Annotated in this window: 98 protein-coding genes, 1 tRNA gene, 1 other RNA gene, 1 pseudogene and 1 riboswitch; of the genes and pseudogenes, 50 read left to right on the forward strand and 51 right to left on the reverse strand. The window is 71.5% G+C overall.

What is annotated here, in order from left to right; genetic code table 11:
* A partial coding sequence (locus FJ694_RS12885) for a DEAD/DEAH box helicase (RefSeq protein ID WP_157267647.1) occupies window positions 1-1,283 on the reverse strand: 1,283 nt, incomplete at its 3' end.
* A 295-nt stretch (window positions 1,284-1,578) separates the two neighbouring features.
* Here FJ694_RS12885 and ettA point away from each other — a divergent pair.
* Together ettA and FJ694_RS12895 are read left to right on the forward strand one after the other, a co-directional pair.
* Window positions 1,579-3,243, forward strand: coding sequence for an energy-dependent translational throttle protein EttA (gene ettA / locus FJ694_RS12890; protein WP_157267648.1), 1,665 nt, complete (start codon window positions 1,579-1,581; stop codon window positions 3,241-3,243).
* A gap of 178 nt (window positions 3,244-3,421) precedes the next feature.
* Window positions 3,422-6,259, forward strand: coding sequence for a zinc-dependent metalloprotease (locus tag FJ694_RS12895; RefSeq protein WP_157267649.1), 2,838 nt, complete (start codon window positions 3,422-3,424; stop codon window positions 6,257-6,259).
* Window positions 6,260-6,305: 46 nt separating this feature from the next.
* Here FJ694_RS12895 and FJ694_RS12900 read toward each other — a convergent pair whose 3' ends face one another.
* From FJ694_RS12900 to FJ694_RS12935, 8 genes are all read right to left on the reverse strand, one after another.
* Entirely contained in the window at window positions 6,306-6,824 is a 519-nt protein-coding gene (locus FJ694_RS12900; protein WP_157267650.1) for a hypothetical protein, read from the reverse strand.
* Window positions 6,825-7,045: 221 nt separating this feature from the next.
* Window positions 7,046-8,845 (reverse strand): aminopeptidase P family protein, encoded by a 1,800-nt coding sequence (locus FJ694_RS12905; protein WP_157267651.1) that lies wholly within the window; start codon window positions 8,843-8,845, stop codon window positions 7,046-7,048.
* A 90-nt stretch (window positions 8,846-8,935) separates the two neighbouring features.
* Window positions 8,936-9,505: a TMEM165/GDT1 family protein gene (locus FJ694_RS12910; RefSeq protein WP_157267652.1), complete on the reverse strand. Its 570-nt coding sequence runs from the start codon at window positions 9,503-9,505 to the stop codon at window positions 8,936-8,938.
* A gap of 10 nt (window positions 9,506-9,515) precedes the next feature.
* Window positions 9,516-9,706, reverse strand: a riboswitch (yybP-ykoY riboswitch).
* Window positions 9,707-9,790: 84 nt separating this feature from the next.
* Window positions 9,791-10,153, reverse strand: a complete 363-nt coding sequence (locus FJ694_RS12915) for a YkgJ family cysteine cluster protein (RefSeq protein WP_157267653.1) — start codon at window positions 10,151-10,153, stop codon at window positions 9,791-9,793.
* A gap of 46 nt (window positions 10,154-10,199) precedes the next feature.
* Window positions 10,200-11,657 carry a serine/threonine protein kinase gene (locus FJ694_RS12920; protein ID WP_157267654.1) on the reverse strand — a complete coding sequence of 486 codons (1,458 nt, stop codon included), beginning with the start codon at window positions 11,655-11,657 and terminating at the stop codon, window positions 10,200-10,202.
* Window positions 11,647-12,390 carry a metallophosphoesterase family protein gene (locus tag FJ694_RS12925; RefSeq protein WP_157267655.1) on the reverse strand — a complete coding sequence of 248 codons (744 nt, stop codon included), beginning with the start codon at window positions 12,388-12,390 and terminating at the stop codon, window positions 11,647-11,649. The genes FJ694_RS12920 and FJ694_RS12925 overlap by 11 nt, the downstream gene beginning before the upstream one ends.
* A gap of 109 nt (window positions 12,391-12,499) precedes the next feature.
* The gene (gene argF, locus FJ694_RS12930; protein ID WP_157267656.1) at window positions 12,500-13,432 is read right to left on the reverse strand and encodes an ornithine carbamoyltransferase; all 933 of its coding nucleotides are present in this window, start codon (window positions 13,430-13,432) and stop codon (window positions 12,500-12,502) included.
* On the reverse strand, window positions 13,429-14,631 hold the full coding sequence (locus tag FJ694_RS12935; RefSeq protein ID WP_157267657.1) for an aspartate aminotransferase family protein: 1,203 nt from the start codon (window positions 14,629-14,631) through the stop codon (window positions 13,429-13,431). The genes argF and FJ694_RS12935 overlap by 4 nt, the downstream gene beginning before the upstream one ends.
* Window positions 14,632-14,885: 254 nt before the next feature.
* On the opposite strand from FJ694_RS12935, the gene FJ694_RS12940 reads away from it, so the two are divergent.
* Window positions 14,886-15,272 (forward strand): DUF3579 domain-containing protein, encoded by a 387-nt coding sequence (locus FJ694_RS12940; RefSeq protein WP_157267658.1) that lies wholly within the window; start codon window positions 14,886-14,888, stop codon window positions 15,270-15,272.
* 219 nt (window positions 15,273-15,491) lie between these two features.
* Here FJ694_RS12940 and rpsT read toward each other — a convergent pair whose 3' ends face one another.
* Window positions 15,492-15,806: a 30S ribosomal protein S20 gene (gene rpsT, locus FJ694_RS12945; RefSeq protein WP_157267659.1), complete on the reverse strand. Its 315-nt coding sequence runs from the start codon at window positions 15,804-15,806 to the stop codon at window positions 15,492-15,494.
* Between the two features lie 180 nt (window positions 15,807-15,986).
* Between rpsT and murJ the strand changes: the two genes are divergently transcribed.
* From murJ to FJ694_RS12985, 8 genes are all read left to right on the forward strand, one after another.
* The gene (murJ, locus tag FJ694_RS12950; protein ID WP_157267660.1) at window positions 15,987-17,558 is read left to right on the forward strand and encodes a murein biosynthesis integral membrane protein MurJ; all 1,572 of its coding nucleotides are present in this window, start codon (window positions 15,987-15,989) and stop codon (window positions 17,556-17,558) included.
* 25 nt (window positions 17,559-17,583) lie between these two features.
* Window positions 17,584-18,462 carry a SirB1 family protein gene (locus FJ694_RS12955; RefSeq protein ID WP_157267661.1) on the forward strand — a complete coding sequence of 293 codons (879 nt, stop codon included), beginning with the start codon at window positions 17,584-17,586 and terminating at the stop codon, window positions 18,460-18,462.
* 117 nt (window positions 18,463-18,579) lie between these two features.
* On the forward strand, window positions 18,580-19,257 hold the full coding sequence (hda, locus tag FJ694_RS12960; protein WP_157267662.1) for a DnaA regulatory inactivator Hda: 678 nt from the start codon (window positions 18,580-18,582) through the stop codon (window positions 19,255-19,257).
* A 32-nt stretch (window positions 19,258-19,289) separates the two neighbouring features.
* On the forward strand, window positions 19,290-19,958 hold the full coding sequence (locus FJ694_RS12965) for an HAD family hydrolase (protein ID WP_157267663.1): 669 nt from the start codon (window positions 19,290-19,292) through the stop codon (window positions 19,956-19,958).
* Window positions 19,955-21,535: a polynucleotide adenylyltransferase PcnB gene (pcnB, locus tag FJ694_RS12970; protein ID WP_157267664.1), complete on the forward strand. Its 1,581-nt coding sequence runs from the start codon at window positions 19,955-19,957 to the stop codon at window positions 21,533-21,535. The genes FJ694_RS12965 and pcnB overlap by 4 nt, the downstream gene beginning before the upstream one ends.
* Window positions 21,532-22,050 (forward strand): 2-amino-4-hydroxy-6-hydroxymethyldihydropteridine diphosphokinase, encoded by a 519-nt coding sequence (gene folK / locus FJ694_RS12975; RefSeq protein WP_198320816.1) that lies wholly within the window; start codon window positions 21,532-21,534, stop codon window positions 22,048-22,050. The genes pcnB and folK overlap by 4 nt, the downstream gene beginning before the upstream one ends.
* Before the next feature lie 229 nt (window positions 22,051-22,279).
* A complete protein-coding gene (locus FJ694_RS12980) occupies window positions 22,280-22,927 on the forward strand; it encodes a DUF47 domain-containing protein (RefSeq protein ID WP_157267665.1) in 648 nt (215 codons plus the stop codon).
* 27 nt (window positions 22,928-22,954) lie between these two features.
* On the forward strand, window positions 22,955-23,965 hold the full coding sequence (locus FJ694_RS12985; RefSeq protein WP_157267666.1) for an inorganic phosphate transporter: 1,011 nt from the start codon (window positions 22,955-22,957) through the stop codon (window positions 23,963-23,965).
* A 93-nt stretch (window positions 23,966-24,058) separates the two neighbouring features.
* On the opposite strand, the gene FJ694_RS12990 is transcribed toward FJ694_RS12985, so the two are convergent.
* Window positions 24,059-24,526 carry a TM2 domain-containing protein gene (locus tag FJ694_RS12990; RefSeq protein WP_157267667.1) on the reverse strand — a complete coding sequence of 156 codons (468 nt, stop codon included), beginning with the start codon at window positions 24,524-24,526 and terminating at the stop codon, window positions 24,059-24,061.
* The gene (locus tag FJ694_RS12995) at window positions 24,523-25,062 is read right to left on the reverse strand and encodes a GNAT family N-acetyltransferase (protein WP_157267668.1); all 540 of its coding nucleotides are present in this window, start codon (window positions 25,060-25,062) and stop codon (window positions 24,523-24,525) included. Before FJ694_RS12995 ends, FJ694_RS12990 begins: the two co-directional genes overlap by 4 nt.
* A gap of 281 nt (window positions 25,063-25,343) precedes the next feature.
* On the opposite strand from FJ694_RS12995, the pseudogene rpsP reads away from it, so the two are divergent.
* From rpsP to FJ694_RS13025, 6 genes and pseudogenes are all read left to right on the forward strand, one after another.
* Window positions 25,344-25,592: pseudogene (rpsP, locus tag FJ694_RS13000) on the forward strand (30S ribosomal protein S16); the annotation flags it as partial.
* A 124-nt stretch (window positions 25,593-25,716) separates the two neighbouring features.
* On the forward strand, window positions 25,717-26,304 hold the full coding sequence (rimM, locus tag FJ694_RS13005) for a ribosome maturation factor RimM (protein ID WP_157267670.1): 588 nt from the start codon (window positions 25,717-25,719) through the stop codon (window positions 26,302-26,304).
* A gap of 48 nt (window positions 26,305-26,352) precedes the next feature.
* Complete coding sequence (trmD, locus tag FJ694_RS13010; RefSeq protein ID WP_157267738.1) at window positions 26,353-27,141, forward strand: tRNA (guanosine(37)-N1)-methyltransferase TrmD; 789 nt, start codon at window positions 26,353-26,355, stop codon at window positions 27,139-27,141.
* A gap of 168 nt (window positions 27,142-27,309) precedes the next feature.
* Complete coding sequence (rplS, locus tag FJ694_RS13015; protein ID WP_157267671.1) at window positions 27,310-27,663, forward strand: 50S ribosomal protein L19; 354 nt, start codon at window positions 27,310-27,312, stop codon at window positions 27,661-27,663.
* A gap of 96 nt (window positions 27,664-27,759) precedes the next feature.
* Window positions 27,760-28,443, forward strand: coding sequence for a CoA pyrophosphatase (locus FJ694_RS13020; RefSeq protein WP_157267672.1), 684 nt, complete (start codon window positions 27,760-27,762; stop codon window positions 28,441-28,443).
* Between the two features lie 108 nt (window positions 28,444-28,551).
* Window positions 28,552-29,541, forward strand: coding sequence for a CobD/CbiB family protein (locus FJ694_RS13025; protein ID WP_157267673.1), 990 nt, complete (start codon window positions 28,552-28,554; stop codon window positions 29,539-29,541).
* Between the two features lie 16 nt (window positions 29,542-29,557).
* Here FJ694_RS13025 and rsgA read toward each other — a convergent pair whose 3' ends face one another.
* Window positions 29,558-30,466, reverse strand: a complete 909-nt coding sequence (gene rsgA / locus FJ694_RS13030) for a ribosome small subunit-dependent GTPase A (RefSeq protein WP_157267674.1) — start codon at window positions 30,464-30,466, stop codon at window positions 29,558-29,560.
* Window positions 30,466-31,728: a M48 family metallopeptidase gene (locus FJ694_RS13035; RefSeq protein ID WP_157267675.1), complete on the reverse strand. Its 1,263-nt coding sequence runs from the start codon at window positions 31,726-31,728 to the stop codon at window positions 30,466-30,468. The genes rsgA and FJ694_RS13035 overlap by 1 nt, the downstream gene beginning before the upstream one ends.
* 62 nt (window positions 31,729-31,790) lie before the next feature.
* Here FJ694_RS13035 and orn point away from each other — a divergent pair, with 62 nt between their 5' ends.
* Both orn and FJ694_RS13045 read left to right on the forward strand, forming a co-directional pair.
* A complete protein-coding gene (orn, locus tag FJ694_RS13040; RefSeq protein ID WP_157267676.1) occupies window positions 31,791-32,348 on the forward strand; it encodes an oligoribonuclease in 558 nt (185 codons plus the stop codon).
* A 376-nt stretch (window positions 32,349-32,724) separates the two neighbouring features.
* The gene (locus FJ694_RS13045) at window positions 32,725-34,365 is read left to right on the forward strand and encodes a DEAD/DEAH box helicase (RefSeq protein ID WP_157267677.1); all 1,641 of its coding nucleotides are present in this window, start codon (window positions 32,725-32,727) and stop codon (window positions 34,363-34,365) included.
* A gap of 168 nt (window positions 34,366-34,533) precedes the next feature.
* Here the strand turns inward: FJ694_RS13045 and FJ694_RS13050 are convergent, their stop codons facing one another.
* The 3 genes from FJ694_RS13050 to FJ694_RS13060 all read right to left on the reverse strand — a co-directional run bounded on the left by FJ694_RS13050 (window position 34,534) and on the right by FJ694_RS13060 (window position 36,757).
* Window positions 34,534-34,890: an FKBP-type peptidyl-prolyl cis-trans isomerase gene (locus FJ694_RS13050; RefSeq protein ID WP_157267678.1), complete on the reverse strand. Its 357-nt coding sequence runs from the start codon at window positions 34,888-34,890 to the stop codon at window positions 34,534-34,536.
* A gap of 61 nt (window positions 34,891-34,951) precedes the next feature.
* Window positions 34,952-35,122, reverse strand: coding sequence for a DUF1328 family protein (locus FJ694_RS13055; RefSeq protein ID WP_157267679.1), 171 nt, complete (start codon window positions 35,120-35,122; stop codon window positions 34,952-34,954).
* Window positions 35,123-35,305: 183 nt separating this feature from the next.
* Entirely contained in the window at window positions 35,306-36,757 is a 1,452-nt protein-coding gene (locus FJ694_RS13060; protein WP_232540009.1) for a CHASE3 domain-containing protein, read from the reverse strand.
* Between FJ694_RS13060 and FJ694_RS13065 the strand changes: the two genes are divergently transcribed.
* On the forward strand, window positions 36,756-37,388 hold the full coding sequence (locus FJ694_RS13065; RefSeq protein WP_157267680.1) for a response regulator: 633 nt from the start codon (window positions 36,756-36,758) through the stop codon (window positions 37,386-37,388). The genes FJ694_RS13060 and FJ694_RS13065 overlap by 2 nt on opposite strands.
* A gap of 29 nt (window positions 37,389-37,417) precedes the next feature.
* On the opposite strand, the gene FJ694_RS13070 is transcribed toward FJ694_RS13065, so the two are convergent.
* From FJ694_RS13070 to FJ694_RS13080, 3 genes are all read right to left on the reverse strand, one after another.
* Window positions 37,418-37,810, reverse strand: a complete 393-nt coding sequence (locus FJ694_RS13070) for a response regulator transcription factor (protein WP_157267681.1) — start codon at window positions 37,808-37,810, stop codon at window positions 37,418-37,420.
* Window positions 37,811-37,917: 107 nt separating this feature from the next.
* Window positions 37,918-38,829 carry a tRNA glutamyl-Q(34) synthetase GluQRS gene (gene gluQRS / locus FJ694_RS13075; protein ID WP_157267682.1) on the reverse strand — a complete coding sequence of 304 codons (912 nt, stop codon included), beginning with the start codon at window positions 38,827-38,829 and terminating at the stop codon, window positions 37,918-37,920.
* A gap of 21 nt (window positions 38,830-38,850) precedes the next feature.
* Window positions 38,851-39,843, reverse strand: a complete 993-nt coding sequence (locus FJ694_RS13080) for a LysR family transcriptional regulator (RefSeq protein ID WP_157267683.1) — start codon at window positions 39,841-39,843, stop codon at window positions 38,851-38,853.
* Window positions 39,844-39,960: 117 nt separating this feature from the next.
* Here FJ694_RS13080 and FJ694_RS13085 point away from each other — a divergent pair, with 117 nt between their 5' ends.
* Window positions 39,961-40,680, forward strand: coding sequence for a DUF599 domain-containing protein (locus FJ694_RS13085; protein WP_157267684.1), 720 nt, complete (start codon window positions 39,961-39,963; stop codon window positions 40,678-40,680).
* Window positions 40,681-40,695: 15 nt separating this feature from the next.
* On the opposite strand, the gene FJ694_RS13090 is transcribed toward FJ694_RS13085, so the two are convergent.
* Window positions 40,696-41,670 (reverse strand): alpha/beta fold hydrolase, encoded by a 975-nt coding sequence (locus tag FJ694_RS13090; protein WP_157267685.1) that lies wholly within the window; start codon window positions 41,668-41,670, stop codon window positions 40,696-40,698.
* Window positions 41,671-41,675: 5 nt separating this feature from the next.
* Entirely contained in the window at window positions 41,676-42,416 is a 741-nt protein-coding gene (locus FJ694_RS13095; protein ID WP_157267686.1) for a sulfurtransferase, read from the reverse strand.
* A gap of 40 nt (window positions 42,417-42,456) precedes the next feature.
* Here FJ694_RS13095 and dnaE point away from each other — a divergent pair, with 40 nt between their 5' ends.
* Together dnaE and FJ694_RS13105 are read left to right on the forward strand one after the other, a co-directional pair.
* Entirely contained in the window at window positions 42,457-45,981 is a 3,525-nt protein-coding gene (gene dnaE, locus FJ694_RS13100; protein ID WP_157267687.1) for a DNA polymerase III subunit alpha, read from the forward strand.
* An 83-nt stretch (window positions 45,982-46,064) separates the two neighbouring features.
* The gene (locus FJ694_RS13105; RefSeq protein ID WP_157267688.1) at window positions 46,065-46,556 is read left to right on the forward strand and encodes a hypothetical protein; all 492 of its coding nucleotides are present in this window, start codon (window positions 46,065-46,067) and stop codon (window positions 46,554-46,556) included.
* Window positions 46,557-46,596: 40 nt separating this feature from the next.
* Here the strand turns inward: FJ694_RS13105 and FJ694_RS13110 are convergent, their stop codons facing one another.
* Window positions 46,597-46,932 (reverse strand): ComEA family DNA-binding protein, encoded by a 336-nt coding sequence (locus tag FJ694_RS13110; protein WP_157267689.1) that lies wholly within the window; start codon window positions 46,930-46,932, stop codon window positions 46,597-46,599.
* Between the two features lie 120 nt (window positions 46,933-47,052).
* On the opposite strand from FJ694_RS13110, the gene msbA reads away from it, so the two are divergent.
* The 6 genes from msbA (at window position 47,053) to FJ694_RS13140 (ending at window position 53,530) form a co-directional block, all read left to right on the forward strand.
* Window positions 47,053-48,834: a lipid A export permease/ATP-binding protein MsbA gene (gene msbA / locus FJ694_RS13115; protein WP_157267690.1), complete on the forward strand. Its 1,782-nt coding sequence runs from the start codon at window positions 47,053-47,055 to the stop codon at window positions 48,832-48,834.
* A gap of 159 nt (window positions 48,835-48,993) precedes the next feature.
* Complete coding sequence (locus FJ694_RS13120) at window positions 48,994-49,779, forward strand: hypothetical protein (RefSeq protein WP_157267691.1); 786 nt, start codon at window positions 48,994-48,996, stop codon at window positions 49,777-49,779.
* Window positions 49,776-50,588: a glycosyl transferase gene (locus tag FJ694_RS13125; RefSeq protein ID WP_232540010.1), complete on the forward strand. Its 813-nt coding sequence runs from the start codon at window positions 49,776-49,778 to the stop codon at window positions 50,586-50,588. Before FJ694_RS13120 ends, FJ694_RS13125 begins: the two co-directional genes overlap by 4 nt.
* Window positions 50,589-50,605: 17 nt before the next feature.
* On the forward strand, window positions 50,606-51,253 hold the full coding sequence (locus tag FJ694_RS13130) for an acetyltransferase (RefSeq protein WP_157267692.1): 648 nt from the start codon (window positions 50,606-50,608) through the stop codon (window positions 51,251-51,253).
* Window positions 51,254-51,260: 7 nt separating this feature from the next.
* Window positions 51,261-52,397: a dTDP-4-amino-4,6-dideoxygalactose transaminase gene (rffA, locus tag FJ694_RS13135; RefSeq protein ID WP_157267693.1), complete on the forward strand. Its 1,137-nt coding sequence runs from the start codon at window positions 51,261-51,263 to the stop codon at window positions 52,395-52,397.
* Window positions 52,394-53,530, forward strand: a complete 1,137-nt coding sequence (locus FJ694_RS13140) for a TDP-N-acetylfucosamine:lipid II N-acetylfucosaminyltransferase family protein (protein WP_157267694.1) — start codon at window positions 52,394-52,396, stop codon at window positions 53,528-53,530. The genes rffA and FJ694_RS13140 overlap by 4 nt, the downstream gene beginning before the upstream one ends.
* A 6-nt stretch (window positions 53,531-53,536) precedes the next feature.
* On the opposite strand, the gene FJ694_RS13145 is transcribed toward FJ694_RS13140, so the two are convergent.
* From FJ694_RS13145 to gyrA, 11 genes are all read right to left on the reverse strand, one after another.
* The gene (locus FJ694_RS13145) at window positions 53,537-54,268 is read right to left on the reverse strand and encodes a glycosyltransferase (protein ID WP_157267695.1); all 732 of its coding nucleotides are present in this window, start codon (window positions 54,266-54,268) and stop codon (window positions 53,537-53,539) included.
* Between the two features lie 40 nt (window positions 54,269-54,308).
* On the reverse strand, window positions 54,309-55,454 hold the full coding sequence (gene lapB, locus FJ694_RS13150; protein WP_157267696.1) for a lipopolysaccharide assembly protein LapB: 1,146 nt from the start codon (window positions 55,452-55,454) through the stop codon (window positions 54,309-54,311).
* A 1-nt stretch (window position 55,455) separates the two neighbouring features.
* Window positions 55,456-55,773, reverse strand: a complete 318-nt coding sequence (locus FJ694_RS13155) for a LapA family protein (protein ID WP_157267697.1) — start codon at window positions 55,771-55,773, stop codon at window positions 55,456-55,458.
* 118 nt (window positions 55,774-55,891) lie between these two features.
* A complete protein-coding gene (locus tag FJ694_RS13160) occupies window positions 55,892-56,212 on the reverse strand; it encodes an integration host factor subunit beta (RefSeq protein WP_157267698.1) in 321 nt (106 codons plus the stop codon).
* Window positions 56,213-56,233: 21 nt separating this feature from the next.
* Complete coding sequence (gene rpsA / locus FJ694_RS13165; protein ID WP_198320817.1) at window positions 56,234-57,949, reverse strand: 30S ribosomal protein S1; 1,716 nt, start codon at window positions 57,947-57,949, stop codon at window positions 56,234-56,236.
* A 194-nt stretch (window positions 57,950-58,143) separates the two neighbouring features.
* The gene (locus tag FJ694_RS13170; protein ID WP_157267699.1) at window positions 58,144-60,198 is read right to left on the reverse strand and encodes a bifunctional 3-phosphoshikimate 1-carboxyvinyltransferase/cytidylate kinase; all 2,055 of its coding nucleotides are present in this window, start codon (window positions 60,196-60,198) and stop codon (window positions 58,144-58,146) included.
* A 55-nt stretch (window positions 60,199-60,253) separates the two neighbouring features.
* Window positions 60,254-61,138 (reverse strand): prephenate dehydrogenase, encoded by an 885-nt coding sequence (locus FJ694_RS13175; RefSeq protein ID WP_157267700.1) that lies wholly within the window; start codon window positions 61,136-61,138, stop codon window positions 60,254-60,256.
* A gap of 1 nt (window position 61,139) precedes the next feature.
* On the reverse strand, window positions 61,140-62,240 hold the full coding sequence (gene pheA / locus FJ694_RS13180; RefSeq protein WP_198320818.1) for a prephenate dehydratase: 1,101 nt from the start codon (window positions 62,238-62,240) through the stop codon (window positions 61,140-61,142).
* Window positions 62,233-63,333, reverse strand: a complete 1,101-nt coding sequence (gene serC, locus FJ694_RS13185) for a 3-phosphoserine/phosphohydroxythreonine transaminase (protein WP_157267701.1) — start codon at window positions 63,331-63,333, stop codon at window positions 62,233-62,235. Before serC ends, pheA begins: the two co-directional genes overlap by 8 nt.
* 4 nt (window positions 63,334-63,337) lie before the next feature.
* Window positions 63,338-63,898 (reverse strand): DUF2059 domain-containing protein, encoded by a 561-nt coding sequence (locus FJ694_RS13190; protein ID WP_157267702.1) that lies wholly within the window; start codon window positions 63,896-63,898, stop codon window positions 63,338-63,340.
* On the reverse strand, window positions 63,898-66,531 hold the full coding sequence (gyrA, locus tag FJ694_RS13195) for a DNA gyrase subunit A (protein WP_157267703.1): 2,634 nt from the start codon (window positions 66,529-66,531) through the stop codon (window positions 63,898-63,900). Before gyrA ends, FJ694_RS13190 begins: the two co-directional genes overlap by 1 nt.
* 288 nt (window positions 66,532-66,819) lie before the next feature.
* Here gyrA and ompA point away from each other — a divergent pair, with 288 nt between their 5' ends.
* The 5 genes from ompA (at window position 66,820) to FJ694_RS13220 (ending at window position 70,492) form a co-directional block, all read left to right on the forward strand.
* Window positions 66,820-67,479 carry an outer membrane protein OmpA gene (ompA, locus tag FJ694_RS13200; RefSeq protein ID WP_157267704.1) on the forward strand — a complete coding sequence of 220 codons (660 nt, stop codon included), beginning with the start codon at window positions 66,820-66,822 and terminating at the stop codon, window positions 67,477-67,479.
* A gap of 105 nt (window positions 67,480-67,584) precedes the next feature.
* Window positions 67,585-68,289, forward strand: a complete 705-nt coding sequence (gene ubiG / locus FJ694_RS13205) for a bifunctional 2-polyprenyl-6-hydroxyphenol methylase/3-demethylubiquinol 3-O-methyltransferase UbiG (protein WP_157267705.1) — start codon at window positions 67,585-67,587, stop codon at window positions 68,287-68,289.
* A 44-nt stretch (window positions 68,290-68,333) separates the two neighbouring features.
* On the forward strand, window positions 68,334-68,999 hold the full coding sequence (gph, locus tag FJ694_RS13210; RefSeq protein WP_157267706.1) for a phosphoglycolate phosphatase: 666 nt from the start codon (window positions 68,334-68,336) through the stop codon (window positions 68,997-68,999).
* Window positions 69,000-69,020: 21 nt separating this feature from the next.
* Window positions 69,021-69,380, forward strand: a transfer-messenger RNA (tmRNA) gene (ssrA, locus tag FJ694_RS13215).
* A 233-nt stretch (window positions 69,381-69,613) separates the two neighbouring features.
* On the forward strand, window positions 69,614-70,492 hold the full coding sequence (locus FJ694_RS13220; RefSeq protein WP_157267707.1) for a mechanosensitive ion channel family protein: 879 nt from the start codon (window positions 69,614-69,616) through the stop codon (window positions 70,490-70,492).
* Window positions 70,493-70,520: 28 nt separating this feature from the next.
* Here the strand turns inward: FJ694_RS13220 and FJ694_RS13225 are convergent, their stop codons facing one another.
* Entirely contained in the window at window positions 70,521-71,297 is a 777-nt protein-coding gene (locus FJ694_RS13225) for an SDR family oxidoreductase (protein ID WP_157267708.1), read from the reverse strand.
* 122 nt (window positions 71,298-71,419) lie between these two features.
* On the opposite strand from FJ694_RS13225, the gene FJ694_RS13230 reads away from it, so the two are divergent.
* Window positions 71,420-71,842, forward strand: a complete 423-nt coding sequence (locus FJ694_RS13230) for a cupin domain-containing protein (RefSeq protein ID WP_157267709.1) — start codon at window positions 71,420-71,422, stop codon at window positions 71,840-71,842.
* A 158-nt stretch (window positions 71,843-72,000) separates the two neighbouring features.
* Window positions 72,001-72,609 carry a hypothetical protein gene (locus FJ694_RS13235; protein WP_157267710.1) on the forward strand — a complete coding sequence of 203 codons (609 nt, stop codon included), beginning with the start codon at window positions 72,001-72,003 and terminating at the stop codon, window positions 72,607-72,609.
* A gap of 108 nt (window positions 72,610-72,717) precedes the next feature.
* Here FJ694_RS13235 and FJ694_RS13240 read toward each other — a convergent pair whose 3' ends face one another.
* Window positions 72,718-73,560: a L,D-transpeptidase gene (locus FJ694_RS13240; RefSeq protein ID WP_198320819.1), complete on the reverse strand. Its 843-nt coding sequence runs from the start codon at window positions 73,558-73,560 to the stop codon at window positions 72,718-72,720.
* A gap of 205 nt (window positions 73,561-73,765) precedes the next feature.
* On the opposite strand from FJ694_RS13240, the gene FJ694_RS13245 reads away from it, so the two are divergent.
* Entirely contained in the window at window positions 73,766-74,275 is a 510-nt protein-coding gene (locus tag FJ694_RS13245; RefSeq protein WP_157267711.1) for a DUF2231 domain-containing protein, read from the forward strand.
* A gap of 95 nt (window positions 74,276-74,370) precedes the next feature.
* On the opposite strand, the gene FJ694_RS13250 is transcribed toward FJ694_RS13245, so the two are convergent.
* Complete coding sequence (locus FJ694_RS13250) at window positions 74,371-75,105, reverse strand: class I SAM-dependent methyltransferase (RefSeq protein ID WP_157267712.1); 735 nt, start codon at window positions 75,103-75,105, stop codon at window positions 74,371-74,373.
* Between the two features lie 121 nt (window positions 75,106-75,226).
* The gene (locus FJ694_RS13255) at window positions 75,227-75,931 is read right to left on the reverse strand and encodes a GDSL-type esterase/lipase family protein (RefSeq protein WP_157267713.1); all 705 of its coding nucleotides are present in this window, start codon (window positions 75,929-75,931) and stop codon (window positions 75,227-75,229) included.
* Between the two features lie 120 nt (window positions 75,932-76,051).
* Here FJ694_RS13255 and FJ694_RS13260 point away from each other — a divergent pair, with 120 nt between their 5' ends.
* Window positions 76,052-76,195: a hypothetical protein gene (locus tag FJ694_RS13260; protein WP_157267714.1), complete on the forward strand. Its 144-nt coding sequence runs from the start codon at window positions 76,052-76,054 to the stop codon at window positions 76,193-76,195.
* Window positions 76,196-76,397: 202 nt separating this feature from the next.
* Here FJ694_RS13260 and FJ694_RS13265 read toward each other — a convergent pair whose 3' ends face one another.
* Window positions 76,398-77,309: a DMT family transporter gene (locus FJ694_RS13265; protein WP_157267715.1), complete on the reverse strand. Its 912-nt coding sequence runs from the start codon at window positions 77,307-77,309 to the stop codon at window positions 76,398-76,400.
* 231 nt (window positions 77,310-77,540) lie between these two features.
* Between FJ694_RS13265 and FJ694_RS13270 the strand changes: the two genes are divergently transcribed.
* Window positions 77,541-78,929, forward strand: coding sequence for a phosphomannomutase/phosphoglucomutase (locus tag FJ694_RS13270; RefSeq protein WP_157267716.1), 1,389 nt, complete (start codon window positions 77,541-77,543; stop codon window positions 78,927-78,929).
* A 23-nt stretch (window positions 78,930-78,952) separates the two neighbouring features.
* The gene (locus tag FJ694_RS13275) at window positions 78,953-80,236 is read left to right on the forward strand and encodes a 3-deoxy-D-manno-octulosonic acid transferase (protein ID WP_157267717.1); all 1,284 of its coding nucleotides are present in this window, start codon (window positions 78,953-78,955) and stop codon (window positions 80,234-80,236) included.
* A gap of 55 nt (window positions 80,237-80,291) precedes the next feature.
* Here the strand turns inward: FJ694_RS13275 and FJ694_RS13280 are convergent, their stop codons facing one another.
* From FJ694_RS13280 to FJ694_RS13290, 3 genes are all read right to left on the reverse strand, one after another.
* Window positions 80,292-81,638 (reverse strand): TolC family outer membrane protein, encoded by a 1,347-nt coding sequence (locus FJ694_RS13280; protein ID WP_157267718.1) that lies wholly within the window; start codon window positions 81,636-81,638, stop codon window positions 80,292-80,294.
* A gap of 145 nt (window positions 81,639-81,783) precedes the next feature.
* A complete protein-coding gene (locus FJ694_RS13285; RefSeq protein ID WP_157267719.1) occupies window positions 81,784-82,119 on the reverse strand; it encodes a rhodanese-like domain-containing protein in 336 nt (111 codons plus the stop codon).
* A 26-nt stretch (window positions 82,120-82,145) separates the two neighbouring features.
* Window positions 82,146-82,811 carry a protein-L-isoaspartate O-methyltransferase family protein gene (locus FJ694_RS13290; RefSeq protein ID WP_157267720.1) on the reverse strand — a complete coding sequence of 222 codons (666 nt, stop codon included), beginning with the start codon at window positions 82,809-82,811 and terminating at the stop codon, window positions 82,146-82,148.
* Between the two features lie 125 nt (window positions 82,812-82,936).
* Between FJ694_RS13290 and FJ694_RS13295 the strand changes: the two genes are divergently transcribed.
* The 3 genes from FJ694_RS13295 (at window position 82,937) to FJ694_RS13305 (ending at window position 85,221) form a co-directional block, all read left to right on the forward strand.
* The gene (locus tag FJ694_RS13295) at window positions 82,937-83,518 is read left to right on the forward strand and encodes a hypothetical protein (protein WP_157267721.1); all 582 of its coding nucleotides are present in this window, start codon (window positions 82,937-82,939) and stop codon (window positions 83,516-83,518) included.
* A 109-nt stretch (window positions 83,519-83,627) separates the two neighbouring features.
* Window positions 83,628-84,476, forward strand: a complete 849-nt coding sequence (locus FJ694_RS13300) for an undecaprenyl-diphosphate phosphatase (RefSeq protein ID WP_157267743.1) — start codon at window positions 83,628-83,630, stop codon at window positions 84,474-84,476.
* 64 nt (window positions 84,477-84,540) lie between these two features.
* Window positions 84,541-85,221, forward strand: coding sequence for a glutathione S-transferase family protein (locus FJ694_RS13305; RefSeq protein ID WP_157267722.1), 681 nt, complete (start codon window positions 84,541-84,543; stop codon window positions 85,219-85,221).
* Between the two features lie 13 nt (window positions 85,222-85,234).
* Here FJ694_RS13305 and trmB read toward each other — a convergent pair whose 3' ends face one another.
* The gene (gene trmB / locus FJ694_RS13310; RefSeq protein ID WP_157267723.1) at window positions 85,235-85,942 is read right to left on the reverse strand and encodes a tRNA (guanosine(46)-N7)-methyltransferase TrmB; all 708 of its coding nucleotides are present in this window, start codon (window positions 85,940-85,942) and stop codon (window positions 85,235-85,237) included.
* Between the two features lie 210 nt (window positions 85,943-86,152).
* Between trmB and FJ694_RS13315 the strand changes: the two genes are divergently transcribed.
* Window positions 86,153-86,227: transfer RNA gene (locus tag FJ694_RS13315), tRNA-Gly, on the forward strand.
* Between the two features lie 246 nt (window positions 86,228-86,473).
* A complete protein-coding gene (locus FJ694_RS13320) occupies window positions 86,474-87,379 on the forward strand; it encodes a GGDEF domain-containing protein (protein WP_157267724.1) in 906 nt (301 codons plus the stop codon).
* A gap of 37 nt (window positions 87,380-87,416) precedes the next feature.
* Here the strand turns inward: FJ694_RS13320 and FJ694_RS13325 are convergent, their stop codons facing one another.
* From FJ694_RS13325 to gabT, 7 genes are all read right to left on the reverse strand, one after another.
* Window positions 87,417-88,904 (reverse strand): NAD-dependent succinate-semialdehyde dehydrogenase, encoded by a 1,488-nt coding sequence (locus FJ694_RS13325; RefSeq protein WP_157267725.1) that lies wholly within the window; start codon window positions 88,902-88,904, stop codon window positions 87,417-87,419.
* 209 nt (window positions 88,905-89,113) lie between these two features.
* Window positions 89,114-89,938 (reverse strand): ABC transporter permease, encoded by an 825-nt coding sequence (locus FJ694_RS13330; RefSeq protein ID WP_157267726.1) that lies wholly within the window; start codon window positions 89,936-89,938, stop codon window positions 89,114-89,116.
* A 15-nt stretch (window positions 89,939-89,953) separates the two neighbouring features.
* Entirely contained in the window at window positions 89,954-91,240 is a 1,287-nt protein-coding gene (locus tag FJ694_RS13335; RefSeq protein ID WP_157267727.1) for an ABC transporter permease, read from the reverse strand.
* A gap of 269 nt (window positions 91,241-91,509) precedes the next feature.
* A complete protein-coding gene (locus FJ694_RS13340; RefSeq protein WP_157267728.1) occupies window positions 91,510-92,562 on the reverse strand; it encodes an ABC transporter substrate-binding protein in 1,053 nt (350 codons plus the stop codon).
* Between the two features lie 69 nt (window positions 92,563-92,631).
* Window positions 92,632-93,741: an ABC transporter ATP-binding protein gene (locus FJ694_RS13345; protein ID WP_157267744.1), complete on the reverse strand. Its 1,110-nt coding sequence runs from the start codon at window positions 93,739-93,741 to the stop codon at window positions 92,632-92,634.
* A gap of 480 nt (window positions 93,742-94,221) precedes the next feature.
* Window positions 94,222-95,403 carry an acyl-CoA dehydrogenase gene (locus tag FJ694_RS13350; RefSeq protein WP_157267729.1) on the reverse strand — a complete coding sequence of 394 codons (1,182 nt, stop codon included), beginning with the start codon at window positions 95,401-95,403 and terminating at the stop codon, window positions 94,222-94,224.
* A 19-nt stretch (window positions 95,404-95,422) separates the two neighbouring features.
* Complete coding sequence (gene gabT, locus FJ694_RS13355; protein WP_157267730.1) at window positions 95,423-96,727, reverse strand: 4-aminobutyrate--2-oxoglutarate transaminase; 1,305 nt, start codon at window positions 96,725-96,727, stop codon at window positions 95,423-95,425.
* Window positions 96,728-96,932: 205 nt separating this feature from the next.
* Here gabT and FJ694_RS13360 point away from each other — a divergent pair, with 205 nt between their 5' ends.
* A complete protein-coding gene (locus tag FJ694_RS13360) occupies window positions 96,933-98,339 on the forward strand; it encodes an aminotransferase-like domain-containing protein (protein WP_157267731.1) in 1,407 nt (468 codons plus the stop codon).
* Window positions 98,340-98,500: 161 nt separating this feature from the next.
* Window positions 98,501-101,131: an alanine--tRNA ligase gene (gene alaS / locus FJ694_RS13365; RefSeq protein ID WP_157267732.1), complete on the forward strand. Its 2,631-nt coding sequence runs from the start codon at window positions 98,501-98,503 to the stop codon at window positions 101,129-101,131.
* A gap of 89 nt (window positions 101,132-101,220) precedes the next feature.
* Here alaS and FJ694_RS13370 read toward each other — a convergent pair whose 3' ends face one another.
* The gene (locus tag FJ694_RS13370) at window positions 101,221-102,027 is read right to left on the reverse strand and encodes a ChaN family lipoprotein (protein WP_157267733.1); all 807 of its coding nucleotides are present in this window, start codon (window positions 102,025-102,027) and stop codon (window positions 101,221-101,223) included.
* A gap of 94 nt (window positions 102,028-102,121) precedes the next feature.
* Between FJ694_RS13370 and coaBC the strand changes: the two genes are divergently transcribed.
* From coaBC to FJ694_RS13385, 3 genes are all read left to right on the forward strand, one after another.
* Complete coding sequence (gene coaBC, locus FJ694_RS13375) at window positions 102,122-103,357, forward strand: bifunctional phosphopantothenoylcysteine decarboxylase/phosphopantothenate--cysteine ligase CoaBC (RefSeq protein WP_157267734.1); 1,236 nt, start codon at window positions 102,122-102,124, stop codon at window positions 103,355-103,357.
* Window positions 103,358-103,657: 300 nt separating this feature from the next.
* Window positions 103,658-104,119 carry a dUTP diphosphatase gene (gene dut, locus FJ694_RS13380; protein WP_157267735.1) on the forward strand — a complete coding sequence of 154 codons (462 nt, stop codon included), beginning with the start codon at window positions 103,658-103,660 and terminating at the stop codon, window positions 104,117-104,119.
* Window positions 104,120-104,280: 161 nt separating this feature from the next.
* A partial coding sequence (locus FJ694_RS13385) for an efflux RND transporter periplasmic adaptor subunit (protein ID WP_157267736.1) occupies window positions 104,281-105,529 on the forward strand: 1,249 nt, incomplete at its 3' end.

Genomic DNA, 105,529 nt, shown 5'->3' on the forward strand with positions numbered 1-105,529 from the left:
CGGCCGGAGCCGCCAGGGCCGCCGGGGCGGCCCTGGCCGGGACGGCCACCGCCGCCGCCGGCCGGACGGCCGCGGCCGCCGGGGGCGCCCACGCCGATGACCATGCGGCCCAGCACGATCGGCTCGGCCTTCTCGCCGGCCGGGGGCTCGAAGCCGGGCACCGTCTCGCGCGGGATGCTGCGCTTGATCAGCTTCTCGATGTCGCGCAGGAACAGCTCCTCGTCAGCGCAGACCAGGCTCACCGCCTCGCCCTGCGCGCCGGCGCGGCCGGTGCGGCCGATGCGGTGCACGTAGTCCTCGGGGACGTTGGGCAGCTCGTAGTTGACGACGTGGGGCAGCTGGTCGATGTCGATGCCGCGCGCGGCGATGTCGGTGGCCACCAGCACCTGCAGCGTGCCGGCCTTGAACTCGGCCAGCGCCTTGGTGCGCGCGCCCTGGCTCTTGTTGCCGTGGATGGCCATGGCGCTGATGCCGACGTCGTTGAGGTGGTCGGCCAGGCGGTTGGCGCCGTGCTTCATGCGCGTGAACACCAGCACCTGGTGCCAGTCGCCGCTGCGGATGAGGTGCGCCAGCAGCGCCTTCTTGCCGTCGCGGCCCACGGGGTGAACCTTCTGCGCGATGGTCTCGGCCGTGGCGTTGCGCCGGGCCACCTCGATCAGCTCGGGCTTGTTGAGCAGCCGCTCGGCCAGCGCCTTGATGTCGTCGCTGAAGGTGGCGCTGAACAGCAGGCTCTGCTTCTGCGCCGGCACGATGGCCAGCACCTTCTTGATGTCGTGGATGAAGCCCATGTCGAGCATGCGGTCGGCTTCGTCGAGCACGAAGATCTCCACCTTGCTCAGGTCCAGCGTGCCCTGCTGGTGGTGATCCAGCAGCCGGCCCGGCGTGGCCACCAGGATGTCCACGCCGCGCTTGAGGCGGTCGATCTGCGGCTGCATGCCCACGCCGCCGAACATCACCATGCTCGTGAGCTTGAGGTACTTGCCGTAGGTCTTGACGCTTTCCTCGACCTGCGCGGCCAGCTCGCGGGTCGGCGTCAGGATCAGGGCGCGGATGGGCATGCGGCCGCGCGCGTCGCGGGTCGCCGGCTGCGCCGCCAGGCGATGCAGCATCGGCAGGGTGAAACCGGCGGTCTTGCCGGTGCCGGTCTGGGCGCCGGCGAGCAGGTCGCCGCCGCGCAGCACGGCGGGAATGGCTTGCGCCTGGATCGGGGTGGGCGTTTCGTAACCCTGTTCGCGCACGGCGCGCAGCAGGGGCTCGGCCAGGCCGAGGTCTTGGAAGTTCATGCAGAAGGCCCCGGCGTAAGGGGCACTGGGCGCGCCTGCTGCCGCTGCCGGGGGCAGGGCACCAGTCGGAGGCGGCACAAGGAGGGAGAGTGTCCGAAACGACTGCAGCGCCATGACTGGAAGCGGCACCGCTGAGGGGGATTGTAGTGAGCGGGCGCTCGTGGCCCCGGACACGGCCGCCAATGGCGTGCCAAACGGCCGGGTTTGCGGCGAGCGGCGACAATCACGGATTCGGCCGGCCGCTTTTTCCCCAGCGCGCGCGGCCATCCTCCAGTCACCCTGCGAAGAAAAGCCCATGGCCCAGTACGTCTTCACGATGAACCGCGTCACCAAGACGGTTCCCCCCAAGCGCCAGATCCTCAAGGAGGTCTCGCTGTCCTTCTTCCCCGGCGCCAAGATCGGCGTGCTGGGCCTCAACGGCTCGGGCAAGTCCACGCTGCTCAAGATCATGGCGGGCCTGGACAAGGAGATCGACGGCGAGGCGACGCCCATGCCCGGCATCAACATCGGCTACCTGCCCCAGGAGCCGCAGATCGATGCGGCGCTGACCGTGCGCGAGGCGGTGGAGCAGGGCATCGGCGGCGTGCTGGAGGCCAAGAAGCGGCTCGACGAGGTCTATGCCGCCTACGCCGAGCCCGATGCCGACTTCGACAAGCTCGCCGCCGAGCAGGCCGAGCTGGAGGCCGTCATCGCCGCGGCCGGCAGCGAGAACACCGAGCACCTGCTGGAGATCGCCGCCGACGCGCTGCGCCTGCCGCCCTGGGACGCCACCATCGGCAACCTCTCCGGCGGCGAGAAGCGCCGCGTGGCGCTGTGCCGGCTGCTGCTCTCGAAGCCCGACATGCTGCTGCTCGACGAGCCGACCAACCACCTCGACGCCGAGTCGGTGGAGTGGCTGGAGCAGTTCCTGCAGCGCTTCGGCGGCACCGTGGTGGCCATCACCCACGACCGCTACTTCCTCGACAACGCCGCCGAGTGGATCCTGGAGCTCGACCGCGGCCACGGCATTCCCTGGAAGGGCAACTACTCCGACTGGCTCGACCAGAAGGAAAAGCGCCTGGAGCAGGAGCAGAAGACCGAAGACGCGCGCATGAAGGCCATGAAGCAGGAGCTGGAGTGGGTGCGCAAGAACGCCAAGGGCCGCCAGGCCAAGAGCAAGGCGCGCCTGGCCCGCTTCGAGGAACTGAGCGACGTCGAATACCAGAAGCGCAACGAGACCAACGAGATCTTCATTCCCGTGGCCGAGCGCCTGGGCAACGAGGTCATCGAGTTCAAGAACGTCTCGAAGTCCTTCGGCGACCGGCTGCTCATCGACAACCTGAGCTTCAAGGTGCCCGCGGGCGCCATCGTCGGCATCATCGGCCCCAACGGCGCGGGCAAGTCCACGCTGTTCCGGCTGATCCAGGGCGTGGAGCAGCCCGACGCGGGCGAGGTGAGCATCGGCAAGACCGCCCGGCTCGCCTTCGTGGACCAGAGCCGCGAAGGCCTGGCCGGCGACAAGACGGTGTGGGAAGACGTCTCCGGCGGCCTGGACAACATCGTGGTGGGCAAGTTCGTGATGCCCTCGCGCGCCTACATCGGCCGCTTCAACTTCAAGGGCAACGACCAGCAGAAGCTGGTCAAGAACCTCTCCGGCGGCGAGCGCGGCCGGCTGCACCTGGCCAAGACGCTGGCCCAGGGCGGCAACGTGCTGATGCTCGACGAACCGTCCAACGACCTGGACGTCGAGACCCTGCGCGCGCTGGAAGACGCGCTGCTGGAATTCGCCGGCAGCGCCATGGTCATCAGCCACGACCGCTGGTTCCTGGACCGCATCTGCACCCACATCCTGGCCGCCGAGGGCGACAGCCAGTGGTACTTCTACGACGGCAACTACCAGGAGTACGAGGCCGACAAGAAGCGCCGCCTGGGCGAGGAGGGCGCGCGTCCGCACCGCCTGCGCTTCAAGGCGCTGAAGTAATCGTTCGAGGCGCGGGCGTCCCGCCCGGGATTGCCCGCGCCGGCGTGAACGAATCCGCACCCGGCGCCCGCCGGCGCGGAACCCGGACGGCCCGGGCAATGTCCCTGTCGCGTGGCGCCTCGGGCCGGGCTCCCTAGCATCGGACACGGCGCCTTCTCCTCCAGCCGTTCCTGACGCGATGCCGCTCCTCCCCCGCCTGATCGCCCCCGCGCTGCTGCCGCTGCTGCTGGCCGGCTGCGCCTCGACGCAGATGCCGCAGTTCCTGCAGGCCATCCTGCCGTCGTCCTCAACCCCTTCCGGCGAGCTCTCGGCCCGGCCGCCCGGCGCGCCGCTGGCCACCGCGCCGGCCACGCCGCCCGGCGCGCTGCCGACCTTCGCCACGGTCACCCGCGGCGCCAAGCGCATCGACGGGCTGATCCCGCTGTGGCAGAAGGACGAGAAGGTCTGGCTGGAGCTCGATCCCGAGGACTTCAGCCGCCCGTACTTCCTCGCCCCGAAGATCGCCCAGGGCATCGGCGAGGGCGGCGTGCTGGGCGGGCTGATGGTGCAGCGCAACGGCAAGGTGGGCCGGGCGCAGATCGTCGAGTTCCGCCGCGTGCACAACCAGGTGCAGATGGTGGCGAAGAACCCCGAGTACGTCGCCCGCAGCGGCACGCCGCAGGCGCGCGCGGTGGAGGCCGGCTTCGCGCAGAGCCTGCTGGCCAGCTCCAGCGTCGCCAGCCAGCCGCACCCGGAGCGCAAGAGCGTGCTGGTGGAGGCCAACCCGCTGTTCCTGGTGGACCTGCTGGGGCTGTCGCAGTCGCTGCAGCGCGCCTACCGCCAGGGCTACGCGCTCGACGGCCGCCACACGAGCTTCACCAGCGTGCGCAGCACGCCGGAGCAGGTCGTCTTCAACGTGCAGGCGCATTTCGCCACCGCGACCATCGCCGCGTCCACGCCGGGCGCGCCTCCCGGCGCGCCGCAGCCCAGCGCACCCGACACGCTGCCCGACGCGCGCAGCATGTTCATCGGCCTGTACTACTCGCTGGCGAAGCTGCCCGACGTGCCGATGGCGCCGCGCAAGGCCGACCCGCGCATCGGCCACTTCACGAGCGTGGTGCAGGACTTCAGCGACGACCTGGCGCGCACGCCGCGCCAGCGCTTCATCAACCGCTGGCGCCTGGAGAAGAAGGACCCGGCCGCGCCCCTGTCCGAGCCGGTGCGGCCCATCACCTTCTGGATCGACCGCACCATTCCCGAGAAGTACCGCGAGGCCATCTCGCGCGGCATCCTGGCCTGGAACGCCGCCTTCGAGCCGCTGGGCTTCAAGGACGCCATCCGCGTGCAGGTGCAGCCCGAAGGCGCGGACTTCGACACCTACGACGTGGGCATCCCGTCGGTGCGCTGGATGACCAATGCCGAGGCCAGCTTCGGCGCCATCGGCCCGGTGCAGGTCGATCCGCGCACCGGCGAGATCCTGGACGCCGACATCAGCTTCGAGAGCCTGTCCTCGCGCGCCATCCGCACGCTGCGCGCGCAGGTGCTGAGCTCCAGGCTGAGCCTGGGCGACTGGCCGCAGCTGATGCAGGCCGGCCCGGGCGTGGCGGCCGAGGCCGCCGCGTCGGCAGGCACGGCCCGCGCCGCGGCGGACGCCGCGCCCACCGCGCTGTCGCACGCCCACGCCCACGCCGCAGGCGAGGCCTGCCAGCACGCCGAGGTCGCGGGCGAGCAGCTGGGCTACGCGCTGGACCTGATGGAGGCGCGCGGCGAGCTCGACCCGGACGGCCCCGAGGCGCAGCAGTTCGTGCTCGACTACCTCACCGACACCACCATGCACGAGGTCGGCCACACGCTGGGGCTGCGCCACAACTTCCGTGCCTCGCGCCTGTACAGCGACGCGCAGATCTCCGACCCCGAGTTCACCCGCCGCAACAGCCTGTCCGGCTCGGTCATGGAGTACGCGCCGATCAACCTGCCGCGCGCCGGGCAGAAGGGCGGCACGCCGTTCCAGACCCGGCTCGGCCCCTACGACATCTGGGCCATCGAGTACGCCTACCGCACCTTCCCGCCCGGCACGACGCCGCAGCAGGAGGCGGCGGCGCTGGCGAAGATCGCCGCGCGCAGCAGCGAGCCGGCGCTGGCCTTCGGCACCGACGAGGACAACTACCTCGGCGTCGATCCCGAGACGCTGATGTTCGACCTGGGCAGCGACGTGCTCGACTTCGCGCGCAAGCGCATGGACATCGCGCGCGAGCTGCTGCAGCACCTGGAGACGCGCACGCTGCGCGGCGACGAGGACTACGCCGTGCTGCGCCGCGCGGTGGTGTACGCGGTGCGCGACGCCGCGCGCGCGGCCGGGCTGGCGACGCGGCAGATCGGCGGCGTGCGCACGCTGCGCGACTTTCCCGGCAGCGGGCGCGACCCGCTGCAGCCGGTGCCCGCGGCCACGCAGCGCGCGGCGCTGGACCTGCTGATGGCGCAGGTGCTGTCCCCCGAGGGCTTGCGCATCTCGCCGGCGCTGCAGCGGCGCCTGGCGCCGGACTACCAGGAGCGCGGCGAGGCGCTGAGCGCCGGGGCCGGGCCGGTGTCCACCGACTTCGCGATCGGGCCCATGCTCACCGGCATGCAGCGCGCGCTGCTGGCGCAGCTCATGAGCGACGAGCTGGCGCAGCGGCTGCTCGACAGCGAAGGCAAGTTCGCGCGCACCCAGGACGCGTTCCGCCTCTCCGAGCTCTACGGCCGGCTCACGCGCGAGGTGTGGCGCGACCTGACGGCCCGGGGCGACATCCCGGGGCCGCGGCGCGAGCTGCAGCGCGAGCACGTCAACCGGCTGGCGCAGCTGCTGGTGCGGCCGCAGGCGCAGTCGCGGGCCGACGCGCGCGCGCTGGTGCGCGCCGAGGCCGTGGCGCTGTTGCCGCGCATCCAGGCCGCGGCCCGGAGAGGGGACCTGAGCCCCGAGGCGCGCGCGCACCTGCTGGACAGCGCCGACACGCTGCAGGCGGCGCTGTCGGCACGGCTGGAGCGGGCGGGGGCGTGAGAGGGCGCGAGAGGGCGGTGGCCCGGTCCGGCCGGGCCGCCCGAAGTCAGAACTGCATCCGGTAATAGACCACCGGCCCGCCGCGGCGGATGCGCATGGACAGCTTGGAATCGCTGCTGAGCTGCACCCCCAGCGCGCCGTTCTCGCTCAGCGAGGCCGTGCTGCGCGGCGCGACGAACTGCAGCTCGATGCGCGTGCTCACCAGCGTCGGGGCGGGCCCGGCACCGGGCGTGTCGGCCGGGCCGGCATCGGCGCCGAGGCTGCGCCAGGCGGAGAGGTCCAGGCGCTGGTTGTTGTCCAGCGGCGAGCGCCAGCGCACCCCGACTTCCGGCTGCGGGACGCTGTTGCCGTCACGGCGGGCTCCCAGCGCCATGCCCCAGGCGCCGCCCGGCACCGTGGCCCAGCGCACCAGCTCCACCCGGCCCTGGGTCTGCTGCTCCAGGCTGCGGCCCTGGGGGTGGGGAAGCGTGGTGCTGGCCAGCGCGTAGCTCACGCCGGCGCCGGCTTCGCGCTCCTGGGCGGATGCGCCGGCGGCCGCCAGCAGCAGGGCCAGCAGCGCCGGCATGGGCCGGCGGCAAGCGGTTCGACAGATACGGCAACGAGGTTTCAGCGGCTGCTTGTCCATGGCGGCGTGCCCTCAAAGCTCCACACCAGTGTGGGCCCCCTTTCGGGTGACGGCCACCGGCACTGCCCGTACCCAGGACCGCCGCAGCGCCGGACATGCCCCGTGACTGGAGGGGGATTTCGCTCCCGAAACGGGCTGAAACCGATTTTCCGGCGCCGTGCCTACAGCGGCGCCGTGCGCGCCAGCAGCCAGGTCAGCGCGTCGCCCTGCACGCGCGGCGCCAGGCGAGCGCGCACCGTGGCGTGGTAGGCATCGAGCCAGGCGACCTCGTCGGGGCGCAGCAGCGCGCGGTCGATGCAGCGGGCATCGATCGGGCAGAGGGTGAGCGTCTCGAACTCCAGCATCTCGCCGAAGGCGCCGCCCTCGGCCGTGTCGGCCGGGACGTTGAGCACCAGGTTCTCGATGCGCACGCCCCAGCGCCCGCTGCGGTACACGCCGGGCTCGATGGAGGTGATCATCCCCGGCTCCATGGCCATGGTCGCGTCCGGCACGGCCTTGCTGATGCTCTGCGGTCCCTCGTGCACGTTGAGGAAGTAGCCCACGCCGTGCCCGGTGCCGTGGCCGAAGTCGATGCCCTCGCTCCACAGCGGCGCGCGGGCGATCGCATCGAGCATCGGGCTGAGCGTGCCGCGCGGAAAGCGCGCGCGCGACAGCGCCATCGTGCCCTTGAGCACCAGCGTGTAGTCGCGCTTCATGGCGGCGCCGGGCTCGCCGATGGCCCACACGCGCGTGATGTCGGTGGTGCCGCCCAGGTACTGGCCGCCGGAGTCGATCAGCAGCAGCCCGTCGCCGCGGATCTCGGCGTGCGACCCGGCCGTGGCGCGGTAGTGCGGCATGGCGCCGTTGGCATTGAAGCCGGCAATCACCGGGAAGCTCAGGCCCACGAAATTGGCCCGCTTGGCGCGCTCGGCGCTGAGCCACTCGTCCACCGTCAGCTCGGTCAGGCGCTCGCCGGCGGCCAGTGCCTGCTCGAAACGGGCGTAGAAGGCGCACATGGCGGCGCCGTCCTCGGCCATGGCCTCGCGCACGTGCGCGGCCTCCTCAACCGTCTTGCGGCTCTTGAGCAGCGTGCTGGGATTGATGGCCTCGACCACGCGGCAGCGCAGCCGCTCGCGAAAGGCCAGCGTCACCCGCTTGGGGTCGAGCAGCAGCACGCTGTCGGCAGGGATGTCGGCCAGCGCCGCGGCCGCGCCAGCGTAGGGCGCCAGGCGCACGCCGTCGGCTTCCAGCCGCGCGCGCAGCGCCGCACTGACCTTGCCCTCGCCGATGAAGAGCGTGGCCTGCCGCGCGTCGAGCAGCAGGTGCGCGAGGAAGACGGGGTTGTAGTCCACGTCCGCGCCGCGCAGGTTGAGCAGCCAGGCCACGTCGTCCACGCTGGAGACGAAGTGGAAAGCCGCCCCGCGCGCGGCCATGGCGGCGCGCACCTCGGCCAGCTTGTCGGCCCGGGACACGACGGCATGGGGCGGCAGGTGCTCGAACACGGCGGCGGCGGGCAGCGCGGGGCGCTCCGGCCAGACGGCGTCGAGCGGATCGAGGTCGGTGCGCAACGCAATGCCCGCCGGCTCCAGCGCCTGGCGCAGCGCCTGCGCCGTGGCCAGGCCCAGCACGCTGCCGTCGGCCGCGAGCACGGCGCCGCGCGGCAGGGCCTGGATGAGCCAGTCGGCGACGTGGGCGATGGCGCCGGTGGGAATCTTCACCAGCTCGATGCCGCTGCCGGCGAGCTCGCGCTCGGCCTGGTCCCAGTAGCGGCTGTCGGCGAACAGCGCGGCCTGGTCGCGCGCCACGGCCAGCGTGCCCATCGAGCCGGTGAAGCCCGAGAGCCACTGCCGGCCCTGCCAGCGCTCGGGCAGGTACTCGGAGAGGTGCGGGTCGCTGGAGGGCACCAGCAGCGCGTCCAGCGCGCGCTCCTGCAGCGCGGCGCGCAGGCGTTGCAGGCGGGGGGCGGCGAGGGCTTGGTCCATGGAAAGTCGTCCTTGAGAAGCTGTCGCCGGACATTGTGACCACCGCGCCGCCGCCCCCGGCCGCCGCGGGGCCGGCGCGGTGGCGCGGCGTCAGAGCATCGCGTCCAGGCGCAGCAGCACGGCCAGGCCCAGCAGCACGAAGATGGCCGCGGCCACGCGGTGGATGGCGGCGATGGGCAGCCGGCGCGTCACGCGTTCGCCCAGCAGCACGGCCGGGACGTTGGCCACCATCATGCCCAGCGTGGTGCCGACCACCACCCAGGCAAAGGCATCGAACTGCGCCGCCAGCGCCACGGTGGCGATCTGCGTCTTGTCGCCCATCTCGGCCAGGAAGAACGCCACCAGCGTGGTGCCGAACACGCCGAAGTGGCCGCGCGGGCTGTCGTTTTCGTCGAGCTTGTCGGGAATGAGCATCCAGCCGGCCATGGCCAGGAAGCCCAGGCCCAGGATCCAGCGCATGACCTCCGGGCCCAGCCAGTCGGTGAGCCAGGTGCCCAGTGCGCCCGCGCCGGCGTGGTTGAAGAGCGTGGCGACCAGGATGCCCAGGATGATCGGGACGGGGCGCTTGAAGCGCGCGGCCAGCAGCAGCGACAGCAGCTGCGTCTTGTCGCCCATCTCGGCGAGGGCCACGATGCCGGTGGAAATGAGGAAGGCTTCCAAAACAGGGTTCTCCGGCCGGCAAGTGCACACCATTGACCGCGCGCCTCCCCGGCCATTTCCGGAGGCACAGCGGTCAAAGGTCTCGCCAAGCTGAAACACGAACCACCGGCGCCATGTCCGCTCAAGGCGGCGGACAAGTCTGTTGACGCAGGTCCCTCTCACGTTCGGAGGGCGGCTACTCCCCAATGACGGGCGCGATTGTAAGGGTTGACCCGGAGTCCCCGGTTTGACGGGGCGCAGCCTGGTTCCAGGATGTGGCGCGGGCGCCCCGCCGGGTGCCTGGCTTCAGCAGCCCGGCAGCGGCGCCAGCCCGTGGCGCAGCCGCGCGCGGTGGCAGGCGTCGTCGGGCCGGCCCAGCGGCGCGAGCTCGCCGAACTCGCGGCAGGGCGAGGGGCGCCACTCGTGGATGCCGCAGCGCACGCTGACGCCCACCGTGCCGGAGAGCGCCGCGCAGCGCGGCCGGGCGTGGTCGGTGCCGCGCATGCGGCAGGTGAAGTCGTTGACCTCCACCGCCAGGCCGTCGGGCACGCAGCCGCCTTCGCTTTGCAGCTCCTCGCGCGCGAAATCGACGCGGAAGCTCGCGCAGCAGGCGCCGCAGCGCGTGCAGGCGTTGTCGGTGTCGGAGGGAAGGGCGGGGGCGCTGCTCATGGCGCGCATGGTGCCGCAGCGCGCGGGCGTGGCCGCGTGCAGCGCGTCACGCCTGCGGCGTGGGCGCGCGCACCACGGTGACGGTGCACTCGCTTTGCGCCACCACCTGGGACGAGACGCTGCCGAGGTAGCGGCGCAGCGCCGAGTTGCCGCGCGCGCCCATGACGATGTGGTCCACCTGGGTGCGCTGCGCGAAGTCGATGATGGCCGCGGCCGGGTCCGGCGCCTCCAGCACGTGGAAGGTCAGCCGCCCGTGGCCCAGGTCCAGCGCCTGCGAGATCGGGCGCGCCCAGTGCTTCAGGCCCACGAGCTGGCGCACGTGGTGGCTGCGGCCCTGGTCGTCGACCAGCTCGTCCATGCCGATGCGCGCGATGCGCATGACGCTGACGCAGGCCAGCCGCGCGCCGGGCTCGGTGGAGAGGATGCGGCGCACCGTCTCGCGCAGCTGCTCCAGCAGCGCCTCGCCGGCGTTGTCCACGTCCACGGCGGCCATCACGATCGGGTTGCGCGCCACCTGCTCGCCGGCGCTGACGCTGGCGCGCGGCTCGCTGCCCACCGAGGCCAGCCAGCGCCGCAGCGTGCGCCAGCGCCCGGCCGTGCCGGCCTTGTGCGCGCGCTCGGTCAGCTCGACCTGGTCGGGCTCCTGCAGCGCCAGCGCCAGCTGCGCCGCGCTGGGCCAGCGCGCGTCGGGGTCCACCTCCAGGCAGCGCAGGATCACCTCCTGCAGCCACGGCGGCATGTCCGCCCGCAGGGCGCGCGGCGGCACCGGCTCGGTGTAGAGGCGCCGGCGCAGCCCCGCGACGCTGGTGGGCTGGCCGAAGGGGCGCTCGCCGGTGGCCAGGTGGTAGAGCATCACGCCCAGCGCGAAGAGGTCGCTGCGCGGGTCGTTGCGCACGAACTGCACCTGTTCCGGCGACATGTAGGGCCCGGTGCCGATGGGCAGCGTGAACTCCTCGTCGAGCAGGTCGGGCAGGTGGTCGTGGCGCGAGAGGCCGTAGTCCACCAGCACGGCGTTGCCATCGGGGCGGAACAGGATGTTGCTCGGCTTCACGTCGAGGTGGATGACGTGCTGGCGGTGCAGGTCGTGCAGCGCGGTGGCGACGCGGATGCCCACGTCGATGACCTCGGCCAGCGGCAGCGGCGCGGCGTCCAGGCGCGGGCGCAGCGTCTCGCCGGGGATGTGCTCCATGACGACGTGGGGCTGGCGCGCGAAGTCGCCCTTGGCGATGAAGCGCGGCACGTGCACGCCGGCGAGCATCGGCATGATCATCATCTCGACCTCGAAGCCGACGATGGTGGCCGGGTCCTCGCCGCCCTTGATGCGCGGCACCTTCATGATCAGCGGCAGCCGGTGCGCCGGGTGCGTCACGCGCCACAGGTGCGCCATGCCGCCCTGGTGCAGGAGTTCCTGCAAAGTGAAACCGTCGATGACGCGGCCCGGGCGCAGCGGCGTATGCGCGTCGGTGGTGGCGGCCTCGGCGGCGGCGCGGGCGTCAGCGTCCATCGTGCAGGCGCTGCGCGAACTCCGGTGGCAGCCCGGCGGCCAGGATCTTGGCGGCCGCGGTCTCGTGGTCGTAGGGCACGCGGTGGAAGGTCAGCGTCATGGCGTCCTCGTCGAAGAGCGCCCAGGCCGCGGCCGGGTTGCCGTCGCGCGGCTGGCCGCAGGCGCCGGGAATGGCCAGCCACTGCCGGTGCGCCGGCACCGGAATCGGCACGCCGGGCACGGGCGTGAAGTCGCCCGCCTTGCCCGTGCCCGACAGGTTGTAGAGCATGGGCAGGTGCATGTGGCCGCAGAAGACGTGGCGCGCCTCGGTGGCCTGCAGGCTGCGCACCGCCTCGCCGCGGCCGATCACGTACTCCCACTGCGCCGGGTCATGGGCGTTGGCGTGCACGAACAGCGCCGAAGCGCGCTGCTGCGACAGGGGCAGCCGGGCCAGGAAATCGAGCTGCGCGGCGTCGAGCCGGCCGCGCGTCCACTCCACCGCCTGGCGCGCCGTGGGGCGCATGCTGGGCTGCGCGCCGCGCACGGTGGCGGCGTCGTGGTTGCCCTGCACGGCGATGGCGCCCTGCGCGGCCAGGGCGCGCACCTGGTCCACCACCCAGGCCGGGTCGGCGCCGTAGCCCACGAAGTCGCCCAGCAGGGCGAACTGCTGCGCGCCGTGGCCGCGCGCATGGGCCAGCACTTCCTCCAGCGCCTCGCGGTTGGCGTGCAGGTCGGTGATCAGGGCGAGTTTCATCGGGCGGGTGCGGGAACGGGGCCGGACATGCTGCACCGCGAGGCTTACCCCGGGCTGCCGCGTGGGCCCGGGCCCAGGGCCGGCGGCGGCAGCGCCCGGGACAGGCGTGTCAGCCGATGCGGCCCAGCAGCAAGTACTCCATGAGCGCCTTCTGCACGTGCATGCGGTTCTCGGCCTCGTCCCAGACCACCGACTGCGGGCCGTCGATGACGTCGGCCGTCACTTCCTCGCCGCGGTGCGCGGGCAGGCAGTGCATGAAGACGGCGTCGCCATGGGCGTGGGCCATCATGTCGGCGTCCACGCACCAGTCGGCGAAGGCGAGCTTGCGCTTCTCGTTCTCGGCCTCAAAGCCCATGCTGGTCCACACGTCGGTGGTCACCAGGTCGGCATTGCGGCAAGCCTCGCGCGGGTCGGCGAAGACCTTGTAGCAGGCGTCGTTCTTGATGCCGGCCACCGCCGGGTCGATCTCGTAGCCGCTGGGCGTGCTGACGTGGACCGTGAAGCCGAGCACCTCGGCGGCCTGCAGCCAGGTGTTGGCCATGTTGTTGCCGTCGCCCACCCAGGCCACCGTCTTCCCGACGATCGAGCCGCGGTGCTCGATGAAAGTAAAGATGTCGGCCAGGATCTGGCAGGGGTGGTACTCGTTGGTCAGGCCGTTGATGACGGGCACGCGCGAGTGCGCGGCAAAGGCCTCCAGCTTGGACTGCTCGAAGGTGCGGATCATCACCAGGTCCACCATGCGGCTGATGACGCGGGCGCTGTCCTCGATGGGCTCGCTGCGGCCGAGCTGGCTGTCGCCGGTGGTCAGGTGCACCACCGAGCCGCCCATCTGGTACATGCCGGCCTCGAAGCTCACGCGGGTGCGGGTGCTGGCCTTCTCGAAGATCATGGCCAGGGTGCGGTCGGCCAGCGGCTGGTACTTCTCGTAGTTCTTGAACCGCTTCTTGATGATGGCGGTGCGCTCCAGGAGGTACGTGTACTCCTCGGCGCGCAGGTCCTTGAACTGCAGGTAGTGCTTCATCAGGCTCATTCCGGGCTTCATGGCGCGGTGGTGGTTTCGGCGACGAACTGGTGCACCAGCGGACACAGGATCGCGGCGATCGCGTCGGCCTCGGCGCGGGTGAGGATCAGCGGCGGCACCAGGCGGATGACGCGGTCGGCCGTCACGCTCAGCAGCAGCCCGGCCTGCGCGGCGCGGCCGAGCAGCTCGCCGCAGGGGCGGTCGAGCTCGATGCCCAGCATCAGGCCCTGGCCGCGGATTTCGACCACGGCCTCCAGGCCGGCCAGGCCCTGCTCGAGCGCGGCGCGCAGGTGCGCACCCACGTCGGCGGCGTTCTGCAGCAGGCCGTCCTCTTCCATGATGCGCAGCGTCTCCAGCCCGGCGCGCATGGCCAGCGGGTTGCCGCCGAAGGTGGTGCCGTGGTTGCCCGGCTGCAGCACGCCCGCGGCGCGCGGGCCGCACACCACGGCGCCGACGGGCACGCCCGATCCCAGGCCCTTGGCCAGCGGCATCACGTCGGGCTGGATGCCGGCCCACTGGTGCGCGAACCACTTGCCGGTGCGTCCGATGCCGCACTGGACCTCGTCGAGCATCAGCAGCCACTGCTGCTGATCGCACAGCCGGCGCAGCCCCTGCAGGTATTCCCAGCGCGCCGGGTTGATGCCGCCTTCGCCCTGGATCGTCTCCAGGAACACGGCCACGACGTTGGGGCGCGAACGGGCGACTTCTTCCACGGCCGCCAGGTCGTTGAGCGGGATGCGAACGAAACCTTCGACCAGCGGGCCGAAGCCGGCCTGGACCTTGGGGTTGCCGGTGGCCGAGAGCGTGGCGATGGAGCGGCCGTGGAAAGCCTTCTCGTAGACGATGACCTCCGGCGCCTCGATGCCGCGGTCGTGGCCGTACTTGCGCGCGATCTTGAGCGCCGCCTCGTTGGCTTCGAGCCCGGAGTTGCAGAAGAAGGCGTTGGTCAGGCCCGAGAGCTGGGCGAGCCTGGCGCCGAGCTGCTCCTGCAGCGGCACGCGGTAGTAGTTCGAGCAGTGGATCAGCTTGGCGACCTGGTCCTGCAGCGCCGGCACGAGCTTCGGGTGCGCATGGCCCAGCGTGTTGACGGCGATGCCGCCCAGGCCGTCGAGGTATTCCTTGCCGTCGGTGTCCCACACCCTGCAGCCCTGGCCGTGCGACAGCGCGAAGGGCAGCCGGCCGTAGGTGTTCATCAGGGGCGACGGGGGGGTGGCATTCATCGGTGACAGGCTCCACGCAAAAGACGGTGGCCGGGCATGTCGGGGCGAGACATGGGCCGGCCACAAGCAGGGAATTCTAAGGTGCGGCCAGGGCGGGCCTTTTCCCGGGCAAAGCGCACGCCGGCACCGGCCGCGCGGCGTTTGCCCCGGCGAGTCAGGCAGGGGAAACCCGCAAGCAGGCACAATGCTGCCCGCGTTGCGCGGCCGACTGGGCTTCGCGCCCTTCCGGTAGTCGTCTGTCTGTCTCGAACCGCATGTCCAAACCCCGTGAAGTTTTCATCCAGGGGATCACCCTGCAGGGCCGCACGTTCCGGCCCAGCGACTGGGCCGAGCGCCTGGCGGGTGCCATGTCCTCGTTCCGTCCCGGCGGTGCACGCTCCGGCCCGGGCGCTCACATCGGCTACTCGCCGCTGTGCGTGCCGCGCGTGATCAACGGCGTCAAGTGCGTGATCGTGAGCGAGGCGCTCAAGGACGTGGACGTGCGCGCGTGGGACTTCGTCATGAACTTCGCGCGGGACAACGAGCTGCAGGTGGCCGAGGCCTGCCTGCTGCCCGAGCCGGCGGCCGCACCGGCGCCGGCTGCGAGCCCCGCCGCTGCTGCCGGCGCGCCGCAAAAGGCCGCGGCGGTGAAGCAGGAATGAGAGAACGTCGAGCGCGCAACCTGTTGCGGTGGCGCCTGTGCGGGCGTGGCCGGTGGCAGGGCACGGGGTCCTGCGCGAACCCCGCCTGAATCCACATGGCAAAGCAACAAGGCGCCCGCGGGCGCCTTCGTCATTGCATGGCCTCGCGCGCAGGCCGCGCGCGGCCATGAAAAAAGCCCGCTGGCGCGGGCTTTTTCACATCCCCCTGGGAACCTTCTGTCAGGCGGCGGCGCTGGAAGCCAGCGACAGGGCCTTGACCTTGGCGGCCAGGCGGCTCTTGTGGCGAGCAGCCTTGTTCTTGTGGAAGATGCCCTTGTCGGCGACGGAGTCGATCACGCTCTGGGCGGCCTTGAACACGTCGGCGGCCTTGGCGGCGTCACCGGTCGCGACGGCCTTCTGCACGTTCTTGACGGCAGTGCGGTACTTCGAACGCAGCGCGGTGTTGGCGGCGTTGAGCTTCACGTCCTGGCGCGCGCGCTTGCGGCCCGACGCGATGCGAACGGTCTTCTTCTTGGCTTTGGAAGAGGTAGCCATGCTGGTGTGGTGGGTCCAGGGTGGAAAGCCGGCGAGTATAGCATTTCCGGCGTGAAGGTTGAAAGGCCGAGCCGGGCGGCGGGGGTGGGCTTCCTATAATCGCCGGCTTTGCCGCTCTCGCCGTGGGCTCCTGTCGCGCCGGTTTCGCACCTGGTTGATGAGCGCGCCGCGGCCCGCCTCATGAACCTGCTCAAGGCCGCGTCCACCGTCTCCCTGCTCACGCTTGCCTCGCGCATCACGGGATTGCTGCGCGACCTGCTGCAGGCCTCGGTGTTCGGCGCCAGCGCGCTGACCGACGCCTTCAACGTCGCCTTCCGGATCCCGAACCTGCTGCGCCGCCTGGTGGGCGAGGGCGCGTTCTCGCAGGCCTTCGTGCCGCTGCTGGCCGCGGCGCACGAGCGCGACGGCGACGAGGCCACCCGGCGGCTGATCGACGCCGTGGCCACCGTGCTGCTGTGGACGCTGGTGGTGATCTGCATCGTGGGCATCGTCGGCGCGCCGGTGCTGGTGTGGCTCATGGGCGAGGGCCTGCGCGACAGCGGCGGCTACGAGCCGGCGGTGCTGATGACGCGCTGGATGTTTCCCTACATCGCCTGCATGTCGCTGGTGGCGCTGGCCGCGGGCATCCTCAACACCTGGCGCCGCTTCGTGGTGCCGGCGGCCACGCCGGTGCTGCTGAACCTGGCCTGGATCGCCGCGCTGGCGCTGGGCGTGCCGCTGTTCGAGCGGCTGGGCATCGAGCCCATCTACGCGCTGGCCGCGGGCGTGATGGTCGGCGGCGTGCTGCAGCTGGCAGTGCAGGTGCCGGCGCTGCGGCGCATCGGCGCGCTGCCGCGCTTCGGGCTGACGTGGCGGCGCTTTCGCGAGGCCTGGGCGCACGAGGGCGTGCACCACGTGCTGCGCAAGATGGCGCCGGCGCTGCTGGGCGTGTCGGTGGCGCAGATCTCCCAGCTCATCAACACCCAGATCGCCAGCCAGCTGGGCGCAGGTGCCGTCTCGCTGCTGACCTATGCCGACCGGCTGATGGAATTTCCCACCGCGCTGCTGGGCGTGGCGCTGGGCGTGGTGCTCACGCCGCAGCTCTCGGCCGCGCATGCGCGCAAGGACGAGGCCGCCTACTCCGCGCTGCTGGAGTGGGGCCTGCGCCAGCTGCTGCTGGTGGCGCTGCCCTGCGCGATGGCGCTGCTGGTGTTTGCCGAGCCGCTGGTGGCCACGCTCTACCAGCGCGGCGCCTTCGCCGCCGACCCGGACAACGTGCGCGGCGCGGCCGCGGCGGTGGTGGGCTACGGCGTGGGGCTGATGGGCATCGTCTCGATCCGCATCCTGGCGCCGGGCTACTTCGCGCGCCAGGACACGCGCACGCCGGTGCGCATCGCCGTGGGCGTGCTGGTGCTGACGCAGCTCTTCAACCTGGTGTTCGTGTTCGGCGCGGGCATGGGCATCGCGGGGCTGGCGCTGTCGACCAGCCTGGGTGCCCTGGTCAACGCCGGGGTGCTGCTGTTCCTGCTGTGGCGGCGTGGCCAGTGGCGGCCCGGCCCGGGCTGGATCCGCTACCTGATGCAGCTGGTGGCGGCCAGCGCCGCCATGGGCGCCGGGCTGTCCTGGCTCAACGACCACCTGGACTGGGCGCACATGCGCGAGCTCACGCGCATCGGCTGGATGGCCGCGGCGCTGGCCGGCGCGGCGGTGGTGTACTTCGGCACGCTGGCGCTGTCGGGGTTGCGGCTGAAGGCGTTGCTGCGCCGGGGCTGAGTGCCGCGCACTACACTCGCAGCGCATGAGCGGCGGCCTGCATTCCCGGCATTTCCAGCCTCCGACGGCGCTGGAGTATTTCGCAGCGCTCGTGGCCGACGACGCGAGCCTGTCGCTGTTCGAGGCCGCGGTGAGCGTGGCGCAGGACGACGACCCGCAGCTCGACGCCCAGGGCGTGCTGCACGAGGTCGATGCGCTGGCCGAGCGGCTGCGCCGGCGGCTGCCGGCCGACGCTGCGCCGATGTTCAAGCTGCGCAGCCTCAACCGCTACTTCTTCCAGGAGCTGGGCTTCGCGGGCAACGTCAACGACTACTACGACCCGGCCAACAGCTACCTGCACCGGGTGCTGGCCACGCGCCGGGGCATCCCGATCACGCTGGCGCTGCTCTACATCGAGCTGGCCGGCCACATCGGGCTGCAGGCACGCGGCATCTCGTTTCCCGGGCATTTCCTGGTCAAGCTGCACATGCCGCAGGGCGAGGTGGTGCTCGATCCGTTCAACGGCCGCTCGCTGTCGCGCGAGCAGCTCGACGAGCAGCTGCAGCCCTACCGGCGCCAGCAGGGGCTGGTGGGCGACTTCGAGGCGCCGCTGGAGCTGTTCCTGCAGGCCGCGCCGGCGCGCGAGGTGCTGGCGCGGCTGCTGCGCAACCTCAAGGAGATCCACCGCAGCGCCGGCGACTGGGTGCGGCTGCTGGCCGTGGAGCAGCGCCTGGTGATCCTGCTGCCGCAGGACTGGGAGGAGCGGCGCGACCGCGGCCTGTGCCACGCCGAGCTGGGCCAGTACGCCGCGGCCGCGCAGGACCTGGCGCAGTACCTGCGCCAGCGCCCGCAGGCGGCCGACGCGCCGGCGCTGACCGAGCGGCTGGAAGAGCTGCGCCGCCATGGCCAGCCGCGGCTGCACTGAAGCCTGAACCGGGGCCCGCCTACAATCCCGCCGCGTCCTGCCGCTGCGGCGGGCGCCTGCCTTGCCGGCGCGCGACACCGGCGGCCCGGCCGAGCCGGGCCCGGGCACCTACCCTGGATGAAACAGATTCCCTTGCCGATCGCCTTCGAGCGGGTGCCGAGCTTCGATGGCTTCGTGCCCGGCGCCAACGCGGCCGCCGTGCAGCACCTGCGCCGGCTCGGCCCGGCGTCGGGCGCGCTCGCGCCGCTGTACCTGTGGGGACCGCCCGGCAGCGGCAAGACGCACCTGCTGCAGGCGCTGGTGCACGAGCGCCAGGGCGCCGGCGAGCGCGTGGGCTGGTTCAACGCCACCGACCCGGTGCCGTGGGAGGTGGACGAGGGCTGGACGCTGCTGGTCATGGACGACTGCGACCGGCTCGACGAGCTGCACCAGCAGGCGGCGTTTGCCGCCTTCATCGACGCGGCGACTTTCCAGGTGCAGGTGGTGGCCGCGGGGCGGGTGCCGCCGGTGGACCTCACCGTGCGCGAGGACCTGCGCACGCGGCTGGCCTGGGGCGACGTGTTCGCGCTGCAGCCGCTGGCCGAGCGCGAGGCCCGCGCCACGCTGCGGCACGAGGCGCAGCGCCGCGGCATCGAGCTCTCGGACGACGTGGTGGACTACCTGCTCAACCACTTCGCGCGCGACCTGAAGCACCTCATGGCGCTGCTGGACCGGCTCGACGGCTTCGCGCTGGCGCAGCGCCGTGCCGTGACGGTGCCGCTGCTGCGCCGCATGCTGGCCGAGGAGGGCGCCTGAGAGGGCCGCCCGGGAAAGACGACAAGGAAGACATGGAACTGGCTTTATTCGACCTCGACGGCACGCTGCTGCCCGGGGACTCCGACCACGCCTTCGGCGAATTCATGGTGCAGCTCGGCTGGGCCGACGGCGAGGCCTGGCGCGCGCGCAACGACGGCTTCTACGCCGACTACCAGGCCGGGCGGCTGGACCTGCCCGCGTACGTGGACTTCGCCACCTCGGCCTGGCGCAGCCGGCCCGAAGCCGAGGCGCTGGCCGCGCGCGAGCGCTTCATGCGCGAGGTGATCGCGCCGCAGATCCGGCCCCAGGCGCTGGCGCTGGTGAGGAAGCACCTCGACGCCGGGCACCTGTGCGCCGTCGTCACCGCCACCAACGAGTTCGTGACCGCGCCGATCGCCGCGGCCTTCGGCGTGGAGCACCTGATCGCGCTGCGCCTGGCGCGCGACGCGCAGGGCCGCGTCAGCGGCGCCATCGACGGCGTGCCCTCGTTCCGCGAGGGCAAGATCGAGCGCGTGCGCGACTGGCTCGCCGGCCTGGGCCTCGCGCAGGGCGACTTCGAGCGCGTGCACTTCTACAGCGACTCCACCAACGACCTGCCGCTGCTGGAGCAGGTCGATTCCCCGGTGGCCACCAACCCGGGCTCCGCGCTGGAGGCGATCGCCCTTGCGCGCGGCTGGCCCATCCTGAGGTTGTTCGCATGATCAAGACCCTCATCGGCCGGCTGCTGGGCGGCGGCAAGTCCGAGGCCAAGGCGCCGCGCATCCCGCTGGGCGAGCGCGTGGAGGTGCCGGAGTCCGAGCACGGCATCGACGCCGCGCTGCTCGACGAGCGCGCCGTCAGGGTGGTGCGCACGCTGCAGGAGGCGGGCTTCGAGGCCTACATCGTCGGCGGCGCGGTGCGCGACCTGCTCGTGGGCCTGCGGCCCAAGGACTTCGACGTGGCCACCAACGCCACGCCCGAAGAGGTCAAGGGACTGTTCCGGCGCGCCTTCATCATCGGGCGGCGTTTCCGCATCGTGCACGTCATCTTCGGGCGCGGGCGCGACCACGAGGTGGTGGAGGTGTCCACCTTCCGCGCCTACCTCGACGCCAGCGCCGCGGAGCAGGTGGAAGGCAACGAGAAGACCTCCAAGGGCGAGCTCGCCGGCAAGAGCCACGTGGTGGACGCCAGCGGCCGCGTGCTGCGCGACAACGTCTGGGGGCCGCAGATCGAGGATGCGGCGCGGCGCGACTTCACCATCAACGCCCTGTACTACGACCCGACCACGCGCATCGTCGTGGACTACCACGGCGGCGTGCGCGACGTGAAGCGGCGGCTGCTGCGCATCATCGGCGAGCCCGAGCTGCGCTACCGCGAGGACCCGGTGCGGCTCATCCGCGTGGTGCGCTTCGCCGCCAAGCTGGGCTTCGAGATCGAGGCGCGCACGCGCGAGCCGATGCCGCGCGTGCTGGAGCTGCTGGAGAACGTGCCGATCTCGCGCATGTTCGACGAGATGATCAAGCTGCTGCAGACCGGCCATTCGCTGCGCAGCCTCGAGGAGCTGCGCAAGCACGGCATGCACCGCGTCTTCCCGCTGCTGGAGGTGGTGTTCAACGCCGACGAGGCGCGCGAGCGCTTCATCCGCCTGGCGCTGGAGGACACCGACCGCCGCGTCGAGGAAGGCCGCGCCGTGGCGCCGAGCTTCATGCTGGCGTGCATGCTCTGGCACGACGTGCAGTCGCGCTGGACGCAGTTGCGCGAGGCCGGCGAGGCGCCGCTGCCGGCCCTGCAGCAGGCCATCGACGCGGTCTTCGACGCGCGCATCGGCGACATCTCCGGCCGCGGCAAGCTCGCCGGCGACATGCGCGAGATCTGGCTGATGCAGCCGCGCTTCGAGCGCCGCAGCGGCAACGCGCCCTTCGCGCTGGTGGAGCAGCCGCGCTTCCGCGCCGGCTACGACTTCCTGCGCCTGCGCGCCGACGTGGGCCAGGCCGAGCCCGAGCTGGCCGAGTGGTGGGAAGACTTCGCGCTGGGCACGGACGAGGAGCGCGACGCGCTGGTGGAGGCGGTGCGCGAGGCGCAGCACCCCTCGCGGCGCAAGCGCGGTGGTGGCGGCAGCGCGGCCCGGGACAAGGCGCCGCGCGAGGCCGCGCCGGCCGCGGCCGGCGTCGAGTCCTCCCCGGACACGCCGGCAGCCGAGGGCGATGCCGCCGCGCCCGCGCGCAAGCGCCGCCGGCGCCGGCGCAAGCCCGGCGGCGGCAGCGACGCGGTCACGCCCGAGCCGCCGCCGTCGCTGTGAGCGGCACCATGGCGCCGCCGGTGCGCGCCTGGATCGGCCTGGGCGCCAACCTGGGCGATGCGCGCGAGACGCTGCGTGCGGCGCTGCGCGCACTCGCGGCGCTGCCGGGCTGCCGGCTCGCCGGCGTGTCCTCGCTGTGGCGCAGCGCGCCGGTGGATGCGCAGGGCCCCGACTTCCTCAACGCCGTGGCGGCGCTGGACACCACGCTCTCGCCCCTGGAGCTGCTGCGCGCGCTGCAGGCCATCGAGCTGGCACACGGGCGCGAGCGGCCGTACCGCAACGCGCCGCGCACGCTCGACCTGGACCTGCTGCTGCACGGCGACACCGTGCAGGCCGACCCGGTGCTGACGCTGCCGCACCCGCGCGCGCACGAACGCGCCTTCGTGCTGGCGCCGCTGGCCGAGCTGGCGCCGGCGCTGCACCTGCCCGGGCACGCGGCCTCTCTGGCGGGGCTGCTGCAGGGCATGGCGGATCAGGCCATCGAGCGTCTGGCAGGCGACTGGTCCCGGGACTGACGGCCTGCCGCGGCGGCCGCCGCTGCCTGGGGCGCCTGCACCGGCGCAGGCGGTCGCGGCGCGTCATGGGACTGTCACGTTGTCGTCATGATGCGCAGCGGCGCAGGCCCGGGCCGCCTGCGGCCGCCTCGTAGAATCGCCGGTTTGCCAAACTGAACCTTGCCGGGACGGCGCGCCATTTGCCGCGCGCTGCCGGCACGTCGGCCGCGCGGCCGGACGAGAGGACGACATGCTGTTTTCCAAGCTGCTGCCCAAGGAGGGCAATTTCTTCGAGCTGTTCAACCAGCACGGGTCGAAGATTGCCGAGGGCGCACGCGCTTTCATGCAGATGATCGAGCACTACGCCGATCCGGCGCTGCGCCAGCGCCATGCCGACGCGGTCGATGCCGCCGAGCACGACGCCGACAAGGTCACGGCCGAGGTCAACCGGCTGCTGCACAAGACCTTCATCACGCCCATCGACCGCGAGCAGATCCTGTCGCTGATCAACGCGATGGACGATGTACTGGACCTGCTGCAGGACACCTCCGAGACCATGGCGCTGTACGACGTGCACGCCGTCACGGAGGAGCTGCGCTCGCTGGCCGAGCTCAGCGTCAAGTGCTGCGAGCGCGTGCAGCACGCGGTGACGCTGCTGCCCAAGCTCAACGTGCCGGCGGTGGCCGAGGCCGCCATCAAGACCTGCGAGGAGATCGACAAGCTGGAGTCCGACGCCGACCGCGTCATGCGCAGCGCCATGTCGAAGCTGTTCCGCCAGGAGCCCGACGTGCGCGAGCTCATCAAGCTCAAGGCGATCTACGAGCAGCTGGAGTCGATCTCCGACCGCTGCGAGGACGTGGCCAACCTGATCGAGGGCATCGTCCTCGAAAACTCCTGACGCCACGCGGCTGACCGCTCCCTTCCCATGGACCCCATCCAGACCGGCTTCTGGGTCGTGGCACTGCTCGTGCTGCTGGCCCTGGCCTTCGACTTCATGAACGGCTTCCACGACGCGGCGAACTCGATCGCCACCGTCGTGTCCACCGGCGTGCTCAAGCCGCAGCAGGCGGTGCTCTTTGCCGCGTTCTTCAACGTGGTGGCGATCTTCGTGTTCCAGCTCAAGGTGGCCGCCACCGTGGGCAAGGGCATCGTCGATCCGTCGGTGGTGGACCTGCACGTCATCTTCGGCGCGCTGGTGGGCGCCATCGTCTGGAACATCGTGACCTGGTTCTACGGCATCCCGTCGAGCTCGTCGCATGCGCTCATCGGCGGCATCGTCGGCGCCACGCTGGCCAAGGCCGGCCCGGACCCGCTGGTCTGGAGCGGGCTGCTCAAGACGGTGCTGTTCATCCTGGTGTCGCCCACGCTGGGCTTCCTGCTGGGCTCGCTGCTGATGGTGATCGTGGCCTGGCTGTTCAGGCGCACGACGCCGGTGCGCGTGGACAACTGGTTCCGGCGGCTGCAGCTGGTGTCGGCGGGGCTGTACTCGCTGGGCCACGGCGGCAACGATGCGCAGAAGACCATCGGCATCATCTGGCTGCTGCTCATCACCTCGGGCTACGCCACGGCCAGCGACAAGATGCCGCCGGCCTGGGTGATCTGGAGCTGCTACCTCGCCATCGGCATGGGCACCATGTTCGGCGGCTGGCGCATCGTGCAGACCATGGGCCAGCGCCTGACCAAGCTCAAGCCCGTGGGCGGCTTCTGCGCCGAGACGGGCGGCGCGATGACGCTGTTCTTCGCCACGGCGCTGGGCGTGCCGGTGTCGACCACCCACACCATCACCGGCGCCATCGTCGGCGTGGGCTCCACGCAGCGCGCGTCCGCGGTGCGCTGGGGCGTGGCGGGCAACATCGTCTGGGCCTGGATCCTGACCATCCCGGCCGCCGCGGCGGTGGCGGCGCTGTCGTACTGGCTCAGCGAGCTGCTGTTCTGATCCTTCGGCGCACCGGGCGGCGCCTGCCGCCGAAGACCCCCCGACACTCCTGGCACAGGCCCGCCTCCCGGCGGGCCTTTTCCCATGTCGGGCTCACTGGCTGATCTGGCGCGCCTGCTCGATCTGCCACTCGAAGTAGCGCTGGCCGCTGAAGGCGATGGTGGCCATGAGCACGCCCGCGCCCAGCATCAGCGCGGCGATGGCGCCCAGCACCGGGCCCCAGCGCGTGTCCTGCACCGGCCAGCCCGGGTTGTGGCGCGCGTCCCAGCGCGCGTCGGGCGTGAGGGCGTAGAGGATGGCGCACAGCATGGCCTGCGCCACCATCAGCCCCAGCAGCGGGATCAGCGCCCAGGCGACGCGGTCGTCCAGGCCGAGCTCCAGCATGCGGCGCACGCCCAGCACCCCGGCCAGCGTCGGCAGCGGGTGCAGCCAGCCCAGCGCGTCGCGCCAGCCGTGCAGATAGAAACGGTGCAGGCCCAGGCTGCCGCCCAGCAGCGCGATCCAGGTGGCCAGGGTCTTGGACCTGTAGGAGCGCGCGGGCAGGTCGTCGGATTCGCTCACGCGGCGCGCTCCACGGGCGGCGTGGCGGCGCCGTCGCCCAGCGCGCGCTGCATCAGCACCACGTCGATCCAGCGCCCGAACTTCCAGCCCGCGGCGGCGTGGCCGCCGCAGCGCTCGAAGCCGCAGGCCGCGTGCAGCCCGATGGAGGCGGCGTTGGCCGAGTCGCCGATGACGGCCACCATCTGGCGCGCGCCGCGCGCCTCGCACTGCGCCATGAGCTCGGCCAGCAGCGCGCGGCCCACGCCCTGGCCGCGGGCCTCGGGGTCGAGGTAGATGGAGTCCTCCAGGCAGAAGCGGAAGGCCGGGCGCGGGCGCAGCTGGTTGGCGTAGGCGTAGCCCAGCACCGTGCCGCCGCGCTCGGCCACGAGCCAGGGCCAGCCGCGGCCGAGCACGTCCTCGCGCCGGCGCAGCATCTCCTCGGCCGAGGGCGCCTCGGTCTCGAAGGTGGCCGTGCCGTGCAGCACGTGGTGCGCGTAGATGCGGGCGACGGCAGTGAAATCCTCGGGCGTGCTCGGTCGGATCAGCAGGGGGCTCATGGGTCGGAAAAGGGCGTGCAGTCGTGCGGGCGTGAAAAAGGGCGGGACCTTGTCGCCCGCATGGGGGATGGGCGAATCGGTCAGTTTATAATGCGCGGTTTCGGTGCTGGCCGGCCGAGAGGCTTGCGCGTATCTAACGGCACCGAAAAAACCAGCGCGCCGCGCGCGCCGCCGCACAAGTGTTGCGGCAGGTGTGCGCGGCGCTGTTCTCGATCTGCCTGACCTGCCCGTGTCCCTGGTGCGGCGATCGTTTCCATCCTGCACATCAAGAGTCAACCAACATGGTCGTCATTCGTCTGGCCCGCGGCGGTTCCAAGAAGCGCCCCTTCTACAACATCGTGGTGGCCGAGTCGCGCGAGCGTCGCGACGGTCGCTTCATCGAGCGCGTGGGCTTCTACAACCCCGTGGCTTCCGGCGCCGAGCAGCCGCTGCGCGTGGCGCTGGAGCGCGTGAGCTACTGGACCGGCGTGGGCGCGCAGCTGTCGCCCACCGTGGCGCGCCTGATCGGCGAGGCCAAGAAGGCCACCGCCGGCCAGGCCCCGGCCGCCGTCGCCGCCGCGGCTGAGCCCGCCGTCGCCGCCGCTGCTCCCGCCGAGCAGCCGGCCGCCGCTGCCGAGTAATCGGCTCGCCCCCGGCCCTTCACGCGACGACTGCATGTCCGCCTGGTCTTCCGACGAGCCCGTTTGGCCCGAAGACGCGGTGGAAGTCGGCCGCGTGCTGGGCGCGTGGGGCATCAAGGGCTGGATCAAGGTCCAGCCCTTCGCCAGCGATCCGCAGGCGCTGTTCTCCTCGCGGCGCTGGTTCCTGCAGCCGCCGGAGAAGCTGCCCGCGGCTGCCGCTGCGGCTTTCCCGAGGCTGCTCAAGGTCACGGCCGCGCGCGAGCAGGGCGACGGCGTCGTCGCCAGCGCGCAGGAGCTGCCCGACCGCAACGCGGCCGAGGCGCTCAAGGGCGCGCGCATCTTCGTCTCGCGCGCCAGCTTCCCGACCGCCGCCGAGGGCGAGTACTACTGGGTGGACCTGATCGGGCTGGAGGTCGTGAACCGCGAGGGCATCGTCCTCGGCACGGTCACGGACCTGCTGGCCACGGGCCCGCACAGCGTGCTGCGCGTGCAGCCCGCCGAGACGCCCGCGGGCATGACGGCGCTCGAAGCCGAGCGGCTGATCCCCTTCGTCGAGGCCTACGTCGACCAGGTGGACCTGGCGCAAAAGCGCATCACGGTCGACTGGGGCGCCGACTACTGATTCCCTGACTGACGCCGCCCGCGCGCGGCGCACGCCTTGTCCGCCGTGCTGCGCTTCGACGTCATCACCCTGTTCCCCGAGCTGTTCGTGCCGCACCTGGAGGTGGGCGTGACGCGCCGTGCCTACGCCAGCGGCGCGCTGCAGCTGCAGCTGTGGCCGCTGCGCGACTTTGCCGAGGGCAACTACCGCCGCGTGGACGACCGCCCCTTCGGCGGCGGCCCGGGCATGGTCATGATGGCCCCGCCGCTGGAGCGCGCGCTCGATGCCGTGCGCGACGCGCGCGGGGAGGGCGCCGAGCCCGGAGCGGCCTGCGCGCCGCTGATCCACTTCTCGCCCACCGGCCGGCGCCTGGACCAGGCACTGGTACGCGAGCTCGCCGCCGGTCCCGGCGCCGTGCTGCTGTGCGGGCGCTACGAGGGCATCGACCAGCGCTTCATCGACCGCCACGTGGACCTGGAGCTGAGTGTGGGCGACTTCGTGCTCTCCGGCGGCGAGCTGCCGGCGCTGGTGCTGCTCGACGCCGTGGCGCGGCTGCTGCCCGGCGTGCTGCAGGACGCGGCCTCGCACCAGCAGGACAGCTTCGAGGACGGGCTGCTCGACTGCCCGCACTACAGCCGCCCGGAGCAGCTGCCGCGTGCGGACGGCGGCTTCGACGCCGTGCCCGAGGTGCTGCTCTCCGGCCACCACGGCCGCATCGCGCGCTGGCGCCGCGAGCGCTCGCTGGCCATCACGGCGCAGCGGCGCCCGGACCTGATCGCCGCGGCGCGCGCCGCCGGGCGCCTGAGCCGTGCCGATGAAGAATTCCTGCGCACGCTGCCGGCCGCGCCGGCGGCCTGAATCCCGCTTGATCCCCGGGATTGAGCGGGGAGCCCTTTGACTTGGCATATAATCGAGGGCTTTTCGATCCTCTGCCGGGCGAAATTCCTTCGCAGCCCGCGCTTGTCATCCTGACTTGAGCGCAGGCCAACAACCCGAGCGTGCCGGCACGATCCCTTGGAGAACCCCATGGACCTGATCCAGACCCTCGAGCAGGAAGAAATTGCTCGCCTGAACAAGACCATCCCGGCGTTTGCCCCCGGCGACACCGTGATCGTCAGCGTCAACGTCGTCGAAGGCACCCGCAAGCGCGTGCAGGCCTACGAAGGCGTCGTGATCGCCAAGCGCAACCGCGGCCTCAACAGCAGCTTCATCGTGCGCAAGATCTCCAGCGGCGAAGGCGTGGAGCGCACGTTCCAGCTGTACAGCCCGCTGATCTCCAGCATCGAAGTCAAGCGCCGCGGCGACGTGCGCCGCGCCAAGCTCTACTACCTGCGCCAGCGCAGCGGCAAGTCGGCCCGCATCAAGGAAAAGCTGGCCTAAGGTCCTGCCCGGGGCCGGCGACATGGCCGCCCCCGGCACGTACCGCCAAAGCCGCCTTCGGGCGGCTTTTTCGTTGCCGGGCCTATGCTCGAAGGCATGGCCCAACTGATCCTCGATCCCCAGGCCGTGCCGGTCATCGGCATGGACGAACACCTGCCCGCCGTGGCGCCGGCGCAGCTCACCAGCGCCGCGCTGCGCCGGCGCTTCGCACATCCGCCGCCGTGGCAGCCCGAGACCCGCGCCGACGGCCGCGAGGGCCTGCCGGTCAAGGCCGAGGCCTCGGTGCTGGTGCCGCTGGTCGAGCATGCCGACGGCACGCTGCACGTGCTGCTGACGCAGCGCACGGCGCACCTGAAAGCGCACGCGGGGCAGATCAGCTTTCCCGGCGGCCGCGCCGAAGCCACGGACGCCGACGCCGTGGCCACCGCGCTGCGCGAGGCGCAGGAGGAGGTGGGGCTGGAGCCGGCGCAGGTGCAGGTGATCGGCACGCTGCCGGCCTACACCACCATCACCGCCTTTCGCGTCACGCCGGTGGTGGGGCTGCTGGCCGCGCCCTATGCGCTGCGCATCGACCCGTTCGAGGTAGCCGAGGCTTTCGAGGTGCCGCTGGCCTGGCTGATGAACCCGGCGCACCATCGTCGCCACCGCATCGAGCTCGACGGCGCGCCGCGGCAGTTCCTGTCCATGCCCTGGACCGCCGCGGGCAGCCAGCGCGAATACTTCATCTGGGGCGCCACCGCGGCCATGCTGCGCAACCTCTACCGCTTCCTGGCGGCCTGACGCCGGTCCGGCCTCCCGCCGCGGGGGCCGCGGGACCGGCGCGCAGCCGTTGCCGGCGCACCAGCCGTGCACCTGAACGGGTGATTGCCATCGGTATGATCGACGGCAATGAGTTTCTTCGCCGTCCTGCTGGCCCTCCTGATCGAGCAGCTCAAGCCGCTGCCTCGTGACAACCGCATTCACGATGCGCTGATCTCCTGGGTGCGCTGGACCGGGCGCAACTTCGACGCCGGTCGCGAGCATCACGCCTGGGTGGTGTGGGGCGTGACGGTGCTGGTGCCGGCGCTGCTGGCCGCGGGCCTGTACGCCGGCATCGCGCAGCTCAGCACGCTGCTGGCGCTGGCGTTTGACGTGCTGGTGCTCTACCTCACGCTGGGCTTCAGGCAGTTCAGCCACTTCTTCACCGACATCCGCGACGCGCTCGACCGCGGCGACGAGACCGACGCGCGGCGGCTGCTGGCCGAGTGGCGGCACCTGGACACCAGCGAGCTGCCGCGCACCGAGCTGCTGCGCCACGTCATCGAGCACGCGCTGCTGGCCGCGCACCGGCACGTCTTCGGCGTGTTCTTTTGGTTCGTGCTGCTGTCCTCGCTGGGCCTGGGCCCGGCCGGCGCGGTGCTGTACCGCATGGCCGAGTTCGCCGGGCGCTACTGGGCCTTCAAGAGCCGTGCCCTGGGCGCGCCGGCCAACGAGCGGCTGCTGGCGATCTCGCAGCAGCTCTTCGGCGGCATCGACCACGTGCCCGCGCGGCTCACGGCCTTCGGCTTCGCGGTGGTGGGCAACTTCGAGGAGGCCGTCAACGGCTGGCGCCGCGACGCCGGGCTGTGGGTGCACAGCAACGAAGGCATCATCCTCGCCGCCGCGGCGGGCGCCCTGGGCGTTCAGCTCGGCGGCAGCGCCGCGCCGGGCGTGACACCCGACCGGAGCAAGACCTTCCACGTCGGCGCCGGCGGCGAGATCGAGGGCGCGCTGGGCTCCACGCCCGGGCTGCCGCCGCAGCTCGGCCACCTGCAGAGCATCGTCGGCCTGGTCTGGCGCTCGGTGGTGCTGTGGCTGCTGCTGCTGGCGCTGCTGACGCTGGCCAACGTGCTGGGCTGAGCTGCTCAGCCCGCGCTCACCACTTGGTGCGTTCCAGCTCCTCGCGGATCTCGCCGTAGATGCGCCAGCGGCTGGCGGCGATCTCGCCGCGCTCCACCGCCGCGCGCACGCCGCAGCCCGGCTCGTGGCGGTGCGTGCAGTTGTAGAAGCGGCACTCGGGCAGGTGCGCGCGCAAATCCGGCATGAGCCGCGGCAGTTCCTCGGCCGCGATCTGGCGCAGGCCGAATTCCTGGAAGCCGGGCGAGTCGATGAGCGCGCCGCGCCGCGCGGCCGGGTCGAGCCAGTACCAGCGCGTGCTGGTGGTGGTGTGGCGCCCGGAATTGAGCGCCTGCGAGATGTCGCCGACCTGCGCCTGCGCGTCGGCCACCATCAGGTTCACCAGCGTGCTCTTGCCCGTGCCGCTGGGGCCCAGCACCAGCGTGGCAGCGTCCTGCAGCAGCGGCGTCAGCAGCGCGCGCGAGTCGTCGGGGCGTGTCTTGAGCGAGGCTTCGAGCACCTGCACGCCCATGGCGCGGTAGGGCTGCAGCCGCTCGCGCGCGGCTTCCGCCTGCGGCAGCTCGGCCTTGTTGAGCAGCACGCGCACGGGAATGCCGGCGTTCTCGGCGGCGATCAGCGCGCGGGTGAGCTGCGATTCGCTGAACATCGGCTCGCCGGCCACCAGCACCAGGATCTGGTCGAGGTTGGCGGCGAAGGACTTCGTCTTCCACTCGTCCTGTCGCAGCAGCAGGTTGCGCCGCGGCTCGACGTGCTCGACCACGCCCTCGTCGCCGCTGGCCTGCCAGCGCACGCGGTCGCCGACGACGCACTCGGTCTTCTTGCCGCGCAGGTGGCACTGCACGCGCTGCCCTTCGGGCGTCTCCACCATCACGTGGCGGCCATGCGCCGCCACCACCAGCCCGACGTCGAGCTCGCTGTGCCGCGACATCAGCTCTGCGCCCGCAGCGCGGCCAGGCGCTCGGTGGCCGGCGGGTGCGAGTAGTAGAAGCGCGCGTACAGCGGGTCGGGCGTCAGGGTGGAGGCGTTGTCCTCGTGCAGCTTGAGCAGCGCGTTGGCCAGGTCGCGGCCGTCGGCCTGCGCGCAGGCGTAGGCGTCGGCCTCGAACTCGTGGCGGCGCGACAGCCGCGCGCCCAGCGGCGAGAGCAGGAACAGGAAGGGCGGCAGCGCCAGCATGAACAGCAGCAGCGCCAGCGCGTCGTTGGGCGCGTCCAGGCTCGGCCGCACGCCCAGCCCGGTGTAGAACCAGGCCTGGCCCGACAGCCAGCCCAGCAGTGCCAGCGCCGCCAGGCTCAACCCGAAGGCCAGCAGCATGCGCTTGAGCACGTGGCGGTGCTTGTAGTGGCCCAGCTCGTGCGCCAGCACCGCCTCGATCTCGCCGCCGTTGAGCTTGGACAGCAGCGTGTCGAAGAACACCACGCGCTTGGCCGCGCCCAGGCCGGTGAAGTAGGCGTTGGCGTGGGCCGAGCGGCGGCTGCCGTCCATGACGAACAGGCCCTTGGCGGCGAAGCCGCAGCGCTGCATCAGCGACTGCACCTGGTTCTTGAGCTCGCCGTCGGGCAGCGGCGTGAAGCGGTTGAACAGCGGCGCGATCAGTGTCGGGTACACCACCAGCGCGATGAGCTGGAACGCCGTCCACGCGGCCCAGGCCCACAGCCACCACAGCTCGCCGGTGGCGCCCATGATCCACAGCACCAGCGCCGCCAGCGGCAGCCCGACGATCGCGCCCACGAGCAGGCCCTTGAGCTGGTCGCCCAGGTAGAGCTTCCAGGTCATGCGGTTGAAGCCGAAGCGCTGCTCCAGCACGAAGGTGCGGTAGAGCTCGAAGGGCAGTTCCAGCAGCGAGCCGATCACCACGAAGGCCGCCAGCAGCGCCAGCTGGTAGGCCATGTCGCCGAGCATGGGCTGCACCGCGTCGCGCACCAGCACGTTGAGCGCCTCGAGCCCGCCCAGCAGCGTCCAGGCCAGCAGCAGCGCGGAGCTGAAGGCCGCCTGCAGCAGCCCGAAGCGCCCGCGCGCCAGCGTGTAGTCCGCGGCGCGCTGGTGCGCGCGCAGCGACACCGCCCCGGCGAAGGCGGCCGGCACCTGGTCGCGATGCTGCGCCACGTGGCGCATCTGGCGCGTGGCAAGCCACAGTTTCAGGAGCAGTGCGAGCAGCACGGCGCCTGCGAAGAGCAGGGTCAAGGCAGACATGGCGGCAAGTGTAGGGCTGCGACAATCGCCCCCCTTCAAGCCAGCCCACGAGGATTTTTTCCATGACGACCGAGCTCGCCGCCAGCGACCAGAACCTGATCTGGATCGACCTGGAGATGACCGGCCTCTACCCCGACCGCGACCGCATCATCGAGATCGCCGTGGTCGTCACCGATGCCCAGCTCACGCAGCGCGTCGAGGGCCCCGTGTTCGCCATCCACCAGAGCGACGCCACGCTCGACGCCATGGACAACTGGAACAAGGGCACGCACGGCAAGAGCGGGCTGATCGACCGCGTCAAGGCCTCTACCGTGGACGAGGCACAGGCGCAGGCGGCTGTCATCGAGTGGCTCAAGCAGTACGTGCCGGCGGGCAAGAGCCCGATGTGCGGCAACTCCATCTGCCAGGACCGGCGCTTCCTTGCCAACTACATGCCGCAGCTGGAGTCCTTCTTCCACTACCGCAACCTGGACGTGAGCACGCTCAAGGAGCTGGCCCGGCGCTGGAAGCCCGCGGCACTCGACGGCTTCAAGAAGGCGCAGAAGCACACCGCGCTGGCCGACATCCACGAGTCCATCGACGAGCTGCTGCACTACCGCAGCACTTTCCTCGCGGTCTGAAGACGAATCAAGACGACTTCGGCCGGCGCGGCCCGGCGCCGCTTCCAGCCGAAAAATAAGGGCTTTCCCGAGTCGTCGTACAATTCGGGTCCGGTGTCGTTCTGGCACCGTTCGTACATCCCCTCTGACCTTCGTCGAGTTCTCCCGCACGACAGCGCGTGGCGGAACTTGATTTCCCTTCCAGCACCCGCCCGGGCTGCCTGGAACCGGTCGGCGGCGATGCCGTCGCTTTCGGACCGGTGCACCTGCCTCTTTCTCCTTCGGCAGGTGGAAATTGTTCCTTCCGTTCCTCCCGCGACTTGTGTATCCGGCAGCGCTTTGTGAAGCGCCGCCGCAGCCGGCTGCTGTCAGCCGGCGCCGAAAAAGAGAACTCTTCATGTCTTTCGATACCCTGGGCCTGCACGAGACCCTGACCCGCGCCCTCGCCGACGCCGGCTACGAGAACCCGACCGAGGTGCAGTCGCGCGCCATCCCGCCGGCCCTGGAAGGCCGTGACCTGCGCGTGTCCTCCAGCACCGGCAGCGGCAAGACCGCCAGCTTCGTGCTGCCCGCGCTGGAGCGCATCCTGGCTGCGCGCGGCGACAACACCAAGCGCCGCGACAAGAGCATGACCGGCCCGCGCATCCTGGTGCTGGCCCCGACGCGCGAGCTGGCGCAGCAGGTGGCCAAGGCCGCCACCGACTACGGCCGCCACGTGCAGGGCCTGCGCGTGGTCACCGTCGTCGGCGGCGTGCCCTACGGCGCGCAGCTCAAGGCGCTGCGCGGTCCGGTGGACATCCTCATCGCCACGCCGGGGCGCCTGATCGACCACGTGCAAAGCGGCAAGGCGCTGCTGGAGCACGTGGAGATGCTGGTGCTCGACGAAGCCGACCGCATGCTCGACATGGGCTTCATCGACGACATCAACTTCATCGCCGGCTGCACGCCCGCCGCGCGCCAGACGGTGATGTACAGCGCCACCTTCGCCGGCCACGTCGGCCGCCTGGCCGACGAGCTGCTGCGCGACCCGCTGACGGTGGACGTGGCCTCGCACACCGACACGCACGAGAACATCGAGCAGCGCCTGCACTGGGCCGACGACCTGACGCACAAGAACGCGCTGCTCGACCACCTGCTCACCGGCCGTGAGGTCGAGCAGGCCGTGGTGTTCACCAGCACCCAGGTCGATGCCGACCGCCTGGCCGACCGCCTGGGCGAGATGGGCCACGCCGTGGCCGCGCTGCACGGCGGCATGCCGCAGGGCCGGCGCAACCGCGTGCTCAACGGCCTGCGCAACCGCCAGTTGCGCGTGCTGGTGGCCACCGACGTCGCCGCCCGCGGCATCGACGTGCCCACCATCAGCCACGTCATCAACTTCGGCCTGCCGATGAAGGCTGAGGACTACGTGCACCGCATCGGCCGCACCGGCCGCGCCGGCCGCTCCGGCCTGGCCGTGACGCTGGCCGAGCGCCGCGACGTGGTCATGATCAAGCGCATCCAGCAGTTCACGACGCAGCAGATCCCGGTGGCCACCGTCACCGGCCTGGAGCCGCGCCAGCCCGAGCCGCGCATCTATCCGGGGCGCCCGGACGGCGGCAACCGCGGCCCGCGCTTCGGCGGCAAGCCGTCCTTCGGCGGCCCGCGCCGTGACGGCTTCGACCGTGGCCCGCGCCGCGACGGCGGCTTCGAGTCGCGCGGTCCGCGCGAGGGTGGCTTCGAGCACCGCGCGCCGCGCGAAGGTTTCGCGCCGCGCCCTGACGGCGGCCACTTCGGTGGCCCGCGTCCGGAAGGCCGCTTCGAGCGCCGCCCGGAAGGCGGCTTCGGCCGTCCCCATGGTGGTGGCCACCACGCCGGCGCGCCGCGCGACCGCAGCCCCTTCGAGCGCCGTGCCGATGGCCCGCAGGGCGGCGGCTTCGACCGTGGCGGCGAGCGCTCGGGCCCGCGTGGCCCCCGCTTCGGCGACCGCCAGGACAACCGCGGCGGCTTCGGCGGCGAGCGCAGCCGCGGCCCGCGTCGCGACGGCGGCTGGGACCGCTGAGTCTTTCACTATGGTTTTTCAAAGGCGGGTGAACATTTCTCTACCGCATTTGAAAATACACCGCATGAATGACGGTATGGCGGCATCAGCCCTGGCCTGACGCCGCCCACAAAAAAACCCGCCCGGCGCGAGCCCGGCGGGTTTTTTCATGTCGGGAAAGGGAAGGGCTCAGGCCTTGAGCAGCTCGACCTCGAACACCAGCGTGGCGTTGGGGGGGATGACGCCGCCGGCGCCGCGCGCGCCGTAGCCCAGTTCCGGCGGGATCACCAGCACGCGCGTGCCGCCGACCTGCATGCCCTGCACGCCCTCGTCCCAGCCCTGGATCACTTCGCCGCCGCCCAGGTTGAAGCGGAACGGGTCGCGGCGGTCCTTGCTGGAGTCGAACTTGCGGCCGCGGCCATCGGGCTTGGACGGATCGTGCAGCCAGCCGGTGTAGTGCACCGTCACGGGCCGGCCCGCTTGCGCGGTGTCGCCGCTGCCCGGGGTGGTGTCTTCGTACTGCAGGCCGGAGGGCGTGGTGTTCATGCGGTTCTCTCCAAAAAAGAAGCGCGCATCATGCCAGCGCGCCGCGGGGCTGCCGCCGGATTCAGGAGCCGCGATGACGCCACAGGCCCAGCGCGAAGCTCGCCAGCGCCAGCACGATGAAGAGCACGAACAGGATCTTGGCGATGCCCGCCGCCCCGGCGGCGATGCCGCCGAAGCCGAAGAGCGCCGCCAGCAGCGCGACGATGAAGAAGACGATGGCGTAGGCAAGCATGGTGGAGGGGTCCTGGACGATGTTTTGAGGGGCCGTGACGCGCGTGGCGTCACCATGGCTTGCAGCGTAGGCCGGGGCCGCGGCACCGGGCATGGGACGCGGCAGGCTGGAGTTGTCGGCACGGTTTGCATCGGGCTGTAGGACGCGGCCCACAACGCCGCGGCGACGGCGGTGGCGCCGGGTTCAGCCGGCCGGATCGGCCGCCTGCGCCGCGGGTGCCGCCGCCTCCAGGCTCAGCGGCAGCGCCGCCTCGATGCGCGTGCCCGCGCCCGGCGCGCTGTGCAACCGCAGCTGCCCGCCCTCGGCCTCGACGCGGTAGCGCATGCCCAGCAGCCCGTGCGCGGAAGGCTTTTGCTGACCCGGATCGAAGCCCACGCCGTCGTCCTGCACGGCCGCCAGGGCCCAGGGGCCTTCCTCGCGCAGCGAGATGCGCACCTCGCGCGCCTGCGCGTACTTGGCGACGTTGGTCAGCCCCTCCTGCACCAGCCGGTACACGGTGAGCTCGCTGGCCGGGGTGAGCTTCACGGCCTGCAGCGCGCACTGCACCTTCAGGCCCGAGCGCTGCTCGAACTCGCGCGCCAGGATCTCCAAGGCTGCCACCAGCCCCAGGTTGCTCAGCGCCGAGGGGCGCAGGTCCTCGATGATGCGGCGCTTGAGGGCGATGCCGCTGTTGAGCGTGCTGGTGAGGTGCTCGATGCGCGTGGACAGCTCCGGCGCCGCGCCGCCCATCTGCACCAGGCGCGAGCGGATGCGCGCCAGGTCCAGCTTGGCCGCCGTCAGCAACGCGCCGAGCTCGTCGTGCAGCTCGCGCGCCAGGCGGCTCTTCTCGTCCTCGCGCGCGCTTTGCAGGTGCTGCGCCAGGTGCGTGAGGTCGGCGGTGCGCTGGCGCACCTGGCGCTCCAGCCGGTCACGCTCGTTCTGCAGCGACTGCTGGCGCGACTGGCGCTCCAGGTCCAGCGCCACGCTCTGGCGCAGGTACATGAAGAAGGCCAGCAGGCCGATGGCGGTGACGGTGCCCACGCCGATGCGGTTGATCTGCAGCGTCTCCTTGATGCCCTCGCGCTGCAGGTTGATGGCGCGGGTCTCGGCCTCGATGAGCGCGTCGGCCGCGGCGCGCATGGCCTGCATCGCCTCGCGCCCGATGCCGCTGCCCACCAGCGTGCGCCAGGCGTCCTCCTTGCCCTGGGTGTGCAGCGCCAGCGTCGTCTCCAGCTCGGAGAGCTTGTTGGCCACCAGCCGCAGCAACTCCGTCAGTTGGGGGGCCTGCGCATGGTCTTTGCCATAGTGCCGTTGCAGCACGAGCGTGGCTTCGCGGATGTCCTGCACCGCCGCGCGGTAGGGCTGCAGGTATTCGGGCCGGCCGGTGAGCAGGTAGCCGCGCTGGCCGCTCTCGGCGTCCACCACCGCCAGCATCAGCCGCTGCGTGGACACGCGCGCGAGGTTTTGCATGCGCAGCGCCTCGATGGCCTGCACGGAGTGGCGATAGGACAGCTCGCTGATCACCAGCAGTCCCAGCGCCGCCAGCAGTGCCAGCGGAAAGCTGAAGGCGTTGCGGCTGAGCCGTTCGAGCCACGCGGCCAGCCGGGGCATCGTGGCCAGGAAATTTTTCATCGCAGGGTAGGAGGTAATAGCCATGATCCGCGTTGCCATCGTTGACGATCACGCCATCGTTCGGGCCGGCCTGAGGCAGTTCCTGGCCGAGCAGGAGGACCTGGAAGTCTCGGGAGAGGCGGCCAACGGGCGCGAGGCGCTGGAGCTGCTGCGCAAGGGCGAGGTTGACGTGATGCTGATGGACCTGTCGATGCCCGGCCACGGCGGCGTGGACGCGCTGCAGGCCGTCAAGGCACGGGCGCCGGAGCTGCCGGTGCTCATCCTCAGCGGCTTTCCCGAGCAGCACTACGCCACCACGCTGCTGCGCCAGGGCGCCAGCGGCTACCTGAACAAGGAATGCGAGCCCGAGGAGATCGTCAAGGCGATCCGCACCGTGGCGCGCGGGCGGCGCTACATCACGCCGGCCGTGGCCGAGCTGCTGGCCGACCAGCTCGACGGCGGCGGCGACAAGCAGCCCCACGAGCTGCTGTCCGAGCGGGAGTTCCAGGTGTTCCTGCGCCTGGCGCAGGGCGAGACCATCGGCCACATCGCCGACCACATGGCGCTCTCGGTCAAGACCGTGAGCACCTACCGCACGCGCGTGATGGAGAAGATGAACCTGTCGTCCAACAGCGACCTGACCTACTACGCGCTCAAGCACGGCCTCATCCAGTGAGCCCTCGGCGGCGGCACCGGGCCCGCCGCTCAGTTGCTGGTGGACGACGCGTCCGCCAGCTGCATGCACCAGGCGATGAGGGTGTCGATCTCGTTGGACTTGTCGAACACCTGGTCGGCGCCGAGCTCCAGGCAGCGCCGGCGCATGTCGGGCGTGGCGAAGTTGCTCAGCACCACCTTCTTCGTCAGCGGGCGCAGCTTCTGCGCCGCCTGCAGCACGCCCAGGCCCGTGCCGCCCTTGAGGAAGATGTCCACGATCATCAGGTCGCACGGCTTGCCCTGTTCCGACAGCCAGCGCAGCGCCGTGGACTCGTCCTCGGCCGAGCCCACGACCTGCAGCGGCACCAGTTCCTCCAGCGTGGCGATCAGGTTCTCCCGGATCACGGGGCTGTCTTCGACGATGTAGGTGCTCAGTGGTGACATGGGCCGAGTGCCGTGATGCACGCCGCCGATCGGCGTGAGCCGCATGTTAGGCCCCGGCATCGGCGCCTGGCTGTAGTCGCGGGCGGCTGCTCGCTGTAGGAAGCTTCCTACCGCGCCGCCCTGGCTGGAGCCGTCCAGCGTCGAGCCCAGGCCGCGGTCGCCCGCGCCAGCCAGCCCGGCAAGTCGCCGGTGTCGTTTTCCGGCAAGTCGAGTGCCCGCGCCGCGGCGCGCAGCGCGGCCAGCGGGTCGTCCAGCGCCAGCGGCGGCGCACCGTGCTGCTTGGACAGTTTTTCTCCGCGCGCGTCCAGCACCAGCGGCAGGTGCAGGTACGTGGGCGCGGGCGCCGCGAGCTGGCGCTGCAGCCAGAGCTGGCGCGGCGTGTTGTCCGCCAGATCCTCGCCGCGCACCACGTGCGTGACGCCCTGCAGCGCGTCGTCCACCACCACGGCGAGCTGGTAGGACCAGATGCCGTCGGCGCGCTTGAGGATGAAGTCGCCCACCGCGTGCGTCAGGTCCTGGCGCTGCGCCCCCAGGCGCCGGTCGTGCCAGTCGATGACGACGGGCTCTTCTTCGCTGCCGCAGCGCAGCCGCCAGGCGCGCGCCGGTTTCCCATGCAGCCCGTCGCGGCAGGTGCCGGGATAGACGCGCTCCTCGTGCCGCCGGTGCTCATGGCCCTGCGCCGCCAGCGCCGCCTCGATATCGCGCCGCGTGCAGCCGCAGGGGTAGGCCTGGCCGCGCGCGGCCAGGCCGTCGAGCGCCTGCTGGTACAGCGCCGTGCGCCGCGACTGCCACAGCGGCGGCTCGTCCGGCACGAGGCCGAGCACGCCCAGCTGGCCCAGGATCTCCCGGTCGGCGCCGGGCACGCAGCGCGGCGCGTCGGTGTCCTCGATGCGCAGCAGCCAGCGCCCGCCGTGCGCGCGCGCGTCCAGCCAGCTCGCCAGTGCCGCCACCAGCGAGCCGGCGTGCAGCGGCCCGGTGGGCGAGGGCGCGAAGCGCCCGACGTAGTGCTCCTGGGACATGGCTGCAGGGAAGGTCGAAGGTCAGTCCGCCAGCGCCGCCGCGCCGCCGTGGCGCTCCAGCAGCGCCTGGCGCGTGGCCGGGCTCTGCAGCTGCTCCAGCCACCATTGCAGCGCCAGCCCCTGCGGCGCCTTGCGCGGCTGCGGCGCGGCCGCGGCGCGCCAGGCGTAGCCCAGGCGCGCGCGGCGCAGCGGGCGCTGCGTGGCCTTGACCACCAGCCGCCCGGCGTTGATGAGATCGCGCGCGATCGGCTCGGGCATGAAGCCGCAGCCCAGGCCGCGCACCTGCGCCTCGACCTTGGCCTGCAGGTTGGCCACGGTGAACACGTCCTGCCCGGGCAGCAGGTTCACCGTCACGGGGGTGAGGCGCTGCGCCGAGTCCGCCACCGCCACCGCGCGGTGGCGCAGCAGCTCGGCGTCGCTGATCGGCCCCTCATGGCGCGCCAGCGCGTGGTGCGGCGCCACGGCGAAGACGAAGCCGATCTCGCCCAGCGTGCGCAGCTCGATGCCCGACGGCGCCGCATGGTCCACGTCCACGCCGACGGCCAGGTCGGCCTGCCCCGACACCAGCGCCTCCCAGGTGCCGGCCAGCACCTCGGTGCGCAGCCGCAGCCGCGTGCCCGGCCCTTCGTCCCCGGCGGTCGGGCGCAGCGCGAAGAAGGCCTCGCACAGCTCCAGCATGGTGCGCTGCGAGATGGTGCCGTCCATGGCGATGGTCAGCTGCGTCTCCCAGCCGCCGGCCACGCGGCGCACGCGGTGCGCCACCGCCTCCATCTCCGCCAGCAGGCGCCGGCCCTCGCTGAGCAGTTCCTCGCCGGCGGCGGTGAGCCTGGCCTGACCGGAGCGGCGGTCGAACAGCAGCACGTCGAGCGCGTCTTCGAGCTGGCGCACGCTGTAGGTCAGCGCCGAGGGCACCTTGCCCAGTTCGCGGGCCGCGGCGGCAAAGCTGCCGCAGCGGGCGATGGCGTCCATCATCGCCAGCGCGTCGGGGGTCAGGGCGTTGTGCCGCTTCAGCATCCCTTCATCTTATTTGAATGAATCGTTCACAGTTATGACGGTGCATTTCAGCAACGATGAACGTCAAGACACGCCGGGCAGGCTGCGGCGCCCGGGGCCTCGATACAGTGACGCCCCATGAAACACCTGATGAACGTGCTGGACGTGCTGCCCTGGCCGGACTGGTTGGCGCTGGCGCTGTTCCTGGCCGGCTGGGTGGGCTACGCCAGCTTCGCGCGGCGCCAGGGGCTGGCCGAGCGCTCGCTGCTGGCGCTGAGCAACCGCGAGCGCCGGCGCTGGATGCTGCAGACCACCTACCGCGACAACCGCGTGCTAGACGGCGTGGTGACGCAGAGCATGTCCTCGGGGCCGAGCTTTTTCGCCTCGACCACCATCCTGATCATCGGCGGCCTGCTGGCGATGCTCTCCACGACCGAGCGCGTCGCGGAGCTGGTCAAGGAGATCCCGTTCGCGGCGCGCACCAGCGTGCTGATCTTCGACCTGAAGCTGGTGCTGCTCACGGGCATCTTCGTGCACGCCTTCTTCCGCTTCACCTGGAGCATCCGGCAGTACAGCTTCGGCGCGCTGCTGGTGGCCGCGGCGCCGGACCGCGACGCGTTCGCCGCCATGGGCGAGAAGGCCGATGCCGAGCGCGAAGCCTTCGCCGACCGCGCCGGGCGCGTCATGGCGCTGGCCGCCGAAGCCTTCAACGACGGGCTGCGCGCCTACTACATGGCGTTTGCCGTGGTGGGCTGGTTCTTCTCGCCGCTGTTCTTCATGGTCGCCACGGCGGGCGTGATCTACGTGCTCTACCAGCGCGAGTTCCGCTCGGCGGTGCTGGCGGCGCTGCGGGGGTAAGGCGAGCCAGGTCGGTCAGGGCCCCTCGATGAACGGCTGCGCTGCCGCCAGGCTGCGCGCCGGCGCCTCCTCCTGCGGCAGGTGCCCGGCGCCGTCCACCTGCAGCAGCGCGCTGCCCTCGATCCACGACTGCAGCACGCGCGCCTGCGAGATCGGCGCCACGCGGTCGGCCGTGCCCCACAGCAGCATGACGGGCAGGTCCAGCCGCGCCAGCTGCACCGTGCCCTGCGATTCGTTGAGCAGCTGCCGCCACTGCTGCAGCAGCGCCCAGCGGTTGCCCTCGCGCTGCAGCAGCTCCTGGCGCCGGTCCACTTGCGCCGCCGTCACCAGCGACGGGTCGCCGTAGAGGCGCCGGAGCACGTTGTCCACCAGCGTGCGTGGCAGCCAGCCCGAGACGAACCAGCGCGGCCAGGGAAATCGCAGCGCCCAGCGCAGCGGCGCGGGCAGGGCCTGGTCGCGCTGCGGCGCGCCGGCCACCAGCAGCAGCCGCTGCACGCGCGAGGGCACCAGCAGCGCCATCTGCGCCGCCACCTCGCCGCCGCGGCCCTGGCCGACCAGGCGCATGGCCTTCACGCCACGCTGCTCCAGCAGCGCCAGCACCCAGCGCGCGTCGGTGCCGGGGCGGTAGTCGTCGCCCGGCGCGGCGTCGGTCAGGCCGCTGCCGGGCAGGTCCACCCGGATGACGCGGTGCGTGCGGCGCAGCGCCGCGGCCCAGTCGTCCCAGTCGTGCAGGCTGCCGCCCAGGCCGTGCAGCAGCACCAGCGGCTGCGCATCGGACTCCGGCCCCTCGTCGCGGATGTGAAACACCAGGCCGCCGGGCAGCTCGACGAATTGCGAGGGCCGCTGCGCCCAGCGCTCCACCAGCGACGCGGCCGGGCGCTCCGGCGCGCGTGACCAGGCCAGCAGCAGCGCCAGCGCCAGCAGCGACAGGCCGACGAGCCGCGTCAGCGCGGCCTTCCAGCCCGGGGCGGGTGGCGCCTGCTGCTTCAATCGCTTCAATCCGCCGCGGCCGGCTGCAGGTCCGGCGCCAGGCCGACGCGCTCGTCGAACACGAAACACGCGCCGCGCCAGCGCGGGGCATGCGTCTCCTCGAAATACTTCAGGATGCCGCCTTCGAGCTGCCAGACGTGCTCCAGCCCCGCCTCCTGCATCAGCAGCGCCGCCTTCTCGCAGCGGATGCCGCCGGTGCAGTAGCTCACCACGGCCTTGTCGCGCAGCTGCTCCAGGTGGGCCAGCAGCGCGTCGGGGAAGTCGCTGAACTTCTGCAGGCGCCAGTCGATGGCGCCTTCGAACGCGCCGGCATCGACCTCGAAGCCGTTGCGCGTGTCCAGCATCACCACCGGGCGGCCGGCGTCGTCGTGACCCTGTTCCAGCCAGCGCGCCAGCGTCGGCGCGGGCAGTGCCGGGGCGCGGCCCTGCGCCGGGCGGATCGCCGGGCGGTTCATGCGAATGATTTCCCGCTTCACCTTCACCAGTAGCCGCTTGAAGGGCACGGTGTCGCTGAAGCTTTCCTTGGGGGCGATGTCGGCGAAGCGCTCCTCGCTCCGGAGTTGCGCGACCCAGGCCCGCACGCCCTCGACGGGGCCGGCCAGGAACAGGTTGATCCCTTCCTCGGCCAGCAGCACGGTGCCCTTGAGGCCCAGTGCCAGGGCGTGGGCATGGAGTTTTTCGCGCAGCGCCGCCGTGTCGGGCAGGTGCAGGAACTTGTAGGCGGAGATGTTCAGTACGGCGTTCACGGGCCGGATTCTGTCAGGGGGGCCTCCGTAGAATCCCGGGATGCCTTTCGTTCACCTGCGCACTCATACCGAATATTCCGTCGTTGACGGCACGCTCCGCATCGACGACGCCGTGGCCGCCGCCCGCAAGGACGGCCAGGTGGCGCTGGGCATCACCGACCTGAACAACCTCTTCGGGGCGGTCAAGTTCTACAACGCCTGCCGCAAGAAGGGCCTGAAGCCCGTGGTCGGCGTGGACGTGTGGATGGAGCCCGAGGAAGGGCAGGCGCAGCCCAGCCGCCTGGCGCTGCTGGTGCAGGACGTCGGCGGCTACCACAACCTGAGCGAATTGCTGGCGCGCGCCTGGACGCGCAACACCCAGCGCGCCCAGGCCTGGGTGAAGTGGGAATGGCTGCAGGAGCTGGGCGGCGGGCTGATCGTGCTGTCCGGCGCCGACTGCGGCTGCGTCGGCCTGGCGCTGACCGCCGGCGACACGCGCCGCGCCCGCGCCGCCGCGCAGCGCCTGGCCGCGATGTTCCCGGACCGCTTCTACCTGGAGCTGCAGCGCGCCGGCCTGCCCGGCAACGAGGCGCACGTGCGCGCCGCGGTGCAGCTGGCCGCGCAATTGAGACTGCCGGTGGTGGCGACGCACCCGGTGCAGTTCCTGGAGCCCGACGACTTCGAGGCGCACGAGGCGCGCGTGTGCATCGCCGAGGGCGAGACGCTGGGCAACCCACGCCGCGTGAAACGCTTCACCCGCGAGCAGCATTTCAAGACCCAGGCGGAGATGGAAAAGCTCTTCGCCGACCTGCCCAGCGCGATCGAGAACAGCGTCGAGATCGCGCGGCGCTGCAGCCTGAGCCTGGTGCTGGGCAAGCCGCAGCTGCCCGACTTCCCCACGCCGCTGCTCCCCGACGGCAGCCGCATGCCGATCGCCGACTATTTCAAGCTGGCGTCGTTCGAAGGGCTGGACGGGCGGCTCAAGCAGCTCTTCCCCGACGAGGCCAAGCGTGAGGCCGAGCGGCCGCGCTACGTGGAGCGGCTGGAGTTCGAGATCGGGACCATTTTGAAAATGGGTTTCCCGGGCTACTTCCTGATCGTGTCGGACTTCATCAAGTGGGCCAAGGAAAACGGCTGCCCCGTCGGCCCGGGCCGGGGCTCGGGCGCGGGCTCGCTCGTGGCCTACGCCTTGTTGATCACGGACCTCGACCCGCTGCAATACAACCTGCTGTTCGAGCGCTTCCTCAACCCCGAGCGCGTGTCGATGCCCGACTTCGACATCGACTTCTGCCAGGGCAACCGCGACCGGGTCATCGACTACGTCAAGAACAAGTACGGCCGCGAGGCGGTCAGCCAGATCGCCACCTTCGGCACCATGGCCGCCAAGGCCGCGCTGCGCGACGTGGGCCGCGTGCTCGGGATGGGCTACGGCCACGTGGACAGCATCGCCAAGCTGATCCCGGCGCCGCCGGGCAAGTCGGTGACGCTGGCCAAGGTGCCGGAGAAGCCCGAGTCCAACGTCATCTACGCGCGCCAGGAGGCGCCGGAACTGGAGCAGCGCGAGGCCGCGGAAGAAGAAGTGGCCGAGCTGCTGAAGCTGGCCATGCGCGTCGAAGGGCTGGTGCGCAACATCGGCATGCACGCCGGCGGCGTGCTGATCGCGCCGGGCAAGATCACCGACTTCTGCCCGCTGTACCAGCAGCCCGGCAGCGACTCGGCGGTGAGCCAGTACGACAAGGACGACGTCGAGGCCATCGGCCTGGTGAAGTTCGACTTCCTGGGGCTGGCGACGCTGACCATCCTGGAGCTGGCGCGGCACTTCATCGTCACGCGCCACGCCGACCAGAAGGACTTCGCGTTCGAGACCATTCCGCTGGACGACCGGCGCGTCTACGAGCTGTTCTCCAGGGGCCTGACCGAGGCGGTGTTCCAGTTCGAAAGCCGCGGCATGCAGGGCATGCTGCGCGACGCCAAGCCCAGCCGGCTGGAGGACCTGATCGCCCTGAACGCGCTGTACCGCCCGGGGCCGATGGACCTGATCCCCACCTTCGTGGCGCGCAAGCACGGGCGCGAGGACGTGCTGTACCCGCATCCGCTGACCGAGCCCGTGCTGTCCGAGACCTACGGGATCATGGTCTACCAGGAGCAGGTGATGCAGGTGGCGCAGGTGCTGGGCGGCTACTCGCTCGGCGGCGCCGACATGCTGCGCCGCGCCATGGGCAAGAAGAAGCCCGAGGAGATGGCCAAGCACCGGGACATCTTCCGCAAGGGCGCGGCCGAGAAGGGCATCGACCAGGACAAGGCCGACGAGGTCTTCGACCTGATGGAGAAGTTCGCGGGCTACGGCTTCAACAAGTCGCACGCCGCCGCCTACTCGCTGCTGGCCTACCACACGGCCTGGCTCAAGGTGCACTACACGGCCGAGTTCTTCGCGGCCAACATGACCATCGAGCTCGACGACACCGACAAGCTCAAGGTGCTGCTGGCCGATGCGCGCGGCAATTTCGGCATCGACTTCGACCCGCCCGACGTCAATCACGGCGTCTACCGCTTCGAGCCGGTGGAGAAGAAGCGCATCCGCTACGGGCTGGGCGCGATCAAGGGCACGGGGCAGGGCGCGATCGAGGCCATCGTGGCCGCACGCCAAGAGGGCGGGCCTTTCAAGAGCCTCTTCGACTTCTGCGCCCGCGTGGACCGCAGCCGCGTCAACAAGCGCGTGGTGGAGGCGCTGGTCAAGGCCGGTGCCTTCGACGCGCTGCACCCCGACCTGCGCGCCAGCCTGCTCGCCAGCGTGGGCCTGGCCTTCGAGTGGGCCAACACCCAGGCCGCGCATGCCGACCAGGGCGGGCTGTTCGATTTCGGCGACGACAGCCACGGCTCCAGCGCGCAGGAGCCGCCGCTGGTGGCGGTGGAGCCCTGGAGCATCAAGGAGCGGCTGCTGCACGAGAAGACGGCCATCGGCTTCTTCCTCAGCGGCCACCTCTTCGACCAGTGCGCGCAGGAGGTGCGCCGCTTCGCGCGGCTGCGCGTGGCCGACCTGCAGGACAGCCGCGACCCGCAGCTGCTGGCTGGCATCGTCACCGAGCTGCGCATCGTCAACGGCGCGCGCGGGCGGGTGGGCATCTTCAAGCTCGACGACAGCAGCGGCTTCATCGAGGCCGTGGCCGACGAGCGGCTGCTCGACGCCAACAAGGAGCTGCTGCGCGACGACGAGCTGATCGTGCTGCAGGGCAAGTGCCAGCCCGACCGCTTCAGCGGCGGGCTGCGGCTGAACGTGCAACAGGTGTGGGACCTGGCCGCGGCGCGCTGCCGCTTCGCGCGCTTCCTGCGCGTGCCGGTCAACGGCAGCGTGCCGCCGGTGGAGGAGGTGCTGCGCGACTTCCCGGCGCGGCGCCTGGAGGACGAGTCCGGCGAGCAGTGGCAGGGCCTGACGGTGCGGCTGACGCTGCAGCGCGACGGCGCCACCGCCGAGCTCGACCTGGGCGACGCCGCGCGCTTCTACCCGACCGACGAGGCGCTGGCGCGCTGGTCGCGCGGCTCGCACGGCGCGGCCCGGCTCGTCTATGGCGCCGAGGCTACGAACTGATGCACTTGCGTGCCCCCGCGCTGTCGTCCTAACGGGCACGGCAACGCGTTGAGTGCGCTGAATCACTTTTGAGTCGTAGCCCGATGAAAGCTGTCCTGGGTGCCGCGCTGGCCGCTGCTGCCGTTTCCCTGCTGAGCCTGTCCACCGCCGCGCAGGCGGCCGACGTGGGCGTGTCGGTGCAGATCAGCGAGCCCGGCGTGTACGGCCGCATCGACATCGGCCGCTTCCCGCAGCCGGCGGTGATCGTGCAGCAGCCGGTGGTCATCCAGCAGCCGGCCTACGTGGTGGCGCCGCCGCAGCCGGTGTACCTGTGGGTGCCGCCCGGACACCAGAAGAACTGGGGCAAGCATTGCGGCCGCTACAACGCCTGTGGCGTGCCGGTGTACTTCGTGCAGGACCGCTGGTACCGCGAGCACGTGATGGCGCGGCGCGACGATCGCCGCGGCGACTGGCGCGACGACCGGCGCGACGACCGGCGCGGCGACTGGGACGACCGCCGCGGCGACGACCACCCCGGACGCGGCCACGGACATGGCCATGGGAATGGCCACGGCCACGGCAAGCACAAGGACTGATTGACGGGGCGGCACGGCGCGCGCCGCCGCGCCTTCGTCTTCAGCGCGGCGCCGGCGCCTCGTAAGGCTGCCCGTCCACGCGCAACCCCTGCTGCGACAGCCGCGCCGCGCCGCGCGCGCCGATGCCCGGCACGCGCTCGACCAGGTCGCTCCAGCCGCTGAAGGGCTGGCGCGCGCGCTCGGACAGCAACCTCTCCGACATCGCCACGCCGATGCCGCGCAGCTGCTCCAGCTGCGCCTGGGTGGCGGTGTTGACGTCCAGCGGGGCGGCGGGCGCGGCGGGCAGCCGGGCGCTCGCCAGCAGGGCGACAGCCGTCGCCAAGGCCAGCGCGAGCGGGCGCCGGCGCCAGGTGCGGGACGGGGCGGGCGGGGGCATGGCTCCTCCGGGTCGCTCAGGGGACGGGGCCAGGGTAGCAGCCGCCCTGTCGGATCGGCGAAACGCCGGTCCGGGGGCTGGACGGGCGGGGCGGAAAACTTCGCTAGCATCCCGCCCCTGATGACAAAAGTACCTGCTTCGGTCCTGGCGCAGGCGTCCAAGGACGCCGTCAGCAAGGAGGAAAACCGGCGAGTCGCCAAGCGGCTGCGCGGCTATTTCTGGCCCGAGCGCTGGGGCATCCTGGCCGCGACGCTGTTCTTCGTGCTGGGCTCGGCCACCGAGCCGCTGATCCCGCTGCTGCTGCAGCAGGGCCTGGACAAGGGCTTCCTGGAGCGTCCGGCCTTCCCGCTGTGGGCGGTGCCGGTGACGCTGATCGGGCTGTTCATGCTGCGCGGCCTGATGAGCTTTGCCGGCACCTACATGCTGCAGCGCAGCGTCTCGCACGTGGTGCTGAACCTGCGCGGCGACCTGGCCCGCGCGGTGTTGCGTGCCGACGCGCCGCTGTTCTCCCGGCTGACGCCGGGCGTGATCGTGACCAAGGTGATCAACGACCCGCAAAGCATCGCCTCGATGCTGGGCGGCGCCTCGATCACGCTGCTGCGCGACGGCACCACGGCCATCGCGCTGCTGGGCTACCTGTTCTATCTGAACTGGCAGCTCACGCTGCTGGCGCTGGTGACGGTGCCGATGCTGCGCATCGGCGTGCGCGCCGTGCACCGCCGCGTCAAGCACGTGGGCTCGGTGGGCTACGAGGCGCAGATCCGGCTGGTGAACGTGGTGGACGACCTGGCGCGGGCCTGGCGCGTGATCCGCACCTTCGACGCCGCGGCCTTCGAGCAGGAGCGCTTCGACCGCGAGGCGCGGCAGGTGCGGCGCTTCGCCATCAAGAGCGCCGCGGCCTCGGCCATGATGACCCCGATGTCGCAGCTGGTGGCCAGCCTGGGCGTGGCGGCCATCGTGACGCTGGCCATGTACCAGGCGCAGCAGAACGCCGCCACGGTAGGCGAGTTCGTGGCCTACGTGGCGGCGCTGCTGCTGCTGGTGTCCAAGACGCGGCCGCTCACCGACGTGTCGCAACCCATCGTGGGCGCCATGATCGTCGGGCGTGCCAGCTTCGAGCTGATGGACTCGCCGCTGGAGCCCGACCAGGGCCGGCGCACGCTGGAGCGCGCCCGCGGCGCGCTGCACTTCGACGGCGTGACGGTGCGCTATGCCGGCGCCGACCGGCCGGCGCTGGACGGGCTGTCGCTGGACGTGCGCCCGGGCACCACGGTGGCGCTGGTGGGCAGCTCGGGCGCGGGCAAGACCACGGTGGTCAACGCGCTGCTGGGCTTCGCCACGCCCGAGAGCGGCCGGCTGCTGCTCGACGACGTGCCGGTGCAGGAGCTGACCAAGGCTTCGCTGCGGCGGCAGTTCGCGGTGGTGTCGCAGGACATCGTGCTCTTCGACGGCTCCATCGCGGCCAACGTGGTGTATGCGCTGCCCTACGACGCCGCGCGCGTGGAGAGCTGCCTGCGCGCCGCGGCACTGTGGGACTTCGTCAGCAGCCTGCCCGAAGGGGTGCAGACGCCCATCGGCGTCAACGGCAGCCGCCTCTCCGGGGGGCAGCGCCAGCGCCTGGCCATCGCGCGCGCGCTCTACAAGGACGCGCCGGTGTGGGTGCTCGACGAGGCCACGTCGGCGCTGGACACGGAGTCCGAGCGCGCCATCCAGCATGCGCTGGAACAGTGGCAGGGCCAGAAGACGATGATCGTCATCGCGCACCGGCTCAGCACCATCCGCGGCGCCGACGCGATCTGCGTGCTCGAGGACGGGCGCATCGTCGAGCAGGGCACCCATGCCGAGCTCGTGGCGCTCGGCGCGCGCTACGCGGGCATGGTGCGGGCGCAGGCGGCGGGCTGAGGCTGCGGCCGCGGCTCGGCAGCCGCACGGGGCTGCCGAGCGCAGGCTGTGCGGGCCTGGGAGCTTCTTGTCCTTCGCTCAAGGGATTGTCCCAGGTGCTGTGATACGCTGCGCGCCCGGTTAAAGGGCAGCGACAGTCTGGCCTGCCGTGCCTGCAAAATGGTCACTCCTGTCAACGTCATCTGCATGAAATGGGGCTCGATGTACGGGCCCGAATACGTGAACAACCTGCGCGCCGGCGTCGCGCGGCACCTGCGGCGGCCGCACCGCTTCGTGTGCTTCACCGATGACGCCAGCGGGCTGTCACCCGACGTCGAGGCCCTGCCGCTGCCCAGCCTGGGCCTGCCGGCCGGGCAGCAGGACCTGCGCTGGCGCAAGCTGGCCGTGTTTGGTGCGCAGCTGGGAGATCTCGAGGGCACCACGCTGTTCCTGGACCTGGACCTGGTGGTGGTGGGCAGCCTGGACGAGTTTTTCGAGCTGCCGGGCGAATTCCTGATCATTCGTGACGACGAGCTGTTCCGCCACAAGCCGCTGCGCAAGGTCAACCCGGAACGCGACCGCTTCCTGGCCAGCGTGGGCAACTCGTCGGTCTTTCGCTTCGAAATCGGCGCGCATCGCTACATCCTGGATGCCTACGTGGCCGACCCGGCCGGCGCCGCGGTCCGCTATGAAATCTCCCAGCAGTTCCAGAGCGCGCAGCTGGCCGCGCATGGGCACCTGAAGTACTGGCCGCAAGGCTGGTGCGTGAGCTTCAAGAACGGTTGCGTGCCTCGGCATCTCAAGAGCTACATGCGCGATCCCGTGGTGCCCGAAGGAGCGCGCATCGTTGTCTTCGCCGGCACGCCCAAGATGTCCGACGTGCTGGCCGGCGGCGGGCATCGCTGGTACCGCCGCATCGGCGACGTGGGCTGGCTGCGCCGGGCCTGGCAGGGAGCCTTGTCGTGAAGCAGGTCGTGTGTGTGAAGTGGGGCACGATGTACGGCCCCGAGTATGTGAACCGTCTCTATGCCATGGTGGCGCGGCACCTGACACCGCCGTTCCGCCTGGTGTGCCTGACCGACGACCGCCAGGGCATCCGGCCCGAGGTGGAATGCTTCGAACTGCCCGAGCTCGGCGTGCCGCACCCTCAGCGCACCATGGGCAAGTGGCGCAAGCAGGTGCTGTGGGGTCGCAGCGTGCCCGGGCTGGAGCCGGGGCCGGCACTGTTCATCGACCTGGACTCCGTGATCGTGGGCCCGCTCGACGACTACTTCACGCACGGCGACCCGAACGACGTCTACGTCGCGCGCAACTGGGCGCGGCCGATGCAGAAACTCGGCCAGACCTCGGTGTTTCGCTTCCCCGTGGGCGGCAATGCCCACCTGCTGGAGAACTTCCGCGCCGATCCGCAGGGCATTGCCGACAAGTACCGCTTCGAGCAGCACTACGTGACGTATGCGGTCACGGGCGGCGTCAAGTTCTGGCCCGAGGCCTGGACGCGCCACTTCCGGCTGCACTGCCTGCCGCCGTTTCCGCTGCGCTATTTCGTGCCGGCCAAGTTGCCGCGCGAGGCCCGCATCGTGACCTTTCCCGGCGGCCCGAATCCGGATGACGTGATCGAGGGGCGCTGGAACAAGCAGGTACCGCCATTTCTCTCGCGCTGGCAGCACTTCAAGGCCACCTTCGGCGGGCAGCGCGTGGACAGGAAGCGCTGGCGGCATCTGCAGCGTTTCGTGCTGCCGGTGGCGTGGATCAAATCCGCGTGGCGGGAGTAGCGGCACGGGTGCCGGCGGTGGACAAGCCTCTGGTCATCGTGGGAACGGGCCTGCTTGCCGAGCAGGTGGCGTTCTACCTGGGGGGCGTCGCAGGACGACCGCTGGCGGCATTCGTGCTGGACCCTCAGTACATCCGAGAACCGACCTTCTTGCAGCGGCCCGTTCTCGATTTCGTGGAGGCGCAGGCCCGGTTTCCCGCGTCCACGCATGACCTGTTCGTCGCCATCGGCCATACGGCCACAGCGGCGCGCCGGCGCTGGTTTGACACGGCAATGGCGGCAGGCTATTCGTTGCCGAGCTACGTGCATCCCACAGCCTGGGTGGCGCAAAACGTCGCCGTCGGAGCCAACACGCTGATCCAGGAGCAGGCCGTCGTCGCCCCGTTCGTGCGGCTCGGCGACAACGTGACGTTGTGTCCGCAAGTTGGCATCAATCACCACACGCGCGTTGGCAGCCACTGCTTCTTTGCACCAGGGGCCCGTGTGGCCGGCGATGCCGACATCGGGCCGGGTTGCTTCATCGGGCTGGGCGCTCTCGTTCGCGACCGCGTCCGCGTCGGCGAGGGCTGCGTCATCGGTGCCGGTGCGGTGATCATGGCCGACTGCCCCGCAGGCGGGCTGTACCGGGCCACGCGCACTGACCGAACACGCGAAGTTGAAAGCTGAAATACCCATGGAACCCTTCAATCGGCCTTTCATGACCGGCCGGGAGTTCGTCTACATCGCCGAGGCCTATGCCAACGGCATGCTGGCGGGCGACGGCACGTTCACCAAGCAATGCCACGCGCTGCTGCAGCAGCAGATCGGCTGCGCGCAGGCGCTGCTGACGCACTCGTGCACGGCGGCGCTGGAAATGAGCGCGCTGCTGGCCGACGTGCAGCCCGGCGACGAGATCGTCATGCCGTCGTACACCTTCACGTCCACGGCCAATGCCTTCGTGCTGCGCGGCGGTGTGCCGGTGTTCGTGGACATTCGCCCCGACACGCTCAACCTCGACGAAACCCTGATCGAAGCCGCCATCACGCCCCGCACCAAGGCCATCGTGCCGGTGCATTACGCGGGCGTGGCTTGCGAGATGGACCCGATCCTGGGCATGGCACGCCAGCATGGCCTGCGCGTCATCGAGGATGCCGCGCAGGGCTATGGCTCCACCTATCACGGCCGGCCGCTGGGCAGCCTGGGCGACTTGGGATGCCTGAGCTTCCACGAGACGAAGAACGTCATCTCCGGGGAGGGAGGCGCGCTGCTGGTCAACGATCCCGCGCTGGGCGAGCGGGCCGAGATCGTGCGCGAGAAGGGCACCAACCGCAGCGCCTTCTTCCGCGGCGCGGTGGACAAGTACACCTGGGTCGACGTCGGCTCGTCGTACCTGCCCGGAGAGCTCATCGCGGCTTTCCTGTGGGCGCAGCTGCAGCAGGGCGAGGACATCACCCGGCGCCGCCTGGGCATCTGGCAGCACTACCACGACGGGCTGGCCGCGCTGGAGCAGCGCGGCTGGCTGCGGCGCCCCATCGTGCCGCCGCACTGCCAGCACAACGCGCACATGTACTACGTGCTGCTGCCCTCGCTGGCAGCACGGCAGGAAGTGATCCGCCGCATGCGCGCCGCCGGCGTGAGCCCGGTGTTTCACTACGTGCCGCTGCATTCCTCGCCCGCGGGGCGCCGATTCGGTCGCGCTGCCACGCCGATGACGCACACCGACGCCCTGTCGGAGCGACTGTTGCGGCTGCCGCTGTGGATCGGCGTCGACAGGGATCTGGTCCTGCGCACCTTCGTCGATGCCTGCACGGCGGTATGCGGCAGCCTGTGAAGATCCTGCACCTGGCCCGGGACGAGAAGTTCGTGCCGCTGTTGCAGCGGCTCTTCGAAGAGGCGCTGCCGGGCGCCCACCACTGGCTGATTGCGCAGTCGGTCCGCTCCGGCGCTTCCTTCGTGCAGCCCGCACCCGGCGTCACGTTCCGCAAGGAATGGCTGTTTCGCACCCCCTGGATCGCTCGCGACGTGCGGGACGCCGACGTGATCGTGGCGCACAGCATGACGACGATCTTCGCCAATGCCATCCGCCATGCACCGGCCGCGGCGCGGGTGGCCTGGATCGGCTGGGGCTACGACTACTATCCCTTGCTGACGCCCTTGCTGGGCGATTCCATCCTGCCAGCCACGCGGGCGCTTTGCGGTACCCCGCCGAAAGACGCGCGCGGTGGTGGCGGGTTTGCAGCCTGGTGGCGTGGCGCGCTGCGCAAGCGCGAGCGGCGCTCGCCCATGGCCCTGACGACGGTGGCATCGCGCCTTCACACCTTCTGCGTGATGCCCACCGAAGTCGAGCTCCTGCGCCAGGCCCTGCCGGCACTGCGCGGCACGCCCCACGAGCTGCCGCTGTTCACGGCCGAGGACGTGTTCGAGCGCGGGCCGGCTGCCATGGCCGGTCCGGACATCCTGCTGGGCAACTCGGCCACCGCGTCGAACAACCACGCCGATGCACTGGAGCTGCTGCGAGGGCGCATCGGCGACGGGCACCTGATCGTGCCCCTGTCTTACGGCGACAGCCGCTACGGCGCGCAAGTGGCGGCGCTGGGGCGCCAATGCTTCGGCGACCGCTTCGAGCCCCTGCAGCAGTGGATGCCGATCGACGCCTACAACGAGCGCATCGGCAGCTGCGGCTTCGTCGTCATGAACCACCGCAGGCAGCAGGCGGTGGGCAACATCGGCGCAGCGCTCTACAAGGGAGCTACCGTGTACCTGCGGCGCGAGAACCCGCTCTACCCGTTCTATTGCGGCCTGGGCATCGCCCTCAGGCCGATGGAGGCGCTGGCACAGGGCAGCGGTCCGCTGCAGCCGCTCACGGCTGAGGAGCGCGCCCGCAACCGTGCGCTGATCGGCGCCCACTACGCGCGTGAGCGCGTCCTGCAAGCCATCCGCGAGCTGCCGGCGCTGCAGTCCTGAGCCGGGTTACTGCCAGTGCCGGCCAATCCACGGCGCCGGCCGGGCGTAGCGCCAGTTGCCGTTGCGCCGGCCCGCCAGCGCGTCCGGCGGGTTCATCACGCCGTGGAAGATCAGGATGCGCGCCCCCTTGGGAATGCCGGGCTCGCGCCAGTAGTTGCTGGGAAAGCGCGGGATGCAGTGGTACTTCCAGCTCGCGCACCACGCCGCCGGCCAGTAGGCGAGCTTGCCCTGCTTGTGCAGTACGTCGGAGAGGAAGGCCTGCTCGTTGCGGAAGCTCGCGCGTGCCTCCTCGGCCTGGGCGCGGAACTGCGCCAGCACGTCGGCATGCGCGCCCAGCTCGAAGCGGTAGACCGAGGAGTTGCCGGTGACGCGCCAGGGCCGCTTCCAGTCGTGGATGATCAGGAACTGGCCCGGCTGCTCGAAGAAGGGCGTGATGTCGTCCACGATCACCACGTCCAGGTCCAGGAACAGCGCCGTGCCGCGCAGCCCGTGCAGGTCGGCCTCGAAGGTGGTGAGCTTCTTCCAGCCGCGCTCGGGGATGCCCGCGGGCAGCGCCAGGTCGGGAATGGGCAGGCAGCGCACTTCCGGGCGCACGCCCGCGCCGTCGTCGGTCAGGCAGACGAAGCTGAAGTCCCCGCGCAGGTGCCGGCGCACCATGGCATAGAGCCGGTTGACGTACTCGGGGCCGTACTTGGTGCCCCATTTCATGCACAGGATGACGCGCTGCTGCTGGCTCATGGCTGTCGGTGTTCTTCGGAGGTGAGTGAGGGCAGGCGTGTCAGAGGTCTTCGATGCGCTGCGTCGGGTAGGTATCCCAGCCCTGGCAGCCCGGGCACTGCCAGAAGTAGTTGCGCGCCTCGAAGCCGCAGGCGGCGCAGCGGTAGCGCTGCAGCGGCTGCGCGGCGCGCGCCACGGTGCCCTGCAGCCGCGTGCGCGTGTCCTCGGCCCAGTCGGACGGGGCGACCTCCAGCACCTGCGCCGCCACCGTCAGCCCGGGCTGGTGGCGCAGGTGCGCGAGCAGCCGCTGCGCCGAGCGCGCCGGGTCGTCGAGCAGGCGCAGCGCGGCCAGCAGGTCGGCGTCGGGCGCCTGCGCGTAGAGGGCCTGCATCAGCTCCAGCGCCCGCGCGCGCTGCCCGGCCGTGATGGCGGCCTGCGCGTAGGCCGGCGCCACCAGCGGGAAGGTCAGCGGATGGCGCGCGCGCAGCTCGTCCCAGGCATGCAGCGCCTGCGCCACGCGCCCGTCGCGCAGGTGGCGCTCGCCTTCGAGCACCCAGGGCCGCGGCGCTGCGGGCGCGGCCTCGCGCGCGCGCTGCAGCGCGGCTTCCGCGGCTGCGGCGTCGCCGCGCGCATCGGCCTCCTGCGCCAGCTCGCACCAGTAATGCGCGATGCGCGCGGCAAAGGAGCCGATGCCGCTCTTCTCCAGCCGCGCCGCCACGTCGGCCGCGGCGCGCCAGTCGCGCGAGCGCTCGTGCAGCGTCAGCAGCGCCAGCCGCGCCTCGGTGTCGAAGAGCGTGCCCTCCAGCGCGCGGAAGGCCTCCTCGGCGCGGTCGAACAGGCCGGCCTTCATGAAGTCCTGCGCCAGCGCGTGCTGCGCGCGCTCGCGCTCGGCGCCGGGCAGGTCGCCGCGCTGCAGCAGGTGCTGGTGCACGCGCACGGCGCGCTCGAACTCGCCGCGGCGGCGGAACAGGTTGCCCAGCGCGAAATGCAGGTCGGCGCTGTGCGGGTCGTCCTGCACGGCCTCGACGAAGGCGTCGATGGCCTTGTCCTGCTGCTCGTTGAGCAGCAGGTTCAGCCCCTTGAAATACGCCTTGGGCGCGTCGCGCTGCTCGCGCACCCACTGCCGCATCTCCAGCCGCGAGGCCAGCCAGCCCAGGGCGAAGGCGACGGGCAGCGCCAGCAGCAGCCACAGCGGATCGAGCACCATGTCAGAGTGCCTCGCGCGGGGGATGGTCGAGCGGCGCCTCGGCGGCCGCCGGCACGCCCGCGCCGGCAGCGGCGGCGACGGCCGGGTCGGGCGCGGCGGCGCGCGTGGCCTGGCGGCGGTGGTGCCACCACGCCGGCACCATGGCCAGCACCCCCACGGCGCAGCCCCCGGCAAAGGCGGCCAGCACCACGATCACCAGCGGCGCGTTCCACGACTGGCCGAAGAACCAGTGCACGGTGGCGTTGTGGCGGTTGTTGAGCGCGAAGGCGAACAGCGCGAAGAAGAGGAAGGCCCGCAGGAGCCAGACGAGGAAGCGCATGAGCCGGCAATTCTAGCCAGCGGCCGCGGCGCCATCCCCCGTTGCGAGGAGGCGCGGCCCCAATGAAAACGGCGCCCCGCAGGGCGCCGTCAGGCAAGAGCCGCGAAGGCCTTCGGGGTCAGTTCGCACCGAGCTCGGCGGGCTCCGGCGCGACGGGGACGTTGGCGTCCACCGCCTCGCGCAGCGCCTTGCCGGGCTTGAAGTGCGGCACCAGCTTCTCCGGGATCAGCACCGGCTCGCCGCTGCGGGGATTGCGCCCCATGCGCGGCGGACGGCGGTTGATGGAGAAGCTGCCGAAGCCGCGGATCTCGATGCGGTGGCCGCGCGCCAGGGCGTCGGACATCGCGTCGAGGATGGTCTTGACCGCGAACTCGGTGTCGCGGTGGGTGAGCTGGCCGAAGCGCTCGGCCAGCTCGGCCACGAGGTCGGAACGGGTCATGACCGCCGGGCGCCCTCAGTTTCAGCCGTTGTCGCGGTTGTCCAGCTTGGCACGCAGCAGCGCGCCCAGGCTGGTGGTGCCGGCGGTCTCGCGCTCGTTGCTCTGCGACAGGCGCTGCATGGCTTCCTGCTGGTCGGCGTTGTCCTTGGCCTTGATCGACAGCTGGATCGAGCGCGTCTTGCGGTCGATGTTGATGATCAGGGCCGACACGTCGTCGCCTTCCTTGAGCACGTTGCGCGCGTCCTCGACGCGGTCGCGGCTGATCTCGGAGGCACGCAGGTAGCCGGTGACGTCCTCGGTCAGCTGGATCTCGGCGCCGCGCGGATCGACCGTCTTCACCTTGCCGCTGACCAGCGAGCCGCGGTCATTGAGCGTGGTGAAGGTGGCGAACGGGTCTCCGTCGAGCTGCTTGATGCCCAGGCTGATGCGCTCGCGCTCCACGTCCACGGCCAGCACCACGGCCTCGACTTCCTGGCCCTTCTTGAAGTTGCGCACGGCGGCTTCGCCGGGCTCGTTCCAGGACAGGTCGGACAGGTGCACCAGGCCGTCGATGCCCTGGGCCAGGCCCACGAACACGCCGAAGTCGGTGATCGACTTGACCGGGCCCTTGACCTTGTCGCCGCGCTTGACGGTCTCGGCGAACTCTTCCCAGGGGTTGGGCTTGCACTGCTTCATGCCCAGGGAGATGCGGCGCTTGTCCTCGTCGATCTCCAGGACCATGACCTCGACTTCCTCGCCCAGGCTCACGACCTTGGCGGGGGCGACGTTCTTGTTGGTCCAGTCCATCTCGGAGACGTGCACCAGGCCCTCGATGCCCGGCTCGATCTCGACGAACGCGCCGTAGTCGGCGATGTTCGTGACCTTGCCGAACAGGCGGGTGCCGGCCGGGTAGCGGCGCGAGACGCCGTGCCACGGGTCGTCGCCCAGCTGCTTCAGGCCCAGCGAGACGCGGTTCTTCTCGGCGTCGAACTTCAGCACCTTGGCGTCGAGCTCCTGGCCCACCTGGACCACTTCGCTCGGGTGGCGCACGCGGCGCCAGGCCATGTCGGTGATGTGCAGCAGGCCGTCGATGCCGCCGAGGTCCACGAACGCACCGTACTCGGTGATGTTCTTGACCACGCCGTGCACGATGGCGCCTTCCTGCAGCGTCTCCAGCAGCTTGGCGCGCTCTTCGCCCATCGAGGCTTCGACCACGGCGCGGCGGCTCAGCACCACGTTGTTGCGCTTGCGGTCGAGCTTGATGACCTTGAACTCCATCGTCTTGCCTTCGTAAGGAGTCAGGTCCTTGACGGGGCGGGTGTCGATGAGGGAGCCGGGCAGGAAGGCGCGGATGCCGTTGACCAGGACGGTCAGGCCGCCCTTGACCTTGCCGGAGACGGTGCCGGTGACGAAGTCGCCGGACTCCAGCGCGTTCTCCAGCGACAGCCACGAGGCCAGGCGCTTGGCCTTGTCGCGCGACAGGATCGTGTCGCCGTAGCCGTTTTCCAACGCGTCGATCGCCACCGAGACGAAGTCGCCGACCTGGACTTCAACTTCGCCCTGGTCGTTCTTGAATTCCTCGACGGGGACGTAGGCCTCGGACTTCAGGCCGGCGTTCACCACCACGAAGTTGTGCTCGATGCGAACCACCTCGGCGGAGATGACCTCGCCAGCGCGCATGTCGCGCTGCTGCAGGCTTTCTTCGAACAGGGCGGCAAAGGACTCGCCGCCCTGGGTGGCGAATTGGGTTTCCATCATGGGTGTTTCCTGGCCGGGGAACCGCGTCGGGTGAAGAGGGCGGCGCCGGCGTTTCGGTGCAACTGCCGTTGCGGGGTTGGGGTTGCAGATCCGCCTTCCCGGCGCGCCTGGGTTGGAAGCGCGTGAACCGCGCTGGCGCGATGCCAGCAAGGCGGCGGGAGGGCGGGCCTCGGGTGCTTTCGTGACCGTGTCGTTCAGGGCTGCGGCGTGCCGCCGCCCGTCGTGGAAAACGGTCCGCGCTGTGCCCACCACTGCAGCACCATGGCGGTGGAGACTTCCACCGTCTGGGCCGAGTTGTCCAGCAGCAACGCGTCCTGAGCCGGCTTCAAGGGAGCGATCAGGCGGTTGCGATCCCGCTCGTCCCTGGCCTCAAGGTCGGCTCGAAGCCCGTCGATGCTAGCAGAAATCCCTTTAGAAATCAATTGCTTATATCGGCGCTCGGCGCGCATGGCCGGACTGGCCGTGAGGAATACCTTCAGCGGCGCGTCCGGGAAGATCACGGTGCCCATGTCGCGCCCGTCGGCCACGAGGCCCGGCGCGCGCCGGAACGCCAGCTGCACCGCGTACAGCGCCGCGCGCAACTCGGGCAGCGCCGAGATGCGCGAGGCGGTGGAGCCGACCTCCTCGCGGCGCAGCTCCGCGCTCACGTCCTGGCCGTCGAGCAGCAGCCGCTCGCCCTCGAAGCGCAGGTTCAGCCCGCGCGCCAGCGCCGCCATGGCCGCGCCGTCGGTGGTGTCCACGCCGCGCGCGAGGGCCGCCAGCGCCGTGACGCGGTAGAGCGAGCCCGAGTCCAGCGTGTGGTAGCCCAGCGCCTGCGCCACCGAGCTCGCGAGCGTCCCCTTGCCGCTGGCGGTGGGGCCGTCGATGGTGATCACGGGCACCTGCGCGCGATCGGCCGTGGCCAGGCCGAACAGGGTCTCGAAGTAGTCCGGGAAGGTCTTGCCCACGCACTTCGGGTCGAGGATGCGCACCGGCACCACCGGCTGCGCGCCGGCCAGCGGGTTGAAGGCCGCCAGCGACAGGCACATCGCCATGCGGTGGTCGTCGTAGGTGTGGATCGCCGCGGGCCGCCAGCCGCTGCCCGCCGGCGGCGAGACCTCGATGAAGTCGGCGCCCTCGACCACCGCGGCGCCGACCTTGCGCAACTCGGCGGCCATGGCGGCGATGCGGTCGGTCTCCTTCACGCGCCAGCTGGCGATGTTGGTCAGCCGCGTCGCGCCGCGCGCGTACAGCGCCATCACCGCCAGCGTCATGGCCGCGTCGGGGATGTGGTTGCAGTCGAGCTCCAGCGCGCGCAGCGGCCAGGCGCCGCGCTGCACCTCGATGAAGTTGGGGCCCAGCGTGACGGCCGCGCCCATGGCGCGCGCCGCGTCCACGAAGGCCACGTCGCCCTGGATCGACTCGCTGCCCACGCCCTCGATGCGCACCGGCGCGCCGGTGGCGGCAATCGCGCCCAGCGCCACGAAGTACGAGGCCGAGGACGCGTCGCCCTCGATCCAGACCTCGCCGGGCGAGCGGTAGGCGCTGCCCGCGGGAATGGTGAAGCGCTCCCAGCCGTCGCGCTGCACCTCGATGCCGAAGCGCGCCAGCAGCTTGAGCGTGATGTCGATGTAAGGCTTGGAGATCAGCTCGCCCTGCACCTCGACCGTGATCGGCGCGTCGCCGCTGACCAGCGGCAGCGCCAGCAGCAGCGCGGTCAGGAACTGGCTGGAGACGTCGCCGCGCACGCGGATGGGCGCGGCGGTATCGACCGCGCCGCCGGCCCGGCCCGTGAGGCGCAGTGGCGGGTAGCCCTCCTGGCCCAGGCACTCGACGCCGCAGCCGAGCTGGCGCAGCGCCTCCACCAGGTCGCCGATGGGGCGCTCGTGCATGCGCGGCACGCCCGACAGTTCGAACCGGCCGCCCTGCGTCGCCGCCAGCAGCGCCAGCGCGGCGGTCAGCGGGCGCATCGCGGTGCCGGCATTGCCGAGGAACAGCGCCGCCTCGTGCTGCTGGAGCCGCCCGCCCAGGCCGGTGACGCGCAGCGCGCCGCTGCCGGCGTCGTCCTCAATACCGCAGCCCAGCTGGCGCAGCGCCTGCAGCATCACGCGCGTGTCGTCCGAGTCCAGCAGGTCGTGCACCAGCGTCTGGCCTTCGCACAGGCCGGCCAGCAGCAGCACGCGGTTGGAGATGCTCTTGGAGCCGGGCAGGCGCACCGTGCCGGCGGCGCCGGTGAGCGGGGGCAGGTCGAGGAAGGGGATGTCGTACATGCGTGCAGTCGCGTCGAAGGCGCACCGCACGAAGCGGGCGGTGCGAATAAGAGTGTCAGCGGGAGGATGCCGGGGGCGCGCCCAGGTGCCAGCGCGCGCGCGCCTGCGCCACCTGCCGGATGTGGTCTTCCAGCGCCGCGGCGTCGCCCGCGCGCAGCAGCGCCTCGAAGCCGTCGAGCGCCTCGCGGAAGTGCCACGCCTGGCGCAGCACCTCGTCGCGGTTGGCCAGCAGGATGTCGCGCCACACCGCGGCATCGCTGGCGGCGATGCGGGTGAAGTCGCGGAAGCCCGGGCCGGCCAGGCTCAGGAAGTCGCTGCCCGCGGCCTGCCGCGCCACGCCGTCGAAATAGGCGTAGGCCAGCAGGTGCGGCAGGTGGCTGACGGCGGCGAAGGCGGCGTCGTGCTCGGCGGCACCCATGCAGCGCACGCGCGCGCCCAGTGCCTCCCACAGCGCCGCCGCGCGCTGGACCAGCTCCGGCGGGTTCTCGGGCAGCGGCGTGAGGATGGCGTGGCGCCCGGCGAAGAGCGCGGCGTCGGCATGCGCCACGCCGGCCGTTTCCTTGCCCGCGATCGGGTGCGCGGGCACGAAGCGCGGCAGCGCCGCGCCCAGCACGCGCCGCGCGGCGGCTGCCACGTCGTGCTTGGTGCTGCCCACGTCCATCAGCAGCGCGTGCTCGCCCAGCGCCGGCGCCACGGCCGCGAGCACGCCCTCGGCGGCGGCCACCGGCACGGCCACGAGCACCAGGTCCGCGCCCGCGGCGGCCTGCGCGGCCGAGGGCGAGATCTCGTCGATCACGCCCAGTTGCAGCGCCTGCGCCAGCGCCGCCGCATCCGGGCCGCAGCTCACGACGTGGCCGACCAGCCCGGCGCGGCGCAGCGCCAGCGCGAAGGAGCCGCCCATGAGGCCGCAGCCCAGCAGCGCCAGCCGCTCGCAGCGCATGTCAGTGCCGGTCCAGCGGGTAGCCGCCGAGGAGCTTGAAGAAGCTGCACTGCGCGCGCAGCGCCTGCAGCGCCTGCGCCACGTGCGCGTCCTGCGGATGGCCCTGCAGGTCGATGTAGAAGAAGTACTCCCACTGGCCCGAGCGCGCCGGGCGGGACTCGAAGCGGCTCATCGACACGCCGGCGTCCTTGAGCGGCACCAGCAGGTCGTGCATCGCGCCGGGCTGGTTCGGCACCGCCACCACCAGGCTGGTGCAGTCCAGGCCGGAAGGGCCGGGCAGGGCCTGGCGCTGCGGGTCGGCCACCATCACGAAGCGGGTGCGGTTGAGCGGGTCGTCCTGCACGCCGGGCGCCACCAGGTGCAGCCCGAACTCGTTGCCCGCGCGCACGCTGGCCAGCGCGGCCAGCGACGCGTCCTGCGCCGCCAGCCGCGCCCCTTCGGCGTTGCTGGCCACGGGGCGGCGCTCGACGCCGGGCAGGTGCTGCGACAGCCATTCGTGGCACTGCGCCAGCGCCTGCGGATGCGCGCACACGGCCTGGATGCCCTCCGTGTCCTCGCGCAGGCGCAGCAAGTTGTGGCGCACCAGCAGGCTGGTCTCGCCCACGATGGACAGCGGCGTGGTCAGGAACAGGTCCATCGAGCGCGCCACGGCGCCCTCGGTGGAGTTCTCCACCGGCACCACGCCGAAGTCGGCCGAGCCTGCGCTGGTGGCGCGGAACACCTCGTCGATGCTGGCGCAGGGCACGCGCACGATCGAGCTGCCGAAGTAGTTGAGCGCGGCCTCCTCGCTGAAGGTGCCCGCCGGGCCCAGGAAGGCCACGCGCGTGGGCGTCTCCAGCGCGCGGCAGGCCGACATCAGCTCGCGCCAGATCGGCGCCAGGCTCTCATTCTTCAGCGGCCCCGGGTTGACGGCCTTGAGGCCCTCGATCACCTGCTGCTCGCGCTCCGGGCGGAACACGGGCGAGCCTTCCTTCTTCTTGATCTCGCCCACCGCCTGCGCCAGCGCGGCGCGGCGGTTGATCAGCGCCAGCAGCTCGCGGTCGAGCGCGTCGATGCGCACGCGCAGGCCCGGCAGGTCTTGGGGCAGTGAATCGTCAGCCATGGCGGGCCTGGAACTCGGTCATGTAGGACACCAGCGCCTGCACGCCTTCGAGCGGCATGGCGTTGTAGATGGAGGCGCGCAGGCCGCCGACGGACTTGTGGCCCTTGAGCTGCAGCAGCCCGCGCTCGGCCGCGCCTTCGAGGAAAGGCGCGTACAGCCGGTCGTCGGGCATGAAGAAGGGCACGTTCATGCGCGAGCGGCAGGCCGCGTCCACCTTGTTGCTGTAGAAGCCCGAGGCGTCGATGGCGCCGTAGAGGAGCTGCGCCTTCTCGATGGCGCGCCGCTCCATCTCGGCCACGCCACCCTGGCGCTGCAGCCACTGGAACACCAGCCCGGCGATGTAGATCGCGTAGGTTGGCGGCGTGTTGTACATGGAGCCGTGCTCGGCCACGGTCTTGTAGTCGAAGGCCGAGGGGCAGGCGGGGAGGGCATGGCCGACTAGGTCCTCGCGCACGATGACGAGGGTCAGCCCGGCCGGGCCGATGTTCTTCTGTGCCCCGGCGAAGGCCAGCCCCACGCGCGACCAGTCGATGGTGCGCGAGAGGATGTGCGAGGAGCAGTCCACCACCAGCGGCGCATCGCTGCCCAGGCTCTTCAGGTCGGGCAGGGCGTGGAACTCCACGCCGTGGATGGTCTCGTTGCTGCACACGTGCACGTAGCGCGCCTGGCGCCGCAGCCGCCACGTGGCCGCGTCGGGCAGCGTGGTGTGGCTGCCGTCGGCGGCCGCGTTGCTGGCGGCGAGCTGCGCGTCACAGTACTTCTTCGCTTCCTTGAGCGACTTCTGCGACCAGCTGCCGGTGACGACGAAGTCCGCCGCCGCGCCGCCCGACAGGTTCAGCGGGACGATGGCGTTCTCGGCCAGCCCGCCGCCCTGCATGAACAGGATGTGGAAGTTGGGCGGCACCGCCAGCAGCCGGCGCAGGTCGGCCTCGGCCTGGTGGGCGATCGAGATGAATTCCTTGCCGCGGTGGCTCATCTCCATCACGCCCATGCCGCTGCCGTGCCAGTCGAGCATCTCGGCGCCGGCCTGCGCCAGCACCTCGGCCGGCAGCGCCGCGGGGCCGGCGGAGAAGTTGTAGGGACGCTGCTTCATGGCCTCACTTCCTGGGTGCGCTGGCCGGGGGCTGGACGGGCTTGGCGCCGCCGGCCTCCAGGCGCTTGCGCAGGGCGCCCTCCAGCGCCTGGAGGCGCGGCTCGATGCCGGCCTTGGTCTCGGCCACGAGCTTTTGCGTGAGGGCCTGCTGCATCTCGGGCGTGGCCTGCTCGAACTTCTTCGCCACCGGCGACTCCAGCCAGGCGATGAGCGTCTTGAGCTCGTCCTCGCTGAAGCGCGACTCCAGCACCGGGCCGAGCGTGGCCGGCGCCAGCTCCGCGGCGCGCTTGCGCAGCGTCGGCTCGATCTCGTCGTGGAACTTGCGCACCTCGGCCTGGATGTCCTTGGCCGTGGCCTCGCGCTTGTCGGCCGGCACCGCCTGCAGCGCCGGGGCGACGGCGGCCAGCACCCGGTTGGCGGTCTGCACGGCCACGTTGCGGCCCAGGTTCTCGGCGCCCTGCTGCTGCAGCTGTACCGCCTTCTGCACCAGGTCCTTCTTGCTCTGCGCCTGCGCGGTGCCGCCGGCCACGGTCAGCGCCGCGGCCAGCGCGATCGTCTTCCACATCAAGAGTTGTTCTCCTCGCCGGCCTCGGGGGCGGCCGCGTTGTCCACGTTGGCATCGTTCTCGACGATGCGCTGCAGGCCGCCCAGGCGGGAGCCGTCATCCAGCGCGATCAGCGTCACGCCCTGGGTGGCGCGGCCCAGCTGGCGGATCTCGGACACGCGCGTGCGCACCAGCACGCCACGGTCGGTGATGAGCATGATCTCGTCGGCCTCGCGCACCAGCGTTGCGGCCACCACCTTGCCGTTGCGCTCGCTCTGCAGCATCGAGATCATTCCCTTGCCGCCGCGGCCGTGGCGCGTGTACTCCGCAATGGGCGTGCGCTTGCCGAAGCCGTTCTCGCTGGCGGTGAGCACGCTCTGGCTCTCGTCCTCGGCCACCAGCAGCGCGATCACGCTCTGCCCGGCTTCGAGCGCCATGCCGCGCACCCCGCGCGCGTTGCGGCCCATCGGGCGCACGTCGTTCTCGTCGAAGCGCACCGCCTTGCCGCCGTCGGAGAACAGCATCACGTCATGCTTGCGGTCGGTCAGCGCCGCGCCGATGAGGTAGTCGCCCTCGTCGAGGTCCACGGCGATGATGCCGGCCTTGCGCGGGTTGCTGAACTCGTCGAGCGGCGTCTTCTTGACCGTGCCCAGCGCGGTCGCCATGAACACGTAGTGGTCCGCGGGGAAGGTGCGGAACTCGCCCGTGAGCGGCAGCACGACGGTGATCTTCTCGTCGGGCTGCAGCGGGAACATGTTGACGATGGGCTTGCCGCGCGAGGCGCGTCCGCCCTGCGGCACCTCCCAGACCTTGAGCCAGTACACGCGCCCGCGGTTGGAGAAGCACAGGATCCAGTCGTGCGTGTTGGCGATGAAGAGCTGGTCGATCCAGTCGTCTTCCTTGGTCTGCGCCGCCTGCTTGCCGCGTCCGCCGCGCTTTTGCGAGCGGTACTCGGACAGCGCCTGGCTCTTGATGTAGCCCGTGTGCGACAGCGTCACGACCATGTCGGTGGGCGTGATCAGGTCCTCGGTGCCGAGCTCCTGCACGTTGTGCTCGATGGTCGAGCGCCGCGCGCCCACCTTGGTCTGGCCGAACTCGGTGCGCACCGCCTGCAGCTCGCCGCCGATGATGGCCGTCACGCGCTCGGGCTTGGCCAGGATGTCGAGCAGGTCGGCGATGGCGGCCATCACCTCCTTGTACTCGCCGATGATCTTGTCCTGCTCCAGACCGGTCAGGCGCTGCAGCCGCATCTGCAGGATCTCGCCGGCCTGCTCGTCGGAGAGGCGGTACAGCCCATCGGGCTGCAACCCGTAGTGCGAGGGCAGCCCCTCGGGGCGGAAGGCCTCGCGCCCGCCGATGGCGTCGGCCTGCGCGCGCGCGAGCATCTCGCGCACGAGCGAGGAGTCCCAGCTGCGCGCCATGAGCTCCGTGCGCGCCAGCGGCGGCGTGGGCGCGGCCTTGATGATGGCGATGAAGTCGTCGATGTTGGCCAGCGCCACGGCCAGGCCTTCGAGCACGTGGCCGCGCTCGCGCGCGCGGCGCAGCTCGTACACGGTGCGCCGCGTCACGACCTCGCGCCGGTGCTCCAGGAAGATCTCCAGCAGCTGCTTGAGGTTGCACAGCCGCGGCTGGCCGTCCACCAGCGCCACCATGTTGATGCCGAAGCTGTCCTGCAGCTGCGTCTGCTTGTAGAGGTTGTTGAGCACGACCTCCGGCACCTCGCCGCGCTTGAGCTCGATGACCACGCGCATGCCGGACTTGTCGGACTCGTCCTGGATGTGGCTGATGCCCTCGATCTTCTTGTCGTTGACGAGCTCGGCGATGCGCTCCAGCAGCGTCTTCTTGTTGACCTGGTAGGGGATCTCGTCGACGACGATGGCCTGGCGCTCGCCGTTCCTGCCGATGTCCTCGAAGTGGCAGCGCGCGCGCATCACCACCTTGCCGCGGCCGCTGCGGTAGCCCTCGCGCACGCCGGCGAGGCCGTAGATGATCCCGGCGGTGGGGAAGTCCGGCGCGGGGACGATCTCCATGAGCTCGTCGAGCGTCGCCTCGGGTCGGCCCAGCAGCAGCAGGCACGCGTCCACGACCTCGTTGAGGTTGTGCGGCGGGATGTTGGTGGCCATGCCCACGGCGATGCCGGCGCTGCCGTTGACTAGCAGGTTGGGCAGCCGCGTGGGCAGCACCAGCGGCTCCTTCTCGGAGCCGTCGTAGTTGGGGCCGAAGTCGACGGTCTCCTTGTCGATGTCGGCCAGCATCTCGTGGGCGATCTTCGACAGCCGGATCTCGGTGTAGCGCATGGCCGCGGCGTTGTCGCCGTCGACCGAGCCGAAGTTGCCCTGGCCGTCCACGAGCATGTGGCGCAGGGAGAAGTCCTGTGCCATGCGCACGATGGTGTCGTAGACCGCGCTGTCGCCATGCGGGTGGTACTTACCGATGACGTCGCCGACGATGCGCGCGGACTTCTTGTACGGGCGGTTCCAGTCGTTGTTGAGCTCGTGCATGGCGTAGAGCACGCGCCGGTGCACGGGCTTGAGGCCATCCCTCGCGTCGGGCAGGGCACGGCCCACGATCACGCTCATGGCGTAATCGAGATACGAGCGCCGCATCTCCTCTTCGAGGCTGATGGGCAGGGTTTCCTTGGCGAACTGGGTCATGGGGAAATGAGGGCGCGGCGTCAGGGCGCGCGGCGAAAGGCGCGCACGGCCGGCTCCGCGTGAAGCAGCGGCAATCGGCGATTCTAAGCGGCGCGGCCTGTAGCAGCCGCGCAACAGGGGCAGGCGCCGCGCCGGGGTGCCCGGGCCAAAATGGGTCGGTCAAGAAGCCCCGATGGCACAATGGGTCGTCGGTGGTGATCGCTCGCGAGACCGGGTGTTTGCCGGGTTTTCTTGCTTCCGATTCGGACGTTTCGCAGAGTCCTGCGGCTTTCCTTGAGAGGAGAATCAATGAAGAAACTGAACGCCGTGGCGGTGCTGTTTGCATCCGCCGCGCTTGCTGCCCCGCTGTCGAGCGCGTTTGCCCAGACGGTCGACAACTGGCGTGCCACGGACGGCACGGTCGTCAAGAACGGCACCAACGAACTGTGCTGGCGCAACTCCACCTGGACGCCGGCCACGGCTTCCCAGCAGTGCGACGGCGCGCTGAAGCCGCCGGCGCCCCCGGCCGCTCCGGCTCCTGTGGCCGCCCCGGCCCCGGCGCCCGCTCCGGCCCCGGCTGCCCCGGTCGTGCCGGCTGCCCCGGTGAGCGAGAAGGTCACCTACGCCGCCGACGCGTTCTTCGACTTCGACAAGGCCGTGCTCAAGCCCGATGCCCGCGCCAAGCTCGATGACCTGGTGAGCAAGACCGGTGGCGTGAACCTGGAAGTCATCATCGCCGTGGGTCACACCGACTCCGTCGGCACCGATGCCTACAACCAGCGCCTGTCGGTGCGCCGCGCCGAGGCCGTCAAGGCCTACCTGGTGAGCAAGGGCATCGAGAAGAACCGCGTCTACACCGAGGGCAAGGGCGAGAAGCAGCCCGTGGCCGACAACAGGTCCGCCGAAGGCCGCGCCAAGAACCGCCGCGTGGAAATCGAAGTGGTGGGCACCCGCGCCGCCGGCCGCTGATCGGCTGTATCTACCGCAGCGGATCGGTCGTCACGACGGTCTTCTGCGGTCTTCGCAAACCCCGCCTCGGCGGGGTTTGTGCTTTCCGAGGGCTACCATTCCGGGATGATCAACGCCGACCCCCAAGAGCTGGCCAAGTTCAGCGAGCTCGCCCACCGCTGGTGGGATCCCGAAAGCGAATTCCGTCCCCTGCACCAGATCAATCCGCTGCGGCTGCAGTGGATCGACTCGCTGGCACCGCTGGCGGGCAGGCAGGTGCTCGACGTGGGCTGCGGCGGCGGCATCCTGGCCGAATCCATGGCGCAGCGCGGCGCGCAGGTGCTGGGCATCGACCTGGCCACCAAGCCGCTGAAGGTGGCACAGCTGCACGCGCTGGAGTCCGGCGTGCACGGCGTGGACTACCGCGAAGTGGCCGTGGAGGCGCTGGCCGCCGAGATGCCCGCTCGCTTCGACGTGGTCACGTGCATGGAGATGCTCGAGCACGTGCCCGCGCCGGAGTCGGTGGTGGCGGCCTGCACCGCGCTGGTCAAGCCCGGCGGCTGGGTCTTCTTCTCCACGCTCAACCGCAACGCCAAGGCCTTCCTGTTCGCCATCGTTGGCGCGGAGTACGTGCTCAAGCTGCTGCCGCGCGGCACGCACGAGTACGAGAAGTTCATCCGCCCCAGCGAGCTGGCGCGCTGGTGCCGCGATGCCGGGCTGGAGCTGCAGCGCACGCGCGGGCTCGAATACAACCCGCTCACGCGCCGCTATGCGCTCACGCACGACACCAGTGTCAACTACCTCTTCGCGCTGCGCAGGCCGGTGGCCTGAGCCCTGGACGCCCAGTCCGCCGTACGCGCCCTGATGCAGTCCACATGACGCCTTCAATTCGTTGCGTTCTCTTCGATCTCGACGGCACGCTCATCGACAGCGCTCCCGACCTGGCCGGTGCCGCCAATGCCATGCGCACCGCGCGGGGACTTCCCGAGGTGCCTTACGAGCGGCTGCGCCCGATGGTCGGTGCCGGTGCGCGCGGCATGGTCGGCGCCGCCTTCGGCACCGCGCCGGGCCAGGAAGGCTTCGAGGCGCTGCGCGACGAATTCCTGCAGCGCTACGAGCAGGGCCTGCTGCAGCGCACCGCCGTGTTCGCCGACATGGCGCTGGTGCTGCAGGCGCTGGAGCGCGCTGCGCTGCCCTGGGGCATCGTCACCAACAAGCACGAGCGCTTCACCGCGCCGGTGGTGCAGGGGCTGGGTCTGCGCGAGCGCGCCGCCGTGGTGATCTGCGGCGACACCACCGCGCATGCCAAGCCCCATCCCGAGCCGCTGCTGGAGGCGGCACGCCGCGCAGGCGTGGCGCCGCGGGACTGTGTCTACATCGGCGACGACCTGCGCGACGTGCAGGCCGGCCGCGCCGCGGGCATGGCCACGCTGGCCGCCGCCTGGGGCTACCTGGGCGAGCGCGAGCCGATTGACGCATGGGGCGCCGATGCCGTGATTGAAAAGCCCTTTCAACTCTTGAAATGGCTTCGGCTGGCCTAAAATGCGGTCTACCTCAGCAAAGGGGCCGACCCGGTTTCGACGTGGGTGCGGATCCGGCGCAGGGCATGTCGAGCACCAGTTCGCTCGTAAATCCACTGGAACAAAGTAACTGCGAACGACGAACGTTTCGCTCTCGCCGCTTAACACCGGTGAGCCTCTCAACGGTTGGCCAATGGGCCGGGCCCGCAAGGGCTGAGAGGTCATTCACATTGGCTGGGTTCGCGCCGGGTCACTCGGTGCGGGCTGAGATCAAGTGACTGGCTCCACAGGTAGCGTGCTGCTGCGCGACCTGCGGGGCGAGACTCAAATCAGTCAGCTAAACATGTAGAACTGTCCGGTGATGGCTTGCGGACGGGGGTTCAATTCCCCCCGGCTCCACCAATCCCAAAGACGCCCTGCTGCGCAAGCGGCAGGGCGTTTTTTCTTGCCCGTGTCCCCGGCGGCCCGGGCTCGGCGCACGCCAGCGGGCGGTGCGCGCGGTGCCTGCGCAACGTTTTCAACGCTTTCTTACCTTCTAGGGATTGTCGCGCCCTGGCCTCGCTTCGCATAAGCCTGCTACCGGGCACTTCAGCACTGCCGCGGTCTTCTTGTGCAACTACGTCGGAGAAGCGGAAATGGACTGGGAAAACATGTGGGACGTGGCCAGCGTGCAGCTCACGAGCTTCGCGCTCAAGGCTGCCGGTGCCATCGTGGTGTGGATCGTGGGCCGGTACCTGATCGCGCTGGCGGTGCGGCTGGTGTCGGCCGCGGCGACGCGGCAGAAGGTCGATCCGACCATCCTGCGCTACCTCGCCAGCGCCGTGACGGTGACGCTCAACGTCATCCTGGTCGTGGCGATCCTGGGCTACTTCGGGGTCGAGACCACGTCCTTCGCCGCGCTGCTGGCGGCTGCGGGCATCGCCATCGGCGCGGCCTGGGCCGGGCTGCTGTCGAACTTCGCCGGCGGCGCCTTCCTGATCGTGCTGCGGCCCTTCAAGGTCGGCGACTACGTCAAGGTCGGCGGCGTGGAGGGCACGGTCACCGAGATCGGCCTCTTTGCCAGCACCATCCTCACGCCCGACAACGTCACCACCTTCGTGGGCAACGGCAAGATCTTCGGTGACACCATCTCCAACTACTCCGCCAGCACCTGGCGGCGCGTGGACCGCGAGGCGCAGCTGGCGCACTCGGTCAATCCGCAGGACGCCATCGCGCGGCTGCGCACCGCCCTCATGACCATCCCCAACGTCGAGAAGAGCCCCGCGCCGACGGTCGAGATCATCGACTTCAACGAGCGCGGCACGCGGCTGGCGGTGCGGCCCTACACCCACACCGACCACTACTGGCAGGTCTACTTCGACACCAACCGCGTCATCAGCGAGACCTTCGGCGCCGCCGGCTACCCGGTGCCGGAGGCGCACGTGCTCATGGGCCAGAAGCCCGTGGCCCTGCCCGTGCCCGGCGCCACGCCGGCCGGCACGGGCACGCCCAGCAGCGCGACCGCGGTTGCCTGAGCGGGCATTTCCCCGGGGCGCGCCGCCCTCAGCCCCGTCCCACGTACGGCATGCCGGTGGCCATCACGGTCATGGTCAGCACGTTGGCTTCGAGCGGCAGCCGCGCCATGGCCAGGAAGGTGCTCGTCACCGCGTCCATGCCCATGCGCGCCTCGGGCCGCACGCTGCCGTCGGCCTGCAGCACGCCCGCGGCCATGCGCTCGGTCATGTCGGTGGCGACGTTGCCGATGTCGATCTGGCCCACCGCGATGTCGAAGGCGCGCCCTTCCAGCGCCGCGGCGCGGGTCAGGCCCGTGATGGCGTGCTTGGTGGTGGTGTAGGGCACGGAGAAGGGCCGCGGCGCGTGCGCCGAGATCGAGCCGTTGTTGATGATGCGGCCCCCGCGCGGCGACTGCGCCTTCATCAGCCGGAAGGCGTGCTGCGTGCACAGGAAGGGGCCGTGCAGGTTCACGTTCACCGCCGCCTGCCATTGCTCCAGCGGCAACTCGTCCACCGGCGTGGCCGGCGTGAACACGCCGGCGTTGTTGAACAGCAGGTCCAGCCGCCCGAAGCGCTGCTGCAGCGTGTCGAAGAGGCGCTGCACGGCCGCGGCGTCGCTCACGTCGGCGCTCACGGCCAGCGCGCGCGCATCGATGTCGCCCCAAGGGTCGCCTGCCGCGGCGATGGCCTGTTCCAGCGCGGGCAGCCGGCGCCCGGCGAAGACGACGCGCCAGCCGTCGCGCAGCAGCGCCTGCGCGCAGGCCGCGCCGATGCCGCTGCCCGCGCCGGTGACCAGCGCGACCTTGTCGTGGGGAACGTTTTGCATGGGAGTCTCCAGCGTTGTCGTGGTTGCGAGCCGCCGGCGCGCTGCCGCGGCGGGGCGCGCAGTATGCGGCAGCACCGGCGCGCTGCCGGGCTGGAGCGGCGCAGCCGGCCACAATCGGGCCGATGAACACCGCCTCCACCCCCGACGCCGCATCCGGCTCCCCGCCCGTCTTCACGCAGGTCGAGCTCTTCACCGACACCGACGGCCGCGCGCGCTTTCGCGAGCGGCCCATCGCGTTGACCGAGGGCACGCCCGCGTCGCGCCTGTCCGCGCCGCTGCCCGCGGGCGCGCTGCAGCTGCGTCAGAGCCCGCCGGGCTTTCGCAGCGAGTTCCACTGCACCGGCCAGCCGCAATGGCTGTTCGTGCTGGCCGGGCGCATGGAAATCGGGCTGCAGGACGGCAGCACGCGCGTGTTCGGTCCGGGCCAGCATTTCTACTCGGCCGACACGCTGCCCGAAGGCGCAACGTTCGACCCGACGGTGCACGGCCACCGCAGCCGCGCACTGGGCGACGAGGCGCTGGTGACGCTGTTCGTGCGCGGCTGAGGCTGCGCGCGGACGGTGCATGGCACGCCGTCCCGATGCACCGGGCACGTGCGTTGCCAACTCCCCGGAAGCCACGACGGCACGTCCGATGGCGCGGGGCGGAAGGCTCCGCCCCAGCGCACGGCGGCGTCGGCTTCACCCACACAGGAGTTCACCACATGAGCATCGTCCGCAAGAGCCTTCTGGCCGCCGCCCTCTGTACCGCCGCCGCCACCGGCTTCGTCCACGCCCAGTCCTCGGGCACGACGGACAGCCCCAGCAGCACCGGCATGGGCAACGCGACGCCGGGCGTGCCGGCGCCCACCGGCCCCAACACCGCCACTAGCCCCAACGTCACCGGCGCAGGCACGGGCAGCACGGGCACCACCGGCAGTGGCTCCTCGATGAGCGGCTCCAGCTCCGGCAACATGGGCTCGGGCACGGGCTCCAGCACCACCGGCGTCACCGGCAACAACACCTCCGGCAACCAGGGCACCAACTCCGGCACCATGGGCAACAACGCCCCCAGCGGCAGCAGCAGCAGCATGGGCACCAGCGGCAGCACCACCGGTGCCGGCGGCACGTCGTCGTCGAGCATGTCGGCCACCCCGGGCACGACCGGCTCGATGAGCAGCAGCAACAGCTCCTCGTCCTCGAACATGTCCGGCGGCACGGGCACGACCGGCACGACCGGCTCGGGCTCCATGGGCAGCACCGGCAGCAGCTACGGCAGCGGCAGCGACATGAGCGGCACGGGCTCGCGCGCGGCGCGCGCCGACCGCAACTGACCGGCACAGCCGCCACGCGAGGAGGGCCCGCAGCCGGGCCTTCGTCGCCGGCTCAACCAGAAGGACCGCCGCCGGCGGTCCTTTTTTCGTGGCAATCCGGCTGTCGATTCAGGGCTGGTGCCGGGCGCCGCCGCCGTGCGCCACCTGCGCCAGCGCCGGCGCGGACGCGGGCGGCAACTTCAGGAACACCTCGCGCAGCGGCCGCACTTCGGGCAGCACGTACACCACCGGCGCCGCGCCGGCGCGGCTCACCGGCATCAGCACCTGCTCGAAGAAGGCCGTGGGCACGTTGATGCAGCCATAGGAGATGCGGTTGTCGCGCACGCCCGGGCTGGCCAGGCGCTGCAGCCGCCGCTCGGCCGGGTCGGTGGTGAGCACGCGGTGCATGGAAACCGCGGCGTCGTAGTCCACCCACAGCACGTCCTCGCCGCGCAGGTTCCGCCCGATCTCGCCCTGGAAACGCCCGGCCGGGGTGGTGCGCTCGTGCGGCCGGACCTGCTCCAGCGGCCGGTCGCCGATGCCGGGCACCGTGTCGTCGCCGCGCGCCGAGCCCAGCAGCACCGGCGAGGCGCCGCGCAACTGGCCGCCGGACTCGAACACGTACAGCCGCGCCCGGCGCTTGTCCACGATGACGAAGGGCCGCCGCTCGGTGTCGCCGGAGCTCAGCGCCCAGTCGGCGACGCGGCGCACCTCGGCCGCGGCCGCCTGGGTGCCGAAGTCGGCCTGGCGCGGCAACTCCGGCAGTTCTGGTAGCGCCGGCACCTCCGGCAGCGCGGCAGCGGCCGGCGCCGGCGGCACCTCCAGGGGTGCCTGGGCTTCGGGGGCCGCCACGATTGCCGGCGTGCCACCGTCCAGCCTTCCGCTGCCGCCGTCTCCCCACAGCATCACCGTCGCCGCTGCAGCCAGCCCGGCGCCCGCCAGCAATGCCAACGCTTGCCCGCTCTTCTTCAAGGCCGTACTCCCGCCATGTTGCTGTCCGGGCGTCAGCAAGGCCGGTTCCCGGCAGGGTCGGCACACCCCGCGACCTCGGCATCCCGATTGCGACTGCGGCGTCGAACCGCCCGGGCCCTCTCTCGGACTTCGCGAAACGGCTGCGGCGGCGCACGTTCACCCGTCATCCACCCGCCAGGCGCCACGGCGCCGAAGGAGTCTCGCCATGGAAAGCCGCGCCCGACTGCTGGGGCATCCCGTGCACCAGCAGCTCATCGCCTTCCCGCTGGGCCTGCTGGCCACGGCGCTGCTGTTCGACCTGGTCTACCTGGTCGGCGGCAACGGCACGATGGCCTTCGTGTCCTACTGCCTGATCTCCGTGGGCCTGCTCACCGGGCTGGTGGCGGCGCCCTTCGGCACCATCGACTGGCTGGCGATCCCCAGCGGCACGCGCGCCAAGCGCGTCGGGCTGCTGCACGGCGTGGGCAACCTGGTGGTGATGGGGCTGTTCCTGGGCAGCTGGCTGCTGCGCCGCGGCGCGCCGGAGTCGCCCCAGAGCAGCGCCTTCGTGCTGTCCTTCGCCGCGGGGGCGCTGACGCTGGTGACGGCCTGGCTCGGCGGCGAGCTGGTCAGCCGCCTGGGCGTGGGCGTGTCCGACCGCGCCGGGCTCGACGCCGAGAGCTCGCTGCGCGACAGCGGCCCGGGCCGCGACCACGCGCCGCAGCGCGGCCGCTGAAAACGGCGCCGCCCCCTTGCGGGGGCGGCTGTGAAGGAATTACCGGAAGGCAGGTAAAGCGCCGGGGCTGCGGCCCCGGCCCCAGCCCACCGGGCTCAATCCCGGGAGTCCCGGGAATTTCTGGGGCCCTTGGTGTTGCGCAGCATCACCAGGCGCGAGAGCCCGAACAGGTTCACCGACTGCACCGCCTGCAGCTGCCAGTCGTGCACGAGGATGTGCTCCTCGAATCCGAAGTCGGAGCGAAAGCCCACGCGGTCGGCCATCGAGCGCACCGCACGCTCCATGAGCCACCAGAAGCGGCTGCCGCTGAAGTGGTTGACGATGAGGATGGTGCCGTCCGGGCGGCACACGCGGCGCACCTCGGCCACCAGGCGCGACGGTTGCGGCGTCACCGACAGCACGTAGGGCAGGGTGACGCAGTCGAAGCTGTCGTCGGGAAAGTCCATGGCCTCGGCGTTCATCACGTGCAGCGCGATGTCGCGCCCGGGCAGCGCCGCGGCGCGCTGGCGCGCGCGCTCGAGCATGTCGGGCGACAGGTCCACCCCGACCACGCGCGAATGCGCCGGGTAGCCCGCCAGCGTCAGCCCCGTGCCCACGCCGACTTCGAGCACCGACGCCGGCTGCAGCGCGGCGGCGGCCTGCGTCATGGCGCGGCGACCGGGCTCCAGCACGCTGCCGAACACGAAATCGTAGAGCGAGGCGTAGCGGTCGTAGGCACGCACCACGCTGTCTTCGGGCATGGCCGACGGCGGCGGCGCGCCGTCGTGACGGGCGGCGTGCGCGTCGGGGGCGGACTTGCCGCTTTGGGCGGCTTGGGGCGTGGAGCTCATGGGCGTCGGGTCTCCTGGGCGGTGGTGACACAAGTCTTGACGGGGAAGGCAGGCGATGCAACCCGGGTGCCCACGGAGCCCGCAGGGGCCGCGCTTGCCGGTGCGCCGCGGTGTCGGGGCATCACAGCCGTGCCCGGAAAGCGCGCCGCACCTCGGAGGCGCCGGTCAGGCTGGGCTCGATCGTGCGGGTGAACCAGCCCGGCTCGCCGCGCAGGAAGTGCGCGTGCAGGTCCACCAGGCGGCCGTGGCGCGCGGCCTGCGCGGCAATGATCTCGTTGACGCGGCGGTGGTTGGCGCGCGCCCGGGCCGCGGGCACGCTCAGGAAGTTGCGTGCGTCGTCGCCGAAGGTCGGGTCGTACACCGTGCCCAGCAGCACCGGGCGCACCGGCATCGTCCGCAGGAATGCCGCCAGCGCCGCCTCGAAGGCGCGCAGCCCCGTGCCGCCGTCGCCGGCCAGGCCGCGCAGCAGGTCGTTGCCGCCCACCGTCAGCAGCGCCGCGGCCGCGCCTTCGGGCGGGCGCAGGCCGTGCGCCTGCGCGGGCAGATCCGCCACCGTGGCGCCGTCCAGCGCGCGGTGCTCCAGCCGCGCCGCACCATGCGCGTGGCGCAGGTCCAGGCCGCGGAACTCGGGAAACAGTGCGTCGTCGTTGCGCACCAGCAGGCCGCCGGGCGTGAGGCCATGCGCGTTGTAGCGCCCGCAGTCGAGCACCGAGTCACCGAAGGTCAGCAGCGTGAAGGGCGGTGGCGCGCCCTGCGCGGTGCGCCCCAGCAGTGCCGCGCCGGCCGCGCACAGCCAGCCGCGCCGCGTGGTTCGAAAAGGCTCCATGGCCGGGGCGCGGCAGGCCGCATGCCGCGGCTTTTCCCGGGCTCATCCGGGTATTCGGGCACTCGACTTGCCCGCCTGGAGTCATCGGCAATGTCGCCGATTCCCTGCAAGAGGATCGCCATGACGCAGCAAAAGGGCAGCTCCAGCCAGCAGCAAGGCCAGGGCAAGCAATCGCAGAACAAGCAGCAGGACCAGTCCGGCTCCAGCAGCAAGCAGCAAGGCCAGAAGAGCAGCGGCAGCCAGCACAAGCAGCAGCAGAAGTAAGGTCCGCGAGGTCCCCTTCTTCCCGCGTTCCATCACGCCCTGACCGGCCCGCCGCGGGTGCCGACACCGGCACGGCGCGGCGGGCCGGACCGCTTCGCCGCGGTCCGGGCGTGCCGTGCCGGCAACGCCAGTGCGCAAGGCGCTGCCGGCACGGGTTCGGCACGGGTTCTCTTCCCGCGCGCTGGCCCCGCCGCCGCCAGGTTCAGCGGCCCGGCTCCTTGCGCGCCGCGCCGAAAGGCCGCCACCAGCCCGTGGCCAGGCTGGTGCCCAGCAGGATCACGGCGCCGCCGCCGAGCATCGACGGCGTCACGCGCTCGCCCAGCGCCAGGCCGCCCCAGAGCATCGCGAACATCGGCACCAGGTAGGTCACCGTGGTGGCCCGCGCCGGCCCGACGCGCGCGATGAGCCCGAAGTACATGACGTAGGCCACGCCGGTGCACAGCACGCCCAGCGCCAGCGCGGCGGCCCAGTCCAGCGCGCCGGGCGGCTGCGCGGGCCAGGCCAGCGCCGCCGCCGGCGCCAGGGCCAGCGTGGCCACGAGCTGGCTGCCGGTGGCCAGCGCCAGCGCCGGCGTGCCCGTGAGCCAGCGCCGCGTGGCGTTGGCCGCCACGCCGTACATCAGCGGCGCCGCCAGGCAGGCCAGCACCGCCAGCGCCGTGCCCGCGCCCTGGGTGCCGGACTTCAGCCCCGCCTTGTCCCAGGCCAGGCCCAGCACGCCGGCGAAGCCCAGCGCCAGGCCCAGCAGCCGCGACGCGTCCAGCCGCTCGCCGAGCCACAGCCGCGCCACCAGCGCGCCCCACAGCGGCGTGGTGGCGTTGAAGATGGCCGCCAGCCCGCCGCTGAGGTACTGCGCCGCGAAGCTGAAGCACACGAAGGGCAGCGCCGAGTTCAGCAGCCCCACCACCGCCAGCGCGCCCCAGCGGCCGCGGCAGGCCGCCAGCGCGCCGGGCTGCATCCATTGCAGCAGCGGCAGCAGCACCGCGCTGGCCACGGCCACGCGCACGGCCGACAGCGGCGAGGCACCGAAGGCCGGCGCGGCCACGCGCATGAACAGGAACGAGCCGCCCCACACCGCCGCCAGCAGCAGCAACTCCAGCCGGTCGCGCCCTTTCATGCCGCCGCTTTTTCAGGGATGGCCGGCAGGGCGCGGCGCGCGGGCCGTGCAGCGAGGTGGGGCAGGGCGGCCGCGGCGGGGCGCCGGGCCGGTTGAGCGGGAAACGACCAAGACTTCATCCCGGGATCATAGGCAGCCGCCGGGACAGCAGCCGCCGTCCCGTGCCGGCCAGGGCCAGGGCCGGGGCCGCGGCAGCCGGCTGCCTACAATCGCCGCGCCAGGAGGACATTCATGCAGACAGCCGCATCCGCTTTCAAGGCCTACGACATCCGTGGCGTCGTGGGACAGACGATCGACGAGACCTTTGCCGAGCACCTGGGCCGCGCTTTCGGCACCGAGGCGCTGGCCGCCGGCGAGCGCGCCGTGGCGGTGGGGCGCGACGGCCGCGTCTCCGGCCCCGGGCTGGTGCAGGCGCTCATGCGCGGCCTGGCCTCCACCGGCCTCGACGTGGTGGACCTCGGCGCCGTGACCACGCCGATGCTCTACTACGTGGCCGCCACGCGCGGCCAGCACGGCTGCCACAGCGGCATCCAGGTCACGGGCAGCCACAACCCCAAGGACTACAACGGCTTCAAGATGGTGCTGGCCGGGCGCGCCATCTACGGCGAGGAGATCCAGGGCCTGCGCCGGCGCATGGAGGCCGAGGACTATGCGCAGGGCAGCGGGCGCATCGGCGCCATGGACATCGTCCCCGAGTACACGCACCGCATCACCAGCGACGCGAAGCTCGCGCGCCCGATGAAGATCGTCGTGGACTGCGGCAACGGCATTCCCGGCGCCAGCGCCCCGGCCATCCTGCGCGCGCTGGGCTGCGAGGTCATCGACCTCTACAGCCGCGTCGATGGCGACTTCCCGAACCACCATCCCGACCCGAGCAAGCCCGAAAACCTCGCCGACCTGATCAAGGTCGTCAACGCCACCGAGGCCGAGCTGGGCCTGGCCTTCGACGGCGACGGCGACCGCCTGGGCGTGGTCACGCGCGACGGCCAGATCATCTACCCCGACCGCCAGCTCATGCTGTTCGCGCGCGACATCCTCTCGCGCCAGCCCGGCGCGCAGATCATCTACGACGTCAAGTGCAGCCAGCGCCTGACCGAGGAGGTGCGCGCCGCCGGCGGCCAGCCGCTGATGTGGAAGACCGGGCACTCGCTGGTCAAGGCCAAGCTCAAGGAGACGGGCGCCCCGATCGCCGGCGAGATGAGCGGGCACATCTTCTTCGCCGAGCGCTGGTACGGCTTCGACGACGGCATGTACACCGCGGCGCGGCTGCTGGAGATCCTCTCGCGCAGCGACGACCCCAGCGCCGTGCTCAACGCGCTGCCGCAGAGCTTCAACACCCCGGAGCTCAACGTCGCCTGCGAGGAAGGCGAGCCGCACGCGCTGATCGAGCGGCTGCGCGAGACGGCGCGGTTCCCCGGCGGCGAGATGGTCACCATCGACGGGCTGCGCGCCGACTACAGCGACGGCTTCGGGCTGATCCGCGCCTCCAACACCACGCCGGTGCTGGTGCTGCGCTTCGAGGGCCACACCGAGGAGGCGCTGCACCGCATCGAGGGCGAGTTCATGGCCGCGCTGCGCGCCGTCAAGCCCGACGCCCGCATCGCCGCGGCGGCGCACTGAGCGAGCGCGGGAGCCTCGTCGTCATGCGGGCGCTGGCGCGCTGGCTCTATGGCGCGCTGCTGTGGGTGCTGACGCCGGCCTACCTGCTGCGGCTGTGGCGCCGCGGCGCGCGGGAGCCGGCCTACCGCGAGCGCTGGGGCGAGCGCCTGGGCCGCTACGGCTACCCGGCGCCCACGCCGCGGCGGCTGCTGTGGCTGCATGCGGTGTCGCTGGGCGAGACGCGCGCGGCTGCGCCGCTGGTCGAGGCGCTGCGCGCGCAGCAGCCGGGCCTGCGGCTGCTGCTGACCACCTCCACGGCCACCGGCTGGGCGGCGGGCCGCCCGCTGCTGCGCGCCGGCGACGTGCACACCTGGCTGCCCTACGACACGCCCGGCGCGGTGCGCCGCTTCCTGCGCCACCACCGCCCGCTCATGGGCGTGCTGATGGAAACCGAGGTCTGGCCCAACCTGCTGCACGTCGCCGCCGCCGAGCGCGTGCCCATGGTGCTGGCCAACGCGCGGCTGAGCGAGAAGAGCCTGAAGCGGGGCGAGCGCTTTGCCTGGCTGCTGCGCCCGGCCGCCGAGGCCTTCCTGCGCGTGCTGGCGCAGACGCAGGACGACGCGCGGCGGCTGCGCGACATGGGCGCGCCGTCGGTGGAGGTGTGCGGCAACCTGAAGTTCGACATCGCCCCGCCGCCGGCGCTGCTGGCGCGCGGCCAGCACTGGCGCGCCGCGCTGCAGCGCCCGGTGGTGCTGGCCGCGAGCACGCGCGAGGGCGAGGAAGGGCCGCTGCTGGCGGCCTGGCGCGAGCTGCCGCAGCCGCGGCCGCTGCTGCTGCTGGTGCCGCGCCACCCGCAGCGCTTCGACGAGGTGGCGGCGCTGGTCGAGCAGGCCAACTTCAGCCTGCGCCGGCGCAGCGCCTGGGGCGAGGGCGACCCGGACGCGGACGCCGCCCAGGCCGACGTGTGGCTGGGCGACTCCATCGGCGAGATGGCGCTGTACTACGCCTGCGCCGACGCCGGGCTGCTGGGCGGCAGCTTCGAGCCGCTGGGCGGGCAGAACCTGATCGAGGCCGCGGCCTGCGGCTGCCCGCTGGTGCTTGGGCCGCACACCTTCAATTTCGCCGAGGCCGCGGAGCTGGCGGTGCAGGCGCGCGCGGCGATGCGCGCGGCCGACATGCGCCAGGGCGTGGTCTACGCCGCGATGCTGGCCATCGACCCGCAGCGCAACGGCTGGGTCGAGCGCTCGCTGACCTTCGCCAGCCGCCACCGCGGCGCCACCGAGCGCATGGCCGAACGCATCGTCGGGCTGCTGCCGGCGGTGGTTTGAGGGGGTATCGGCGGGGTACCGGCGGGGTATTGGCGGGGGTATCGGGCGGGGTGTTTCAGGGTGCCGCCGGCGCCGCCAGCATCGCCGCCACCGGCTCCAGGTCGCCGGGCTCCAGCAGGCCCGCGGCCTGGCGCAGCTTCAGCGCGTTGATCAGGAGCTCATAGCGCGCGCGGTAGAGGTCGCGCTGCGTGGTGTAGAGCTGGGTCTGGGCGTTGAGCACGTCCAGGTTGACGCGCACGCCCACGCGGTAGCCCAGCTGCGTGGCTTCGAGCGCGAGGCGGCTGGAGCTTTCCGCGGCCTCCAGCGCGCCGACCTGCGCGCGGCCCGACTGCACCGTGCTCCAGAGCTGGCGCGTGGCCAGCGCCACGCTGCGCTGCGTCGCCTCCAGGTCTTCCGTCGCCTTGTCGCGCAGCTTGAGCGTCTCGTCGACGCGGTTGCTGACCGAGCCGCCCGCGTACAGCGGCAGGTTGAGCTGCACGCCCAGGCTGCCGACGCGCGTGCTGCCGGCGGCGGTGGTGTTGGCCACGCCGGCGCCGTTGGAGTTGCCGCGCCCCACCGAGCCCACGAGATCCACGGTGGGCAGGTGGCCGGCGCGGGCCTTGTCCACCTCCAGCCGCGCGATCTCCAGCGCCGCCTGCGCGCGCTGCACCTGCGGGTGCAGCGTGCGGCTGGCCTCGATCCAGGGGCCGATGTCTTCGGGCACCAGCACCTCGGGCAGCCGCACCGGCTGGCGCAGCGGCAGCGGCTGCACGCCGGCGCGGCCGACGAGCTGGTCCAGCGCCGCGCGCCGGGTGCGCAGGTCGTTGTCGGCGGCGATCTCCTGGGCAGTGGCCAGGTCGAAACGCGCCTGTGCCTCGCGCGTGTCGGTGATGGTGGCGGTGCCGACCTCAAAGTTGCGCTTGGCCGAAGCCAGCTGCTCGCTGATGGCCTGCTTGCTCTGGCGCGTGGTCACGAGCGTGTCCTGCGCGGCCAGCACGTCGAAGTAGGCCTGCGCCACGCGCAGCAGCAGGTCCTGCTCGGCCACCTGCAGTTCGGCCAGCGAGCCCTCCAGGCTGAAGCGCGACTGCTCGATGGTGGCGCCGTTGGCGCGGTTGAACAGCGGCTGGCGCGCGTTGAGCGCCAGCTGCGTGGCATTGGAGTCGCGCGGGCGGCTGCCGGTGGCGGTGCCGATGCTGCCCTCGGTGCGCGTGGCGCTGCCGGCCAGCGCGACGTTGGGGCGGCGCAGCGCCAGGCTCTGCGCGGCGCGGTACGGCGCCGACTCGGCCAGCGCGCGTGCGCTCAGGTAGGCCGCGTCGAAGCCGCGCGCGGCCTGGTAGAGCTCGGTCAGGCTCTGCGCCTGGGCCGTGCTGGCCAGCGCCAGCAGCAGCCCGGCCAGGCGGCAGGAGGTTTTCAGGGACGGCATGGCGGGCGTTGTTGCAATCGATGGGGCCGCGGCGTGGGGCGGGCGGCCCGGGACGGATCAGGTCGGGAGCGGGACGGCAGGGGCGGTTTCGGGCCCCGGCGCCGCACCTGCGCCGCGGCGCGGGTGGCGGGCGGGCAGGGTGGCTTCAGTAGCGCGGCAGCCGCGGGTCGATCTCGCGCGACCAGGCGTCGATGCCGCCGACCACGTCGCAGACCTCGTCGAAGCCGTGGCGCGCCAGGTATGCCGCCACGCTGGCGCTGCGCACGCCGTGGTGGCACAGGCAGACGATGGGCGCGTCATCGGGCAGCTCGTTGAGGCGCGCCGTGAGCTCGCTCATCGGGATGTCGAGCGCGCGCGCGCCCGGCAGCCGCAGCGCCGCCAGCGCCACTTCCCAGGGCTCGCGCACGTCCAGCAGCACCGGCTGGCGCGCGGCGTTGTCGCGCAGGAAGTCCTGCAGCTCGGTCACGCGCAGGCGTTGCATGGCGGCGGGTCTCGGCGGCTGGGGGTTCAGAAGGAGAAGCGCGTGGGCTCGGGGAAGTTCAGCAGGCGCGGTGCCAGGGTGTCGAACAGCACGACCTCGCCGAACTCGCGCTCGCCGCTGCGGGTGAAGAGCGTGGCGCGCATCACCGGCTCCTGGCCGACGATGGCGATGAGGCGGCCGCCGACCTTGAGCTGCTCCAGCAGCGCCTGCGGCACCGAGGCCACCGAGCCCGACAGCACGATGGCGTCGAAGGGCGCCTCGCCGGGCAGGCCCTGGGCGCCGTCGCCCTGGCGCACGGTGGCGTTCATGACGCCGGCGCGCTGCAGGTTGGCCTTGGCCAGCGCCACCATCTCCGGCGCCAGGTCCAGCGTGAAGACCTGCTGCGCGCGGTGCGCCAGCAGCGCGGCCATGTAGCCCGAGCCGGCGCCGATTTCGAGCACCTTCTCGTGGCGCTGCAGCCGCAGCTCCTGCAGCAGCCGCGCTTCCTGCTTGGGTTCGAGCATGCACTGGCCGGCGGCGCCGCCGTCGCGCAGCGGCACCATCATGTCCACGAAGGCCAGCGCGCGCTGCTCGGCCGGCACGAAGTCCTCGCGCCTCATCACCGCCAGCAGCGTGAGCACGTCCGAATCCAGCACGTCCCAGGGCCGGATCTGTTGCTCGATCATGTTGAAGCGGGCTTGTTCGACGTTCATGGTGGTTGTGTAGGTTGGGCAGCTTGGAAGCTTGGAAATCGACGGCGGGCATTCTAGGCGGCCCCCATGTCACGGGGCTTGCGCCGGCGCGACAAGCGGTCGCACCCGCTGCCTAGAATTTCCGCATGAACGCCACCCGCCGCCGCCTGCTGCTCACCTTCCCGGCGCTGGGCGCCGCCGCCCTGGCCGGCTGCGCCGGGCTGCGCCTGCCGTCGCAGCTGACCCTCACGCAGCCCGAGCTCGACGCGCGCCTGGCGCGGCGCTTCCCGCGCACGCAGCGCGTGCTGGAGGTGATCGACCTGACCCTGAGCGAGCCGCGCGTGGCGCTGCTGCCCATCCAGAACCGCCTGGGCTGCGAATTCGCGCTGGGCGTGCGCGAGCGGCTGCTCGACAACCGCTATGCCGGGCACATCGCCTTCGACTCCGCGCTGCGCTGGGAGCCGCGCGACGCCTCGCTGCGCCTGGCGCAGGTGGCCGTGCAGCGCCTGGACCTCGCCGGCGCGTCCGGGGCGTTCACGGGCCAGGCGCAGCGCCTGGGCCGGCTGCTGGCCGAGCAGGTGCTCGAAGGCTTCACGCTGTGGCAGATGCCGCCCGAGCAGCAGCAGCGGCTGCAGCGCGCGGGGCTGGGCGTGGGCGACATCCAGGTCACGCCGCGGGGGCTGGTGGTCGATTTCTCCCGCCCGGCGGCACCCGCGCCGGCGTACTGAAACCGGCCGCGGCCACCGTTGCGCAGGCACCACGCCCGCGGGAAAGCCCGGGACACAATGCCCGCTTTTGCGCTGCGCGGAGCTTTCCTTGGACTGGGACTGGGACTGGATGCTGCTATTGAAGGCCGTCGTGATGGGGGTGGTGGAAGGGCTCACCGAGTTCCTGCCGATCTCCTCCACAGGACACCTGATCCTCACGGCCTCGCTGCTGGACTTCCATGGCGAGACGGCCAAGGTCTTCGACATTGCCATCCAGACCGGCGCCATGTTCGCCGTCGTCTGGGAGTACCGCCAGCGGCTGCTGGGCACGGTGCGCGGCCTGGGGCACGACCCGGTGGCGCGCCGTTTCGCGCTCAACGTGCTGGTGGCCTTCATCCCCGCGGTGGTGCTGGGGCTGGCGCTGGGCAAGACCATCAAGGAACACCTCTTCAAGCCCGTGCCGGTGGCGATCGCGCTCGTGGTGGGGGGGCTGCTGATCCTGTGGATCGAGAAGCGCCACCGCGCCGCCTACGGCGACGCCGACCTGAAGGGCCAGCGCCTGGCGCGGGTGGAGACGGTGGACCAGCTCAGCGGCCTGGACGCGCTCAAGATCGGGCTGCTGCAGTGCCTGGCGCTGATCCCGGGCACCAGCCGCTCCGGCGCCACGATCATGGGCGCGATGCTGCTGGGCGTGTCGCGCAAGGCGGCCACCGAGTTCAGCTTCTACCTGGGCATCCCGACGCTCATGGGCGCCGGCGCCTACTCGGTGTGGAAGCAGCGCGACGCGCTCTACGTGAGCGACCTGCCGATGTTCGCGGTGGGCACGGTGGTGGCCTTCGTCAGCGCGCTGCTGTGCATCCGCTGGCTCATCCGCTACGTCTCCAGCCACGACTTCGTTCCCTTCGCCTGGTACCGCATCGTCTTCGGCGGCATCGTGCTGCTGACGGCCTACACGGGCTGGGTGGAGTGGGCGGCCTGAGGCGACCCGCGACCCGCGCCCCGCGGCTTTTCTTTTCCCGGCTGACAAGAGGAAGGAGCGTGCCATGCGCCTGGTGATCGGCAACAAGAACTACTCGTCGTGGTCGATGCGGCCGTGGGTGCTGATGAAGCACTTCGGCATGCCGTTCGAGGAGGTGAAGCTGCGCTTCAACTTCACGCCGGGCTCGGACTTCTACCGCCAGCTCGCCGCCTTCACGCCCGCGGGCAAGGTGCCGGTGCTGCTCGACGGCGAGCTGGCCGTCTGGGACACGCTGGCCATCGCCGAGTACCTGGCCGAGAAGTTTCCGCAGCACGCCGTCTGGCCGCGCGACGCCGCGGCGCGCGCGCGGGCGCGCTCGGTCTGCGCCGAGATGCACGCCGGCTTCACGGCGCTGCGCGGGCGCTGCGGGCAGAACCTGGAGGCGAGCCTGCCCGACGTGGGCGCGCGGCTGCTGGCCGAGGACGACGGCGCACTGCGCCGCGACCTGGACCGCGTCGTGGCGCTGTGGCAGGACGCGCTGCGCGCCAGCGGCGGCCCCTTCCTGTTCGGCGGATTCTCGGCGGCCGACGCCTACTACGTGCCCGTGGTGGGGCGGCTGCGCACCTACGGGCTGCCGGTGCCGGACGACGTGGCCGACTACATGGCGCGCGTGTGGGCCACGCCCGCCGTCGCGGCCTGGGTGGCCGACGCGCTGGCCGAAGCGGACTTCCTCGACTTCGAGGAGCCGTACCGGTCCGCGCGCTGAGCTGCTGCCCGGTTCAGCGCTTCCTGAACACCAGGTCCCACACCCCGTGGCCCAGGCGCAGGCCGCGGGCCTCGAACTTGGTCAGCGGCCGGTAGGCCGGGCGCGGTGAGTAGCCCTCGGCTGTGTTCTCCAGGGCGCCTTCCGCCGACAGCACTTCGAGCATCTGCTCGGCGTAGGGCTGCCAGTCGGTGGCGCAGTGCAGGTAGCCGCCGGGGGCCAGGCGCGAAGCGAGCTTCGCCACGAAGGGGCCCTGGATCAGGCGGCGCTTGTGGTGCTTCTTTTTGTGCCAGGGGTCGGGGAAGAAGACGTGGATGCCGGCCAGCGAGGCCGGCGCGACCATGTGCTCCAGCACCTCCACCGCGTCGTGCTGGACGATGCGCAGGTTGGTCAGGCCCTGCTCGCCGATGGTCTTGAGCAGCGCGCCCACGCCGGGGGTGTGCACCTCCACGCCCAGGAAGTCGTGGTCGGGCAGCGTGGCGGCGATCTGCGCCGTGGCGCCGCCCATGCCGAAGCCGATTTCCAGCACCAGCGGCGCCTGTCGGCCGAAGACGGCCGGCGCGTCGATCGGCGCGGGGGCGTAGGGCAGCACGAAGCGCGGGCCCAGCTCGGCCAGCGCGCGCTGCTGGCCCGTGCCCATGCGGCCGGCGCGCAGCACGAAGCTGCGGATGGCGCGGGCGTGCTCGGGGCGGGAGGGCGGCGGGGCGGAAGCGTCGTCGGTCATGAACAGGGGAGGCGGCTACGCGCCGGTGTCGGGCAAAAACGAGGGGCCGCATTGTGCCGTGGCGCCGCCGGCCTCCGGCGGCCACGCGGCCTGGCGCGGCGCACGCGCCGGCCCGGGACGTGTCAAAAGACCGCCGCCCGGCGCCGCGCCGCAACGGTGGCCGGCGCCGCCCGGGGACACCCTTCCAGGGGCCCTATAATGGGTGCCAACGCGGGCGTCGTATAACGGCTATTACCTTAGCTTCCCAAGCTAATGACGAGGGTTCGACTCCCTTCGCCCGCTCCAGGACATCTCCCCACAGGGCCGCTTCTAGCGGCCTTGGTTGTTTCTGCGGAGAGACTTTCCGCGCGGGCACATGGCCTGTCGGTCGGTGCATCGGGCGCGAGGTGCCAAGCCCGATGTCGGGACTTGGCTGCCAGGGGCAGGTCGAGCCTGGGGCTCTTCGGCGCGCATTTGTCATGCGTGTCCCCGTCCGGGCTCCCTGCGGCCTCGCCGTACCATGTCCCCATGTCCGACCCCCGGGAGCCCCCCATGAACCCCTACCGCCTGATCGTCGTCGCCGCCGACCCGGCCGGCTTGGCCGATGCGGGCTGGGGCGATTTCGACATCCAGTCCTGCGCCGACCTCGACGCTGCCGCCGCCGCGCTGCAGCAGGCCCCGGTCGATGCGCTGTGGATCACGGCACCGGATGCGCCAGCGCAGCAGGCGCTGCTGCACTGGCCGGCGCTCTCGGCCGCGGTGCTCGACGCGGCGCTGGTGGCCTCGCTGGCGCAGCCCGCCGATGGCCTGGCGCTGCTGCGCCGCGGCGCGCAGGACCTGCTGCCGCTGTCCGCCCCGCCGGCCGAGGTGGCGCGCGCGCTGCGGCTGGGCATCGAGCGCAAGCGCCTGGAGCAGGCCGCGCGCAGCGCCTGGGCCACCGACATGGCCACCGGGCTGCCCAACCGGGCCCAGCTCATCGAGCACGTCAGCCACCTGCTGGCGCTGCGCGAGCGCGAGCCCGCGCCCATGGCCCTGCTGGCCGTGCGCATCGAGGGCTTCGCCACCGTCCAGGCGCGCCTGGGCGGCGAGTCGGCCCACGTGCTGCGGCGCAAGGTGGCGGTGCGGCTGCGCGCGCAGCTGCGCGCCAGCGACGTGGTGGCCTCCGTCGGCGCCGACGGCTTCGCCGTGCTGCTGGCCTGGATCGACGCGCCCGGCGATGCGCGCAAGGTCGCCGACAAGCTCGCCGCGGCGCTGCAGCGGCCCTTCAGCCTGCAGGGCGAGGCCGTGGCCGTCGGCGTGGCGCTGGGCATCAGCCTCAGCCCCGAGGACGGGCGCGATGCCGAGGAGCTGCTGCGCCGCTCCCTGGCCCTGGCCGCCACGGCGCCGGCGCTGGGCCGCGCCGGCTACGCCAATTTCAGCGAGCGCGGCGCGGTGCCGGCGGCCAACGACGAGGAGTGAAGGTGCCGGCCCGCCGGGCGGCGCCGCCTCGCTGCATTCACTTCTGGATGTCGCCCAGGCACAGGTACTTCATCTCGACGTAGTCCTCGATGCCGTGGCGCGAGCCCTCGCGGCCCAGGCCCGACTGCTTGACGCCGCCGAAGGGCACCTCCGCCGTCGAGATGATCCCGGTGTTGACGCCCACCATGCCGTACTCCAGCGCCTCGCCGACGCGGAAGATGCGGCCGATGTCGCGGCTGTAGAAGTAGCTCGCCAGGCCGAACTCGGTGGCGTTGGCCAGCTCGATGGCCTCGGCCTCGGTGGCGAAGCGCTGCACCGGCGCCACGGGGCCGAAGGTCTCCTCGCGCGTGCACAGCATCTCGCGCGTCACGTCGGCCAGCACCGTGGGCGCGTAGAACAGGTTGCTGCCCAGGCCCTGCACGCGCGCGCCGCCGCCCACGAGCCGCGCGCCCTTGGAGAGGGCGTCGGCCACGTGCGCCTCCACCTTGTCCAGCGCCGCGGGCTCGATCAGCGGGCCCACCTGCACGCCGGCGTCGAAGCCGTTGCCCACCTTCAGCAGCGCGGCGCGCTCGGCCAGCTTCGCCACGAAGGCGTCGTACACCCCTTCCTGCACGTAGAGGCGGTTGGCGCAGACGCAGGTCTGGCCGGCGTTGCGGTACTTGCTGGCCAGCGCCCCTTCGACGGCGCTGTCCAGTTCGGCGTCGTCGAAGACGATGAAGGGCGCGTTGCCGCCCAGCTCCAGGCTCAGCTTCTTGATGCTGGGCGCGCACTGCTTCATGAGGATGCGGCCGACCTCGGTCGAGCCGGTGAAGCTGAGGTGGCGCACGGTGTCGCTCTCGCACAGCACCTGGCCGATCTCGATGGAGCGCTGCGCGTCGGCGGTGAGCACGTTGAGCACGCCCGCGGGCATGCCCGCGCGCTGCGCCAGCTCCGCCACGGCCAGTGCCGACAGCGGGGTGGCCTCGGCCGGCTTGATCACCACGGGGCAGCCCGCGGCCAGCGCCGGAGCCACCTTGCGCGTGATCATGGCGATGGGGAAGTTCCACGGCGTGATGGCCGCGCATACGCCGATGGGCTGCCTGATCACGAGGTAGCGCTTGTTGGCGTCGGTGGTGGGCACCGTCTCGCCATAGACGCGCTTGGCTTCTTCCGCGAACCACTCGATGAAGCTGGCGCCGTAGCCGACTTCGCCGCGGGACTCCGACAGCGGCTTGCCCTGCTCGGCGGTCATGAGGCGCGCCAGGTCCTCGGCGTTCAGCAGCAGCAGCTGGTACCAGCGCATGAGGATGGCGGCGCGCTCCTTGGCGGTCTTGGCGCGCCAGGCCGGCCAGGCCTTGTCGGCGGCCTGGATCGCGGCGCGCGCCTCGGCCGCGCCCAGGTTGGGCACCGTGGCCAGCGGCTGCCCGGTGGCGGGGTCGCGCACCTCGAAGCGGTCCTCCGCGCCGATCCACTCGCCGCCGACCAGGGCGTGGGTCTTGAGCAGGCTCGGGTCCTGGAGCCGGGCCAGCGGGCTGGTGTTGTCCATGGTTGTCGTCCTCTGGAAGTGTTGCGGTGGGCAAAGCGCCGCAGGGGCGTTGCCCGCGGGAAACGGGTCACTCTAGCGCTTGTATTCCGTTCGTCCTGAGGTATCGAAGGATGAACGGCCCCCGCTGCGAGGCTGCCATCCGAGCCTGCCGGATTCGTCCTTCGATACCTCAGGACGAACGGTTCCTTCGTGGCGGAATCGCAATCGGCTCAGCCCCGCCGCCCGCGCAGCCACTCCAGCACCAGCATCAGCGCGGTGGTGAAGATGGTCAGCAGCGTGGCCACGGCGGCGATGGTCGGGTTGATGTTCTCGCGGATGCCCGTGAACATCTGCCGCGGCAGCGTCACCTGCTCGGGGCCGGCAATGAACAGCGTCACCACCACCTCGTCGAAGGAGGTGGCAAAGGCGAACAGCGCGCCCGAGATCACGCCCGGCGCGATCACCGGCAGCGTGACGCGGAAGAAGGTCTCCAGCGGCGAGGCGCCCAGGCTCAGGCTGGCGCGCACCAGGTTGAAGTTGAAGCCCTGCAGCGTCGCCAGCACCGTGGTCAGCACGAAGGGCGCGCCCAGGGCGGCATGCACGATCACGAGGCCGAGATAGCTGTCGGCCAGCCCGATGCGCGCGAAGAACAGGTAGCAGGCCACGCCCACCACGACGATGGGCACGACCATGGGCAGGATCAGCAGGCTCATGAGCAGCCCCTTGCCCGGGAACTGCACCCGCGCCAGGCCCACCGCCGCGAGCGTGCCCAGCACGGTGGCGACCACGGTGGCCGCCGGCGCGACGATGAAGCTGTTCTTCGCGGCGCGGGCCCAGTCGGCGCTGGTGAAGAGCTGCTCGTACCAGCGCAGGCTCCAGTCGGGAATGGGGTAGGCCAGGAACGAGCTGGCCGAGAAGGACAGCGGCACCACCACCAGGATCGGCAGCAGCAGGAACAGCAGCAGCGCCACGCCGAAGAGGCGCAGCGCGAACCAGCCGGCCTTGTCCAGCAGCGTGTAGTGGGCGGGGAAGGCGGGAAGGGAGAAGGCAGCCATCGAATCGTTCCTCGCTCAACCCAGGCTCAGCTCGGCGCGCGCCAGGCGCCGGTACACGCCGTAGAGCAGCAGCGTCGCGGCCAGCAGCACGGCGCCCAGGGCGCAGGCCATGCCCCAGTTCACGTCCACGTTGGTGTACTGGGCGATGTAGTAGGACAGCATCTGGTCGTCGGCGCCGCCCAGCAGCGCGGGCGTGACGTAGTAGCCCAGCGCCAGGATGAACACCAGCAGCCCGCCCGCGCCCACGCCGGGCAGCGTCTGCGGCAGCACGACGCGGAAGAACGCGGCCAGCGGCGGGCTGCCCAGCGAGATGGCCGCGCGCAAGTAGCTCGGCGGCACGGTGCGCATCACGCTGTATAGCGGCAGGATCATGAACGGCAGCAGGATGTGCACCATGGCGATGATCACGCCGGTGCGGTTGAACAGCAGCTCCAGCGGCTCGCTGACCACGCCCAGGAACATCAGGGCGCCGTTGACCAGCCCCTCGCGCTGCAGCAGCACGATCCAGGCGGCCACGCGCACGAGGATGGAAGTCCAGAACGGCACCAGCACCAGGATCATCAGCATGTTGGCGCGGCGTGCCGGCAGCGTGGACAGCCACCAGGCCAGCGGATAGGCCAGCAGCGCGCACAGCAGCGTCACCACCGCGCCGATGCCCAGCGTGCGCGCGAGGATGCGCCCGAACACGCGCTGCTCGGGCTCCACGCGCGAGAGGCCGCCCTCGGGGTCGCGCTTGAGGTCCACCGCGGTGAGCAGGTAGTCGGGCGTCCAGCGCGCGGCGTTCTTGGCGATGGCCTGCCAGTAGCGCTCCTGGCTCCAGCGCTCGTCCAGGGCCAGCAGCTTGTCGCGCGCCGCGGCGCCGTCCCGGGCCCAGGCCTCGTCCTCGTGCACGGCGCGGTACGCGCCCATGATGAGCGAGCGCGCGCCCGAGGCCTCGCTGTTGAGGCGCCGCGCCAGGGCGCCGGCCTGGGCGCGGTCGTCGATGGCGGCCAGGTCCTGCGCCAGCGCCGCGTAGGCCGCGGCCGGCACCTCGCCGTGGCGCCAGCCGTGCAGCGCCTGCCCGGTGCGCTGCAGCGTGGTGGCGACTTCCGGGTTCTCCACCGCGCGCAGCAGCAGCGCGCCGATGGGCACCAGCAGCGTCGCCAGCAGGAACAGCAGCAGCGGCAGCGTCAGCGCGATGGCGCCGAGGCGCTTGCGCCGGCCGGCGCGCTGGAGTTGCGCGCGCAACGCGGCGGAGTGGGCCGGCGCGACCAGGCCGGGCGAGCCGGCGGCGTCCAGCGTGGCGGCTTGGGCGGTGCTCATGGGTTCTTCACTTCTCAATCGACGCTGACGATGGCCCCGCCATGACTGCGCGGGACAAGGTGGGCCGCAAGAAAAAACGTCGTCATTCCGGCGAAAGCCGGAATCCACGAACGCTGCGATGCCGCGCTGGCCGGCGCAGGCATGTGCCCGCGCTGGCCATTCCAGCGCCCCGGTACGCGTGGATCCCGGCTTTCGCCGGGATGACGGCGTGGTTGGCTGGCGGCCTGCGTGATCAGCAGGCGGTCATCAGGCGCTCGTGGGCCTCAGCCTCACTGCGCCGCCCAGGAAGCAAACCGCTTCTCCAGCTCCTCGCCCGCATCGGCCCAGAACTTGACGTTGAACTGCAGCGCATCCTTCGCGTTGGCAGGCGCCGTGGGCAGCTGCTCCAGCGTCCTGGGATCGACCTTGGGCATGGCCTTGACGTTGGTCGGGCCGTAGTTGATGTGGCGCGTGTACTCGGCCTGCGCGTCGGGCGAGGAGGCGTGGGCGATGAACCTGTAGGCCGCGTCCTTGTTGGGCGAGCCCTTGACGATGGTCCAGTAGTCCAGGTCGTAGATGCCGCCGGTCCAGGTGATCTTGAGGTTCTTGCCCTCGCGCTGCGCGGCGTCGATGCGGCCGTTGAAGGCGGTGGCCATCACCACGTCGCCGGCCACCAGGAACTGCGGCGGCTGCGCGCCGGCCTCCCACCACTGGATGCTCGGCCGCAGCTCGGTGAGCTTCCTGAAGGCGCGGTCGGCCCCTTCCTTGGTCGAGAGCACCTTGTAGACGTCGGCGGACTTGACGCCGTCGGCCATCAGCGCGAACTCCAGGTTGTAGCGCGCGCCCTTGCGCATGGCGCGCTTGCCGGGGTACTTCTTCGTGTCCCAGAAGTCGGCCCAGGTCTTCGGGGCGTCCTTGATCTTGTCGGCGTTGTAGGCCATGACCGTGGACCAGATGAAGATGCCCACGCCGCACTCGTGCACGGCGGCCAGCTGGAAGTCGGCCTTCGGGGCGATCTTCGAGTAGTCGAGCTTCTCGAACAGGCCTTCGTCGCAGCCGCGCGCCACGTCAGGGCTCTCGACCTCGACCACGTCCCAGGTCACCTTCTTCGTCTCGACCATGGCCTTCACCTTGGCCTGCTCGCCGTTGTATTCGACCGAGGTGATCTTCACGCCGCTGCCCTTCTCGAAAGGCTCGACGAAGGCCTTCTTCTGCGCCGCGCCGTTGGCGCCGCCGAAGTTGACCACCGTGAGCTGGCTCTGCGCCAGCGCCGGCAGCGCCAGCGCGGCGGCGGCCAGCACGGTCAGGCCGGTCAGGGTCTTGCCCAGGGACTTCCTGTTCATGTCTCGTTCTCCTCGTCGGTGGGGGTCGTGGTGGGGAAGGGTTGAAGCGAAGGCGTTCAGGTGCTGAGTTCAGGCATACACGCGCAGGTACGGCACGGGGAAGTGCAGCCACACCGTCTGCCCGGCCACCGGCTGCTCGTTGCGCGACAGCGCCAGCTTCACGGTGGCCTGTGCCTGGCCCGGCAGCGCGCAGCGCAGGCGCAGGTGGTCGCCGAAGTAGATGACGTCGTTGACGGCGGCCTTGAGCGTGTTCGACTCGTTCGCCGGCGGCGTGAACAGCGCCTCGATGCGCTCGGGCCGCACGCTGGCCAGCACCGCGTCGCCGGGCAGCGCGCCGTTGACGTTGATGCCCGCCAGGCGCTCGCCGCCGGGCAGCACCAGCTCGCAGCTGTCGCCGGTGGCGGTGCCGACCACGCCGTGGAGCTGCGTGCTGTCGCCGACGAAGCCGGCGACGAAGCGGTTCGCCGGCGTCTCGTAGAGCCGCTCCACGGCGTCGATCTGCTGGATGGCGCCGTCGTTGAAGACCGCGACGCGGTCGCTCATGGTCAGCGCCTCGCCCTGGTCGTGCGTGACGTACACGAAGGTCACGCCCAGCTGGCGGTGCAGCTCCTTGAGCTCGATCTGCATGTGCTCGCGCAACTGCTTGTCCAGCGCGCCCAGCGGCTCGTCCATGAGCACCAGCTGCGGCTCGAACACCATGGCGCGCGCCAGCGCCACGCGCTGCTGCTGGCCGCCGGAGAGCTGCTGCGGGTAGGCCTTGTCGCGCCCGTCCAGGCGCACCATGGCTAGCGCGCGGGCCACGCGCGCCGCGATCTCGGCCTTGGGCACGCGGCGCACGGTGAGCGGGTAGGCCACGTTCTGCGCCACGGTCAGGTGCGGGAACAGCGCGTAGTTCTGGAACACCATGCCGAAGTTGCGCTTGTGCGGCGGGGTGCGCGTGATGGGCTGGCCGCCCAGGCTGATCTCGCCGGCGGTGGGCGACTCGAAGCCAGCGAGCATCATCAGGCAGGTGGTCTTGCCCGAGCCCGAGGGGCCCAGCAGCGACAGGAACTCGCCGCGGCGGATGTCGAGGTCGAGGTTGCGCACCACCAGCGTGTCGCCGTCGTAGGTCTTCTGCACGCCGCTGAAGCGCACCAGCACGTCGTCGGGCACGGCGGTGGATGCGGGCGCACCGGGCATCGCGGCCGCGGTCGGGTGCGGCAGCACGGTGGCGGAGACGCGTTCGGCTTTCTTCTGTACGGCAGCGAGCATGGCGGGCCTCGGGTTCGGTTCGGTGGACTCTAAGGGCGGGGTCGGCCGCCGGACCATGTACAGACACAGCAAGCCGTCGCGCGGCTGTATCGGCGTGGATTCCGGTACAGCCGGCCGCGCTGGTGCGGCGCGCGGTGCGCCGCGGTGCATGCGTCGCACCAGGGCAGGGCGAGCTGGTGAAGTATTCCGTTCGTCCTGAGGTATCGAAGGATGACGGCCCCCGCTGTGTGGCAGCCATCCGAGCCTGTCGGATTCGGCCTTCGATACCTCAGTCCGAACGGAACAGAAGGGCAACGCTTTCGAGGGCACTGCACCAGCCTCCCGGATTCGTCCTTCGATACCTCAGGACGAACGGGTCTTTTCACGGGCGAGGAAAAACAGAATCAGGAAAACTTAAGGCAGGTGCCGTCAGGAAAAGGCCTGCAGCCCCGTCTGGGCGCGGCCCAGGATCAGCGCGTGGATGTCGTGCGTGCCCTCGTAGGTGTTCACGACTTCCAGGTTCACCAGGTGGCGCGCCACGCCGAACTCGTCGCTGATGCCGTTGCCGCCCATCATGTCGCGCGCCAGCCGCGCCACGTCGAGCGCCTTGCCGCAGCTGTTGCGCTTCATCAGGCTGGTGATCTCGACCGCGGCCGTGCCCTCGTCCTTCATGCGCCCCAGGCGCAGCACGCCCTGCAGGCCCAGCGTGATCTCGGTCTGCATGTCGGCGAGCTTCTTCTGGATCAGCTGGTTCGCCGCCAGCGGCTTGCCGAACTGCTTGCGGTCCAGCACGTACTGGCGCGCGCGCATCCAGCAGTCCTCGGCCGCGCCCAGCGCGCCCCAGGCGATGCCGTAGCGCGCGGAGTTCAGGCAGGTGAAGGGGCCCTTCAAGCCGCGCACCTCCGGAAAGGCGTTCTCCTCGGGACAGAACACCCGGTCCATCACGATCTCGCCGGTGATGGATGCGCGCAGCCCGACCTTGCCGTGAATGGCAGGCGCGGACAAGCCTTCGAAGCCCTTCTCCAGAATGAAACCGCGGATGGCGCCGTCCTCGTCCTTGGCCCAGACCACGAACACGTCGGCGATCGGCGCGTTCGTGATCCAGGTCTTGGCGCCCGTGAGCTCCCAGCCGCCGCTGACCTTGCGCGCGCGGCTGGCCATGCCGCCCGGGTCGGAGCCGTGGTCGGGCTCGGTCAGGCCGAAGCAGCCGATCCACTCGCCGCGCGCGAGCTTGGGCAGGTATTTCCGCTTCTGCGCCTCGGTGCCGAACTCGTGGATCGGCACCATCACCAGCGAGCTCTGCACGCTCATCATCGAGCGGTAGCCCGAATCCACGCGCTCGACCTCGCGCGCGATCAGGCCGTAGGCGACGTAGCCCAGGCCGGCGCCGCCGTAGGCCTCGGGAATGGTCGGGCCGAGCAGGCCCATTTCTCCCATCTCGCGAAAGATGGCCGGGTCGGTGCGCTCGTGGCGGAAGGCGTCGAGCACGCGCGGCGCCAGGCGCCCCTGCGCGTACTCGCGCGCGGCGTCGCGCAGCGCGCGCTCGTCGGCGTCGAGCTGCTGCTCCAGCAGCAGCGGGTCGTCCCAGTGGAAGCGGGCGGTGTGGGGCATGGCCGGCGCTCCTCCCGCTTCAGGCCTGGGCCAGCCGGTCGAACAGGCCGCCGAGGATGGTTAAACCCTCGTCGAGCACCGCGTCGGAGGCCGTCAGCGGCACCAGGATGCGGATGACGTTGGCGTGGGTGCCGCAGGACAGCAGGATCAGCCCGGCCTGCGCCGCGGCCTTGACGATCTGCTGCGTCAGCGCCGCGGCCGGGCGCTGCACGTCGCCGCCCTCGAACAGCTCGACGGCCACCATCGCGCCCAGGCCGCGCACCTCGCCGATGGTCGGGTGCCGCGCGGCGATGGCGCGCAGCCCGGCCACCAGACGCTCGCCCACGGCGCGGCTGCGCTCCAGCAGCTGCTCGCGCTCGAAGGCGTCGAGCACCGCCAGCGCGGCGGCGCAGGCCAGGGGGTTGCCGGCGTAGGTGCCGCCCAGGCCGCCGGGGCCGGGCGCGTCCATGATCTCGGCGCGGCCGATCACCGCCGACAGCGGCATGCCGCCGCCCAGCGACTTGGCCATGGTGATGAGGTCGGGCACCACGTCGCCCCACTGCTCGCAGGCCAGGAAGGTGCCGGTGCGGCCGGCGCCGGTCTGCACCTCGTCGGCGATCAGCACGATGCCGTGGCGGTCGCAGATGTCGCGCAGCGCCCGCACGAAGGCCGGCGGCGCGACGTAGAAGCCGCCTTCGCCCTGCACCGGCTCCAGGATGATCGCGGCCACGCGCGAGGGCTCCACGTCGTACTTGAACAGCGCCTCGACCGAGGCCACGGCGTCCTCCACGCTCACGCCGTGCAGCGGGCAGGGGAATTTCCCATGGAAGATCTCGGCGGGCATCGGGCCGAAGCCCTGCTTGTAGGGCACGACCTTGCCGGTGAGCGCCATGCCCAGCAGCGTGCGGCCGTGGAAGGCGCCGCCGAAGGCGATGACGGCCGAGCGCCTGGTGTAGGCGCGGGCGATCTTGACGGCGTTCTCGACGGCCTCGGCGCCGCTGGTGAGCAGGAAGCTCTTCTTGGCGAACTCGCCCGGGGCCAGGGCGTTCAGCCGCTCGCACAGCTCGACATAGGGCTCGTAGGCCAGCACCTGGAAGCAGGTGTGGGTGAAACGCTCCAGCTGCGCCTGCACCGCGGCGACTACGGCCGGATGCCGGTGGCCGGTGTTGAGCACGGCGATGCCGCCGGCGAAGTCGATGTAGCGGCGGCCCTCGACGTCCCAGACCTCGGCGTTCTCGGCGCGCTGCACGAAGATCTCGTGGGCCTGGCCCATGCCGGCGGGCAGCGCGGCGCGGCGGCGGGCCATCAGGGCGGCGTTGGTGTGCAGGTGGGGGTCGCGGTGCATGGGCTTCTCTCCGGGGTGGGGCGTTTCAATCGATCGGCCCACTCTAGGCAGCTCCCGGCGCCGCGGCCATGTACAGCCCGGGCGCCGTGCCGGGTGCACTGTGCAGGGCGCGGCACCGGTACAGCGCCCTGACGGCGCTTGAAACGCCCGCCGGCGCGGTACGCTCGCCGCCGCCGTCAATCCCTTCTTGCGTGGGCCGTTTGCCATGTTCAGTCTCCATCCCCAATCGTCCACGCCGCTGGTGGTGCAGATCGTCGAGGGGATGCGCCGGCTGATCGAGGAGGGCTCGCTGCGCGCGGGCGCGAAGGTGCCGTCGATCCGGCAGTTCGCGCAGGCGCACGAGGTCAGCGTCTTCACGGTGGTGGAGGCCTACGACCGGCTGGTGGCGCAGGGCTGGCTGGTGTCGCGCCCGCACTCGGGCTTCTTCGTGCGCCGGCGCGCCACGGACGTGCAGCGCTCCAGCGCCGCGGCCGCCGCCGGCACCGGCGCGGCGGCCTTCGACGCCATGTGGTACCTGCGCAAGATCTTCGAGAACCGGCACCTGTCCATGAAGCCCGGCTGCGGCTGGCTGCCGCACGGCTGGCTGTTCGAGGACGGCTTGAAGCGCAGCGTGCGCGCGCTGGCCGTGGGCGAGGTGGACCTGGCCGGCTACGGCGACCCCAAGGGCTTCGTGCCGCTGCGCCAGCTCATCCGCGACCTGCTGGCCGAGCAGGAGGTGGCGGTGCAGCCCGAGCAGGTGCTGCTCACGCACGGCTCCAGCCAGGCGCTGGACCTGGCCGCGCGGCGCCTGGTGCGCCCGGGCGACGTGGTGCTGGTGGACGACCCCGGCTACGCCAACCTGCTGTTCAGCCTGCGCTACCTGGGCGCGCAGCTCGTGGGCGTGCCGCGCACCCCCACCGGCTGGGACCTGGCCGCGCTGGAGGCGCTGCTGGCCGAGCACCGGCCGCGCGTGTTCTTCACCCAGCCGCGGCTGCACAGCCCGACCGGCTCGGTGGCGACGCTGTCGCAGCTGCACCGCGTGCTGCAGCTGGCCGAGCGGCACGATTTATTGATCGTCGAGAACGACCTCTATGCCGACCTCGACCCCGACCCGCGCCCGTCGCTGGCCGGGCTGGACCAGCTCGCGCGCGTGGTGCACATCGGCAGCTTCTCCAAGACCGTGTCGCCGAACCTGCGCGTGGGCTACCTGGTGGCCGATCCGGAGCTGGTGGAGGACCTGGCGCAGCTCAAGATGATCGCCGGGCTCACGTCCTCGGAGTTCAGCGAGCGGCTGGTCTATGGCGCGCTGACCGAGGGGCGCTGGCGCAAGCACCTGAAGTCGCTGCGCGAGCGGCTGGGCCAGGCGCACGAGCGCGTGGCGACGCGGCTGGACGACCTGGGCTTCGAGCTGTTCGCCGAGCCCAAGGCCGGCATGTTCCTGTGGGCGCGGCACCCGGACATCGCCGACCCGGCGCTCACCGCCAACAAGGCCACCGAGCAGGACATCCTGCTGGGGCCCGGGCACCTGTTCTCTCCGGGCATGCTGCCGTCGCCGTGGATGCGCTTCAACGTGGCGCACTGCGACGACGAGCGGCTCTTTGCCTTCCTGGACGCGCAGCGCTTCGCGGGCTGAGGGCGAGGCCAGGGCGGCACCGCCCCGGGCGCCGGGCGGGCAAGCCGGCGCTCCTACAATCGGCGGTTTCGGCCGGGCCCGGACTCACGCCAGTGCTCCACGGCGTGCCCGCAACGCAGCGCCCCGGTTCGAACCCCCACACCTTCGAGAAAGCCGCCCGGATGAAAGCCGCCGAAATCCGCCAGTCGTTCCTGAAATTCTTCGAGTCCAAGGGCCATGCCATCGTGGCGTCGAGCCCCGTGGTGCCCGGCGACGACCCCACGCTGCTGTTCACCAACGCGGGCATGAACCAGTTCAAGGACGTGTTCCTGGGCTTCGACAAGCGCCCCTACAGCCGCGCCACCACGGCCCAGAAGTGCATCCGCGCCGGCGGCAAGCACAACGACCTCGACAACGTGGGCTACACCGCGCGGCACCACACCTTCTTCGAGATGCTGGGCAACTTCAGCTTCGGCGACTACTTCAAGCGCGACGCCATTTCCTACGCCTGGGAGCTGCTGACCAAGGTGTTCAAGCTGCCCGAGGACAAGCTGTGGGTCACGGTGTACGCCGAGGACGACGAGGCCTACGAGATCTGGAACAAGACGGTGGGCGTGCCGGCCGAGCGCATCGTGCGCATCGGCGACAACAAGGGCGCGCGCTACGCCTCGGACAACTTCTGGATGATGGGCGACACCGGCCCCTGCGGCCCGTGCACCGAGATCTTCTATGACCACGGTCCCGAGGTTGCCGGCGGCCCGCCGGGGAGCCCGGACGAGGACGGCGACCGCTACATCGAGATCTGGAACAACGTGTTCATGCAGTTCAACCGCGACGAGGCGGGCGTGATGCACAAGCTCCCGAAGCCCAGCGTCGATACCGGCATGGGCCTGGAGCGCATCGCGGCGGTGCTGCAGCACGTGCACTCGAACTACGAGATCGACCTGTTCGTGAACCTGCTGTCCGCGGCCAAGTCGGCGGTGGACGCCGCTGCCGGCGGCGGCGACTGCGACAAGGACTCGCCCTCACTGAAGGTGATCGCGGACCACATCCGCGCCTGCGCCTTCACGGTGGCCGACGGCGTGATCCCCGGCAATGCCGGCCGCGGCTACGTGCTGCGCCGCATCACGCGCCGCGCCATCCGCCACGGCTACAAGCTCGGCGCGCGCACCCCGTTCTTCCACAAGCTCGTGGCCGCGCTGGTCAGGGAAATGGGCGAGGCCTACCCCGAGCTGCGCCAGAACGAGGCCCGCGTCACCGAGGTGCTCAAGCAGGAGGAGGAGCGCTTCTTCCAGACCATCGCCAACGGCATGGAGATCCTGGAGTCGGCGCTGGCCAGCGGCGCCCAGGTCGTGGACGGCGAGACCGCCTTCAAGCTGCACGACACCTACGGCTTCCCGCTCGACCTCACGGCCGACGTCTGCCGCGAGCGCGGCGTGACGGTCGATGAGGCCGGCTTCAACGTCGCCATGAACCGCCAGCGCGAGCAGGCGCGCGCCGCAGGCAAGTTCAAGATGGCCGCCGGGCTGGAGTACAGCGGCAGCGCGACCACGTTCCACGGCTACGACAAGCTGCTGCACGACACGGCCGCGGTGGTGGCGGTGTACGTGGACGGCGTCAAGACCGACGTGGCCCGCGCCGGCGACGACGCCGTGGTCGTGCTCGACCACACGCCGTTCTACGCCGAGAGCGGCGGCCAGGTCGGCGACGCCGGCGAGCTGCGCAACGCCAGCACGCGGGTGGAAGTCGAGGACACCGTGAAGATCCAGGCCGACGTGTTCGGCCACCACGGCCGCGTGGTCGAGGGCGAGGTGCGCGTCGGCGACGTCTTCAACGCCCGCGTCGATGCCGAGCGCCGCGCGCGCATCATGCGCAACCACAGCGCCACGCACCTGATGCACAAGGCGCTGCGCGAGGTGCTGGGCGGCCACGTGCAGCAGAAGGGCTCGCTGGTGACGGCCGAGCGCACGCGCTTCGACTTCGCGCACAACGCGCCGGTGACGGCCGAGCAGATCCGCCAGGTCGAGGCCCTCGTCAACGCCGAGATCCTGGCCAACGAGGCCACCGACGCCGCCGTGATGGCGCTGGAGGACGCGCAGAAGACCGGCGCGATGATGCTGTTCGGCGAGAAGTACGGCGACACGGTGCGCGTGCTGCGCATCGGCTCCACCCGGGAGCTGTGCGGCGGCACGCACGTGCAGCGCACGGGCGACATCGGCCTGTTCAAGATCGTGGCCGAAGGGGGCGTGGCCGCCGGCATCCGCCGCGTCGAGGCCGTCACGGGCGAGGGCGCGCTGGCCTACCTGCAGTCGCTGGAGAACACGGTCAGCAGCGTCGCCGGCACGCTGAAGGTGACGCCGGCCGACGTGCCGTCGCGCCTGGCGCAGACGCTGGAGCAGGTGCGCGCGCTGGAGAAGGAGATTGCCGCGCTCAAGGGCAAGCTGGCGTCCTCGAAGGGCGACGAGCTGCTGGCGCAGGCGGTGGACGTGAAGGGCCTGAAGGTGCTGGCCGCCACGCTCGACGGCGCCGACGCCAAGACGCTGCGCGACACCATGGACAAGCTCAAGGACAAGCTCAAGAGCGCGGCCATCGTGCTGGCGGCGGTGGACGGCGCCAAGGTGCAGCTGGCCGCGGGCGTGACGGCCGACGCGATGGCCAAGGTCAAGGCCGGGGAGCTCGTGAACTTCGTGGCGCAGCAGGTCGGCGGCAAGGGCGGCGGCAAGCCCGACATGGCCATGGCCGGCGGCACCGACGCGGCGAAGCTGCCGCAGGCGCTGGCCTCGGTGCAGGGCTTCGTGGCGGAGCGGGTGTGAGCTGAGCCGCGGGTGCCGGGAAGGGCACCCTGAAACCGGAAAGCCCGTCGCGTGGAAGCGCGGCGGGCTTTTTCTTTGGGGCGGACAGGCTATTTCCGGTTGCGCAGCTGCTCGCACGGGTCCGGCCCCTGCGCAAAGGCCGCGGGCAGCGTGCGGTCGGCGGGCAGGGTGGTGTCGGTGGGCGCCTCGCCAAACATGGTCACGTACAGGTCCTCGGGCTTGAAGCCCAGGCGCTGCAGGTGCAGCGGCACGCCGCGGTCGCGCGCGGCGTGCTGGGCGCCGGACAGCAGCAGCACCTGCCGCCCCGGGGCGGCGGACTGCGCGGCCTGCGCCACGGTGTGCGCCATGCTCTCGTCGCGCGCGAGCTGGATGCGCAGCATGCCGCCCTCGTGCTCGCGCGGCAGCAGCCCGCAGTGGCCTTCGCGGATGGCGGTCTTGAGCTCGTCGTTGACGGCGGGCGGCACCAGGCCCTCCAGTGCCGCGTCCTCCATGGCAGCGCGCATCTTGCTGCGCGGCAGGTTGCCGCCCAGCACCGGCACCTCGGCGCGCACGGCCGCCATCACGACTTCCTTATAGGTGTCCCAGGGCCAGGCCGCGGCGCTCCAGCGCAGCGCCTCCTTCACCTGTCCCTCGTCGGCCATCGCCGGCAGCTGCGCCGTGCTGCCGCCGCGCTCGGCCATCTCCAGCACCACGGCGGCCAGGCGCTGCCGCGCGGCCAGCTCGCGCACCGCCTGCGCCACCTGGCGCTGCTGGTCGGGCTGGTCGTGCTGCTCGCCGTAGAGCAGTACCCGCGGCGCGGGCGGCGGGATGGCGGCCCAGGCGGCGGCGGCCGACAGCAGCAGCGCGGACAGGATGAACGGGGACAACGGCGACAGCGGGCGCAGCGGCAGCTTCATCGAAACCCTTTCCAGGCAACGGCTCCTCGGGGGGATGGACGGCATCCCCGATCCAGCATAGCGAGCGGCATGCCCCCTGATAGAGTGCCGCCCCATGAAGGAATCCCCCGATCTCGCCGGCCGGCACGTGGTGCTGGGCCTCAGTGGCGGCATCGCCTGCTACAAGTCCGCCGAGCTGGTGCGCGAGCTCACCCGCGCCGGCGCCACGGTGCAGGTGGTCATGACGGCCGCGGCCGAGCAGTTCATCACCGCGGTGACGATGCAGGCGCTCTCCGGCCGCCCCGTGGTGCGCAGCCAGTGGGACGCGCGCGAGCCCAACAACATGGCGCACATCAACCTCAGCCGCGAGGCCGACGCCATCGTCGTCGCCCCGGCCAGCGCCGACTTCATCGCCCAGCTCGCCCAAGGGCGCGCCGACGAGCTGCTGAGCCTGCTGTGCCTGGCGCGGCCCTTCGCCTCCGGGCACGAGCGCGTGCCGCTGCTGCTGGCGCCGGCCATGAACCGCGAGATGTGGGCGCACCCGGCCACGCAGCGCAACGCGCGCCAGGTGGTCGAGGACGGCGCCGTGCTGCTGGGCCCCGGCCACGGCGACCAGGCCTGCGGCGAGGTCGGCGACGGCCGCATGCTCGAAGCCGTGGAGCTGCGCGACGCGCTCGTCGCCTTCTTCCAGCCCAAGCTGCTGCAGGGCCGCAAGCTCTTGATCACCGCCGGCCCGACCTTCGAGCCCATCGACCCGGTGCGCGGCCTCACGAACCTGTCCAGCGGCAAGATGGGCTTTCACATTGCCCGCGCCGCGGCGGAAGCCGGCGCGCGGGTGACGCTGGTGGCCGGCCCGGTGCACCTGGACACGCCCGCGGGCGTGCGCCGCATCGACGTGCGCACGGCGCAGCAGATGCATGACGCGGTGCTGCCGCTGGCGGCCGAACACGACATCTTCGTCGCCACCGCCGCGGTGGCCGACTGGCGCCCGGCCGGGCTGTCCGAGGCCAAGATCAAGAAGGCGCCCGGGCGCGAGGTGCCGGTGCTGGAGCTGGTCGAGAACCCCGACATCCTGGCCGCCGTGGCGCGGCTGCCGGAGGCGCCGTTCTGCGTGGGCTTCGCCGCCGAGAGCCACGACCTGGCCAGACACGCGCGGGAAAAACTGCAGCGCAAGAATGTCCCGCTGATCGTGGGCAACCTGGGCCCGGCCACCTTCGGCCGCGACGACAACGCGCTGCTGCTGGTGGACGCGCAGGGCGAGCGCGAGGTGCCGTGCGCGTCGAAGCGGGCGCTGGCCCAGGAGCTGGTGCGGGAGATCGCGCGAAGGGTGCCTCAGCCCCAGCGAAGCTGACCTGCCACGCACACCACGTCGTCATTCCCGCGAAGGCGGGAATCCAGGCGGCCCTCAAGCTGGCCGTGAGTCGATGCGCAACGCCTGCCGTGTCCTGGACCTTGGCGAGCCGACCGACCGGCTTGCGGCTGACTTGGGGTCCGCCTGGATCCCCGCCTGCGCGGGGATGACGAAGTAGGGGGCGGGCTGTGTCGGCCTCCGGCTGGCGCTTTCTCGATCTTTTCCCAACGGCAGTGCACCTGCTGCCCGGGGACGACGAATCACTTTTCCGACTTGGCACTGCCCAGTGCCACCTGACCCATGACCACCATCGACCTGAAGATCCTGGACCCCCGCGTCGCCGAGCGCTGGGACGAGCTGGCTCCCCGCTACGCCACCCCCGGCAGCGCCGGGCTCGACCTGCGCGCCTGCGTGGACGCGCCGCTGGTGCTGCAGCCCGGCGACGCGGCGCTGATTCCCACCGGCATCGCCATCCACATCGGCGACCCCGGCCTGGCCGCGATGCTGCTGCCGCGATCCGGCCTGGGCCACAAGCACGGCTTGGTGCTGGGCAACCTGGTCGGGCTCATCGACGCCGACTACCAGGGCCCGCTCATGGTCAGCTGCTGGAACCGCGGCAAGGAGCCCTTCACCGTGCAGCCGCTGGAGCGCATCGCGCAGATGGTGATCGTGCCGGTGGTGCAGGCGAGCTTCCGCCGCGTCGAGGAATTCGGGGACTCCTCGCGCGGCGCGGGCGGCTTCGGTTCCACGGGACGGGCCTGAAGCAGCGCTGACGACGCGGCCCCCGCGTTTTCCCTGGTGTCCCGGGCTGTTCCAATAACGCGTTCGCCGACCGAAACCACGTTGCGCCGGGCCGGGCTGCCGGCTTGCCGATAGCGTCGCCAGTCGGCAATTCCTTCCATTCGACGGACCGCGAGCGATCCATGTCCAAGCCCAAAGCGGCTGCCCTGGCGGCGGTCCTCATCGTTGCCGGCCTCTCCGGTGCCTGGTGGCTCAACGGCCGCAAGGAGGCGCGCCCGCAAAGCGCGTCCACGCAGCAGGGCGCCGCCACGGCGGCCGCGCCGGCGGCGCCGGGTGCCTCGGCGCCGGCGGTGAGCGTCAGCAGCGTGGCGGCGCAGCAGCGCGACGTGCCGGTGCAGCTGCAGGCGCCGGGCACGGTGACGGCCATGCGCAGCGTCGAGGTCAAGCCGCAGGTGGCCAGCGTGGTGACGCAGGTGCACGTGCGCGAGGGCCAGAACGTGCGGCGCGGCGATCTGCTGTTCACGCTGGACGCGCGCAACGACGAGGCCAACGTGGCGCGCGCGCAGGCGCAGCTGCTGCGCGACCAGGCCACCGCCGCCGACGCGCAGCGCCAGCTCGCGCGCAACCTGGAGCTGCTGGAAAAGGGCTTCGTCTCGCAGGGCGCCGTGGACACCGCCCGCGCGCAGGCCGAGGCCCAGGCCGCGCTGGTGGCCGCCGACCGCGCGGCGCTGGAGGCGGCCAGGGTGGCGCTGTCGTACAGCCGCATCACGGCGCCGGGCGACGGGCGCATCGGCATCGTCAACGTCTATCCCGGCACGTCGGTCTCGCCCACGGGCACGGCGCTGCTCACGCTCACGCAGATCGACCCGATCGCCGTGTCCTTCAACCTGCCGCAGCGCGAGCTGCCGGCGCTGCTGGAGCTGCTGGGCAACGGCGGCGGCCAGGTGCAGGCGGCGCTGCCCGAAGGGCGCAAGCCGCGCAACGGCAAGCTGCAGTTCGTGGACAACGCCATCGATCTGGCCTCGGGCACGGTGCGGGTCAAGGCGGTGTTCGACAACCCCGACCAGGCGCTGTGGCCCGGCGCCTTCGTGGACGTGAGCCTGGCGGTGCGCACGCTGCGCGGCGCCGTCGTCGTGCCGCAGGCGGCCGTCATCCAGGGGCCGCGCGGCACCACGCTGTTCGTCATCGGCGAGGGCCAACGGGCCGTGCAGCGCGAGGTGCGCGTGCTGCATTCGGCCGGTGCCGACGCCGTGGTCGAGGGCGTGCGCGCGGGCGAGCGCGTGGTGGTCGAGGGCAAGCAGAACCTGCGCCCCGGCGTGCGCGTGGTCGAGCGCGCCGGCGGCGGCGGCGCGGGGGGCAGCGGCGGCGCCGGCGGCGGCGGTGCCGGTGGCGCCGGCGGGGCGGGCAATGCCGGTGGCGGCGGCAGCGGCG

It is taken from the genome of Azohydromonas aeria (genome assembly GCF_009760915.1).
Taxonomy (GTDB): domain Bacteria; phylum Pseudomonadota; class Gammaproteobacteria; order Burkholderiales; family Burkholderiaceae_C; genus Azohydromonas; species Azohydromonas aeria.

Coding starts and splice junctions, on each gene's coding strand:
- rpsA (WP_198320817.1), bottom strand. CDS start 57,949: ATGATGGAAACCCAATTCGCCACCCAGGGCGGCGAGTCCTTTGCCGCC.
- FJ694_RS12900 (WP_157267650.1), bottom strand. CDS start 6,824: ATGCCGGCGCTGCTGGCCCTGCTGCTGGCGGCCGCCGGCGCATCCGCC.
- FJ694_RS13250 (WP_157267712.1), bottom strand. CDS start 75,105: ATGAGCTCCACGCCCCAAGCCGCCCAAAGCGGCAAGTCCGCCCCCGAC.
- FJ694_RS13145 (WP_157267695.1), bottom strand. CDS start 54,268: ATGAGCCAGCAGCAGCGCGTCATCCTGTGCATGAAATGGGGCACCAAG.
- FJ694_RS12955 (WP_157267661.1), top strand. CDS start 17,584: ATGAGCGGCGGCCTGCATTCCCGGCATTTCCAGCCTCCGACGGCGCTG.
- ubiG (WP_157267705.1), top strand. CDS start 67,585: ATGATCAACGCCGACCCCCAAGAGCTGGCCAAGTTCAGCGAGCTCGCC.
- ettA (WP_157267648.1), top strand. CDS start 1,579: ATGGCCCAGTACGTCTTCACGATGAACCGCGTCACCAAGACGGTTCCC.
- msbA (WP_157267690.1), top strand. CDS start 47,053: ATGACAAAAGTACCTGCTTCGGTCCTGGCGCAGGCGTCCAAGGACGCC.
- FJ694_RS12980 (WP_157267665.1), top strand. CDS start 22,280: ATGCTGTTTTCCAAGCTGCTGCCCAAGGAGGGCAATTTCTTCGAGCTG.
- FJ694_RS13230 (WP_157267709.1), top strand. CDS start 71,420: ATGAACACCGCCTCCACCCCCGACGCCGCATCCGGCTCCCCGCCCGTC.
- FJ694_RS13220 (WP_157267707.1), top strand. CDS start 69,614: ATGGACTGGGAAAACATGTGGGACGTGGCCAGCGTGCAGCTCACGAGC.
- FJ694_RS13105 (WP_157267688.1), top strand. CDS start 46,065: ATGAAAGCTGTCCTGGGTGCCGCGCTGGCCGCTGCTGCCGTTTCCCTG.
- lapB (WP_157267696.1), bottom strand. CDS start 55,454: ATGGTGCTCGATCCGCTGTGGCTGCTGCTGGCGCTGCCCGTCGCCTTC.
- FJ694_RS12915 (WP_157267653.1), bottom strand. CDS start 10,153: ATGAGCAGCGCCCCCGCCCTTCCCTCCGACACCGACAACGCCTGCACG.
- rpsT (WP_157267659.1), bottom strand. CDS start 15,806: ATGGCTACCTCTTCCAAAGCCAAGAAGAAGACCGTTCGCATCGCGTCG.
- gyrA (WP_157267703.1), bottom strand. CDS start 66,531: ATGACCCAGTTCGCCAAGGAAACCCTGCCCATCAGCCTCGAAGAGGAG.
- FJ694_RS13290 (WP_157267720.1), bottom strand. CDS start 82,811: ATGAACGTCGAACAAGCCCGCTTCAACATGATCGAGCAACAGATCCGG.
- FJ694_RS13265 (WP_157267715.1), bottom strand. CDS start 77,309: ATGAAAGGGCGCGACCGGCTGGAGTTGCTGCTGCTGGCGGCGGTGTGG.
- FJ694_RS13320 (WP_157267724.1), top strand. CDS start 86,474: ATGAACCCCTACCGCCTGATCGTCGTCGCCGCCGACCCGGCCGGCTTG.
- FJ694_RS13325 (WP_157267725.1), bottom strand. CDS start 88,904: ATGGACAACACCAGCCCGCTGGCCCGGCTCCAGGACCCGAGCCTGCTC.
- FJ694_RS12920 (WP_157267654.1), bottom strand. CDS start 11,657: ATGGACGCTGACGCCCGCGCCGCCGCCGAGGCCGCCACCACCGACGCG.
- FJ694_RS13020 (WP_157267672.1), top strand. CDS start 27,760: ATGGCCCAACTGATCCTCGATCCCCAGGCCGTGCCGGTCATCGGCATG.
- argF (WP_157267656.1), bottom strand. CDS start 13,432: ATGAAGCCCGGAATGAGCCTGATGAAGCACTACCTGCAGTTCAAGGAC.
- FJ694_RS13170 (WP_157267699.1), bottom strand. CDS start 60,198: ATGTACGACATCCCCTTCCTCGACCTGCCCCCGCTCACCGGCGCCGCC.
- rffA (WP_157267693.1), top strand. CDS start 51,261: ATGGAACCCTTCAATCGGCCTTTCATGACCGGCCGGGAGTTCGTCTAC.
- rimM (WP_157267670.1), top strand. CDS start 25,717: ATGTCCGCCTGGTCTTCCGACGAGCCCGTTTGGCCCGAAGACGCGGTG.
- FJ694_RS13340 (WP_157267728.1), bottom strand. CDS start 92,562: ATGAACAGGAAGTCCCTGGGCAAGACCCTGACCGGCCTGACCGTGCTG.
- FJ694_RS12895 (WP_157267649.1), top strand. CDS start 3,422: ATGCCGCTCCTCCCCCGCCTGATCGCCCCCGCGCTGCTGCCGCTGCTG.
- FJ694_RS13370 (WP_157267733.1), bottom strand. CDS start 102,027: ATGAAGCTGCCGCTGCGCCCGCTGTCGCCGTTGTCCCCGTTCATCCTG.
- FJ694_RS13260 (WP_157267714.1), top strand. CDS start 76,052: ATGACGCAGCAAAAGGGCAGCTCCAGCCAGCAGCAAGGCCAGGGCAAG.
- rplS (WP_157267671.1), top strand. CDS start 27,310: ATGGACCTGATCCAGACCCTCGAGCAGGAAGAAATTGCTCGCCTGAAC.
- FJ694_RS12995 (WP_157267668.1), bottom strand. CDS start 25,062: ATGAGCCCCCTGCTGATCCGACCGAGCACGCCCGAGGATTTCACTGCC.
- FJ694_RS12935 (WP_157267657.1), bottom strand. CDS start 14,631: ATGAATGCCACCCCCCCGTCGCCCCTGATGAACACCTACGGCCGGCTG.
- serC (WP_157267701.1), bottom strand. CDS start 63,333: ATGAAGCAGCGTCCCTACAACTTCTCCGCCGGCCCCGCGGCGCTGCCG.
- pcnB (WP_157267664.1), top strand. CDS start 19,955: ATGATCAAGACCCTCATCGGCCGGCTGCTGGGCGGCGGCAAGTCCGAG.
- FJ694_RS13275 (WP_157267717.1), top strand. CDS start 78,953: ATGCGGGCGCTGGCGCGCTGGCTCTATGGCGCGCTGCTGTGGGTGCTG.
- FJ694_RS13025 (WP_157267673.1), top strand. CDS start 28,552: ATGAGTTTCTTCGCCGTCCTGCTGGCCCTCCTGATCGAGCAGCTCAAG.
- FJ694_RS13295 (WP_157267721.1), top strand. CDS start 82,937: ATGAACGCCACCCGCCGCCGCCTGCTGCTCACCTTCCCGGCGCTGGGC.
- FJ694_RS13345 (WP_157267744.1), bottom strand. CDS start 93,741: ATGCCCGGTGCGCCCGCATCCACCGCCGTGCCCGACGACGTGCTGGTG.
- dut (WP_157267735.1), top strand. CDS start 103,658: ATGACCACCATCGACCTGAAGATCCTGGACCCCCGCGTCGCCGAGCGC.
- FJ694_RS13270 (WP_157267716.1), top strand. CDS start 77,541: ATGCAGACAGCCGCATCCGCTTTCAAGGCCTACGACATCCGTGGCGTC.
- FJ694_RS13335 (WP_157267727.1), bottom strand. CDS start 91,240: ATGAGCACCGCCCAAGCCGCCACGCTGGACGCCGCCGGCTCGCCCGGC.
- FJ694_RS13065 (WP_157267680.1), top strand. CDS start 36,756: ATGATCCGCGTTGCCATCGTTGACGATCACGCCATCGTTCGGGCCGGC.
- FJ694_RS13085 (WP_157267684.1), top strand. CDS start 39,961: ATGAAACACCTGATGAACGTGCTGGACGTGCTGCCCTGGCCGGACTGG.
- FJ694_RS13160 (WP_157267698.1), bottom strand. CDS start 56,212: ATGACCCGTTCCGACCTCGTGGCCGAGCTGGCCGAGCGCTTCGGCCAG.
- FJ694_RS13035 (WP_157267675.1), bottom strand. CDS start 31,728: ATGTCTGCCTTGACCCTGCTCTTCGCAGGCGCCGTGCTGCTCGCACTG.
- pheA (WP_198320818.1), bottom strand. CDS start 62,240: ATGGCTGACGATTCACTGCCCCAAGACCTGCCGGGCCTGCGCGTGCGC.
- rsgA (WP_157267674.1), bottom strand. CDS start 30,466: ATGTCGCGGCACAGCGAGCTCGACGTCGGGCTGGTGGTGGCGGCGCAT.
- FJ694_RS13280 (WP_157267718.1), bottom strand. CDS start 81,638: ATGCCGTCCCTGAAAACCTCCTGCCGCCTGGCCGGGCTGCTGCTGGCG.
- FJ694_RS12985 (WP_157267666.1), top strand. CDS start 22,955: ATGGACCCCATCCAGACCGGCTTCTGGGTCGTGGCACTGCTCGTGCTG.
- FJ694_RS13060 (WP_232540009.1), bottom strand. CDS start 36,757: ATGGCTATTACCTCCTACCCTGCGATGAAAAATTTCCTGGCCACGATG.
- FJ694_RS13155 (WP_157267697.1), bottom strand. CDS start 55,773: ATGCGCTTCCTCGTCTGGCTCCTGCGGGCCTTCCTCTTCTTCGCGCTG.
- FJ694_RS13190 (WP_157267702.1), bottom strand. CDS start 63,898: ATGTGGAAGACGATCGCGCTGGCCGCGGCGCTGACCGTGGCCGGCGGC.
- FJ694_RS13175 (WP_157267700.1), bottom strand. CDS start 61,138: ATGCGCTGCGAGCGGCTGGCGCTGCTGGGCTGCGGCCTCATGGGCGGC.
- FJ694_RS13285 (WP_157267719.1), bottom strand. CDS start 82,119: ATGCAACGCCTGCGCGTGACCGAGCTGCAGGACTTCCTGCGCGACAAC.
- FJ694_RS13070 (WP_157267681.1), bottom strand. CDS start 37,810: ATGTCACCACTGAGCACCTACATCGTCGAAGACAGCCCCGTGATCCGG.
- FJ694_RS13055 (WP_157267679.1), bottom strand. CDS start 35,122: ATGCTTGCCTACGCCATCGTCTTCTTCATCGTCGCGCTGCTGGCGGCG.
- gluQRS (WP_157267682.1), bottom strand. CDS start 38,829: ATGTCCCAGGAGCACTACGTCGGGCGCTTCGCGCCCTCGCCCACCGGG.
- hda (WP_157267662.1), top strand. CDS start 18,580: ATGAAACAGATTCCCTTGCCGATCGCCTTCGAGCGGGTGCCGAGCTTC.
- FJ694_RS13045 (WP_157267677.1), top strand. CDS start 32,725: ATGTCTTTCGATACCCTGGGCCTGCACGAGACCCTGACCCGCGCCCTC.
- dnaE (WP_157267687.1), top strand. CDS start 42,457: ATGCCTTTCGTTCACCTGCGCACTCATACCGAATATTCCGTCGTTGAC.
- FJ694_RS12965 (WP_157267663.1), top strand. CDS start 19,290: ATGGAACTGGCTTTATTCGACCTCGACGGCACGCTGCTGCCCGGGGAC.
- FJ694_RS13120 (WP_157267691.1), top strand. CDS start 48,994: ATGGTCACTCCTGTCAACGTCATCTGCATGAAATGGGGCTCGATGTAC.
- coaBC (WP_157267734.1), top strand. CDS start 102,122: ATGAAGGAATCCCCCGATCTCGCCGGCCGGCACGTGGTGCTGGGCCTC.
- FJ694_RS13350 (WP_157267729.1), bottom strand. CDS start 95,403: ATGCCCCACACCGCCCGCTTCCACTGGGACGACCCGCTGCTGCTGGAG.
- trmB (WP_157267723.1), bottom strand. CDS start 85,942: ATGACCGACGACGCTTCCGCCCCGCCGCCCTCCCGCCCCGAGCACGCC.
- FJ694_RS13080 (WP_157267683.1), bottom strand. CDS start 39,843: ATGCTGAAGCGGCACAACGCCCTGACCCCCGACGCGCTGGCGATGATG.
- alaS (WP_157267732.1), top strand. CDS start 98,501: ATGAAAGCCGCCGAAATCCGCCAGTCGTTCCTGAAATTCTTCGAGTCC.
- FJ694_RS13235 (WP_157267710.1), top strand. CDS start 72,001: ATGAGCATCGTCCGCAAGAGCCTTCTGGCCGCCGCCCTCTGTACCGCC.
- FJ694_RS13360 (WP_157267731.1), top strand. CDS start 96,933: ATGTTCAGTCTCCATCCCCAATCGTCCACGCCGCTGGTGGTGCAGATC.
- orn (WP_157267676.1), top strand. CDS start 31,791: ATGACGACCGAGCTCGCCGCCAGCGACCAGAACCTGATCTGGATCGAC.
- gabT (WP_157267730.1), bottom strand. CDS start 96,727: ATGCACCGCGACCCCCACCTGCACACCAACGCCGCCCTGATGGCCCGC.
- FJ694_RS13050 (WP_157267678.1), bottom strand. CDS start 34,890: ATGAACACCACGCCCTCCGGCCTGCAGTACGAAGACACCACCCCGGGC.
- murJ (WP_157267660.1), top strand. CDS start 15,987: ATGAACCTGCTCAAGGCCGCGTCCACCGTCTCCCTGCTCACGCTTGCC.
- FJ694_RS13330 (WP_157267726.1), bottom strand. CDS start 89,938: ATGGCTGCCTTCTCCCTTCCCGCCTTCCCCGCCCACTACACGCTGCTG.
- FJ694_RS12925 (WP_157267655.1), bottom strand. CDS start 12,390: ATGAAACTCGCCCTGATCACCGACCTGCACGCCAACCGCGAGGCGCTG.
- FJ694_RS12905 (WP_157267651.1), bottom strand. CDS start 8,845: ATGGACCAAGCCCTCGCCGCCCCCCGCCTGCAACGCCTGCGCGCCGCG.
- FJ694_RS13305 (WP_157267722.1), top strand. CDS start 84,541: ATGCGCCTGGTGATCGGCAACAAGAACTACTCGTCGTGGTCGATGCGG.
- FJ694_RS13225 (WP_157267708.1), bottom strand. CDS start 71,297: ATGCAAAACGTTCCCCACGACAAGGTCGCGCTGGTCACCGGCGCGGGC.
- FJ694_RS13255 (WP_157267713.1), bottom strand. CDS start 75,931: ATGGAGCCTTTTCGAACCACGCGGCGCGGCTGGCTGTGCGCGGCCGGC.
- FJ694_RS13245 (WP_157267711.1), top strand. CDS start 73,766: ATGGAAAGCCGCGCCCGACTGCTGGGGCATCCCGTGCACCAGCAGCTC.
- FJ694_RS12940 (WP_157267658.1), top strand. CDS start 14,886: ATGTCCAAACCCCGTGAAGTTTTCATCCAGGGGATCACCCTGCAGGGC.
- FJ694_RS13110 (WP_157267689.1), bottom strand. CDS start 46,932: ATGCCCCCGCCCGCCCCGTCCCGCACCTGGCGCCGGCGCCCGCTCGCG.
- ompA (WP_157267704.1), top strand. CDS start 66,820: ATGAAGAAACTGAACGCCGTGGCGGTGCTGTTTGCATCCGCCGCGCTT.
- gph (WP_157267706.1), top strand. CDS start 68,334: ATGACGCCTTCAATTCGTTGCGTTCTCTTCGATCTCGACGGCACGCTC.
- FJ694_RS13300 (WP_157267743.1), top strand. CDS start 83,628: ATGCTGCTATTGAAGGCCGTCGTGATGGGGGTGGTGGAAGGGCTCACC.